This is a genomic window from Methylobacterium sp. M6A4_1b (assembly GCF_053345175.1).
This window is the reverse complement of record NZ_JBKEZQ010000001.1, coordinates 1-109,660: the sequence shown is the minus strand read 5'-3', so window position 1 is coordinate 109,660 and position 109,660 is coordinate 1. Positions and strand designations below refer to the sequence as shown.

General features: G+C 70.3%; 107 protein-coding genes, 1 tRNA gene and 1 riboswitch (1 of these 109 cut by a window edge). Of the genes, 58 read left to right on the top strand and 50 right to left on the bottom strand.

Features of this window, described 5'->3' with window-relative positions:
* From ACLBWX_RS00540 to ACLBWX_RS00520, 5 genes are all read left to right on the top strand, one after another.
* A protein-coding gene (locus tag ACLBWX_RS00540; RefSeq protein WP_447675149.1) for an ABC transporter permease crosses the window boundary here: on the top strand, positions 1-373 show its 3' portion. 572 nt of this gene lie to the left of the window's left edge; the window shows 373 of its 945 coding nt (coding positions 573-945); its start codon lies beyond the left edge, outside the window; the stop codon is at positions 371-373.
* 202 nt (positions 374-575) lie between these two features.
* Positions 576-1,484 carry an ABC transporter permease gene (locus ACLBWX_RS00535; RefSeq protein WP_447675148.1) on the top strand — a complete coding sequence of 303 codons (909 nt, stop codon included), beginning with the start codon at positions 576-578 and terminating at the stop codon, positions 1,482-1,484.
* Between the two features lie 2 nt (positions 1,485-1,486).
* A complete protein-coding gene (locus tag ACLBWX_RS00530) occupies positions 1,487-2,515 on the top strand; it encodes an ABC transporter ATP-binding protein (RefSeq protein WP_447675147.1) in 1,029 nt (342 codons plus the stop codon).
* On the top strand, positions 2,512-3,465 hold the full coding sequence (locus tag ACLBWX_RS00525) for an ABC transporter ATP-binding protein (protein WP_447675146.1): 954 nt from the start codon (positions 2,512-2,514) through the stop codon (positions 3,463-3,465). Before ACLBWX_RS00530 ends, ACLBWX_RS00525 begins: the two co-directional genes overlap by 4 nt.
* On the top strand, positions 3,462-5,039 hold the full coding sequence (locus ACLBWX_RS00520; protein ID WP_447675145.1) for a gamma-glutamyltransferase family protein: 1,578 nt from the start codon (positions 3,462-3,464) through the stop codon (positions 5,037-5,039). The genes ACLBWX_RS00525 and ACLBWX_RS00520 overlap by 4 nt, the downstream gene beginning before the upstream one ends.
* A gap of 16 nt (positions 5,040-5,055) precedes the next feature.
* Here ACLBWX_RS00520 and ACLBWX_RS00515 read toward each other — a convergent pair whose 3' ends face one another.
* The gene (locus ACLBWX_RS00515) at positions 5,056-5,994 is read right to left on the bottom strand and encodes a pirin family protein (RefSeq protein WP_447675144.1); all 939 of its coding nucleotides are present in this window, start codon (positions 5,992-5,994) and stop codon (positions 5,056-5,058) included.
* Between the two features lie 244 nt (positions 5,995-6,238).
* On the opposite strand from ACLBWX_RS00515, the gene ACLBWX_RS00510 reads away from it, so the two are divergent.
* Positions 6,239-7,465 (top strand): adenylate/guanylate cyclase domain-containing protein, encoded by a 1,227-nt coding sequence (locus tag ACLBWX_RS00510; protein WP_447675143.1) that lies wholly within the window; start codon positions 6,239-6,241, stop codon positions 7,463-7,465.
* Positions 7,466-7,543: 78 nt separating this feature from the next.
* Here ACLBWX_RS00510 and ACLBWX_RS00505 read toward each other — a convergent pair whose 3' ends face one another.
* Positions 7,544-7,744 (bottom strand): hypothetical protein, encoded by a 201-nt coding sequence (locus ACLBWX_RS00505; protein WP_447675142.1) that lies wholly within the window; start codon positions 7,742-7,744, stop codon positions 7,544-7,546.
* Between the two features lie 213 nt (positions 7,745-7,957).
* Between ACLBWX_RS00505 and ACLBWX_RS00500 the strand changes: the two genes are divergently transcribed.
* The 9 genes from ACLBWX_RS00500 (at position 7,958) to ACLBWX_RS00460 (ending at position 17,163) form a co-directional block, all read left to right on the top strand.
* Positions 7,958-8,437: a DUF2721 domain-containing protein gene (locus ACLBWX_RS00500; protein WP_447675141.1), complete on the top strand. Its 480-nt coding sequence runs from the start codon at positions 7,958-7,960 to the stop codon at positions 8,435-8,437.
* A 120-nt stretch (positions 8,438-8,557) separates the two neighbouring features.
* Positions 8,558-9,865 (top strand): NAD(P)/FAD-dependent oxidoreductase, encoded by a 1,308-nt coding sequence (locus ACLBWX_RS00495; RefSeq protein WP_447675140.1) that lies wholly within the window; start codon positions 8,558-8,560, stop codon positions 9,863-9,865.
* 66 nt (positions 9,866-9,931) lie between these two features.
* On the top strand, positions 9,932-11,443 hold the full coding sequence (locus ACLBWX_RS00490; RefSeq protein ID WP_447675139.1) for a glucosamine inositolphosphorylceramide transferase family protein: 1,512 nt from the start codon (positions 9,932-9,934) through the stop codon (positions 11,441-11,443).
* Positions 11,444-11,611: 168 nt separating this feature from the next.
* Positions 11,612-12,937: an MFS transporter gene (locus ACLBWX_RS00485; RefSeq protein ID WP_447675138.1), complete on the top strand. Its 1,326-nt coding sequence runs from the start codon at positions 11,612-11,614 to the stop codon at positions 12,935-12,937.
* Between the two features lie 5 nt (positions 12,938-12,942).
* Entirely contained in the window at positions 12,943-14,058 is a 1,116-nt protein-coding gene (locus ACLBWX_RS00480; protein WP_447675137.1) for a metallophosphoesterase family protein, read from the top strand.
* Positions 14,059-14,112: 54 nt separating this feature from the next.
* Entirely contained in the window at positions 14,113-15,381 is a 1,269-nt protein-coding gene (locus ACLBWX_RS00475; RefSeq protein WP_447675136.1) for an arsenic transporter, read from the top strand.
* 43 nt (positions 15,382-15,424) lie between these two features.
* Positions 15,425-16,354 carry a DMT family transporter gene (locus ACLBWX_RS00470; protein WP_447675135.1) on the top strand — a complete coding sequence of 310 codons (930 nt, stop codon included), beginning with the start codon at positions 15,425-15,427 and terminating at the stop codon, positions 16,352-16,354.
* A gap of 303 nt (positions 16,355-16,657) precedes the next feature.
* On the top strand, positions 16,658-16,882 hold the full coding sequence (locus ACLBWX_RS00465; protein ID WP_447675134.1) for a hypothetical protein: 225 nt from the start codon (positions 16,658-16,660) through the stop codon (positions 16,880-16,882).
* Positions 16,883-16,905: 23 nt separating this feature from the next.
* Complete coding sequence (locus tag ACLBWX_RS00460) at positions 16,906-17,163, top strand: BrnA antitoxin family protein (protein WP_447675133.1); 258 nt, start codon at positions 16,906-16,908, stop codon at positions 17,161-17,163.
* A gap of 51 nt (positions 17,164-17,214) precedes the next feature.
* Here the strand turns inward: ACLBWX_RS00460 and ACLBWX_RS00455 are convergent, their stop codons facing one another.
* Both ACLBWX_RS00455 and ACLBWX_RS00450 read right to left on the bottom strand, forming a co-directional pair.
* Entirely contained in the window at positions 17,215-17,697 is a 483-nt protein-coding gene (locus ACLBWX_RS00455) for a YaiI/YqxD family protein (protein WP_447675132.1), read from the bottom strand.
* Positions 17,694-18,761, bottom strand: a complete 1,068-nt coding sequence (locus ACLBWX_RS00450) for an adenylate/guanylate cyclase domain-containing protein (RefSeq protein ID WP_447675131.1) — start codon at positions 18,759-18,761, stop codon at positions 17,694-17,696. The genes ACLBWX_RS00455 and ACLBWX_RS00450 overlap by 4 nt, the downstream gene beginning before the upstream one ends.
* Positions 18,762-19,034: 273 nt before the next feature.
* Between ACLBWX_RS00450 and ACLBWX_RS00445 the strand changes: the two genes are divergently transcribed.
* The 3 genes from ACLBWX_RS00445 to ACLBWX_RS00435 all read left to right on the top strand — a co-directional run bounded on the left by ACLBWX_RS00445 (position 19,035) and on the right by ACLBWX_RS00435 (position 22,870).
* On the top strand, positions 19,035-19,874 hold the full coding sequence (locus ACLBWX_RS00445) for an aldo/keto reductase (protein WP_447675130.1): 840 nt from the start codon (positions 19,035-19,037) through the stop codon (positions 19,872-19,874).
* A gap of 82 nt (positions 19,875-19,956) precedes the next feature.
* Positions 19,957-21,234, top strand: a complete 1,278-nt coding sequence (locus tag ACLBWX_RS00440; RefSeq protein WP_447675129.1) for an OprO/OprP family phosphate-selective porin — start codon at positions 19,957-19,959, stop codon at positions 21,232-21,234.
* Between the two features lie 118 nt (positions 21,235-21,352).
* Complete coding sequence (locus tag ACLBWX_RS00435) at positions 21,353-22,870, top strand: FAD-dependent oxidoreductase (protein ID WP_447675128.1); 1,518 nt, start codon at positions 21,353-21,355, stop codon at positions 22,868-22,870.
* Between the two features lie 30 nt (positions 22,871-22,900).
* Here the strand turns inward: ACLBWX_RS00435 and ACLBWX_RS00430 are convergent, their stop codons facing one another.
* From ACLBWX_RS00430 to ACLBWX_RS00420, 3 genes are all read right to left on the bottom strand, one after another.
* Entirely contained in the window at positions 22,901-25,105 is a 2,205-nt protein-coding gene (locus ACLBWX_RS00430; RefSeq protein ID WP_447675127.1) for a transglycosylase domain-containing protein, read from the bottom strand.
* A gap of 202 nt (positions 25,106-25,307) precedes the next feature.
* Positions 25,308-25,757: an N-acetyltransferase family protein gene (locus ACLBWX_RS00425; RefSeq protein WP_447675126.1), complete on the bottom strand. Its 450-nt coding sequence runs from the start codon at positions 25,755-25,757 to the stop codon at positions 25,308-25,310.
* A gap of 60 nt (positions 25,758-25,817) precedes the next feature.
* Positions 25,818-26,141: a hypothetical protein gene (locus ACLBWX_RS00420; RefSeq protein WP_447675125.1), complete on the bottom strand. Its 324-nt coding sequence runs from the start codon at positions 26,139-26,141 to the stop codon at positions 25,818-25,820.
* Between the two features lie 178 nt (positions 26,142-26,319).
* Between ACLBWX_RS00420 and ACLBWX_RS00415 the strand changes: the two genes are divergently transcribed.
* Complete coding sequence (locus tag ACLBWX_RS00415) at positions 26,320-26,529, top strand: hypothetical protein (RefSeq protein WP_447675124.1); 210 nt, start codon at positions 26,320-26,322, stop codon at positions 26,527-26,529.
* A gap of 24 nt (positions 26,530-26,553) precedes the next feature.
* Here ACLBWX_RS00415 and ACLBWX_RS00410 read toward each other — a convergent pair whose 3' ends face one another.
* Entirely contained in the window at positions 26,554-26,847 is a 294-nt protein-coding gene (locus ACLBWX_RS00410) for a hypothetical protein (RefSeq protein ID WP_447675123.1), read from the bottom strand.
* 144 nt (positions 26,848-26,991) lie between these two features.
* Here ACLBWX_RS00410 and ACLBWX_RS00405 point away from each other — a divergent pair, with 144 nt between their 5' ends.
* On the top strand, positions 26,992-27,849 hold the full coding sequence (locus tag ACLBWX_RS00405) for a glutamine amidotransferase-related protein (RefSeq protein ID WP_447675122.1): 858 nt from the start codon (positions 26,992-26,994) through the stop codon (positions 27,847-27,849).
* Positions 27,850-27,853: 4 nt separating this feature from the next.
* Here the strand turns inward: ACLBWX_RS00405 and ACLBWX_RS00400 are convergent, their stop codons facing one another.
* From ACLBWX_RS00400 to ACLBWX_RS00390, 3 genes are all read right to left on the bottom strand, one after another.
* Positions 27,854-28,966, bottom strand: coding sequence for an acyltransferase family protein (locus tag ACLBWX_RS00400; protein WP_447675121.1), 1,113 nt, complete (start codon positions 28,964-28,966; stop codon positions 27,854-27,856).
* 123 nt (positions 28,967-29,089) lie between these two features.
* Complete coding sequence (locus ACLBWX_RS00395; protein ID WP_447675120.1) at positions 29,090-29,464, bottom strand: restriction endonuclease; 375 nt, start codon at positions 29,462-29,464, stop codon at positions 29,090-29,092.
* Between the two features lie 23 nt (positions 29,465-29,487).
* Positions 29,488-30,333, bottom strand: coding sequence for an alpha/beta hydrolase (locus ACLBWX_RS00390; protein ID WP_447675119.1), 846 nt, complete (start codon positions 30,331-30,333; stop codon positions 29,488-29,490).
* A gap of 243 nt (positions 30,334-30,576) precedes the next feature.
* Between ACLBWX_RS00390 and ACLBWX_RS00385 the strand changes: the two genes are divergently transcribed.
* The 3 genes from ACLBWX_RS00385 (at position 30,577) to ACLBWX_RS00375 (ending at position 32,133) form a co-directional block, all read left to right on the top strand.
* On the top strand, positions 30,577-31,344 hold the full coding sequence (locus ACLBWX_RS00385) for a site-2 protease family protein (RefSeq protein WP_447675118.1): 768 nt from the start codon (positions 30,577-30,579) through the stop codon (positions 31,342-31,344).
* Positions 31,345-31,626: 282 nt separating this feature from the next.
* Complete coding sequence (locus tag ACLBWX_RS00380) at positions 31,627-31,761, top strand: hypothetical protein (protein WP_447675117.1); 135 nt, start codon at positions 31,627-31,629, stop codon at positions 31,759-31,761.
* A gap of 117 nt (positions 31,762-31,878) precedes the next feature.
* Positions 31,879-32,133, top strand: coding sequence for a hypothetical protein (locus ACLBWX_RS00375; RefSeq protein ID WP_447675116.1), 255 nt, complete (start codon positions 31,879-31,881; stop codon positions 32,131-32,133).
* 98 nt (positions 32,134-32,231) lie between these two features.
* Here ACLBWX_RS00375 and ACLBWX_RS00370 read toward each other — a convergent pair whose 3' ends face one another.
* Positions 32,232-32,939 carry a BA14K family protein gene (locus ACLBWX_RS00370; RefSeq protein WP_447675115.1) on the bottom strand — a complete coding sequence of 236 codons (708 nt, stop codon included), beginning with the start codon at positions 32,937-32,939 and terminating at the stop codon, positions 32,232-32,234.
* Positions 32,940-33,088: 149 nt separating this feature from the next.
* Positions 33,089-33,197: riboswitch (TPP riboswitch) on the top strand.
* A 78-nt stretch (positions 33,198-33,275) separates the two neighbouring features.
* On the opposite strand from ACLBWX_RS00370, the gene thiC reads away from it, so the two are divergent.
* Positions 33,276-35,168, top strand: coding sequence for a phosphomethylpyrimidine synthase ThiC (thiC, locus tag ACLBWX_RS00365; protein ID WP_447675114.1), 1,893 nt, complete (start codon positions 33,276-33,278; stop codon positions 35,166-35,168).
* Between the two features lie 23 nt (positions 35,169-35,191).
* Here thiC and ACLBWX_RS00360 read toward each other — a convergent pair whose 3' ends face one another.
* The 3 genes from ACLBWX_RS00360 to ACLBWX_RS00350 all read right to left on the bottom strand — a co-directional run bounded on the left by ACLBWX_RS00360 (position 35,192) and on the right by ACLBWX_RS00350 (position 38,153).
* Positions 35,192-35,704: a TY-Chap domain-containing protein gene (locus ACLBWX_RS00360; protein ID WP_447675113.1), complete on the bottom strand. Its 513-nt coding sequence runs from the start codon at positions 35,702-35,704 to the stop codon at positions 35,192-35,194.
* Between the two features lie 159 nt (positions 35,705-35,863).
* Positions 35,864-37,411, bottom strand: a complete 1,548-nt coding sequence (locus ACLBWX_RS00355; RefSeq protein ID WP_447675112.1) for a Y-family DNA polymerase — start codon at positions 37,409-37,411, stop codon at positions 35,864-35,866.
* The gene (locus ACLBWX_RS00350) at positions 37,329-38,153 is read right to left on the bottom strand and encodes an ImuA family protein (RefSeq protein ID WP_447675111.1); all 825 of its coding nucleotides are present in this window, start codon (positions 38,151-38,153) and stop codon (positions 37,329-37,331) included. Before ACLBWX_RS00350 ends, ACLBWX_RS00355 begins: the two co-directional genes overlap by 83 nt.
* A gap of 231 nt (positions 38,154-38,384) precedes the next feature.
* On the opposite strand from ACLBWX_RS00350, the gene ACLBWX_RS00345 reads away from it, so the two are divergent.
* From ACLBWX_RS00345 to ACLBWX_RS00335, 3 genes are all read left to right on the top strand, one after another.
* Entirely contained in the window at positions 38,385-39,260 is an 876-nt protein-coding gene (locus ACLBWX_RS00345) for a collagen-like protein (protein WP_447675110.1), read from the top strand.
* A 159-nt stretch (positions 39,261-39,419) separates the two neighbouring features.
* Positions 39,420-40,145, top strand: a complete 726-nt coding sequence (locus tag ACLBWX_RS00340; RefSeq protein WP_447675109.1) for a TerB family tellurite resistance protein — start codon at positions 39,420-39,422, stop codon at positions 40,143-40,145.
* A complete protein-coding gene (locus tag ACLBWX_RS00335; protein WP_447675108.1) occupies positions 40,142-40,897 on the top strand; it encodes an N-acetylmuramoyl-L-alanine amidase in 756 nt (251 codons plus the stop codon). Before ACLBWX_RS00340 ends, ACLBWX_RS00335 begins: the two co-directional genes overlap by 4 nt.
* A gap of 65 nt (positions 40,898-40,962) precedes the next feature.
* Here the strand turns inward: ACLBWX_RS00335 and ACLBWX_RS00330 are convergent, their stop codons facing one another.
* Positions 40,963-41,988, bottom strand: a complete 1,026-nt coding sequence (locus ACLBWX_RS00330; RefSeq protein ID WP_447675427.1) for a TerC family protein — start codon at positions 41,986-41,988, stop codon at positions 40,963-40,965.
* 188 nt (positions 41,989-42,176) lie between these two features.
* Between ACLBWX_RS00330 and ACLBWX_RS00325 the strand changes: the two genes are divergently transcribed.
* Positions 42,177-43,433, top strand: coding sequence for a TIGR03862 family flavoprotein (locus ACLBWX_RS00325; RefSeq protein WP_447675107.1), 1,257 nt, complete (start codon positions 42,177-42,179; stop codon positions 43,431-43,433).
* Positions 43,434-43,521: 88 nt separating this feature from the next.
* Here the strand turns inward: ACLBWX_RS00325 and ACLBWX_RS00320 are convergent, their stop codons facing one another.
* Positions 43,522-43,791, bottom strand: coding sequence for a hypothetical protein (locus ACLBWX_RS00320; RefSeq protein WP_056477283.1), 270 nt, complete (start codon positions 43,789-43,791; stop codon positions 43,522-43,524).
* A 204-nt stretch (positions 43,792-43,995) separates the two neighbouring features.
* Between ACLBWX_RS00320 and ACLBWX_RS00315 the strand changes: the two genes are divergently transcribed.
* The 3 genes from ACLBWX_RS00315 (at position 43,996) to ACLBWX_RS00305 (ending at position 49,248) form a co-directional block, all read left to right on the top strand.
* A complete protein-coding gene (locus tag ACLBWX_RS00315; protein ID WP_447675106.1) occupies positions 43,996-44,619 on the top strand; it encodes an urease accessory protein UreE in 624 nt (207 codons plus the stop codon).
* A 51-nt stretch (positions 44,620-44,670) separates the two neighbouring features.
* The gene (gene dusA, locus ACLBWX_RS00310) at positions 44,671-45,681 is read left to right on the top strand and encodes a tRNA dihydrouridine(20/20a) synthase DusA (protein ID WP_447675105.1); all 1,011 of its coding nucleotides are present in this window, start codon (positions 44,671-44,673) and stop codon (positions 45,679-45,681) included.
* A 216-nt stretch (positions 45,682-45,897) separates the two neighbouring features.
* Positions 45,898-49,248 (top strand): autotransporter domain-containing protein, encoded by a 3,351-nt coding sequence (locus tag ACLBWX_RS00305; RefSeq protein WP_447675104.1) that lies wholly within the window; start codon positions 45,898-45,900, stop codon positions 49,246-49,248.
* 72 nt (positions 49,249-49,320) lie between these two features.
* On the opposite strand, the gene ACLBWX_RS00300 is transcribed toward ACLBWX_RS00305, so the two are convergent.
* From ACLBWX_RS00300 to cobS, 3 genes are read right to left on the bottom strand one after another with little or no spacing between them, the layout of a single operon-like run.
* Entirely contained in the window at positions 49,321-50,010 is a 690-nt protein-coding gene (locus ACLBWX_RS00300; RefSeq protein WP_447675103.1) for a retropepsin-like aspartic protease family protein, read from the bottom strand.
* Entirely contained in the window at positions 50,007-50,222 is a 216-nt protein-coding gene (locus tag ACLBWX_RS00295) for a DUF1289 domain-containing protein (RefSeq protein ID WP_447675102.1), read from the bottom strand. Before ACLBWX_RS00295 ends, ACLBWX_RS00300 begins: the two co-directional genes overlap by 4 nt.
* Before the next feature lie 51 nt (positions 50,223-50,273).
* Positions 50,274-51,092 carry an adenosylcobinamide-GDP ribazoletransferase gene (gene cobS / locus ACLBWX_RS00290; protein ID WP_447675101.1) on the bottom strand — a complete coding sequence of 273 codons (819 nt, stop codon included), beginning with the start codon at positions 51,090-51,092 and terminating at the stop codon, positions 50,274-50,276.
* A 101-nt stretch (positions 51,093-51,193) separates the two neighbouring features.
* On the opposite strand from cobS, the gene cobT reads away from it, so the two are divergent.
* A complete protein-coding gene (gene cobT, locus ACLBWX_RS00285) occupies positions 51,194-52,231 on the top strand; it encodes a nicotinate-nucleotide--dimethylbenzimidazole phosphoribosyltransferase (protein WP_447675100.1) in 1,038 nt (345 codons plus the stop codon).
* Positions 52,232-52,236: 5 nt separating this feature from the next.
* Here the strand turns inward: cobT and ACLBWX_RS00280 are convergent, their stop codons facing one another.
* Positions 52,237-53,772: a sensor histidine kinase gene (locus tag ACLBWX_RS00280; RefSeq protein WP_447675099.1), complete on the bottom strand. Its 1,536-nt coding sequence runs from the start codon at positions 53,770-53,772 to the stop codon at positions 52,237-52,239.
* Positions 53,773-54,064: 292 nt separating this feature from the next.
* Between ACLBWX_RS00280 and ACLBWX_RS00275 the strand changes: the two genes are divergently transcribed.
* The 4 genes from ACLBWX_RS00275 to pyrF all read left to right on the top strand — a co-directional run bounded on the left by ACLBWX_RS00275 (position 54,065) and on the right by pyrF (position 58,244).
* Entirely contained in the window at positions 54,065-54,520 is a 456-nt protein-coding gene (locus tag ACLBWX_RS00275) for a (2Fe-2S)-binding protein (RefSeq protein ID WP_447675098.1), read from the top strand.
* A gap of 66 nt (positions 54,521-54,586) precedes the next feature.
* Positions 54,587-56,794 carry a molybdopterin cofactor-binding domain-containing protein gene (locus ACLBWX_RS00270; RefSeq protein WP_447675097.1) on the top strand — a complete coding sequence of 736 codons (2,208 nt, stop codon included), beginning with the start codon at positions 54,587-54,589 and terminating at the stop codon, positions 56,792-56,794.
* A gap of 61 nt (positions 56,795-56,855) precedes the next feature.
* On the top strand, positions 56,856-57,500 hold the full coding sequence (locus tag ACLBWX_RS00265; RefSeq protein ID WP_447675096.1) for a uracil-DNA glycosylase family protein: 645 nt from the start codon (positions 56,856-56,858) through the stop codon (positions 57,498-57,500).
* 48 nt (positions 57,501-57,548) lie between these two features.
* Positions 57,549-58,244, top strand: coding sequence for an orotidine-5'-phosphate decarboxylase (gene pyrF, locus ACLBWX_RS00260; RefSeq protein ID WP_447675095.1), 696 nt, complete (start codon positions 57,549-57,551; stop codon positions 58,242-58,244).
* Between the two features lie 12 nt (positions 58,245-58,256).
* Here the strand turns inward: pyrF and ACLBWX_RS00255 are convergent, their stop codons facing one another.
* The 5 genes from ACLBWX_RS00255 to ACLBWX_RS00235 form a co-directional block, all read right to left on the bottom strand.
* On the bottom strand, positions 58,257-58,880 hold the full coding sequence (locus tag ACLBWX_RS00255) for a TetR family transcriptional regulator (protein ID WP_447675094.1): 624 nt from the start codon (positions 58,878-58,880) through the stop codon (positions 58,257-58,259).
* A gap of 143 nt (positions 58,881-59,023) precedes the next feature.
* The gene (locus ACLBWX_RS00250) at positions 59,024-59,221 is read right to left on the bottom strand and encodes a hypothetical protein (protein WP_447675093.1); all 198 of its coding nucleotides are present in this window, start codon (positions 59,219-59,221) and stop codon (positions 59,024-59,026) included.
* Between the two features lie 226 nt (positions 59,222-59,447).
* Positions 59,448-61,253, bottom strand: coding sequence for an NADPH-dependent assimilatory sulfite reductase hemoprotein subunit (locus ACLBWX_RS00245; RefSeq protein WP_447675092.1), 1,806 nt, complete (start codon positions 61,251-61,253; stop codon positions 59,448-59,450).
* Between the two features lie 180 nt (positions 61,254-61,433).
* Entirely contained in the window at positions 61,434-63,209 is a 1,776-nt protein-coding gene (locus tag ACLBWX_RS00240; protein ID WP_447675091.1) for a diflavin oxidoreductase, read from the bottom strand.
* Between the two features lie 109 nt (positions 63,210-63,318).
* Complete coding sequence (locus ACLBWX_RS00235) at positions 63,319-63,825, bottom strand: Lrp/AsnC family transcriptional regulator (RefSeq protein WP_447675090.1); 507 nt, start codon at positions 63,823-63,825, stop codon at positions 63,319-63,321.
* Positions 63,826-64,051: 226 nt separating this feature from the next.
* Between ACLBWX_RS00235 and ACLBWX_RS00230 the strand changes: the two genes are divergently transcribed.
* The 5 genes from ACLBWX_RS00230 to ACLBWX_RS00210 all read left to right on the top strand — a co-directional run bounded on the left by ACLBWX_RS00230 (position 64,052) and on the right by ACLBWX_RS00210 (position 69,643).
* The gene (locus tag ACLBWX_RS00230) at positions 64,052-64,864 is read left to right on the top strand and encodes a phosphoadenylyl-sulfate reductase (protein WP_447675089.1); all 813 of its coding nucleotides are present in this window, start codon (positions 64,052-64,054) and stop codon (positions 64,862-64,864) included.
* On the top strand, positions 64,861-65,802 hold the full coding sequence (gene cysD, locus ACLBWX_RS00225; RefSeq protein WP_447675088.1) for a sulfate adenylyltransferase subunit CysD: 942 nt from the start codon (positions 64,861-64,863) through the stop codon (positions 65,800-65,802). The genes ACLBWX_RS00230 and cysD overlap by 4 nt, the downstream gene beginning before the upstream one ends.
* Before the next feature lies 1 nt (position 65,803).
* On the top strand, positions 65,804-67,204 hold the full coding sequence (gene cysN, locus ACLBWX_RS00220; RefSeq protein WP_447675087.1) for a sulfate adenylyltransferase subunit CysN: 1,401 nt from the start codon (positions 65,804-65,806) through the stop codon (positions 67,202-67,204).
* 236 nt (positions 67,205-67,440) lie between these two features.
* Positions 67,441-68,643, top strand: coding sequence for a pyridoxal phosphate-dependent aminotransferase (locus ACLBWX_RS00215; RefSeq protein WP_447675086.1), 1,203 nt, complete (start codon positions 67,441-67,443; stop codon positions 68,641-68,643).
* 703 nt (positions 68,644-69,346) lie between these two features.
* A complete protein-coding gene (locus tag ACLBWX_RS00210; RefSeq protein ID WP_447675085.1) occupies positions 69,347-69,643 on the top strand; it encodes a hypothetical protein in 297 nt (98 codons plus the stop codon).
* A gap of 34 nt (positions 69,644-69,677) precedes the next feature.
* Here the strand turns inward: ACLBWX_RS00210 and ACLBWX_RS00205 are convergent, their stop codons facing one another.
* On the bottom strand, positions 69,678-70,253 hold the full coding sequence (locus tag ACLBWX_RS00205) for a DJ-1/PfpI/YhbO family deglycase/protease (RefSeq protein ID WP_447675426.1): 576 nt from the start codon (positions 70,251-70,253) through the stop codon (positions 69,678-69,680).
* Between the two features lie 157 nt (positions 70,254-70,410).
* Between ACLBWX_RS00205 and ACLBWX_RS00200 the strand changes: the two genes are divergently transcribed.
* On the top strand, positions 70,411-70,629 hold the full coding sequence (locus ACLBWX_RS00200; RefSeq protein WP_056477523.1) for a hypothetical protein: 219 nt from the start codon (positions 70,411-70,413) through the stop codon (positions 70,627-70,629).
* A gap of 6 nt (positions 70,630-70,635) precedes the next feature.
* On the opposite strand, the gene ACLBWX_RS00195 is transcribed toward ACLBWX_RS00200, so the two are convergent.
* Positions 70,636-71,025, bottom strand: coding sequence for a hypothetical protein (locus tag ACLBWX_RS00195; RefSeq protein ID WP_447675084.1), 390 nt, complete (start codon positions 71,023-71,025; stop codon positions 70,636-70,638).
* Positions 71,026-71,314: 289 nt separating this feature from the next.
* Between ACLBWX_RS00195 and ACLBWX_RS00190 the strand changes: the two genes are divergently transcribed.
* On the top strand, positions 71,315-71,524 hold the full coding sequence (locus ACLBWX_RS00190; protein WP_026175704.1) for a cold-shock protein: 210 nt from the start codon (positions 71,315-71,317) through the stop codon (positions 71,522-71,524).
* Positions 71,525-71,731: 207 nt separating this feature from the next.
* A complete protein-coding gene (locus ACLBWX_RS00185; RefSeq protein ID WP_447675425.1) occupies positions 71,732-71,962 on the top strand; it encodes an AsnC family transcriptional regulator in 231 nt (76 codons plus the stop codon).
* 129 nt (positions 71,963-72,091) lie between these two features.
* Here the strand turns inward: ACLBWX_RS00185 and ACLBWX_RS00180 are convergent, their stop codons facing one another.
* On the bottom strand, positions 72,092-72,919 hold the full coding sequence (locus ACLBWX_RS00180) for a 3'(2'),5'-bisphosphate nucleotidase CysQ (RefSeq protein WP_447675083.1): 828 nt from the start codon (positions 72,917-72,919) through the stop codon (positions 72,092-72,094).
* A 316-nt stretch (positions 72,920-73,235) separates the two neighbouring features.
* Here ACLBWX_RS00180 and ACLBWX_RS00175 point away from each other — a divergent pair, with 316 nt between their 5' ends.
* Positions 73,236-73,733, top strand: a complete 498-nt coding sequence (locus tag ACLBWX_RS00175; RefSeq protein WP_447675082.1) for a DUF6101 family protein — start codon at positions 73,236-73,238, stop codon at positions 73,731-73,733.
* 16 nt (positions 73,734-73,749) lie between these two features.
* On the opposite strand, the gene ubiA is transcribed toward ACLBWX_RS00175, so the two are convergent.
* Together ubiA and ACLBWX_RS00165 are read right to left on the bottom strand one after the other, a co-directional pair.
* The gene (ubiA, locus tag ACLBWX_RS00170) at positions 73,750-74,703 is read right to left on the bottom strand and encodes a 4-hydroxybenzoate octaprenyltransferase (protein ID WP_447675081.1); all 954 of its coding nucleotides are present in this window, start codon (positions 74,701-74,703) and stop codon (positions 73,750-73,752) included.
* A 51-nt stretch (positions 74,704-74,754) separates the two neighbouring features.
* Positions 74,755-75,222 (bottom strand): hypothetical protein, encoded by a 468-nt coding sequence (locus ACLBWX_RS00165; protein ID WP_447675080.1) that lies wholly within the window; start codon positions 75,220-75,222, stop codon positions 74,755-74,757.
* A 284-nt stretch (positions 75,223-75,506) separates the two neighbouring features.
* On the opposite strand from ACLBWX_RS00165, the gene ACLBWX_RS00160 reads away from it, so the two are divergent.
* The 5 genes from ACLBWX_RS00160 (at position 75,507) to ACLBWX_RS00140 (ending at position 79,388) form a co-directional block, all read left to right on the top strand.
* Positions 75,507-76,259: a 16S rRNA (uracil(1498)-N(3))-methyltransferase gene (locus ACLBWX_RS00160; RefSeq protein ID WP_447675079.1), complete on the top strand. Its 753-nt coding sequence runs from the start codon at positions 75,507-75,509 to the stop codon at positions 76,257-76,259.
* Positions 76,260-76,387: 128 nt separating this feature from the next.
* The gene (locus ACLBWX_RS00155) at positions 76,388-77,755 is read left to right on the top strand and encodes a glutamate--cysteine ligase (protein ID WP_447675078.1); all 1,368 of its coding nucleotides are present in this window, start codon (positions 76,388-76,390) and stop codon (positions 77,753-77,755) included.
* Between the two features lie 156 nt (positions 77,756-77,911).
* Entirely contained in the window at positions 77,912-78,316 is a 405-nt protein-coding gene (locus ACLBWX_RS00150; RefSeq protein WP_447675077.1) for a hypothetical protein, read from the top strand.
* A 141-nt stretch (positions 78,317-78,457) separates the two neighbouring features.
* Complete coding sequence (locus tag ACLBWX_RS00145) at positions 78,458-78,745, top strand: sulfurtransferase TusA family protein (protein WP_447675076.1); 288 nt, start codon at positions 78,458-78,460, stop codon at positions 78,743-78,745.
* A gap of 70 nt (positions 78,746-78,815) precedes the next feature.
* Positions 78,816-79,388 (top strand): NUDIX domain-containing protein, encoded by a 573-nt coding sequence (locus ACLBWX_RS00140; RefSeq protein WP_447675075.1) that lies wholly within the window; start codon positions 78,816-78,818, stop codon positions 79,386-79,388.
* Here ACLBWX_RS00140 and ACLBWX_RS00135 read toward each other — a convergent pair.
* The 13 genes from ACLBWX_RS00135 to ACLBWX_RS00075 form a co-directional block, all read right to left on the bottom strand.
* Positions 79,345-80,202 carry a WecB/TagA/CpsF family glycosyltransferase gene (locus tag ACLBWX_RS00135; RefSeq protein ID WP_447675074.1) on the bottom strand — a complete coding sequence of 286 codons (858 nt, stop codon included), beginning with the start codon at positions 80,200-80,202 and terminating at the stop codon, positions 79,345-79,347. The genes ACLBWX_RS00140 and ACLBWX_RS00135 overlap by 44 nt on opposite strands.
* Positions 80,203-80,358: 156 nt before the next feature.
* Positions 80,359-81,837 (bottom strand): GumC family protein, encoded by a 1,479-nt coding sequence (locus ACLBWX_RS00130; protein WP_447675073.1) that lies wholly within the window; start codon positions 81,835-81,837, stop codon positions 80,359-80,361.
* 306 nt (positions 81,838-82,143) lie between these two features.
* Positions 82,144-83,259: a glycosyltransferase gene (locus ACLBWX_RS00125; protein WP_447675072.1), complete on the bottom strand. Its 1,116-nt coding sequence runs from the start codon at positions 83,257-83,259 to the stop codon at positions 82,144-82,146.
* Complete coding sequence (locus ACLBWX_RS00120; RefSeq protein ID WP_447675071.1) at positions 83,256-85,061, bottom strand: glycosyltransferase; 1,806 nt, start codon at positions 85,059-85,061, stop codon at positions 83,256-83,258. Before ACLBWX_RS00120 ends, ACLBWX_RS00125 begins: the two co-directional genes overlap by 4 nt.
* A gap of 604 nt (positions 85,062-85,665) precedes the next feature.
* Positions 85,666-85,742 (bottom strand) — tRNA-Pro (locus ACLBWX_RS00115).
* 96 nt (positions 85,743-85,838) lie between these two features.
* Entirely contained in the window at positions 85,839-86,510 is a 672-nt protein-coding gene (locus ACLBWX_RS00110; RefSeq protein WP_447675424.1) for a 4'-phosphopantetheinyl transferase family protein, read from the bottom strand.
* A gap of 238 nt (positions 86,511-86,748) precedes the next feature.
* Positions 86,749-87,621 (bottom strand): RNA polymerase factor sigma-32, encoded by an 873-nt coding sequence (locus ACLBWX_RS00105; RefSeq protein ID WP_056477170.1) that lies wholly within the window; start codon positions 87,619-87,621, stop codon positions 86,749-86,751.
* A 249-nt stretch (positions 87,622-87,870) separates the two neighbouring features.
* A complete protein-coding gene (locus tag ACLBWX_RS00100) occupies positions 87,871-88,461 on the bottom strand; it encodes a CarD family transcriptional regulator (protein ID WP_447675070.1) in 591 nt (196 codons plus the stop codon).
* Between the two features lie 429 nt (positions 88,462-88,890).
* On the bottom strand, positions 88,891-89,229 hold the full coding sequence (gene fdxA / locus ACLBWX_RS00095) for a ferredoxin FdxA (protein ID WP_055956805.1): 339 nt from the start codon (positions 89,227-89,229) through the stop codon (positions 88,891-88,893).
* Between the two features lie 232 nt (positions 89,230-89,461).
* Positions 89,462-89,737 carry an RNA-binding S4 domain-containing protein gene (locus ACLBWX_RS00090; protein ID WP_447675069.1) on the bottom strand — a complete coding sequence of 92 codons (276 nt, stop codon included), beginning with the start codon at positions 89,735-89,737 and terminating at the stop codon, positions 89,462-89,464.
* Between the two features lie 6 nt (positions 89,738-89,743).
* On the bottom strand, positions 89,744-93,160 hold the full coding sequence (locus ACLBWX_RS00085; RefSeq protein WP_447675068.1) for a helicase-related protein: 3,417 nt from the start codon (positions 93,158-93,160) through the stop codon (positions 89,744-89,746).
* Between the two features lie 65 nt (positions 93,161-93,225).
* Positions 93,226-93,573 (bottom strand): hypothetical protein, encoded by a 348-nt coding sequence (locus ACLBWX_RS00080; protein WP_447675067.1) that lies wholly within the window; start codon positions 93,571-93,573, stop codon positions 93,226-93,228.
* Positions 93,570-94,478, bottom strand: a complete 909-nt coding sequence (locus ACLBWX_RS00075) for a DUF3108 domain-containing protein (protein ID WP_447675066.1) — start codon at positions 94,476-94,478, stop codon at positions 93,570-93,572. Before ACLBWX_RS00075 ends, ACLBWX_RS00080 begins: the two co-directional genes overlap by 4 nt.
* A 331-nt stretch (positions 94,479-94,809) precedes the next feature.
* Here ACLBWX_RS00075 and rpmB point away from each other — a divergent pair, with 331 nt between their 5' ends.
* The 4 genes from rpmB (at position 94,810) to ACLBWX_RS00055 (ending at position 97,300) form a co-directional block, all read left to right on the top strand.
* Entirely contained in the window at positions 94,810-95,115 is a 306-nt protein-coding gene (rpmB, locus tag ACLBWX_RS00070; RefSeq protein WP_055956796.1) for a 50S ribosomal protein L28, read from the top strand.
* 135 nt (positions 95,116-95,250) lie between these two features.
* Complete coding sequence (locus ACLBWX_RS00065; RefSeq protein WP_447675065.1) at positions 95,251-96,180, top strand: AEC family transporter; 930 nt, start codon at positions 95,251-95,253, stop codon at positions 96,178-96,180.
* A gap of 72 nt (positions 96,181-96,252) precedes the next feature.
* Positions 96,253-96,726 (top strand): nuclear transport factor 2 family protein, encoded by a 474-nt coding sequence (locus ACLBWX_RS00060; protein ID WP_447675064.1) that lies wholly within the window; start codon positions 96,253-96,255, stop codon positions 96,724-96,726.
* A 10-nt stretch (positions 96,727-96,736) separates the two neighbouring features.
* Complete coding sequence (locus ACLBWX_RS00055) at positions 96,737-97,300, top strand: LmrA/YxaF family transcription factor (RefSeq protein WP_447675063.1); 564 nt, start codon at positions 96,737-96,739, stop codon at positions 97,298-97,300.
* 43 nt (positions 97,301-97,343) lie between these two features.
* Here ACLBWX_RS00055 and ACLBWX_RS00050 read toward each other — a convergent pair whose 3' ends face one another.
* Positions 97,344-98,627 carry a PQQ-dependent sugar dehydrogenase gene (locus ACLBWX_RS00050; RefSeq protein WP_447675062.1) on the bottom strand — a complete coding sequence of 428 codons (1,284 nt, stop codon included), beginning with the start codon at positions 98,625-98,627 and terminating at the stop codon, positions 97,344-97,346.
* Between the two features lie 326 nt (positions 98,628-98,953).
* Here ACLBWX_RS00050 and trxA point away from each other — a divergent pair, with 326 nt between their 5' ends.
* Positions 98,954-99,274 carry a thioredoxin gene (trxA, locus tag ACLBWX_RS00045; protein WP_055956782.1) on the top strand — a complete coding sequence of 107 codons (321 nt, stop codon included), beginning with the start codon at positions 98,954-98,956 and terminating at the stop codon, positions 99,272-99,274.
* A gap of 185 nt (positions 99,275-99,459) precedes the next feature.
* Here trxA and ACLBWX_RS00040 read toward each other — a convergent pair whose 3' ends face one another.
* The 4 genes from ACLBWX_RS00040 to trpA form a co-directional block, all read right to left on the bottom strand.
* The gene (locus tag ACLBWX_RS00040) at positions 99,460-100,392 is read right to left on the bottom strand and encodes an outer membrane protein (protein WP_447675061.1); all 933 of its coding nucleotides are present in this window, start codon (positions 100,390-100,392) and stop codon (positions 99,460-99,462) included.
* Between the two features lie 127 nt (positions 100,393-100,519).
* Positions 100,520-101,845 carry a bifunctional folylpolyglutamate synthase/dihydrofolate synthase gene (locus tag ACLBWX_RS00035; RefSeq protein ID WP_447675060.1) on the bottom strand — a complete coding sequence of 442 codons (1,326 nt, stop codon included), beginning with the start codon at positions 101,843-101,845 and terminating at the stop codon, positions 100,520-100,522.
* Positions 101,846-101,893: 48 nt separating this feature from the next.
* The gene (gene accD / locus ACLBWX_RS00030; protein ID WP_447675423.1) at positions 101,894-102,805 is read right to left on the bottom strand and encodes an acetyl-CoA carboxylase, carboxyltransferase subunit beta; all 912 of its coding nucleotides are present in this window, start codon (positions 102,803-102,805) and stop codon (positions 101,894-101,896) included.
* 62 nt (positions 102,806-102,867) lie between these two features.
* Positions 102,868-103,725: a tryptophan synthase subunit alpha gene (gene trpA, locus ACLBWX_RS00025; RefSeq protein WP_447675422.1), complete on the bottom strand. Its 858-nt coding sequence runs from the start codon at positions 103,723-103,725 to the stop codon at positions 102,868-102,870.
* A gap of 220 nt (positions 103,726-103,945) precedes the next feature.
* Between trpA and ACLBWX_RS00020 the strand changes: the two genes are divergently transcribed.
* From ACLBWX_RS00020 to gluQRS, 3 genes are read left to right on the top strand one after another with little or no spacing between them, the layout of a single operon-like run.
* The gene (locus ACLBWX_RS00020; RefSeq protein ID WP_447675059.1) at positions 103,946-106,036 is read left to right on the top strand and encodes an ATP-binding protein; all 2,091 of its coding nucleotides are present in this window, start codon (positions 103,946-103,948) and stop codon (positions 106,034-106,036) included.
* A 38-nt stretch (positions 106,037-106,074) separates the two neighbouring features.
* On the top strand, positions 106,075-106,356 hold the full coding sequence (locus ACLBWX_RS00015; protein WP_447675058.1) for a hypothetical protein: 282 nt from the start codon (positions 106,075-106,077) through the stop codon (positions 106,354-106,356).
* A gap of 26 nt (positions 106,357-106,382) precedes the next feature.
* Complete coding sequence (gluQRS, locus tag ACLBWX_RS00010) at positions 106,383-107,285, top strand: tRNA glutamyl-Q(34) synthetase GluQRS (protein WP_447675057.1); 903 nt, start codon at positions 106,383-106,385, stop codon at positions 107,283-107,285.
* 40 nt (positions 107,286-107,325) lie between these two features.
* On the opposite strand, the gene ACLBWX_RS00005 is transcribed toward gluQRS, so the two are convergent.
* A complete protein-coding gene (locus ACLBWX_RS00005; protein ID WP_447675421.1) occupies positions 107,326-109,401 on the bottom strand; it encodes a M23 family metallopeptidase in 2,076 nt (691 codons plus the stop codon).
* Positions 109,402-109,660: the final 259 nt, after the last annotated feature.

Genomic DNA, 109,660 nt, shown 5'->3' with positions numbered 1-109,660 from the left:
CATCGCGGCGGTGATGATGCGCCACACCCGGGCGGCGATGCTGGGCGTGCTCGGCTCGGACTACGTCCGCACCGCCCGGGCCAAGGGCGTCCCGCCCTTGGCGCTGATCCTGCGCCACGCCCTGCCCAACGCCGCGATCCCGATCATCACCCTGGGCGCCCTCGAATTCGGGCAGCTCCTCTCCGGCGCGGTGCTCACCGAGCAGGTCTTCTCGGTGCCGGGCTTCGGCAAGCTGATGGTCGATGCCGTGTTCAACCGCGACTACGCCACCGTGCAGGGCGTCGTGATCTGTACCGCCACCACCTACGTCCTCCTGAACCTCGCGGCCGACCTGCTCGCGGCCTTCGTCAACCCGAAGCTGAGGCGCGCGTGAGGATGGGCTGGTCATGGTTGATACAAGGCGCGTCGCAGACTGACGCGCCTCTCCTACCCCTTGCGGAGAGGAGCCGGGGGTGGTTCCGCCAGCCTCAACCGGCGGAGGGTCATCCAACCACCCCCACCCTCGATCCCTCCCCGCAAGGGGGAGGGAAGGGGGCCGTTTCCGGCGATGATATGAGCAACGGAAGCGGCGCCCGATGACCAAGGCCGCCATCGCCCCCGCCGGCGTCGCCCTGCCGGCCGCCGAGCCCGTCCCCCGCGCCGAGCCCGGCCCGATCCGCGAATTCTGGGCCCGCCTGACCGCCCGGCGCAGCGCCATGCTGGGCCTCGTCATCGTTGTGGCGCTGATCGTGATGGCGGTCTTCGCCGATTGGATCGCGCCCTACGATCCGATCGCCACCGACTGGGGCGCGATCCGCACCGCGCCGAGCTGGGCGCACCCGTTCGGCACCGACGAGGTCGGGCACGACGTGCTCTCGCGCATCGTCTTCGGGGCGCGGGCCTCCCTGGGGGCCGGCCTGACCTCGGTCGCCCTCGCGGTCGCCCTCGGCCTCCCGTTCGGGCTGCTCGCCGGCTATGCCGGCGGCGTGGTCGATCTGCTGATCATGCGCCTGACCGACGCGCTACTGGCGATCCCGTTCCTGATCCTCGCCATCGCGCTCGCCGCCTTTCTCGGCCCGAGCCTGACCAACGCCATGGTGGCGATCGGCCTCTCGGCGACCTCGACCTTCGTGCGCCTGACCCGGGCGCAGGTGCAGGCGGTGGCGGCGGAGGAGTTCGTCGAGGCCGCGCGCGCGGTCGGCAACCCGCCCTGGCGCATCGCCATCCGCCACATCGTGCCCAACATCGTGCCGGCGATCCTGGTCCAGGCGACCCTGACCATCGCCGCGGCGATCATCGCCGAGGCCAGCCTGTCCTTCCTCGGCCTCGGGCAGCAGCCGCCGGAGCCGTCCTGGGGCTCGATGCTCAACGTCGCCAAGAACTTCCTCGAGCAGGCGCCCTGGATGGCGATCTGGCCCGGCGCCTCGATCTTCCTCGCGGTGCTGGCCTTCAACCTCCTCGGCGACGGCCTGCGCGACGCCCTCGACCCCCGGCAGAGGACCTGACGATGGGACAGGACCGGGAATCCCTGCTCGACGTCCGCGACCTCGCCGTCGCCTTCGATAGCGAGGGCGGCGCGGTACACGCGGTCAACGGCGTGTCCTACACGCTGGCCGAGGGCGAGACCCTCGGCATCGTCGGCGAATCCGGGTCCGGCAAGAGCGTCCACGTGCTGGCGATGCTGGGCCTGATCCCGCGGCCGCCCGGCCGCATCACCGGCGGACAGGTGCTGTTCGAGGGCCGCGACCTCCTGCGCCTGCCGGAGCGCGAGCTGCGCAAGGTGCGCGGCGGGCAGATCGGCTTCGTGTTCCAGGATCCGATGAGCTCGCTCAACCCCGGCATGACGGTGGCCGCGCAGATCGTCGAGCCCCTGCGCATCCATCTCGGCCTCGACGGCCGCGCGGCCCGCGCCCGCGCGAAGGATCTCCTCGACCTCGTGCGCATCCCCGATGCCGGCGCGCGCCTCGACCAGTATCCGCACGAGTTCTCCGGCGGCCAGCGCCAGCGGGTGATGATCGCCATCGGCCTGTCCTGCCGCCCGAAGCTCCTCATCGCCGACGAGGCGACGACGGCCCTCGACGTCACCGTGCAGGCCGAGATCATCGCCCTGGTTCAGGAGCTCAAGCGCGAGATCGGCATGGCGATCGTCTGGATCACCCACGATCTCGGGGTGGTGGCCGGCATCGCCGACACCGTGCAGGTCATGTATGCCGGCCGCATCCTCGAGCGCGGCCCCGTGGACGACATTTTTCGCGATCCACGGAGCGCGTATACGCTCGGCCTGCTGCGCTCGCTGCCCGACCTCAGCCGGGGCCGGGCCGGGCGCCGGCGCCTGCACCAGATCGAGGGGGCGCCGCCCGACATGCGTCATCCGCCGCCGGGCGACCCCTTCGCCGCGCGCAACGCCTACGCGACGCCGCGCTGCCTCACCGAGGCGCCGCCCCTGGTCCAGGCGCCCGGCGCCGCGCCGGGCCATCTCGTGGCGGCCTGGTACGACCTGCCGGCGCGGCTCGCCGCCGAGGAGGGGGCGCGATGAGGCCGGAGCCCGCCGACCGCTACCCGCTGCTCTCGGTGCGGAATCTGAGCAAGCACTACCCGCTGCGCAGCTGGTGGGGCGGCAAGGGCTCGGTGTTCCGGGCGGTCGAGGATGTCAGCTTCGACATCCGGCCCGGCGAGACCCTGGGGCTGGTGGGCGAGTCCGGTTCTGGCAAGTCCACCATCGGCCGCGCCGTGACCATGCTGAATCCGCCGAGCGCCGGCACCGTCGCCTTCGAGGGCACCGACCTCGCCAAGCTCTCCGCCGGGGAGATGCGCCGGATGCGCGCCCGCATCCAGATGGTGTTCCAGGACCCCTACGCCGCCCTCAACCCCCGCATGAGCATCGGCGACTACGTGGCCGAGCCGTTCCGGCTGCACAGGCCGGAGAAGGCGCGAGCGGAGCGCCGCGACGAGGTCGAGGGCCTGCTGGCCCGGGTCGGGCTCGATCCGCGCTTCGCCCGGCGCTACCCGCACCAGTTCTCCGGGGGCCAGCGCCAGCGCATCTGCATCGCCCGCGCCATCGCCCTGAAGCCGAGCTTCATCGTGGCCGACGAACCCATCGCCGCCCTCGACGTCTCGATCCAGGCGCAGGTCGTCAACCTGCTGCAGAACCTGCAGGACGAGCTCGGCATCTCGTACCTGTTCATTTCCCACGACCTGCGCATGGTGCGCTACCTGTGCCAGCGCGTCGCCGTGCTCTGGCACGGCCGCGTGGTCGAGCTCGCCGAGGCGGATGCCCTCTACGAGGACCCGCGCCACCCCTACACCCGGCGCCTCCTCAGCGCCGTGCCGGTGCCGAACCCGGTGGAAGAGCGCGCCCGCCTGCGCGCCGCCTCCCTTCTGCCCCCCGCCGACCCGGATGCCACCGGCGGCCTGGTCGAGGTCGCCTCCGGCCACTGGGTCGCCGACACCCGCTATTCCCGACGCGCCAAGGACCCGACGCCGTGAGAGACTTCTCCAAACCGGGCCGCTCGCCCGTCTATGCCGCCCATGCCGCGGTCGCGACCTCCCATCCTCTCGCCAGCCTGACGGCCATCGAGATCCTGAAGGCCGGCGGCAACGCCGTCGACGCGGCCATCGCCGCGGTGGCCGTGCAGGGCGTGGTCGAGCCGGCGATGACCGGCATCGGCGGGGATTGCTTCGCCCTCTACGCACCGAAGGGCGCCTCCGTGCCGATCACGCTGAACGGCTCCGGCCGCAGCCCGGCCGCCGCGCACGATGCCTGGTACGTGGAGAACAAGGTCGCCATCGAGGCGACCTCGCCGCATGCCGTCACGGTGCCGGGCGCCGTCGCGGCCTGGGCGCGGCTGCTCGCCGATCACGGCACCCGCAGCCTCGGTGAACTGCTCCAGCCCGCGATCCGCTACGCGGAGGAGGGCTATGCGGTGCAGCCGCGGGTCGCCTACGACTGGGCCCGCAACCGGGACAAGCTGCGCGCCGATCCGGGCTCGGCCGCCGCCTATCTCGTCGACGGCGAGGCGCCCGGGGTCGGCACGACCATGCGTCACCCGAAGCTCGCCGCAACCCTGCGGCGCATCGCCGAGCACGGCGCGCCGGGCTTCTATGAGGGGCCGGTGGCCGCGGACATGGTCGCGCGCCTGCGCGAACTCGGCGGCCTCCACACCCGGGAGGATTTCGCCGGCGCCGCGCCCGAATACGTGACGCCGATCTCCACCCGCTATCGCGGCTACGACGTCTACGAATGTCCCCCGAGCGGGCAGGGCCTCGCCGCCCTGATGATGCTCAACGTGCTCTCGCAATACGACGTCGGCGCGTTGACGGAACTCGACCGGGTCCACCTCTTCGCCGAGGCCTGCAAGCAGGCCTACCACCATCGCGACGCGCTCTTCGCCGATCCGGTGGTGCACGCCGTTCCGGTCGAGCACCTGCTCTCCCAGGCCTGGCAGGCCCGGGCGCACGGCGCCATCGACATGACCCGGGCGCAGGCTCCCGTGCTGTGGCCGGAGATCCGCCACACCGACACGGTCTATCTCTGCGTGGTCGACCGCGACGGCAACGCGATCTCGCTGATCAATTCGATCTTCCAGGGCTTCGGCAGCGGCATCACCGCACCCGAGAGCGGCGTGCTGCTGCACAATCGCGGCTTCTCGTTCCGGGTCGAGCCCGGCCACCCGAACACCATCGCGCCCGGCAAGCGCCCGATGCACACGATCATCCCCGGCATGCTGATGCGCGACGGCGCGGTGGTGGCGCCCTTCGGCGTGATGGGCGGGCACTATCAGGCCATGGGCCACGTCGAGTTGCTGACCGGCATCATCGACCGGGGCCTCGACGTGCAGGAGGCCCTCGATGCGCCGCGCAGCTTCGCCTATGGCGGCGGCGTCGAGTTCGAGGACGGCTTCGGCCCGGGTCTCGCCGAGGGCCTGGCCGCGCGCGGCCACGTCACGGTGCCGGCGCCCGTCCCGATCGGCGGCGGCCAGATCATCTGGATCGACCCCACGACGGGCCTGCGCGCCGCCGGGTCCGATCCACGCAAGGACGGTTGTGCCCTCGGCTACTGAGCCGTGGGAGGCCGGCTCAGGGGTAGCGCACCGGGGCCGGCTGCTCGGGCAGGGGGATGAACTCGGACTCGCCCGGCACGGTGTCGAAGCGGGCCTGGCGCCAATCCTCCTTGGCCTGCTCGATCCGCTCGGGCCGCGAGGAGACGAAGTTCCACCAGAGATGGCGCGGGCCGTCCATCGGCTCGCCGCCCAGCACCATGAAGCGGGCGGCCTGCGTCGCCCGCACGCTGATCCGGTCGCCCGGCCGGAACACGAGGAGCTGGCCCGGGCCGAACCCGTCCCCGGCGATCTCGATGGCGCCCGAGACCGTGTAGATCGCGCGCTCGTCGTAGGTCGGGTCGAGGGGCAGGACCGCGCCGGCTTCGAGCATCACGTCGGCATAGACCATCGGGCTGGAGGTCCGCACCGGAGATTTCGCGCCGAAGGCCTCGCCGGCGATCAACCGGACGGTCTTGCCCTCGCCGCTGACGATCGGCAGCGCCCCGGCCTCGTAATGCTCGAAGGCCGGCGCGGTCTCCTCGTCCTTGCCGCTCAGCGCCACCCAGCTCTGGAGGCCGAACAGGGTCGAGCCGGTCCTGCGCAGGTCCGCGCCCGTGCGCTCGGAATGGGTGATGCCGCGCCCGGCCGTCATCCAGTTCAGCTCGCCCGGCCGGATCGGCAGCTCGGTGCCGAGGCTGTCCCGGTGCATGATCTCGCCCTCGAACAGGTAAGTCACCGTCGAGAGGCCGATATGCGGGTGCGGGCGCACGTCCATGCCCTGGCCGAGCAGGAACTCCGACGGCCCCATCTGGTCGAAGAAGATGAACGGGCCGACCATCCGGCACTCGGTCGAGGGCAGGGCGCGCCGGACGGCGAAGGAGCCGAGGTCCCGCGAGCGCGGCACGACCAGGGTCTTGATCGCGTCGCAGGTGAAGTGGTCGCCCGGGACCGGGTCGTCCGCACTGTGCCAGCTCATCCGAAAATCTCCTGCGCGATCCCATCCGGGCGGATCGGCCCGCCCGTCCCCGTCAGCCTTAGCATGCGCACGCGGCCGCGGCGTCCCGGGGCCGGGTGTCTCGGAGCCGGGTGTCTCGGAGCCGGATCCCCCGACGCCGGAGTCCCTGGCGTGCACACGCCTGCCGGCCCATGATCGCGACACGGGCGGCCGGTTTCGCCGGGGCTTTCCCGGTCGGGGCGGCGACAGGCGACGAGGCGCGGGCATGAACAGTCCCCTCCATCAGGACGAGACCCGCCGCTTCGCGCGGGCACAGCTGCGCGGGCAGATGCTGGACTGGCTCCTCGCCGGAACCCGGGGCGAGCGCTTCCTCGACGACATCTTCGTGGCCTTCTGCGCTCGCCTGCGCGCGGCGGGCGTGCCGGTGGCGCGGGGCACGATCCACCTGCGGACGCACCATCCGCTCTGGCTCGGCACTCGCATCCTCTGGCGCACGGGCGCGGAGAAGGCGGAGCTGCAGAACTTCGAATACGGCATCGTCGACACCGACCAGTTCAAGCTGAGCCCGGCCGCCGAGATCCTGAACGGGGCGGAACGGGTCCGCAAGCACCTGGAGGAGGCGGCGCAGCCCGAGACGGACTACGGCATCTACCGGGACCTGCGCGCGGAGGGACTGACCGACTACGTCGCCTGGCCGCTGCACTACACGCTCGGCAAGCGCCACATCGTCAGCTTCTCGGCCGACCGACCCGGCGGGTTCGATCCCGACGACCTCGACCTGCTGGCCTCGCTCCTGCCGGCCCTGTCGGTGGTGACGGAGGTCCGGCACAAGAACCGCCTGACCCGCCTACTCCTCGACACCTATGTCGGCCCGCATGCCAGCGAGATGATCCTGAACGGGGCCACCCGGCGCGGCAGCGGTGTCACCGTGGAGGCGGCGATCATGGTCATCGACCTGCGCGGATTCACCGAGATCTCCGAGATGTGGCCGCGCGACGACGTGATCTCCCTCCTGAACGACTACTTCGACGCGATCTCGCTGCCGATCGAGCGGCATGGCGGTGAGATCCTGAAGTTCATGGGCGACGGCCTGCTGGCGATCTTCCACCTCGACACGCCGGCCGCCTGCACCGCCGCGCAATCGGCCGCCGGGGAGGCGCGCGCCGCCATGCATGCGCTGAACGCGGCGCGGTCCGAGCGCGGGCAGCCGCGACTCGGCTACGGCATCGGCGTCAATGTCGGCGCGGTGATGTACGGCAATATCGGGTCGCGTTCGCGCCTGGACTTCACCATCATCGGCCCCGCGGTGAACGTGGCGGCCCGCCTGGAGGGCCTGACCAAGGTCCTCGACGTCAGCGTGCTGTTCTCGGGCGCCTTCGCGGCCCGGTCCAGCGACGGGCATCGCCTCGTGCCCCTGGGGTCCTTTCCCCTGCGCGGCGTCGGCGATCCACTGGAGGTGCTGGCCCTGCCGGACGACGAGGCCGGAGCGTGACTGCGCCGTGCCCGAAACGACGAAGGCCAGCCTCGCGGCTGGCCTCCCGAATGGTCGAAGCGGGTTCGAGGCCGCGCCTTACTCGGCGGCGGTCATCTCGGGCGAGAAGTGGCCGCACCAGTCGGCGGAGCCGACGACCGGCCACAGCCCGTGAGCGGACGGACCCGGCTGGTTCACCGGCGGGTTGAACCGGCACAGGCCCTCGTCGGCCGACGCGGCGGCGCCGTTGACCTTGTGCTCGTCGAAGAACTTGCAGCTCTCGCACTTCGCGTTCGCCATGTCCGTGATCTCCATCCTGCGCGGCCTTCGCGCCGCCTGTAGTTACGAATTAGAACAGATCCAATGTAGCAGTCAACCGCGTTCTCGGCGCCGGGTTCCCATCCGCCCGGGAAAAGGGATGCGCGTGCCGTCCGGGTGCCCGTCCTGGGCCGACCGAGCGCCGAATGGAGCGACCGTATTCCGGCCGGCCGCACTTTGGCCTATCAGCCGCCCATGTCCGCTCCGCCCGTCGCCCCCGACGACATCGCCCATGTCATCCAAATCGCCCTCGCCCCCGCCTTCCTGCTGACGGCGCTGGCGACCCTGCTCAACGTCTTCTCGACACGCCTCGGCCGCGTCGCCGACAAGGTCGATGCGGCGGCGGCGGGCCTGCGGACCGCCGATGCCCACGAGGCCGTCCGCCTGTCCCGGCAATTGTCCTATCTGCGGCGGCGCTCCTTCGTGCTCGACGCGGCCGTGGTGCTGGCCTGCACCGGTGCGGTGATGACCGGCATCGCCGTGCTGACCCTGTTCGTCGGGGCCTTGCGCGATGCCGCCACCGCCTCGATCCTGTTCGCCTGCTTCGGCGTTGCCCTGGTCTGCACCGTCGTCGCGGTCGCCGCCTTCCTCGTGGAGATCCTGATGGCCGGCCGCGGCATCCGGGACGAGGTCGACCGTCAGCAGGAGCATGCGGAGGATCGCGGCGCCCGCTGACGCGGCGCCCTGGCCGGTCAGGCTGCGGACGGAAGGCCGGCGCGCGCAGAGGTGGCCTCGATCATCCGGCCGCACCCTGCTACGCGCCTCCCCGTCGGTGAGGGATGCGGCGGAGGTCCGATGAGCGTCGAGACGGAAAAAGCGGATGTGGTCGTCATCGGGGGCGGAATGGTCGGGCTCGCCTCGGCGATCGCCCTGCGCGACCGTGGTCTCGACGTCCTGCTCTGCGACCCGGGGGAGGCGCGCGCCCGTACCTCCTTCGGCAATGCCGGCGTGGTCAGCCGGGGCTCGATCTTCCCGATGTCGAGCCCGGCCCTCTGGGCCAAGCTGCCGACCTACCTGCGCAACGCGGATCGCGGCCTTCGCCTGCGCCATGCCCACGTGGCCCGCGTCCTGCCCTGGACGACGCATTTCCTCGCCTCCGCCCGGACCGCCGCCTGGGAGCGGGCCGCCGCGTCCCTGCTGCCGCTGACCAGCGCGGCGCTGCCCGAGCATCTCGCCCTCTCGGCGCGGGCGGGCGCCGGCCACCTGCTGCGCCGCAGCGGCTGGATCAAGCTCTACCGGACCCATGCCGCCTTCGCCGGCGCCGCCCTGGAACGCGCGATCCTCGCCCGACACGGCGTGTCCTTCGAGATCCTCGACCCCGACGACATCCGCGAGGCCGAGCCGGCGCTGGTCCGGCCCTACGCCCAGGGCATGCTCCTGCCGGAGACCGGGGCGGTGAGCGATCCCGGCGGCCTTCTCGAGGCCTATGAACAGCTCTATCTCGGGCTCGGCGGTCGAACGCTGCGGATGGTGACCACCGCCCTGGAGCCCGACGGCGAGGGTTGGCGCGTCCGGCACGCGGCCGGCGCCGTTCAGGCACGCCAGATTGTGCTCGCGGCCGGCGCCGCCTCGGGGGACATCGCGCGGGGCCTCGGCTACCGCTTCGCTTTCGCCGCCGAGCGCGGCTACCATGCCCATTACGCCCTGCACCCGGACAGTCCGCCGCTGACCCGGCCGGTGCTCGACACGGGCGCCGGCTCGATCATCGCGCCGATGGGGGAGGGGCGGGTCCGCGTCCTGTCCGGGGTCGAGCTCAACGCCCGCGAGGCGCCCCCCGACTACGTCCAGATCGAGGCGGCGGCCCGGGAGGCGGCCGGAACCCTTCGCCTCGGCGCGAACCTCGACAACCGGCCCTGGATGGGCGCGCGGCCCTCGACCCCGGATGGCCTGCCGGTGATCGGCCCGGCGCCCCGGCACCGCGGGCTGATCTTCGCCTTCGGCCACGGCCATATCGGGCTGTCCACGGGGCCGATCACCGGGCGCCTGGTCGCCGATCTCGCCACCGGCGCGACGCCTGCCATCCCGGTCGCGCCCTTCGCGCCGCAGCGTCTCCTCGGCTGGCCGCGATGGAACCCGCCGCGGGCTCGCTCCGGCGCGGATTGACGCCTTCCCCCGGAGGCGCCATGCCGGTGGACCGCGTCACCCCCTCGCCCGAGGACAACGGCCCCCATGCGCCTGAGCGTTCGCCTCGACGGGGGCATGTGCCGCCGTTGGCACCTCCGGCTGATCGAACGCATCCTGCGCCGCCCCGGGCTGTCGGTCTCCCTCGACCTGTCGCCCGGACCGGGGACGTTGCCGCCCAACGCCGCGCTGCTGTTCCGGCTCGAGGCGATGCTGCGGCGGCTGCCGCGCACCGGACCGGCCCTGCGGATCGGACGCGCGGGTCTCGAGGCCCGCGCATCCCCGGGGGACGGCCGGCCCGACCTCGTCCTCGACCTCTGCGGCGATGCCGCCGGCCCGCCGGGCGTCCCGGTCTGGCGCCTCGCCTTCGACGGGGCCTGCGGTGAGGCGGCCCTGCTCGCCTCGCTGCTGGCCGGGCGCACGCCCGTGGTCAGCCTGAGCGAGGACGGGCGGATCGTGGCCTCCGGGCGGGTCGGAACCGAGGCGCGGGGGATCATGCTCACTGCCTTCGAGGATGCCCTGGTTCGGACGACCAGCCTGATCCTGGCCGCCCTCGGCGGAGCGGGGCCACGGCTCGCGCCCGACGGACTGGACGTGCCGGACCCGGCACCGACGGGCTTCACGGCGACCGCCCTCGCCGCCCGTGCCCTGCGCACCTGCACCCGGATGGCCGGCCGGCGGCTCTATGCGCTCTGCACCTGGGCGCCTCACTGGCGGGTCGGCTGGCGCCGGCTCGCCGGTCCCGACCTCATCGACCTCCAGGCTCATCCGGAAACCGGCTGGCACACCCTGCCCGACGACGGGCGCCGCTTCTACGCCGATCCCTTCCCGATCGCGGATCCCGCCGGGACGGTGCTCTTCGTGGAGGATTACAGCCACATCCTCCAGAAGGGCGTGATCTCGGCGGTACGCTTCGGGGCGGATGGCCCCCTCGGCGCGCCGGTCCCGGTGCTGGAGGCCGCCCATCACCTCTCCTATCCGTTCGTCTTCACGGAGGACGGCGCCCACTGGATGGTGCCGGAGAGCGGTGCCACCGGGACCCTCGACCTCTATCGCGCCACCGCCTTTCCCGGCGGCTGGGTCAAGGAAGCGACCCTGATCGCGGGCCTCAACCTCAGCGACCCGACCCTGCTCCGGCACGACGGCCGCTGGTGGCTGTTCGCGACGGCACGGGATGACGGCGAGCACGACGGCCCCTTCGCGGCCTGGGGCTCCTATTCCGACAGCCTGCATCTCTGGACCGCACAGGATTTCCGCGGACCCTGGACGCCGCATCCGAGGAACCCCGTGCTGATCGACATCGCCGCCGCCCGGTCCGGTGGCCGCATCGTCGCCCGCGACGGCGCCCTGTTCCGGCCGGTGCAGGATTGCCGGGACGGCTATGGCGGGGCCTTGGGCCTCGCGCGGATCCAGCGCCTCGACGAGACGGGCTACGACCAGAGTGTGGAAATGATCCTGCGATCGGGGCCGCGCTTTCCGGGTACGGGCCTGCACACGCTCAACCGGACAGCGCATTTTGAATTCATAGACGGCGCCGGACGCGTCCGCCGACGGTTCTAAAATCTGACGTATCGCAGCGACTTACGTCATCACGCAGATTTTAATCCCGCCCGAGGAACAATCAGTTTCGCCCACGCTTGTGCCACCGCTGCCGGGGGGGGCGGGGCGTCCGATCCCCGCGAGCCCGATCTCACATCGTCCCGCTCGAACGTCCGGAAGGGCCCACTCATGGCCGAGCCGCTCTCCTCCCGCACCGCCACGACGCGACGTCCCTCGGCCCGCGCCCTGCGCGGCCTGGATGCCCTGAACTTCTTCCTCGCCGACGTCCGCGACGGCCTCGGTCCCTATCTGGCGATCTACCTGATCGCCGTGCGCGGGCCCGATCAGGGCTGGAACGAGGCGACCACCGGCCTGATCATGACCATCGCGGGCATCGCCGGCCTCGTCGCGCAGACGCCGGCGGGGGCGCTGATCGACCGGACCAGCGCCAAGCGCGCCATCGTGATCGCCGCCGCCGTGGCGGTGACCGTGAGCTGCCTCGTCCTGCCCTTCATCTCGAACTTCTACGCGGTGGCCGCCACGCAGTCGGTGGCCGGCATCGCCGGGGCGATCTTCCCGCCGGCGCTGGCGGCCATCACCCTCGGTGTCGTCGGCCCGAAGATGTTCGCCAGGCGCATCGGCCGCAACGAGGGCTTCAATCACGCCGGCAACGCCGCCTCGGCGGCGATCGCGGGTGGCACCGCCTACTTCTTCGGACCGATCGTGGTATTCTGGCTGATGGCGCTGCTGGCCGTCTGCAGCGTCGGCGCCATGCTGATGGTGCCGGCCGATGCCATCGACGACGACGTCGCCCGCGGTCTCGACCAGACCGAGGCGCAGGCCCGTACCGAGGGCCAGGAGGAGCCGTCGGGCCTGACCGCGCTCCTGAAGAACAAGTACCTGCTGCTCTTCGCCGTCCTCGCGGCCCTGTTCCACCTGTCGAACGCCGCCATGCTGACGTCCGTGGGGCAGCTGCTGACGAAGCTCTCCGGCAAGGACAACGCGACCTCGCTGATCGCGATCTGCATCGTGGCCGCGCAGCTGGTGATGGTGCCGGTGGCGGTGTTCGTCGGCGCCAAGGCCGATGCGATCGGGCGCAAGCCGATCTTCCTCGCCGCCTTCGGCGTCCTGGCGGTCCGCGGCGTGCTCTACACCCTGTCCGACAACCCGTTCTGGCTCGTGGGCGTCCAGCTTCTCGACGGCGTCGGGGCGGGCATCTACGGTGCGCTCTTCCCCGTGATCGTCGCCGACCTGACCCGGGGCACCGGCCGGTTCAACGTCTCACAGGGCGCGGTCGCCACGGCACAGAGCCTCGGCGCTGCGCTCAGCGCGACGCTGGCCGGCGTGATCATCGTGTCGGCCGGCTATTCCACAGCCTTCCTGGCGCTGGCGGCGATCGCCGGCCTCGGCTTCGCCCTCTACCTCTTCGCGATGCCGGAGACGCGGGGCTTCGAGCCCGGCCGCTCGGGCGCCGATGGCGGCGGCCTGACGCCCGTCCCCGTGCCGGCGGCCTGACCGGCATGAGCGCCAGGGACGACATCCTCGCCTTCGCCCATCTCGGCGACCTGCATCTGACCACCGCGGACGCCGACAACGCCCGCGACCTCCGCGCCATCGTGGACCAGATCAACGCGATCGACGGGCTCGACTTCGTCTACGTGCCCGGCGACAACGCCGATAACGGCAAGCCCGAGCAATACGCTCTGGTGCGCTCGGCGTTCGATCGCCTGCGGCGGCCGGTCCACGTCATCACCGGCGACCACGACATGGAGGGCGGCAGCCTCGACGCCTTCTACGAAGGCCTCGGCGCGGCGCGGCTGCCCTATTCGGTCACGGTGTCCGGAACCCGCTGCCTGTTCCTCGACATGTGCGGCCCGGGCGCCGGCGGACCCGATTTCCGCCTCGGCGCCGCGCAGGTCGCCTGGCTCCGGCGCGAGGTCGATGCGGCCGAGACGGAGGGGCAGGACTGCGCCTTGTTCATGCACAGCTACCCCGCCGACCTGAAGGGAGAGGGCGAGGCCGCGGCGGTGGCCGAGCTCATTCACGGCTCGCGCATCCGCCTCGTCGAGATGGGCCATACCCATTACAACGAGCTCGCCAATGACGGCCGGACCATCTACGCGGCGACCCGTTCGACCGGGCAGATCGAGGAAGGACCGGTCGGCTACACCATCGCGGCGATCGATCGGGGGGTGGTGAGCTGGCGCTTCAAGGAACTGGCCGAGAGCTGGCCCCTCGTGGTGATCACTGCGCCGGCCGACCGGCGCCTCGCCCATGCCGAGGATCAGATCGTTTCGGGCTCCACCGAGATCCGCGCCCTGGTGCTCGGCGCCGGCCGGATCGCGGTCTGCGAATTCAGCATCGACGGCGGTCCCTGGCGTCCGATGCGGCGCGCCGAGGGCGAGCGCCGCTTCCGCGCCACCGTCGATTGGCCGGCCGGCGCCGGGCGGCTCACGGTTCGGGCACAGGATGCCGAAGGCGGGGTCGGCGAGGATCGGATCGAGCCGGCCGGCGATGCCGGCGCCCTGGTCCGTTCCAAGGGGCTGGGCAGCGACGCCGATGCCGTCGGCGCTTGGCCGGACCGGGGCATCCTCGGCACCCAGCTCGGACCGAACCGCAACGGGCGCCACTGGTGAGGCGCCGAGCCCGCCACGCCTGACCTTCTTTCCCGATCAAGGACTTCGAGCCCCATGGGTGCGCTGACGCTGAGCCCGAACCTCGTCACATGGGCGATCGCCGCCGCGGCCACGCTGGGGGTGATCACCCGACCCTTCTCATGGCCTGAGGCGATCTGGGCCGTGCTGGGTGCGGCCGCCCTCGTGGTGTTCGGCCTGTTGCCGGCCGGGACCGCCTGGGAGGGCGTCCTCAAGGGAACGGACGTCTACCTCTTCCTCGTCGGCATGATGCTGATGTCCGAGGTGGCGCGGAAGGAAGGTCTGTTCGACTGGCTCGCCGGCATCGCGGTACGGGCGGCCAAGGGGTCGGCCACCCGCCTGTTCACCCTGATCTATGCGGTGGGCACGGTGGTGACGGTGTTCCTGTCCAACGATGCCTGTGCGGTGGTGCTCACCCCGGCCGTCTACGCCGCCACCAAGGCCGCGAAGGTCGAGAATCCGCTGCCCTATCTCCTGATCTGCGCCTTCATCGCCAACGCCGCGAGCTTCGTGCTGCCGATCTCCAACCCGGCCAACCTCGTGGTCTTCGCCGAGCACATGCCCCCGCTGACCCAGTGGCTGGCGATGTTCGCGCTGCCCTCCGTACTGGCCATCGTCGCCACTTACGTCGCTTTGCGCCTGACCCAGAACGCCGTGCTGCGGGACCAGCAGGTCGCCACCGACGTCGAGGGGTCTCGCCTGTCGCGGACCGGGCTCGTCGCCGGCCTCGGCATCGTGGCCACCGGCGGCGTGCTCATCGGCGCCTCCGCGCTGGGACTCGACCTCGGCCTGCCGACCTTCGTGGCCGGCGGCCTCACCACGGCCGCCGTCCTGCTGATGAAGCGGGGCGGCCTCGTCGAGGTCGCCAAGGACGTTTCCTGGAGCGTGCTGCCGCTGGTGGCCGGCCTGTTCGTGCTCGTCGAGGCGCTGGAGAAGACCGGCGTCCTGCGCATGATCGCGGACGCCCTCGGGCAGGCGGCGTCCGCCTCCCCCGTCGAGACCGCCTGGGGCGCCGGCACCCTGATCGCGGTGCTCTGCAACCTCGTCAACAACCTGCCGGCCGGCCTCATCGCGGGCGCTGCCGTGCAGGCCGCCCACGTGCCCGACAAGGTGGCCGGCGCCGTGCTCATCGGCGTCGATATCGGCCCGAACCTGTCTGTGACGGGGTCGCTCGCCACCATCCTGTGGCTGACCGCGATCCGCCGCGAGGGCCAGGACGTGGGCTTCTGGCGCTTCCTCAAGCTCGGCCTCCTCGTCATGCCGCCGGCCCTCCTGCTGGCGCTCGCCGGTCTCCTCCTCGTCTGATCCGTCGCGTCTTCAGCCCGAAGTCCCCAGCCCCAGGTCCCCCGTGAACGCCGCACTGCTCTACCCCTTCATCCTCGTCGCGGGCGTCCTGCAGGCGCTGGGCAATTCGATGAACGCGCAGCTGCGCGGCCGGCTCGTGAATCCGTGGCTCGCCGCTTCGGTCTCGTTCCTGCCCATCGTGTTCGTGTTCGCCACCCTGTTCCTCGTCATGCCGACGCCGCTCCCCACCCTGGAGAGCCTGGGCAAGATGCCCTGGTATGCGCCTCTCGGAGGGGTCGCCGGCGCGGTGGCGGTGTTCGGCGGGCTCGCCTTCATCGACAAGGTCGGCGCGGGGCCCTTCAACGGACTGACGCTCACGGCCAACATCCTGGCTTCGCTCGCCATGGATTCCTTCGGCCTGTTCGGCCTGCAGGGTGGAGGCTTCAAGCTGATGCCCTGGCTCGGCGGCCTGCTGATGGCCGTCGGCGTGTACTTCATCGCTCGCACCACCGCCGACGACGAGGGCGGGACGGACGAGGGACACGGCCTCAACCCGAAGCTGCTCTATCCCTTCATCATCGTGGCGGGCATCCTGCAGGCCGTCGGCGTCGTCTGGAATTCCCAGCTACGCGGCGCCCTGGTGAACCCCTGGCTCGCCGCGACCGTCTCCTTCCTGCCCGTCGTGTTCGTGTTCGTGCTGGTGTTCCTCGTGCGCCCGACGCCGCTGCCGACGCGCCAGGACGTGTCCGGCGTGCGCTGGTGGATGCCGCTGGCCGGCATCACCGGCGCGGTGGCGGTGTTCGGCGGCCTGCTCTTCGTCGACAAGGTGGGGGCCGGCGCCTTCAACGGGCTCCTCATCACCGCCAACCTCCTGACCTCGGTGGCCCTCGACCATTTCGGCTGGGTCGGCATGAAGCAGGTCAAGGCCGGACCCGCCCGCCTCGGCGGCGCCGCCCTGATGGTCGCCGGCATCGTCCTCATCTCGGTGTTCTGAGGGCATCTACGTAATCGAAAACGCGAAGCTTGAGGACAAGCGGTTGCAGTCGCCGGGAAACGTTGGCTTTTTCGGCGCCCGGCGTGCTAAACCTCCGCCGATCCCGCCCGGAGCCGATCCGCGTCAAGGGTGTGTGGACAGCCTCTCGTGCCGCCCGATTGCCGTCTCCCGGTATAGTCCGGCGCGCGTCACGACCTGATCGGTCACCGGAATCCGGCGCCCGGGCCGCCCACGCGGCCGCGCCGACGGGCATCTGCGACGCCGCGCCGAGCGCGTGCGGGAGGGTTCGAGGACAGGAATGCAATGAGCGACGAGACCGACGCCCGGACCCGATCCGAAGAGCGCGCCGAGCGGGCCGAGCGGATGGCCAAGGAAGGCGCCGAGGCCATGGCCGAGCATATCGCCTCGGTGAGGGCCGTGGACGAGCGGACGGTGAAGCTGCGGGCCCTGCGCCTCGCCAAGGAGGCCGCCGACGCCGAGGCGAAGGCTGCCGCCCCACCGCCCGCGCCCAAGCGCAAGCGGTCCTGAGACGGCCCGGCGGAGGAGAAGCCATGGCATTCGATCGCTCCCGTCGACCGAGCGACCCGCGACAGGCCGCCGAGGCGGCCTTCAAGGCCGCCACCACCAAGCCCGTCGAGACGGCCAAGCCGGTCTCGGCTGTTCCGGCATCTGCGGCTTCGGCCGTGCCCGGCGCCCGCGAGATGGTGAGCCTGCGCCTCGACCGCGCCGTGCTCGAGCATTTCCAGAAGGACGGTCCCGGCTGGCAGGACCGCATCAATGCGGCGCTGAAGGCCGCCGCCGGCCTCTAGGCAGAGCGGGTCGCCGCGAGGCGGGCTCCGCCCCCGGTCCGGCGAACAGGTCTAGCCGAACCCGCCTCGCTTCAACCGCATGACCGTGCGGTCGAGGGCCCCGAGGAAGGCGGAGCGGTCGCGGGTCGAGAACGGCTTCGGCCCGCCGGTGATCGCGCCGGCCTCGCGCAGGTCCTGCATCAGGTTGCGCGTGGCCAGCGCCATGCCGATGCCGCTCTCGCTGAACGGCTTGCCGGTGGGCGCAAGCACCTCCGCCCCGGCCTTCACGCAGCGGCTGGCGAGGGGCACGTCGGACGTGATGACGATGGCGCCCGGCCGCGCCCGTTCGGCGATCCAGTCGTCGGCGGCATCGAACCCGTCGCTCACCACCACCCGTTCGATCCAGGGCTCGCGCGGCAGGGCCAGGAAGCTGTTGGCGACCACGTAGACGTGGAGCCCATAGCGTCCGGCGACGCGATAGGTCTCGTCCTTCACCGGGCAGGCATCCGCGTCGATGTAGACGGCGATGGCCCGGGATGCCGCGTCCCCGCTCATTGCGCGGCGACCACCTGCGGCGGGACGCCGGGCTCCAGCGCCTCCGCCCCGACCCGCTCCAGGGTCGAGACGCTGAGGTGTTGGCCGCGCCCCCGCAGGGCGTGCGCGCCGAGGGCACGGGCGCGAATGCCCGCGGGCAGGCGCGCGATCCGGGCCAGCAGGTCGTCGGAGACGAGGATCTCGGTGCCGAGGGGGCGGCAGAGGGATTCGATGCGCGCGGTGACGTTCACCGCATCGCCGAAATACGCGATCTTGTGCCGGTCGACACCGACTTCGGCCGTCACGATCGAGCCGCCGTGCAGGGCCGCGCGTAGGCGCGGCACGGTGCCGAACCGCGCCATCCAGGCTTCGGACTCCGCCTCCAGCCGGTCCATCACGTCGAACACGCAGGCGACGCAGCGCGCATCCTTGAGTCCGCGGGCCATCGGCCAGGTGATCATGGCCATGTCGCCGATATAGTCGTCGATCGAGCCGGCATTGCGCCGGACCGGCTCGGCGAGCGCCGCGAAGACGGCGCCGAGATAGGCCTGGGCCTTGAGGTCGCCGTGGGTCTCGGCGAAGGCGGTCGAGCCGACGACGTCGAGGAACAGGAAGATCCGCTCCTCCCGCACGGGCTGGTGGTAGCGCCCGACCAGGAAGTTCACGAACACCTCGCCGCCGATCAGATCGCGCATGCGGATGACGAAGACGAGCATCGCCGAGACCGCGAGGCAGTAGGCCAGAATCCGCGGGGTGATCCGCACGGCTTGGCTGAGGTCGTCGTCTGTCAGGCCGAGGACCCAGACCAGCAACCCGCCGAGCGCGATGCCGGCGGCGATCATCAGAACGTAGGCGAATTCGGCCGCCGGCACGTAGAACTTCGCCGGCATCCGGCGCATCCGCGCCTGGAGACCGCCGAGGATCAGGCCTCGATCGAAGGCCAGCGTCGTCCCGCCCACCGCCAGTCCGTAGGTCAGGCCGGCGAGGGGCGTCGCGCCACCGGCGAACAGCACGTTGTAGAGGAGGCCGGCTCCGCCGCAGGCGATGAGGATGAGGAGCCAGAACCAGCGGTGCTGCGGCAGCATCAGCGGGGTCCCCCGTGCGGTGCCCCGGCGGGGGCCGGCGGGGGCGATCCGGCAGGAATGGGGGAGGGTGCAGCGCTGCGCAACGGATGAGCCCCTTCGGGGATAGGCCCGAAGGCGGCGTAGCCCCTTGGCGCACCGAGCTTCGGACCTCGTCCCCATCACCGCGCCATGATGGCGCGAGTAAGGCCAAGGTGACGCAGGTCGGCGGATCGGGGACCGGTGTGGCTCCCGTGCGTTGGCTCCCCGGATCATCTGGATAGGAGCGCGGGACGGATGCGGAGCAGAACTTTCGGCGCGACGGACCGCGCGGTGCCCGTCATCGGGCAGGGCACCTGGCACCTCGATCAGGCGGACGGCGCCACCGCCGTCGCGACGCTGCGGGCGGGGCTCGACGGCGGCATGACGCATATCGACACCGCCGAGATGTACGGCGAGGCCGAGCCCCTGGTGGGCGAGGCCATCGCGGGCCGGCGCGCGGAGGTGTTCCTGGTGTCCAAGGTGGTGCCGGGCAATGCCGGCCGGACGGGCGTGGTCGCCGCCTGCGAGCGCTCGCTCGCGCGCCTCGGCACCGACCATCTCGACGCCTATCTGCTGCACTGGCCGGGCCGCTACCCGCTGGAGGACACCATCGCGGGCTTCTGCGCCCTGAAGCAGGCGGGCAAGATCCTGTCCTGGGGCGTGAGCAACTTCGACGTCGCCGATCTCGACGAGGCCCTGGCGATCGCCGGCCCGGGCCAGATCGCCTGCAACCAGGTGCTCTACCACCTGCAGGAGCGCGCCATCGAACACGCGGTGCTGCCCTGGTGCCGGCGCAACGGGGTCGCCCTGGTCGGCTATTCGCCCTTCGGCAGCGGCGACTTCCCAAAGGCCGAGAGCGCCGGAGGCCGGGTGCTCGCCCGTCTCGCGGAGGCGCACCGCACGACGGCGCGGGGCATCGCCGTCGCGTTCCTCACCCGCGACGCGGGCACCTTCACCATCCCGAAGACGGCGCGGCCGGAGCGGGCGCGGGAGAATGCGGCGGCGGGCGCGCTCACCCTGACACCGGAGGATTGCGCCGCCCTGGACGCGGCCTTCCCCCGCGGTCCGCGCCCACGGAGTCTGCCGATGCTGTAGCGGCGCGGGCGAGTTTGTGGCCAATGGCCGGGGAGATCCGGCGCGGACGATCCCGCCGGTCCCGGCGCGAGGAGTGCGAGCGATGGCGCGATGGCGGGGGGCGGCGATCCTGAGACCGGCGTTTCTCGCCCTGTGCTGGCTCGCCGGCACGCCCGTGCTGGCTGAGGAGGCCAGGCCCGACAAGCGCAACCCGCAGCAGCCCGATGGCGAGACGCTGACCATCGACGGGAAGGGCATCACCCTGACCTTCCCCGATGTCGCCAAGCTGCGCATCGGCGGCAAGCTGCAGATCGATTACGGGGCCGCCGTCATCCGTCAGGCCGGCTTTCCCGAACCGTTCCCCGAGAACGTCGCGGTGCGGCGCGCCTGGATCGAGAGCTATCTCACCCTCGACAAGACCCTGGAACTCGCCTTCCAGTATGATTTCGCCGATCCGATGCGGCCCATCAACGACGCCGCCGCTGCCTATACGGGTCTGGGGAACACCCTCCTGACGGTGGGCAACATAAAGGAGCCCTTCAGCCTCGACCAATTGACCGGCGACAACAACACCCTGTTCACGGAGCGCTCGCTGGCCGACGCCTTCGCGCCCGCCCGCAACGTCGGTTTCGCCCTCGGCCGCCATGGGGAGGACTGGACCGTGGTCGCCAGCGTCTTCGGCGGCAATGCCAATACCGGCGTCCGCGGTGAAGGCATCGCCGCCACCGGGCGCGCCACCTACGCGCCGATCCGCGAGGACGACCGCGTGCTGCACCTCGGACTCGCCGGGAGCTTCCGCGACCTGCCCCGTGACGGCCAGGGGCTGTCGCTGTCGAGCCGGTCCGAGGCCTTCCTCTACCAGCGCAACTTCGTCGATACAGGCGACATCCGCGACGCCGCGAGCGTCGGCCGCCTCGGCCTGGAGGCGGCCTATCGCGACGGCCCGTTCCTGGTCCAGGCCGAGTACATCCGCACCGGGGTGGAGCGCACCGGCGGCGCTCGGCCCGTCGGCTTTCAGGGCGGCTACATCCAGGCCAGCGTCATCCTCAACGGCAAGGGCCGGGCCTACAAGCTCGCCCCCGATTACGGCGCGACCTATGCGACCTTCTCCGGGGTGCAGGTGGCGGAGGCCGACCGGGTCTCGCGGGGCGGGATCGGCGTGTTCGAACTCGGCACCCGCTTCAGCGCCATCGACCTCGACGATGCCGGCATCCGCGGCGGCATCGAGCGCGACGTCACGGTCGGACTCAACTGGTACCCGGACCGCAACATCCGGGTCGTCGCCGACTATGTCCGCTCCCACACCAGCCCCTCGGCGGTTCAGGGTGGCCGCACCATCGACGCGGACACCTTCATCGGGCGGTTTCAGCTCTACTGGTAGGCACCGGTTCCGGGCGGTTCGAGCCCGCTGGTCGGGGTTGCGGGCGACCCCCGGGCCGGTGCTACGATGCCCCTGAAAGCCGGGCTGCGCCCGGCGCTGCGGGTCGGCGTGACGATCCATGGAACGCACGGACGTCCTGATCGTCGGCGCCGGTCCGACGGGCCTGGTCCTCGCCCTGTGGCTGACCCGGCTCGGAATCCGCGTCCGGATCATCGACCGGACGGAGGGGCCCGGCACCACCTCGCGGGCGCTCGGAATCCAGGCGCGCACCCTCGAGCTCTACCGCCTGCTCGGCCTCGCCGACGCGGTCGTCGAGGCCGGGCACCCCGCGACCGCCGTCAACATCTGGACCGCCGGTACGAAGCGCGCCCGCGTGGCGTTCGCGACCGACCCGCGCGACCCCACTCCCTATCCGTTCCTGCTGATCTTTCCGCAGGACGCGCACGAGCGCCTCCTGATCGATCGCCTCGCGGCGGCCGGGATCCAGATCGAGCGACGCACCGAGCTCGTGGGGTTCACGCAGGACGGGGCTCGCGTCGTCGCCACCCTGCGCACGGTCGACGGCGCCCAGGAGCGGGTCGCGGCCGCCTATCTGGCCGGATGCGACGGCGCCCGCTCCACGGTGCGCGAAACCCTGGGGATCGGGTTCTCCGGCGGCACTTACGACCGATTCTTCTACGTCGCCGACATCGCCGCGGACGGTCCCGCGATCGACGGCGAGATCCATCTCAACCTCGGCGGGGCCGCCGATTTCCTCGCCGTCTTCCCCCTGGCGGAGCGCGGGCGGGCGCGCCTCGTGGGGACCGTGCGCGACGATCACGCCGGCCGCCGCGAGAGCCTGACCTTTGACGACATCGCCGCTACGGCGCTGGAGCGCCTGCAGGTCGCGCCGCGGACGGTGAACGGGTTCTCGACCTACCGGGTGCATCACCGGGTCGCCGACCGCTTCCGGGACGGGCGCGTCTTCCTGCTCGGGGATGCCGGGCATATTCACAGCCCGGCCGGCGGGCAGGGCATGAACACCGGCATCGGCGACGCGATGAACCTCGGATGGAAGCTCGCCGCCTGCCTCCGGGGCCGGGCCGGCGACGCCCTGCTCGACACCTACGAGACCGAACGGATCGGCTTTGCCCGCCGCCTCGTGGCGACGACGGACCGGGTGTTCACCCTGGCGACCTCGGAAAACGCGCCGGCGCAGCTCTGGCGGACATGGCTCGCACCCTGGCTGGCGCCCCTCATCGCCGGTTCTCCGGCCCTCCGGCGTTTTCTGTTCCGCACGATCTCGCAGATCGGCTTGGCCTACCGGCACAGCGCCCTCAGCGCGGGCCGCGCGGGACGGGTCCACGGCGGAGACCGGTTGCCCTGGTTGCCGGGTGCGGACGACGTCGCGCCGGAATGGCGGGCGTGGGTCCACGGGACGCCGCGACCCGATCTGGCGCGCTGGTGCACGCAGCGGGGCCTGCCCCTGCGCGTCCTTGCCTGGAGCCCCGAGGCCGAGCGGGGAGGCCTGGCCCGGGACGCCCTCTACCTCGTGCGCCCCGACGGATACGTGGCCCTCGCCGATGCGAAAGCGTCCCTCCAGACGCTGGCCGCCTTCCAGGCGCAGCACGGCCTGCGCTGGGGGGCGGACGCCTGATCCGACGCCTGATCCGATGAGACGTGGGGGCTACTCGCCGACCCCGAACAGCTTCTCCAGGAAGTTGCGGTCGTCCTGGCTCGGGCCGCGGCTCGCATCCGCGTGGCGGGCGGCCGGGCGCGGCGGGGCGGCGGCCTGCGGCTCGCCGAGAAGGGCACCGATCAGGCCACCGGGGGTGGTGTTGGTGACGGCCGGCTCGGACGGGCCGCGGTTGCGCCAGCGATTGGCGCCGGGGAGCATCGTTGGGCTCTGCCCCTTGAGCGCCACGGTCATGTAGGCCTTCCAGATCTCGCCCGGCAGGTTGCCGCCCGAGACCTTCTTGGTCGGTTCGCCGTCGTCGTTGCCGAGCCAGACACCGGTCACCAGGGTGGCCGAATAGCCGATGAACCAGGCATCACGAAAATCCTGGCTGGTGCCGGTCTTGCCGGCGAGATCCCAGCCCGGAACCTCCGCTTTCTTGGCGGTGCCGGTGACGAAGGTCTCGTGCATCATCGCGTTCATCATCGAGACCGCGTTGACGTCGACGACGCGGCCGAGGCCGCCGTCCTTGCGCTTGTAGAGCACCTTGCCGTCGGCGCTCTTCACGCTGGCGATGATGTAGGGGATCACCCCCGTGCCGCCGTTGGCGAAGGCCGCGTAGGCGCCCACCATCTCGAGGGGCGTCACCTCCGAGGTACCCAGGGCGATCGAGCCGTTGGCCTGGAGCGGCGAGGAGATGCCGAGGCGCTGGGCCGTCTGCACCACGGTCTTCGGCCCGACCTCCTGGCCGAGGCGGACCGCCACGGTGTTGAGGGAGAGCGCGAGGGCGTCCCGCAGGGTCACGGGTCCCCGATAGTCGCGGGAATAATTCTCCGGGTTCCAACCCTTGATGCTGATCGGCGCGTCGTCCCGCACCGTGTCGGGAGTCAGCCCGTGCTCGACCGCCGCGAGGTAGACGAAGGGCTTGAACGACGAGCCGGGCTGGCGCTTGGCCGTGGTGGCGCGGTTGAACTGGCTCTGAGCGTAGTCGCGCCCGCCCACGAGGGCGCGGATCGCCCCGTCCGGCTTCATCGAGACGAGGGCGCCCTGGGCGACGTTGTAGCGGCCGCCCTTCTGGTTCAGCTCGTCCACCAGCGCCTTCTCGCCGGCGGCCTGCAGGCCGGTATCGACGGTGGTGGCGATCACGATGTCGCTCTCGAATTTCGGCAGGAAGTCGTCGAGCACGTCCATCACGAGGTCGGCGACGTAGTTGGCCGAGCCGCCGCCCCGCGCGCTCGCAGGCCGGGCCGGGGTCGCCAGCGCCAGCTTCGCGTCGGCCGGCTTGGCGAAGCCCAGTTCCTCCATGGCGGCGAGCACCTGGGCGGCGCGGGCCTGGGCCGCGGGCAGGTTGCGGTTCGGCGCCAAGCGCGAGGGCGCCTGGACGAGGCCGCCGAGCATCGCGGCCTCCGCCAGGGTCACGGATTTCGCCGGCTTGCCGAAGTAGCGCTGGGCCGCGGCCTCGACGCCGTAGGCGCCGGCGCCGAAGTAGACGCGGTTCAGGTAGAGTTCGAGGATCTCGTCCTTGCTGTACTTGTGCTCCAGCCACAGGGCGAGGATCGCCTCCTGGATCTTGCGCGAGGCCGAGCGCTCCGGGGTCAGGAACAGGTTCTTGGCGAGCTGCTGGGTCAGGGTCGAACCGCCCTGGGAGACGCCGCGCCGGGTCACGTTCTGGGCGACCGCGCGGGCGATGCCCACGGGGTCGACGCCGAAATGGCTGTAAAAGCGCCGGTCCTCGATCGCCACGAAGGCGCGCGGCAGGTAGGGCGGCAGTTCCTTGATGCTGACGACCCGGCCGCCGGTCTCGCCGCGATTGGCGAGCAGCGAGCCGTCGCTCGCCAGGATGGCGATGTTGGGGGGTCTCTTGGGCACCGCGAGCTGGTCGATCGGCGGCAGCTGCGAGGCGTGGTAGGCCACGAGCCCCGCGATGCCGATCACGCCCCAGAGGCCGAGGACGAGCATGCCGTAGACGAGCCGTCCGAGGATCGAGCGGCGCGCGCGGCGCGGCGCCTTGCGCAGCGCCCGCGCTGGCGGTGCGGCGGAGGCGCGGCCCTTCGCGCCGCGGCCGCCCTTCGAACCTGACTCGCCTCGCGCCACGCCGCCTCCCGCGCGATCGGATCGCGAGAGACGCAGGTCGAGGTCGGCCGGGTCCCCGACGCGGCCCTCGGGCACGTCGAAGTTCGGCTCTCCCCTGCCTCCGCCTGCGCGTCCCTTCGCCATGCGTCCCGTCTGCCTCAAGGTTCGTTCGCGATTCGAGCGATCCTGCTTGCGCACGGTAAATGCGGCGGGTTTAAGGGGTGTTAACCGGCTGATTTTTCAAAGCCTTGAAAAATCAGGGGAAATTCGGCGGTCTCTGCGGCTCGCGCACCGAATGTTCAGGCGGCGCCCGGGGAGGCCGATACGCCCAATCGACCCAAGCCTCTTATCCCTTCTTGCGCAGGGGCCTGACCGACAGGACGCCCCGATCGGTGAAGCCCGTGGCGGCGCCGAAGGCCTGCAAGTCCGTCTGCCCGGGACCGGCGAGCAACTCGATCTCGCCGCATCCCGCCGAGCGCGCCGCCTGCGACGCCGCCTTCAGGAGGAGGCGGCCGATGCCGCGCCGTCGTGCTTCGGGATCGACCACCAGCGTGGTGATCTGCGCCGTCGGCAGTCTGACGGCCAGGGACGGATACCAGTGCAGGACGACGAGGGCGCTCGGTGGCCCCCATTCGACGGCGATGAGAGCCACGCCCGGGCTCTGCCGCAGGGCCTCGATCCGCTCGGCCAGGGCCTCGGCGGCGACGGGACGGCCGCAAGACCGCAGGAGTTCGGCGAGGCCCGCCGCGTCGCCGCCATTCGCCGCCCGGATCTCCAGCCCGTAACGGCTCGCCACGCATCGCTCCGATCGGCTTCGCCGGTCGGAGCCGGCGAAGCGAGGGGTCCCTGGACCGTTCTAGTCGCGTCGCATCAGGCCGAACAGGGCGAAGCCCGCCAGGGCCGCGAGGCCGAGGGCGAGGCCGCGATTGTCCTGGAAGCGGCTCGCGGCAGCCTGCCCCGCCGCGCGCAGGTCGTTGCCCAGCGGCGAGCCGTTCAGGATGCGCTCGGCACGGTCGTGGTTCTCCGGCCGGGTCGCGATCGACACCGTGAAGGCGTCGTCGTCCAGCCGGTCGATCTCGACGCTGTTGCGCGCGAAGCCGGCGCGCGACAGGCGATCCCGCGCGACGCGGGCGGCCCTCAGAGACGGAACGGTCACGGTCGCCAACACGCTGTCAGACATCAAGTTTTCTCCCTGTTCGGCAGACCAAACCTCGCCCGGCGGAATAGGGTTCCGCGAGAGGCCGCCCGGGAAGTTTGGCGGCCGGGCGCCTTAAGCATCCGGCAACCAGCGCGGTCCTAAGCCCGGACCTCGCCGCGCGGGGCCGCCTCGCGCGGCCGTCGAGAGGAGCCTACCGGACTTGCGCGATCCGTTCGTTCCTGCCGCCCTCGCCGACCGCCTGCGGGAGAAGCGCCGCAAGCCGCGCGCCCGGGAGGCTCTCGCCTACGAACCGGCCAAGCCTGTCTTCGCCGAACTCCTCGACGCGCGTGGGCACGGCACCGGCCAGTTCGTGCGCCTGTCCCAGGGCATGGTGGAGGCGATCACACGTGGAGCCCGGGAGGAGGCCTGATCGCCCGTCGGGTCCGCATGTGGATCATCGGTCGCAGCCGATACAGATGTCGCGCACCACCCGATGGCGTCCGGGACCCGTACGCTGGTTCGGCAACTGTCCGTTGAAGGCATGCTCGACCGGCCGGGCCATCGGCGGAACCGGCTTCGGCGGCTCGGGCGAGGCCGGCCGGGGAGTTGGAGCGGTCAGGGCCATGTACTGCGCCGCGGCGGGCACCGAAGCGAGGCCGAGCGCCAGGCCGGCGAGAACGAGGCTCGGAGGCGACCAGCGGAGAAAAGCGCATGCGGGCGAAACGATCGCGGGACGTCGCGTGGCCATCGGAGCCTCCGGTCGTGATCTCACGGTGCGAATCGACACGGAGCCGCCATGCGGCGATCCGGCGTCCAGCCTGACGGGAACGGGGGGAAGCAGGGATCGTTCCCAGTCCCTTTGGCCGGCTCCGGGCCGGATGGGACCGAATTTATGCTGCACCTCCTCGTGGCCGATGGGAACGATCGGTCGGGACGGGCCGATCACGTCTCGGCCACCGGCGTCACCTCGGCGGAAGCCTATGCGGAGGTCCTGCGCCAGGTCTCGGCGGGGGTCGCCTGCACCCTGATCAACCCGGCCGACGCCGACGCGACTCTGCCACCCGGCATGGCGCTCGGCGGCTTCGACGCCCTCGTCCTCACGGGCTCGACGCTCCACGTCTGCGACGAGGCCGCGGCGGTCCGGCGCCAGATCGGCCTCGTGCGCGAGGCGCTCGCTGCCGGCCTCCCCGTGTTCGGCTCCTGCTGGGGCGTCCAGGTCGCCGCCGTGGTGGCGGGCGGCGATGCGGCCCGCAATCCGAAGGGGCCGGAATACGGGTTCTCACGCGACCTCGTGCGGACCGAGGCCGGCCGGGCGCACCCGCTCCTCGCGGGACGGGACGAGCGCTTCGACGCGCCGGCCATGCATCTCGACGCCGTCATCACGCCGCCGGCTCACGCCACCGTGCTGGCCGGCAACGGGGTCCTGTCGGTCCAGGCGATCGAGATCCGGCACGGGGCGGGCGTGTTCTGGGGCACGCAGTACCACCCGGAACTCGACCTCGACGCCCTCGCGGCGATGCTGCGCCTCTGCGCCGACGACGTGGTGGAGGCCGGCGCGCTGCCCGACCAGGCCGCGGTGGAGGCCTATGCCGCCGATCTCTGCCGCATCCACGCGGACCCGGAGGGGCAGCGGGACCTGATCGCCCGCCATCGGCTCGGTGCGGAACTGCTGGAGCCCGCGCGCCGGCGCGCGGAGATCGGCAACTTCCTCGATCGTCTCGTGCGTCCGCGGGTCGAAGCCGCGGCCTGAGGGATCAGACCGCGCGCAGGGCGGGATTGCCCGGCCGCGGGCGGGCGCCGACGATGTGGAAGGCGCGTGGCCGCACGAACAGGAACGACAGGCGCGTGTGACGGATCATCCGCTCGAAGACCAGCGGGACCAGGATCGCCACCATGGTCACGACGAGGCTCGCCCAGCCGATATCGGTGATCGCCCCGGACTTCACGATCAGAGTGCGGGTCAGGGCCATCGGCAGGAAGAAGGCCAGATAGATCACGATCGAGCGCTGGCCGCAGGCCCGCAGGGCCGCCGTCACCGGCCCGCCGGCGCGGGACATCAGGGCACCGATCGCGACGATCGCCAGGGCGCCCGCGCCGCTGAGGGCAAGGCTCAGGCCGGGAAGGTTCGCGAGAAACGGAACGGCGCGGAAGCCCGTGGGGATGAACACCATGGCGGCGTTGATCACGGCCCACAGGACGAGGCCGAGAAGGGCCGTGCGGGCATGGCGCTGCACGAGGTCGCCGAAGGTGAAGATCCGTGCCGCGAAGAGATAGCCGACCAGGAACCAGACGTAGCGGTCGCAGAACTCGTTGATCAGCTCCGAGCCGGTATGGACCGGCAGGACCTGCAGCAGAGCCGCCCCGCCGAGGAGCCAGAGCACCGGCACCGATCGCAGGGCCTTGGTCAGGACCGAGAACACCGCCAGCAGGTAGATGAACCACAGGGTCGAGTAGGGCTCGACGACGGCCAGGGCGAGGTGCGCGACGAAGGCGCCGGGTCCGGCACCGTCGGTGATCTGGCCATACTTGAAGGCCGACTGGATCAGCACCCAGAGGACGTAGAAATAGACGAAGTGCACGAGGCGCCGGTCGAGGAACAGGCGCCAGTCGCGGTCGATCACCCGTCCGAGGAACAGTCCCGACAGCAGGAAGAAGTCCGGGATGCGGAAGGGGCGCGCGAAGGCCACCACGGTGTGGAGGAAGCCTTCGCCCTCCATCGCGATGCCGGTGCCCAGGGTCGAGTGCATCATCACCACCAGGATGATGCAGAGGCCCTTGGCGACATCCACCCAGGCGAGCCGGCTCGCATCCTCGGGGGACCCCGCCGCGTCACGCCCCGCCCCCTGCCCAGCCTCGACCGCCGCCATGATCCGTCCCCGCTTACAGGGGCGCAATCCTCGGGCGAGAGGTCTTAAGGATGGGGATACGGGCCGGAGCGCTCGGCGATCATACCGAACGGACGGTAAAGGCGTCCTCGCGAATCGCGGCCCTCAGTGCGGTTTGCGCTTGGCGCCCCGGCGGTCGCGCGTCATGCGTGTCGCCGCATGGAAGTCGTTCGGCTTCGTGCGGATCCAGGCCAGGAACTCCGCCATCTCAGGTGCTGCCCGCAGGGCGTCCACGTCGGCGAGGCGGCGGGCGATCTCGGCCTCGCTGAAGCGGGCGTGGATCGCCGAGTGGCAGATCTGATGCAGGCGCACCGTCCCGGCCCGCGCTCCGCCCTTCAGCTTCGGGGTCAGGTGATGCAGGCTCGATTTGGCCTGGGGCGGGATCGGCCGCTCGCAGAGCGGGCAGGTGACCGCAGGCTTGGCCCGTGGCCCGTGCGTCGCCGGGTCGTCGTCGCGCCAGAGTCGGGCTCGTCGTCCCATGGGCTCTCCGTCGGATGGGTCGGTCAGTGGACCGCCGTCGGGACAAGGGGGCGACAGGGCGGATCGTTCGATCCGAAGACGTCGAGGGCCTGACGATCCTGCGACCCGAGGATGGACACGTGGTCGCCGGCGATCACCGTCATGCGCGCGCGCGGACCGGCGCGCGCGGCCAGCCGCTCGGCATGCGCCCTCGGCACGACCGCGTCCTCCGCGCCATGGACGATGAGGACCGGGCCGGCCCCCGCGGCGATGCGGAGGTCGGACCGGAAGGTATCCTGCAGGAGCAGGCCGGTCGGCAGGTACGGGAAGCGCCCCGCGACGATGGCCGAGAGGGAATCGAACGGGGCTTCGAGGTAGAGGCCGAGATGCGGCCGGGTCTCGGCCAGGGCCACCGCCACCGCGGCGCCGAGGGAATGCCCGTGCAGCAGCACCGGCGCCCCGGGCGCCCGGACCTGGACCAGCGCGTAGGCCGCCTGCCCGTCGGCGATCAGGCCCGCTTCACTGGGGCTTCCGGTCGAGCCGGGATAGCCGCGATAGGCGATGGCGAGGACGCCCCAGCCGGCGGCGCGCCAGGGCGCGCCGGCAAAGCGCGCCGCGCCGGGCTCCGGCCGCGAGCCGTTGCCGTGGAGGGTGAGGATGACGGGGCAGCCCGGCTCCGGCGCGCGCCAGAACCCGAGCAGGTGCTCCCCGTCGGCCGTCTGCAGGCTGACTGCCTCCGTGCCCATCGGTGCCGGGCGGGCCGGAGCGGGCGCCGGGCTGCGAAAGGCGCCGGGGTAGATCAGGTGGCGCTGGAACACGGTCAGGAGCGCGACCCCCAGGAGGGAGAGGCCGAGGAACGCGGCGGCCAGGAGGGAAGCGAGAAGGCGCATGGGCTCGACTGAGGAGAGGCCGCGGTCGGGCGAAGTCCCCGCGGCGTCATGGCGAGGCGCCGAATCGCACCCGACCCGAGGAGGGGAACTTCGGGGCGTGGCCGAGAGGTAGGGACTGGACTTTGTCGTGTCACCAGCGATGTTGCGTCGCGTGAAAGCGCCCGTTCCCGTCTCCCCCCGCCGTCGGCTTCAGCAAGTGCGAGGCCGGGCCATCCGGCTCGCACCGGTCCGGTGCGGCGCGTCATGACGGGATCGTCCGGCGAGGGACGGGTCGCGGACATTCCAGGCCTGAGCCCGAACGTGCTGCTTCTCGGGCTGATCTTCTGCGGGGTCGGCTTCGGCATCGGCGCCGGGGCGCTCGCGGGCTCGGGCGCCGCCTTCGTGTTCCTGATGGCCGGCTGGGTGCTCGGCCAGTGCCTGCATGAGTATGGCCATGCTCGCGCCGCGCGCCATTGCGGCCTGGCTCCGACCGGGGCGCTGACCCTCGATCCGCTTCGGGCGCCCGCCCCTGTGGCGACCATGCTGCTGCCGGCCCTGTTCACCATCCTGGGCGGCATCGGGTTTCCCGGCGGAACCGGTGCACCGCCCGAGGCGAGTCTCAGCCGGGGCCGGCAATCCGCTGTGGCTGCGGCCGGTCCAGTGATGAGCCTTGCCTTCCTTCTCACGCTTTCGCTGCTCTACGGCCTGACGAGCGCGGAGGCCGAGACCCTGCGCGCGGTTCTCGCCGTCTCGGTGCTGTTCCAGGGTACGGCCCTGGTCCTCGGCCTGATGCCGGTCCCGGGTCTGGACGGCTACGGCATCCTCCGGCCATGGCTGCCTGATTCCGGAGCCGCTTTCCTATCCTGGGCGGATCGGATGGCCCGGCATCCGAGCCTCGTCCTGCTGGGCCTGTTCCTGGCTTCCTCGGTTTTCACCCGACCTCTGTTCCGCGCCAGCCTGACGTTGACCGAGACGTTCGGCATCGAACTCGCCGACGTGATCGCCGGTTTCAGGCTCGTTCGCCTGTGGTGATGGAGCGGATGCTGCGCCACGGCGGACGGGATGCGAGATTTGATTTGCCGGCTGAATGCCTGTGATGCAGTGTCGACCTCGAAGAGCCAAGCCGTACGCTTGCCGTGGGTGGGGAAGCACTGTGCGGAGCTCGGAATTCGGGACGTCGCGCCCGATGGCGGCGATGGTCGAGGTCGAGAGTTCAGCATGCGTGACGATACGTCGGGGCGGCAGGCCTCGCCTCACGCCTACCGCGTTCTCCTGCTCGAGGCTTCTGGCCGCGTTCTTCGCACAAAATCCCTCATGGGCTGTACCGAGGCCGAGGCCATCGAGCGGGCTCGAGACTTCATGGACGGCCGGTCGGTCGAGCTCTGGGACGGAAGCCGCCTGATCCAGCGCCTCGACGCGCCCCATGACCCGGAATCGGACGAACCCTAGCAGGACGCGGCGGCCGCGGCATTCGGGCATCGTGGGGGCCGACCGGGCTTTCGTGCTAGGTGCCGCTCGGCCTCCGGACCCGACGCGATCCGGTGCGCCCGGTGGAGAGACCCTGCGATGGCCCTCAAGACGACGTTCCTGGTGCAGACCTTCGTGCTCAAGCGCAAGCGGCTCTCGCCGGGGGACCGCGAGGTGGCGGTGACGGAGAGCGGGGCGCTGAAGAAAGCCGAGGCCATGGCATCGCGCTTCCCCGGTACGGCGGCGATCAAGGTCGTGGCCGACGACGAGACGGGGGAACTCGAGAGCGCGTCCATCCTCGGCAGCTTCGGGGAGGTGCCGGACGATTTCGCCGAGAGCCTGCAGGGATCCTGAGGCAGCCGCCTTCGGCGTCCACAACCTTTGGGTCTCGAATCGCGAAAGGGCTCCGCCTCGCGGCGAAGCCCCTCGATGCTGCGTTGGGGCGTCAGCCGTTACGGGCAGGCGTGGCGCTGGCCGTCATTGCCCAGATAGGTTCCGGTGCGGCGGTCGTAGGAGCGGAAGCGCTGGACGCAGTAGGCGACGTCGCCGCCGCCGGTGGCGACCTCCGGACCGGCCTCGTAGCCCGTCGCGGCATAGCCGCCGCCATAGGGTGCGTAGCCGCCGTAATAGGCCGGGGCATAGCCGCCGGCGTAGTCGTCACCGTAATAGCCGCCATAGGCGCTGCCGAGGCCGTAGCCGATCCCAGCTCCTGCGAGACCCAGACCGAGCCCGAGGCCGAGCCCACCATAGCCGCGGCGGTAGCCGTAGCCGCGTCCGGCATAGGCGCCGCCTCGGTTGAAGCCGCCGCGATCACCCCGGAAGCCGTTGCCGGCAGCAAGGCCCGCTCCGGCGCCGACGGCACCCACGCCGACACTTCCGCGGCGGCTGAAGCCGCCGCGATTGAAGCCACCCTGCGCGAGGCCGCCGCGGAACCCGCCGCCGCCGACATTGCCGCCGCGGAAGCCGCCGCCCTGAGCGAGACCGCCGCGGAAGCCACCTCCACCGAAGTTGCCGCCGCGGAAGCCGCCGCCCATGCCGCCGCCATGGAAGCCGCCGCCACCGCCCCGGAAGCCGCCGCCTCCGGGACGCGCATCGGCGGAGGCGGGAATCATCGAGAGGGCACCGACCAGGGCGGCCGATGCCAGGAATATGCGCTTCATGGGAGAACCTGTCGTTCGCGTGCCGACCCCGAGGATCGAACTTCTGGTAAACGAACGCGGGGCCTGACGATTAAGTTCGTTTCACACCCTCTTCCGCGTCGGTTTGCCGGACCGGTGATTGACAAAACGGCCGCCGACCTCGACTCTGGAAGCATTCCGAGGGGGGCTCCGAGTACGGGAGCTGAGATTGGGCGCGTCGCCCTGACCCTTGAACCTGATCCGGTTCGTACCGGCGGAGGGACGGGAATCTCAACGACGGCGCGAATCTCCAGGCGCCATCCCATCCAATCCCTCCGCCCATGAACCGGATCGTCTCCCACGCCAGGAGCGAAACCGATGAATGCACCCGTTCTCCCGAAGGGTCTGCCGCAGGGCCAGCCGCAGGCGGTCACCACCGGCCCGATCATGGGCTCGCGCAAGGTCTACGCGCCCGTGGCCGGGCACGACGACATCCGGGTGCCGTTCCGCGAGATCACGCTCAGCGATCCGAAGGAGGCCCCGGTGCGGGTCTACGATCCGTCGGGTCCCTACACGGAGACGGACGCCAAGATCGACCTCCATGCCGGCCTGCCGCTGGTGCGCGAACCCTGGATCGCCCGGCGCGGCTACGCCACGGTGACCCCGCGCGCGGTCAAGCCCGAGGACAACGGCTTCGTGCCCGAGGACAAGCTCGTGGCCCCGTGCCCGGCGACCCGCGAGATCCGCAAGGCCGGCCCCGGCCAGATGGTGACGCAGTACGAGTTCGCCCGCGCCGGGATCATCACCGAGGAGATGATCTACGTCGCCAACCGCGAGAACCTCGCCCGCCAGACGATGCTGGAAGGCGCGCAGACCGCCCTGGCCGACGGCAACAGTTTCGGCGCGTCCCTGCCGGCCTTCATCACGCCCGAGTTCGTCCGCGACGAGGTGGCCCGGGGCCGCGCCATCATCCCGGCCAACATCAACCACCCCGAGGTGGAGCCGATGGCGATCGGCCGCAACTTCCTGGTGAAGATCAACGCCAATATCGGCAATTCCGCCGTGACGTCCTCGGCCGCCGAGGAGGTCGAGAAGCTGGTCTGGGCGAGCCGCTGGGGCGCCGACACGGTGATGGACCTCTCGACGGGCCGCAACATCCACAACATCCGCTCGTGGATCGTGCGCAACTCGCCCGTTCCGATCGGCACCGTGCCGATCTACCAGGCCCTGGAGAAGGTCGGCGGCGACCCGCTGAAGCTCGACTGGGAGGTCTTCAAGGACACGCTCATCGAGCAGGCCGAGCAGGGCATCGACTACTTCACGATCCATGCGGGCGTGCGCCTCGCCCACGTGCCGCTCACCGCGCGCCGGGTGACCGGCATCGTCTCCCGCGGCGGCTCGATCATGGCGCGCTGGTGCCTCGCCGGACACCGCGAGTCGTTCCTGTACGAGCGCTTCGACGAGATCTGCGACATCATGCGGGCCTACGACGTCTCGTTCTCCCTGGGCGACGGCCTGCGCCCCGGCTCCATCGCGGATGCCAACGACGCGGCGCAGTTCGCGGAGCTGGAGACCCTGGGCGAGCTCACCAAGATCGCCTGGGACAAGGGCTGCCAGACCATGATCGAGGGCCCCGGCCACGTGCCGATGCACAAGATCAAGGTGAACATGGAAAAGCAGCTCGTGGAGTGCGGCGAAGCGCCGTTCTACACCCTCGGCCCGCTGACCACCGACATCGCCCCCGGCTACGACCACATCACGTCGGGCATTGGCGCCGCGATGATCGGCTGGTTCGGCTGCGCCATGCTCTGCTACGTCACCCCGAAGGAGCATCTCGGTCTGCCCAACCGCGACGACGTCAAGGAAGGCGTGATCACCTACAAGATCGCGGCCCATGCCGCCGACCTCGCCAAGGGCCACCCGGCGGCGCAGCTGCGCGACGACGCCCTGTCGCGGGCCCGGTTCGACTTCCGCTGGGAGGACCAGTTCAACCTCTCCCTCGACCCCGATACGGCGCGCGCCTTCCACGACGAGACCCTGCCGAAGGACGCCCACAAGGTCGCGCATTTCTGCTCGATGTGCGGGCCTAAGTTCTGCTCGATGAAGATCACGCAGGACCTGCGCGCCGAGGTGCTGGCGATGGAGGCGGCCGGGCAGGTGCTCGGTGAGGCCGCCCCCCTGAGCGCGGCCGAGCGCGAGGCCGGCATGGCCGCGAAATCCGCCGAGTTCCAGGCCGAGGGCGGCAAGCTCTACGTCGACGCGGCTGAGTAGGACGGCCGCGTCCCGGGCCGGTCTCAGCTGACCGGCCCGGGACAGGCGCCGCGGGAAAGAACCGCACGCGGCGCGAAGAACGCCAGGGGCGTGCTCGCGCGCGCTTCGTAGGCGTCATGGAGCGCGCCGATCATGAGATCGGCGGCGATGTCGAAATCGGGCGGCGTGCCGAGCGTGATCTCCCGTTTGTAGTTTTCGTTCGAGCCGGCCTGCGCGAAGCCCAGTCGATGCAGGGCCGATTTCGAGGACTCGGACAGGGAGTGGCCGGGCGCTTCGGCCCCCTGCGCATACGCGCCCGAGGACGCTTCGCAGTGCAGCTTCCGATCCTCGTCCACGAAGATGCACTGGACGTAGCGCTGATCCGTCCGGACGACGCTCACGGCGAGGAACCGATCCCGGGACGTGGAGCGCGGGCCGCGCAGGTGGATGCTGCTCAGCCGCGCGACCACGGCGCAGCGATGGAGCTCGATGAAGGCGGCGCGACCGCGATCGTCCGAAGCGGCGTCCGAGATCGGGATGAGGCCGAGCCCGAGCATGGCCGCTGCGATCGGCCGGATTTGACGTCGCCCCTGTCCGGTGGAGACCATTCCGACTGCCTCGAGATCGCGTCGTCGGGCGAGCACGTCCGATCTCGGAAGTCTCTATCACAGGTTGAAACCCGCGGCATCGTCCGTACGCGTCCTGTCCCTGGCGCTTCACGCGAACAGCCCATGCACGAACCAGCGTGCGGGCGTCTCCATCGTGAGAAAGTCCTCCCGGTAGACCCAGAGGCGGCGGCCGGTATCGTCCTCCACCACGTAATAGTCCCGCGTCGGCCCGGGGGCGTGCCACCACGCGTCTGCGATGCGCTCGGGTCCGTCCGCATGGGCGACGCGGTGCAGGCGCCGGCGCCAGCGGAAGCGGTGCGGCGGCCCGTCGGGAGCGAGCGCGATGACGTCCTCGGCCGCCTCGCCCCGGCTGAGCAGCACCAGCGGCCGCGGCGGCAGGCGCGGCCGGGACGCCGGATCGGTCCGGCCCGTCGGCGTGCGCTGGCCCGCCCCCCAGGGTTCCACGATCTCGGCCCGCTCGGGCAGGTGGCTCTCCCGGAAGCCGAGCCGCATCATCCGCCGGCCGAGGCGCTGGCGCAGGGCATCGCCCAGACGTCCGGCCCCTCCCTCACCACCGGCGGCCGCCTCCACCAGAATCCCCTGACGCGGCGCGATCGTACCCGTGGCGGTGACCGCGAGGCCCACGCTCTCGAAGCCGAAGCCGGCATCGAGGGCCGGGCCGAGGCGGTCGAGGCGAAGGGTCAACAGGCGCCCGAGCTGGGCCGGGCAGCGGGTCGGCAGGCTCATCCCGAGGTCGAGGGTTCGCACCACCCCGTCGACGCGGGTCAGGGACAGCCGCAAAGCCCGGGCGCCGAGGCCGGCCGCCTCCAGCCGCGGGGCCAACCCCTCCATCAGGCGCGTGGCCGTGGCGACGATGGTCTCCGGCCGGCCGATCGGCTCGAGGAAGCCGCGCGCGGCTTCGAAGTCGCGCGGGTCCTCCGCCGAGACGAGGGGCTCCGGACGGTGGCCGAGGGCCTGGTCGAGGCGGAGCAGCAGGGTCTCGCCGAAGCGCCGGGCCAGGGGCGCGCGGGGCGCGGCGGCGAGGTCGCCGATCCGGCGCAGGCCGAGGCGGGCCAGGGCCTGCGCCGTGCCGGGATCGAGGCGCAGGGCCGAGACCGGCAGGGCCCGCAGGGCCTCCCCGTTGCATCCGGGTGCCACCAGGCCGCCCCCGCCGTGACGCGCCAGGGCGAAGGCGCAGGCGGGCGTGTCGGCGAGCGCGATCCGCGCCGGGATCGCGCCTTCGGACAAACGCCGGGCGAGATCCTCCAGCAGCGGCGCCTCCCCGCCGAACAGGTGGCTCGCCCCCGCGATGTCGAGGAAGAATCCATCTCCGCCCTCCGCCGGGCCGTAAGGGGCGACGACCGGGGTGTAGCGCTTGGCCCAGAGGCAGAGCCGGTGCAGGGCGGCGTCATCCGCTTCCGGGTCGGCGGGATGGACGGAAACGGGCGTGCCGATCCGCGCGCGGGCTCGGGCCAGGGTTTCGCCGGGTTCGAGGCCGAGGGCGCGGGCAGCGGCGTCCACCGCGACCAGGCGCAGGCCGCTGGCCTCCATCGCGGCCACGACCACGGGGCCGTCATCCCGAGCGCTGGACCCGTTCGACCGCCTCAGCCGCGTGACCGGCCAATGCTCCAGCCAGACCGAAACGATGCGCGGCATGATCCCATTCCAGAAGCCAGTGTCCGGTCCGCCCATTGCGGCTTCGGTCGAGGGTCACCTGCCAGCACGGCCGCTCGATGCAGCCGAAGCGGTCGCGCAGGGCCTTGCCGGCGGCGATCCGCCAGCGGGTCGCTGCCACGTTGGGGCTCTCCGCCTCCGATGGCCGCAGGACGAGGAGGAGGAGGTCGGTCCGCCCGGCCGCGAGGTGAAGCCGGCGGCTCTGGGTCAGGGGCAGGGCGGCGTCGACGAGTCCCGCCACGGCGGCCAGTCCCTGCGCGCGCAGGGATTCCTCTAGGGCCCGATAAGCGTCGCCGTCGCTGGCGACCTCGAACAGCAGGAGCCGTCCGGGGTCGAGGCCGAGGCCGGCCAGGCCGTGCCCGTAGGGGAGGGGGTGGCCCTGGCCCGCCACCAGCAGGGCCTCGCCGCGCACCCGGCCGAGGTGGCGCGCCACCAGGGCGAGGGCGAAGCCGAGGGCCGCCGGCTCGTCCCCCGCCTGGGCCGGGGCGATCTCGTGCAACTGCCCGAGGGCGAGGCCACCCTGTGCGAGGCGCGAATCGATGTCGTGGATGCCCAGCGGAAGGGCGCCCCGTAGGACCGACGCGCCCCCGCGGCCGGCCACCAGGTCGCGCAGGACCGCCAGATCCAAGGGACCGGCGTCGGGAGAAGGCGCCTCCACGCTCGGTCGGTCCAAAGGCAGGGTCTCGACGTCCGCATCGGGAGGGTCTTCAGGGCTCTGTCTCATCGGCTCCGCTCCATCCCGCTATGCTAAGAACAAAACAGGAACATACTCAATCGGTTTCCAGGGCTCTCCAAGATTTCATCTGAAATCAGGGACTTGGCCTGTGGAAGGCTGTGGACGCCTGTGGACGGCAGGCGCCGGGGCGGTGGGGCCGTCACCCTTGACCCTGTGGCGACGGCAGGGCAGCACTCCCCACCTGCCGCGCAGCAGACGCGGATCAGCCGGGAGAACTCCATGCGTCTCGCTCGTGCCCTCGTGGTCCTGTCGGGCCTGATCCCCGTCGCGGGAGGGCTCCCCGCTGCGGCGCAGCCGGCGGCTCAGCCCAGGGGCGAGGCGCCCAGGGCGGCGGCACCAAAGGCACGCGGGCCCCAGGCCGCGTCGCAGCCGATCCAGGTCTACGATGCCCGCTTCGAGAACGGAGACCTGCGCATCTCGGGCAGCGTGCGCAAGGCCGGCACCGTGGTGGTGCTCGACGAGGACATCTCGATCATCGCCGACAGCCGGGGCCGCTTCGTTTTCCGTCTGCCCTACGTGCCCACCAACTGCATCGCCACCCTGAAGGCCGGCGAGGACGAGCGCGAGGCGGCCATCGCCAATTGCGGCCCTGCCGGCCAGCCCGGTCCGAAGGGCGAGACCGGCGACAAGGGCGAGACCGGCCCCGCCGGGCCTCAGGGCGTCGCCGGCCTGCCCGGTCCTCAGGGACCGAAAGGCGACACCGGGGCCAGAGGCGAGGCCGGCCCGAAGGGCGAGACGGGCGCCCGAGGCGAGGCAGGCCCCAAGGGGGAAGTCGGACCCAGGGGTGAGGCCGGCCCAAAGGGTGAGACCGGCCCGAAGGGGACTGCCGGCGAGCGCGGACCGGCGGGTTCCAGGGGAGAGGCCGGCCAGGCCGCCCTCGCGGCGGCCGCGCCCGCATCCCCGTTCCGGGTGGTGCGCCAGGACACCTGCCCGGCCTCGGGCTGCGCGATCACCTGCGAGGGCACCGAGATCCTCGCCTCGGCCCTGTGCCTGAAGGGGGGAAGCGCCATCGTGACGGCGGGCGCCGACGGAACCTTGAGCGCGGCCTGTCCCGCCGAGAGCCAGGGACTGGTCGGCCTCTGCGCCCGGCGCTGAGGGGCCAAGGCGACCCGAGCGATCGCCCCTCGCCGAAACGGAGCCGTCCGGTGTAAGGACGCGCTTCGTTTTCGTGCCGAAGTCGATCCCACCCTTGTCGATACCGCCCATGCCGCTTGTCCCCTCCTGCACCGTTCCCAGCGTCCGCGGGGCCTCGCGATGAGCGTGGGCATCTGGGGCAAGCTCGGAGGCGCCGGCCTCGGCCTCGCCATCGGCGGTCCCCTCGGCGGCCTCGTCGGCGGCGTGGCCGGGCACTTCCTGGTCGACCGCGAGGGCGCGCTGTTCGGCGCCACGCCGCGCGACGTGGTCTTCACCACCGGCCTCGTGGCGCTCGCCGCCAAGATGGCCAAATCCGACGGCGTGGTGACGCCGGCGGAGGTCGAGGCCTTCGCCAAGGTGGTGCAGGTGGACGAGCGAGCCCGGCCCGGCGTGCAGCGCCTGTTCGACCTCGCCAAGGGTACAGCGAACGGCTTCGAGGCCTATGCCCGGCAGCTGGCCAACACCTTCCACGACGAGCCGGCCCTGCTGGAGGACGTCCTCGACGGCCTGTTCCACATCGCCAAGGCCGATGGCGCCATCCACGAGGCGGAGGAGCGCTACCTGCGCGCCGTGGCGGAGACCTTCGGCTACGACGAGGCCGCGTTCCGCCGCATCGCCGCACGGCACGTCCGCCTCTCCGACGATCCCTACCTCGTGCTCGGCCTCGATCACGACGTCGACGATGCCGGACTGAAGGCCGCCCACCGAGCCCTGGTGCGGGAGAACCATCCCGACCGGGCCATCGCGCGCGGCCTGCCGCCGGAGGCGGTGGCCATCGCCACCCGCCGGCTCGCGGCCATCAACGCCGCCTATGACCGGATCAGCACCGAGCGGGGCCTCACGTGAAACCGACGCCCGAGAGTCCCGTCGCCACCAGCGTCCACCCGTCGCCGAACCACGGCGACCGCCGCTCCGGTCCGGTCGACCTCCTCATCCTGCACTACACCGGCATGGAGAGCGCGGCCGCCGCCCTGCAGCGTCTCGCCAACCCCGTGGCGGAGGTCTCGGCCCATTACGTGGTGCTGGAGGACGGCCGCGTGGTCCAGATGGTGCCCGAAGGACGCCGGGCCTGGCATGCGGGCCAGGGCTCCTGGGCCGGGATCAGCGACGTGAACTCGCGCTCCCTGGGGATCGAGATCGTCAATGCAGGTCACTCGGGCGGCCTCCCGGCCTATCCCGCGGTACAGATCGAGGCCGTGATCGCCCTGTGCGGCGATCTCGCCAAGCGCTGGGGCCTCGCCCCGCACCGGATCCTCGCGCATTCCGACATCGCGCCCGAGCGCAAGGAGGATCCGGGCGAGCACTTTCCCTGGGAGCGCCTCGCCTGCGCCGGCATCGGCCACTGGGTGCCGTCGGCCCCGATCCGCGACGGCCGGTTCTTCGCGCAGGGTGATGCCGGGCCGCCGATCGAGGCGTTGCAGGCGATGTTCGCCCTCTACGGCTACGACCTGCCGGTGAGCGCCACCTTCGACGCCCGCATGGACGCGGTGGTGACGGCCTTCCAGCGCCACTTCCGGCCGGCCCGCGTCGACGGCGTCGCCGACGCCTCGACCATCACGACCCTGCGGGACCTGATCGCGGCGCTGCCGGGGCGGTAAGGTCTCGCGTTCCCAGAGCGAAGCGCGTCCCTCCCCCGCAGAGGGGGAGGGCAGAACCGGCTCGATCAGGCCCGGTGCTGAACCGCCTCGTGCCCATGCGGGTGAGCCTCGTCAGCCTCCGCGCCCCGCGTGCGCCACAGGCTGTAGACGATGCCCGCGATCAGGAACACGACGGTGACCGCGAGGGAGACCCACGGCGGTACGTGGACGAGGTCGAAGGTGTCGGCGACAACGATCTTGCCCCCGATGAAGATGAGGATGAAGGCGAGCGCCGTCTTGAGGTAGGCGAAGCGGTCCACCATCGCGGCGAGCGCGAAGTAGAGCGCGCGCAGGCCGAGGATCGCGAAGATGTTCGAGGTATAGACCACGAAGGTGTCGGTGGTGATGGCGAAGATCGCCGGCACGCTGTCGACGGCGAAGATCACGTCGGCGCCGTTCACGAGGATGAGCGCCAGCGCCAGGGGCGTCAGCCAGAGGGCGGTCTTGCCGGTCTTCGGATCGGGCTTGCGCACCATGAAACGCTGCCCGTGCAGTTCGGGCGTGATGCGCAGGACGCGCTGCAGGAACCGGACGGCCCGGTTCTCGCGGATATCGCCCGGCTCCTCGTCCTTCGAGAGCAGCATCTTGAGGCCGGCGAAGATCAGGAAGGCGGCGAAGATCGACAGCACCCAGGCGGCCTGATGCACGAGGGCCGCACCGAGGCCGATCATCAGGCCGCGCAGCAGCACGGCGGCGAGGATGCCCCAGACCAGGACCCGGTGCTGGGCGGCGCGGGGAATGCCCAGCGCCGTGAGGATGACGGCGATGACGAAGACGTTGTCCATCGACAGCGACTTCTCGACGACGAGGCCGGCGACGTATTCCTGGCCCGCCTGCGGTCCGAGGTACCACCAGACCCAGCCGCCGAAGATCATCCCCAGGGTGAAGTAGAACAGCGTCAGGAGCAGGCTCTCCTTCACGCCGATCTCATGGTTCTTGTCGCGGTGCAGAAGTCCGAGATCGAAGGCCAGCAACCCGGCTACCAGGGTGTGGAACCCGAGCCACATCCACACGGGCTTGCCGAGCCAATCGTAATACAGAAAATCAACCATGAGGCAGGACCGTCGATGCTTCTTGAGGAGAGAAAGCATCGGCTCCGACATCACGGAACGCATCATGCAGCATCCCGCCAGAGGGGCCCGCAGCCGATGAGGCGCAGTTGGGACTCTGAACGGGGCGAATCAAGGGCGCCGGGCCGTTGCGCTTGACAGGGCCGGCCCTCGGCGGCTTCCCAGGATGCATGACGGACAGCGAACGCAATGGCCGCGGGACCCACGGTCCCGCCGTGATCGGCGGCGGCCCCGCCGGCCTCGCGGCCGCGGAGGTGCTGGCGCGGGCCGGCCAAGCCGTGTCGCTCTACGACCGGATGCCGAGCGTGGGGCGCAAATTCCTCATCGCCGGGCGCGGCGGTCTCAACCTCACGCATTCCGAACCCCTGCCGGCCTTCCTGGCGCGCTACCAGCCGGAAGGTGGAACGCTCGCCGAGGCCATCGCGGCGTTTCCACCCCCGGCCCTGCGCGCCTGGTGCGACGAGCTCGGCCAGCCGACCTTCGTCGGGTCGAGCGGCCGCGTCTTCCCCGAGGCCTTCAAGGCGTCGCCCCTCCTGCGGGCCTGGCTCCACCGCCTCGACGGCCTGGGCGTCCGCATCCGCACCCGCCACCGCTTCACCGGCTGGTCGGACGAGGGCGGCCCGGTCTTCGAGGCCCCGGAGGGGCGGGTCGAGACCGCCCACCGCCCGGTGCTCCTGGCACTGGGGGGCGCGAGCTGGCCGCGCCTCGGCTCCGACGGGAGCTGGGTGCCCCTGCTGGCGCGGGAGGGCATCGCGGTGGCGCCGCTCAAGCCCGCCAATGTCGGGTTCACCGTGGCGTGGTCACCGGTCTTCGCCGAGCGCTTCGCCGGCGCGCCCCTCAAGCGGATCGCCCTCAGCCTCGACGGCGTCCGCGTGCGCGGCGAAGCGGTGATCAGCGCGGACGGGATCGAGGGCGGAGCGATCTACGCCCTCGCGCATCGGATCCGCGCCGCCACCGAGCGCGGCGCGGCCCGGCTGGAGGTCGATCTGCGGCCCGATGTCGACGGGGCCGCGCTGGTACGGGCTCTTCGTGACCCGAAGCCCGGTCTGTCGCTGGCCAACCGCCTGCGCAAGGCCGCGGCGCTGACGCCCGTGGGGATCGGCCTGCTGCGCGAGGCGGCGCATCCGCTGCCGAGCGCCGCCGAAGCCCTGGCGGCCCTGATCAAGGCGGTGCCGCTCCGTCTCCTGGCCCCGCGGGGTCTCGACCGAGCGATCTCGACCGCGGGCGGGGTCCGCTTCGACGAACTCGACGCCGCGCACATGCTGGTTCGGCGGCCCGGCACCTTCGTGGCGGGGGAGATGCTGGACTGGGAGGCTCCGACGGGGGGCTACCTGCTCCAGGGCGCCTTCGCCTCGGGGCGGGCGGCGGCGGCGGGCATGCTGGCCTGGATGGAGGGGTCGCCGCCCCATCAACCCGCTGCTCGATGAACCCGCTGACCTATGAAAAAGGCTCCCTCTCGGAGAGAGGGAGCCTGATGGTCTCGCGCGGACCTTGCGGGCCGCGCGGCGCCGGGTCTCAGCGGCAGTACACGTCGCCGTAGGCGTCGCGGTAGGTGCCGTAGGGGCAGCGCGGCGCGGTGGAGGCGCCGACGATGGCGCCGCTGGCGCCGCCGATGGCGGCACCCGCGAGGGCTCCGCCGGCGCGGCCGGTGGCGGCTCCGCCGATGGCGGCACCCGCGAGCGCGCCGAGGCCGGCGCCGCCGAGAGCGCGGTCCTGCGGCGTGTTGCAGGCGCCGACCGAGAGGGCGAGGGCACCCGCGAGGGTGGCGGCGATGAGCTTCTTCATGGTTCCGAGACTCCCTTGTGCGTCGTAGCCGGCCTTCGGCCGTGATCTTCGTGCCGCCCGAGCTTAAGCATTCCGCGCGGGAAATGCACGCCGAACGGCCAAGGTTCCGTCCCGCCTTTCCGTTTCCTCGAAAAACCCTCTAGTGATGCGGCCATCAGGACCCATCGGGGCGGCGCCGGCCGCCCGATCCGCCGCGAGGAATCCATGCAGCGCGCCACCGCCATCGTCCGCAAGGTCGCCGTCCGCGCCGATGCGATCGTCGACACGATCGTTCTCGACCATGCCGCCCGTCAGGCCCCGCCGGAGAGCCTGACGGGGGAGGGCGGCGTGAGCCTGTCCCTCGCGCTCGGCAAGGCCGTTGCCCTGGAGGACGGCGACGCCCTGCGCCTGGAAGACGGCCGCCTCGTCGCCATCCGGGCCGCCGGGGAGCCGCTCCTCGAGGTACGGGCCGAAAACCCGGCCCGGCTGCTGCGGCTCGCCTGGCAGCTCGGCGGCAGCCACGTGCCGGCCGAGATCGCCGCCGACGTCCTCTACGTGCCCCGCAGCGCCGCCGAGCTCGTCCGCGGCCAGGGCTGCGCCGCCAGCCCGGTGACCCGGGCCTTCAAGCCGGAGCGCGCGGCCCACGACCACAGCCAGTGCGGCCACGATCACCACGATCACGGGCACGACCATGCGGATCACGACCGCCACGCACACGACCATGCGGGCCACGATCACGGGCATTCCCATGCGGGACATGACCATGGACACGCCCACGGGCACGACCATGCCCACGATCACGGCGCGCACGGCCACGTGCACGGCCCGGACTGCAAGCACGACCACTGAGCGCAGCGGCCCCGCGTTGAAGCCGGTGGCGCGGACGGTTATGTCCGCCCGATGATCGCCCGCGACCTCCGCTTCTCCATCGCGCCCATGATGGACTGGACCGACCGTTACTGTCGGGCCTTCCACCGCACCCTGTCGCGGCGCGCCCGGCTCTATACCGAGATGGTCACCACCGGGGCGGTCATCCACGGCCCCCGCGACCGCCTCCTCGGCTTCTCCGCCATGGAGCACCCGGTGGCGGTGCAGCTCGGCGGCTCGAACCCGGTCGACCTCGCCGAGGCCGCGCGGATCGCCGAGGGCTTCGGCTACGACGAGGTCAATCTCAACGTCGGCTGCCCCTCCGACCGCGTGCAGGACGGACGCTTCGGTGCCTGCCTGATGCGCGAGCCCGCCTTGGTGGCCACCTGCGTGGCCGCCCTGAAGGCGGCGGTGTCGGTCCCCGTCACGGTGAAATGCCGCATCGGCGTCGACGATCAGGACACCGAGCAGGCCCTCGACGCCCTCGCGCAGGACGTGGTCGCGGCCGGCGTCGACGGCCTCGTGGTGCATGCCCGCAAGGCCTGGCTCCAGGGGCTTTCACCCAAGGAGAACCGCGACGTGCCGCCCCTCGACTATCCGCGGGTGGCGCGGCTGAAGCGGGCCTATCCGGCCCTGCCCATCGCCATCAACGGCGGCATCGCCACCATCGCGGACGCCGCGGCCCATCTGGCGGACGTCGACGGCGTGATGATCGGCCGGGCCGCCTACAGCGATCCGGCGATCCTCCTCGCGGTCGATCCCGTCCTGTTCGACGAGCCCGCCCCGGCCGCCGACCCCTTCGCGGCCCTGGAGGCCTTCGAGCCGGTGCTGGCCGGCTTCCTGCAGGAGGACGTGCGCCTGCACGCGGTGACCCGGCACATGCTCGGCCTGTTCAATGGCCGCCCGGGTGCGCGCGCCTATCGCCGGCACCTCTCGACCCATGGCCTCGAGCCGGAGGCCGGAATCGCGACCCTGCGCGAGGCGGCGGATCTGGTGGCCCAGGCCGAGCGCCGGATGAACGCGGCCGAGGCGAGCGCGGCCTGAAGGCGCCGCCGCGTGGTCCGGGCCGCGCCTAACCCGGCGACCGACATTCTATCAGTATCCGGCAAAGCAACTCCGTCGTCGTTGCTTGAATGCAACGGGAAGGCGTCCAAGATAGTGTGACTGGATTATGAATGGGCGGCCGCTTCTGTTTGCCCCCATGCCTGCCACGGCGGCTCCCCGACGATTCGTGCGGGAGGGCCAGGCTCGGGGGCAGAGATGCGGTTTCATCCAGGTGTTTCCCTTTCCGGCGTATCCATCGCGGCCATCGTCGCAGCCACCCTCGGCGCGACCGGCGCACGCGCCCAGTCGGCGCAGAACATCACGGCGACGGGACTGGTCTCCGGCCTGAGCGTTCTCCCCAACTCGGCCGCCGGCATCGCCGATCTCAATGCCAACCTCGCCACCGCCCTGGCGATCAACAACGGTGCGACGCCGGAGCAGCAGCTCCGGGCGACCATGGACAACACGATCACCAGTTCCAACGGCGTCGTCGTGGCCGACGCCCTGGGTTCGCGTCTCGGCGCCCTCTACAGGGCTGCGAGCCCCACCAGCGCGGTCAATCCGGGGCCGACCACCTTCATCCCGACCACCGAGACCTCGTTCTCGCCGAACGTGCTGCAACTGATCCGTCAGGCGAACGCCGTCTCCGGCAGCGACTCGGCCTTCGCCAAGAACTACCTCGCCAACGGAACCGTCACGGGATCGCCGGCGACCTTCATCGGCGCCCAGAACCTTCCGGCGGGCGGCGTCTTCGGAGCCTACGACCGGATCTACGATCCGCCGGCCGGCGCCAACACGGTCGGCAATGCCCGGCCGGCCCAGGCCCGCCCCGACCGGACGGCGTCCTTCACCCAGCCTAACTTCTTCGGAGTGCCGGCGAACAACACGACGGACATCGTGCCGACCCTGCGCGGCAACGCCGCCTATCCGAGCGGCCACACCACCTTCGGGCAGACCACCGCGATCCTGCTCGCCCAGCTCGTCCCCGAACGCTTCCAGGAGGCCGTGGCGCGCGGCTCCGAGTACGGCAACAGCCGCGTCGTGCTCGGCGCCCATTATCCCATGGACGTCATCGCGGGCCGCATCCTGGCGACCTACGATCTCGTCCAGCTCCTCAACAACAATCCGCAATATCTGAACTACGCCGTGCCGGGATCGCTGACCACGACGAGCGACTTCCAGGCGCTCTTCAACGCCGCGCGCACGGACCTGACCGGCCTCCTCACCAGCCAATGCGGCACGACCGTCGCAGCCTGCGCCGCATCGGGCACGCCGGATCGCTTCGCCGACAAGGCCCGGACCAAGGCCGACTACACCTACCGGCTGACCTACGGCTTCGCGCCGGTGGGGCCGACCGATCTCGCTCCCGTCGTGCCCGTGGGCGCCGAGGTGCTGCTCGCGACCCGCTTCCCCTATCTCACAGCCGCGCAGCGCCGCGACGTCCTCGCCACCACCGAGATCGCCTCCGGCCAGCCCCTGGACAACGGCTCGGGCTACGCACGCCTGAACCTCTATGCCGCCGCCGACGGCTACGGCGCCTTCAATGGCCCCGTGACGGTGACGATGGACGCCTCCAAGGGCGGGTTCTCGGCCCTGGACAGCTTCAACAACGACATCGGCGGCACGGGCTCGCTGACCAAGGCCGGCACCGGCACGCTGGTGCTCACGGGCACGAACACCTACGCGGGCGGCACCACCATCGCGGGCGGCACGCTCGTCGCCTCGGCCGCCGGCCTGGGCTCGGGCGCCATCGTCGACAATGCCAGCCTGATCCTCAACCAGACCGGTGACGCCACGCTGGCCAATGCCGTCGCCGGCACCGGGCTCCTGACCAAGGCCGGCGCGGGCAGCCTCAACCTCACCGGCACCAGCAGCTTCAGCGGCGCCACCGGCGTGGCGCAGGGCCGTCTCGCCGTGAACGGCAGCCTCGCCGGCTCGGTGGTGACGGTCGGCACCGGTGCCAGCCTCGGCGGCACCGGCACCGTGGGCGGTCTGGTGGCGCAGTCCGGCGCCGTGGTGGCGCCGGGCAATTCCATCGGCACCCTGAACGTCGCGGGCAATGCCGGCTTTGCTCCGGGCGCGACCTTCCTGGTCGAGACCAACGCCGCCGGGCAGGCCGATCGCCTGGCGGTGACCGGCACCGCAACCCTCTCCGGCGGCACCGTCCAGGTCCAGGCTGCGGCCGGCACCTATGATCCGCGCACCGCCTACGCCATCCTCACCGCGAATGGCGGCGTGCAGGGCCAATTCGCCAGCGTCACCGCCAACTTCGCCTTCCTCACCCCCACCCTGCGCTACGCCCCCGGCGCGGTCGACCTGACGCTCACGCGCAACGACATCGCCTTCTCGAGCATCGCCCAGACCCGCAACCAGTCCGGCGTCGCCGACGCCATCCAGGCCGCCGGGGCCGGCGGCGCCCTCTACGGGCGCACCGTCGGGCTGACCACGCCCGAGGCGCGCGCCGCGTTCGGCGCGCTCACCGGCGACATTCACGCCAGCGCGGCGAGCGCCCAGTTCGAGACCGCCTACTTCGTGCGCGAGGCCATCCTCGACCGCCTGCGCCGGGGCGCCAGCCCGGGCGTGGCCGAGTTCGCGGATTACGGCACCCTGCCGGCGGCCTACACCGCCGACCTGCCGGGCCGGGCCGTCCCCGTGGCGCCGGTACCAGTGCGCGTCCTCGACCCGCGGGTGTTCGGTCTCTGGGGCCAGGGCTTCGGCAGCTTCGGCGAGGCGCGCAGCGACGGCAACGCCGCCGGCCTGTCGCGTCAGACCTCCGGCTTCGTGCTCGGGGCGGATGTCCGGCTGGAGGCGGGCTTCCGACTGGGCGTCGCCGGCGGCTACACCGTCACCAGCCTCGACAGCACCGGGCGGCTCTCCTCCGGCACGATCGAGAGCGGTTTCGGCGGTATCTACGGCGGCTTCGAACAGGGACCCGTGGCCCTGCGCCTCGGCGCGGTCTACGCCGACCAGTCGAGCCGCCTGCGCCGGGCCGTGACCTTCGCCGGCTTCTCCGACAGCGACACGGCCCGCTACGGCGGCTCCACCGTGCAGGGCTTCGGCGAACTCGGCTACCGGTTCGTCCTCGGCGCGGTGCAGCCCGGGCCGATCACCAAGGGCGATCGGCCGACGGCTCCGGTCCAGCCGGCCTATCTCGAGCCCTTCGTGGGCGGCGCCTACGTGTCGATCGGGCGCGACCGCTTCGCCGAGACGGGCGGCGTGGCGGCGCTGACGGGAGCGGCGCAGACCACCGAGGTGGCGACCTCCACGGTCGGCCTGCGCGGGCAGGCCAGCCTCGACCTGGGGGCCGCGGCGCCGGTCTCGCTGCACGGGCTGGTGGGCTACCGCCGGGCCTACGGCGACGTGATGCCCAAGGCCCTCCTGAGCTTCGGCACCGGCTCGACTTTCCTCGTCGCGGGCACTCCGATCAGCCGGGACGCGCTGGTGGCCGAGGCCGGGCTCGACGTGCGGGTGGCGCGCGACACCACTTTGGGTTTCGCCTATACCGGCCAGGTCGGCGAGCGCGCCCAGGACCATGCGGTCAAGGGCAACTTCACCTATCGGTTCTGAACCGGTCCGACGCGCGAAGGTCTCCACGACGCCGTCCTCCGGGGCGGCGTCTCGCGTTTCGGGGCCGGGATCTCAGCGGTCGCGCAGGACGAGCTGGTCGCCGCGGACCTCGAAGGAGGCGAGGCGGTCGAGGAAGCTCATGCCCAGGAGATTCTCGCGGAGGGCTCCCGGCCGGCTCACCAGGGCCGGCACCCGCCGCTCGACGATGCCGCCGACCCGCAGGCTGTCGAGGAAGGCCGGAGCCGCCACGGTGACGCCGTTGGCGGTCGAGACCCGGACGCTGAACTCGGATTCCGCCGGGCGGATGCCCAGGGACGCCGCGCTCTCGGCGGTGAGGACCACGGAGCTGGCGCCGGTGTCGAACTGAAAGCCCTGGGGCCGGCCGTTCACCTCGGCCCGGACGTGAAAATCGCCGTCGGCGCGCCGGGTGATCGTCACCGTTCCGTTCGCATCCGTGACCGCGCTGCCGGGCCGTACCGCCCCGAGCATCCGGTCGCCGATGATCCGGGCCTCGTTGCGGTAGGCGTAGCCGGCGACCAGGGCGGCACCGAGGGCACCCCAGACCACCAGGGCCATCAGGTTCGCGCTCATCCGGCCGCGGAACTGGTGCCAGAACCCGGCGGCCACCACGGCGAGCAGGCCCGCGCTCACGGCGAGCTGCGCGAACTGATCCGGCTCCATCCCGGCGATGCGCTGGGTATCGTCGGACAGGAGCAGCACCGCCAGGGCGCCGCCGAGAATGATCAGCCCGCCGAGAATCATGGGGCCGCCGCGCGCACGACTCGCGCCGGAAAGGCCTTGCGCAGGCGTGTCTCCAGCGTGGCCATCACCGCTCGGCGCTGTGGCTCCGACATCGAGCCCCACAGGGCGATCTCGTCGCGGGTCCGGCCGCAGCCCTCGCACAGGCCCGTCGCGCCGTCGAGCATGCAGAGCTTCGTGCAGGGGCTGGAGGGTTTGGGGCGGGGCTGAATCATCGTCCCTGTCCATGCCAGGGCCATGGCGTCCGGATCAAGTCCGGTCGCCGCTCAGCCGGGGATGGCTGCGAGGAGGCCGACGAGGGCGGCGATCTCGGCTGCCTGTTGCGCGGCCCCGACGACGTCGCCGGTCTGCCCACCGATCATCCGTCGCGCCAGGGCGGTGACCGCGAGGGCCGCACCGAGGCCCAGCCCGAGCATCAGGAGGAGACCGGGGAGCGGGAGACCGAACAGGACGGTCGACGCGGCGCCGGCGAGCGTCAGGGCAGCGGCAATGGCCAGAGTCTGCCTGCTCGGGCGGCCGACGGCGGCGCCGGCCCCGCCCGGACGGGCAGGGGGCAGCAGCGCCAGGGGGGCCAGGGCGGCACTGCGCGAAAGCGCGGCGGCGAGGAGCAGGGCCGGAGCCGCCAGGATCTCGACCCGGTCGAGGAGCGTCGCCAAAGCACCGATCCGCAGGGCCAGGGACAGCATCAGGGCGACGCCGCCATAGGCGCCGATGCGGCTGTCGCGCATGATCTCCAGGCGCCGGGCCGGCGTGGTCCCGCCGCCGAAACCGTCGGCGACGTCGGCGAGGCCGTCCTCGTGCAAGGCTCCCGTCACCAGGACGCCCGCCGTCACCGCGAGGCCGGCGGCCAGGAAGGGCCCGAGGCCGAGGCCCCAGGCGCCGAGCAGCACCGCCGCACCGGGCAGGCCGAGGAGGAAGCCCGCCAGGGGCAGCATCCGCGGGAGGGTGCGGAAGTCCGGAACCGCATGCGGGTCGCCTTCGCCGGGCAGCGGCGGCACGGGCAGGCGGGAATAGAAACGCAGGCAGCCCGCGAGGTCGTAGGCCAGGCGGGCGCCCGGAAAGGCGGCTTCGGCCTCCTCGTTCATCGCGACCCTGCCTTACCTTCACCACCCGTGCCCGGATCGTTATAGCTCCCGCGACGGGCGGCCCGCCATCCTGGCGCCGGGCCGGCCACCGGAATTGCTTCATGACGACCGAGCCGACTGCCACCGAGACGCCGTTCAGCGACATCCGCCGCCTCGTCGAGTCCCTGCCGGGTCCGGACCGGGACGCGGTGGCGATGGTGGCCGAGCGCGACGCCACCCTGACGAAGCCGGCGGGCTCGCTCGGCCGTCTGGAGCACCTCGTCTCCTGGCTCGCCGCCTGGCAGGGCAAGGGCCAGCCGACCCTCGACCGGCCCCTCGTCTGCGTCTTCGCCGGCAGCCACGGCGTCGTCGCCCACGGCGTCTCGGCCTTCCCGGCGGAGGTGAACCGCCAGATGCTCGACAACTTCGCGGCCGGCGGCGGTGCGATCAACCAGATCTGCGCCGCCTACGGCCTCGGCTTCAAGGTGTTCGATCTGGCCATCGACATGCCCACGGGCGACATCACCACCGGGGCCGCCTTCGACGAGAAGGCCTGCGTCGCCACCATGGCGTTCGGCATGGAGGCGGTGGCCGCCGGCACCGACTGCCTGGCGCTGGGCGAGATGGGCATCGGCAACACCACCGTCGCGGCGGCGATCTACGCGGCGCTCTACGGGAGCGAGGCGGCGCACTGGGTCGGGCGCGGCACGGGGGTCGACGCCGCGGGACTCGCCCGCAAGGTTGCGGCCGTCGAGGCGGCCCTGGCGCACCATGCGGGCCATCTCGACGATCCCCTGGAGATCCTGGCGCGCCTCGGCGGCCGCGAGATCGCCGCCATGGCGGGGGCGATCCTGGCGGCCCGGCTGCAGCGCGTGCCGGTCGTCCTCGACGGCTACGTGGCGACGGCGGCCGCCGCCATCCTGCACCGTCTCGACCCGACGCTCCTCGATCACTGCCTCGCCGGGCACGTCTCGGCGGAGGGCGCGCATGCGGACGTGCTGGAGCGTCTTGGCCTCGTTCCGCTGCTGGCCCTCGGAATGCGTCTCGGTGAAGCCTCCGGCGCGGCTCTGGCCCTCGGGCTCCTCAAGGGGGCGCTCGCCTGCCACCGGGACATGGCGACCTTCGCTCAGGCCCGGGTCTCGGAACGCAGCGCCGGCTGAGGCCCTCAGGCGGCGCGGGCGCGCTTCTCGGCGGGCGCGGCCTGGGCCTCGCCCGGCACTTCCAGCGCCGGCAGGGTCTCCATCACGCGGCTTGCGGGGAAGATCACCACGACCTCGGTGCCCTCGCGCGGCTTCGACTTCAGCTGGAAGTTGCCGCCGTGCAGGTCGACCAGGCCCTTCACGATGGGCAGGCCGAGGCCCGAGCCCTGTTCGGCCGTCTTGATCGCCAGCGAGCCGCGCCCGAAGGACGACATCACGGTGCCGATCTCGTCCTCGGGAATGCCGGGGCCGCTGTCCTTGACGCTGACGTACTGGCCGCCCGACGAGGTCCAGCCGACCTTGATGGTGATCTCGCCGCCCGGCGGGGTGAACTTCACGGCGTTCGACAGAAGGTTCAGAACGATCTGGCGCAGGGCCCGCTCGTCGGCCCAGAGCCGGGGCAGGCTTCCGTCGATGAACTCGTGGATCACCTGGTTCTTGCCGCGGGCGCGCAGGCCCATCATGTGGCGGCACTCCTCGACGGCATGGCCGAGCTGGATCGCCTCCTCGTTGAGCTCGTAGCGCCCCGCCTCGATGCGCGAGAGGTCGAGGATCTCGTTGATCAGGTTGAGGAGATGCATCCCGCTGTCGTGGATGTCGGAGGCGTATTCCTTGTACGATGGAGCGACGTGGGCGCCGAACACCTCGTTCTTCATCACCTCGGAGAAGCCCAGGATCGCGTTGAGCGGCGTGCGCAGCTCGTGGCTCATGGTGGCGAGGAAGCGGGACTTGGCTAGGTTGGCTTCCTCGGCGCGCCGACGGGCCTCGTCGGAATTCGCCTTGGCCTGCTCGAGCTCGCCGAAGATCGAGTCCTTCTCCGCATGGGATTGCAGCGCCTCGACCGTGGAGGCGTAGACGCGACGTCCGAGGCCGAGGAAGAACAGCTGCGCGCCGACCACCATGGTGACCAGCATCATCGTGTTCATGTCCTGGGACACGGCGAGGAGCGACAGGGCGGCGATACAGAGGGGCACCAGGGCGGCGCCGGCGGCGGCCGGCAGGGTCGCGGCGAGCATCGTCGCCATGGCCGCCACGATGACGAGGCCGAACAGCACGAAGGTGCGCGCGCCCGAGCCGCCGACCAGCACCATCATCGCCCAGGCGGTGCTCTGGAGAAACTCCGAGGCCATGAAGATGCGGCGCCAGCTGCGCACCGAGACCGCGCCCGGGTCCTGCGCCAGGAACCGGCGCGTGAGGAGTTTGGCGACGGTGACGGTCGCCAGGAGGCAGAGGCCCCAGGCCGCAGCGATGGCCGTCGGCGTCCAGATCGCCGCGATGCCGGCGACCGCCAGGCCGAGAAGGGCCAGGGGAATGACCGCGCCCGAGCGATACTGCGCGTAGACCCGGATGAGCTCGTAGTCGAAGGCGCGTTCCAGCCCGCTCGTCGAGGTGAGCCTCTCCCGGGCCGAACGCATGTCGCGCGCAACTTCCCGCCGGCGGGCCGCCTCCTGGGCGGACGGGCCACGGCCGCGCTGAATCATCTCGGCAGTCAGGTCGGTCATCACCGTCTTGAGGAGTCGGAGGAGGCGTCGCGGTCGAGATCGGGACCGCCGAGAGGCCGGGATACAACCACGTCGAGACTGCGCCGGATTTGTTAAGAAGCGCCTGCCGGAACCGGGCAGATTGTCCGAATCCGAGTCGTGCGGCCCGACCGTGAACAGGAATTCGCGGGGTTCCGAGAAGGCACCGCCTCGCGGTGTGCGGATGGAACCCGGTCCGCCAGGGTGTGATTCCGCACATGGTTACGTATCGGCAACGATTAGCGTCGTTCCAAACTGCGATCGGGAGGCCGGGATGCTGAAACTCACCGTCAACGGGGTCTCCCACGAGGTCGATGCGGACCCGGACATGCCGCTCCTCTGGGCCTTGCGCGACCACCTCGACAAGACCGGCACCAAATATGGCTGCGGCATCGCCCAGTGCGGCGCCTGCACGGTCCATCTCGACGGTCAGCCCGTCCGCGCCTGCCAGACCCGCATCGGGGATATCGGCACGGCCAAGATCACCACCATCGAGGGTGTCTCCGGCAAGGTCGCCGAGGCGGTGCGCACGGCCTGGCGCGGCCTCGACGTCGTCCAGTGCGGCTACTGCCAGTCCGGCCAGATCATGTCTGCGATCGGGCTCCTGTCCGAGAACCCGAAGCCGACCGATGCCGACATCGACGGCGCCATGGACGGCAACGTCTGCCGCTGCGGCACCTACCAGCGCATCCGCGCGGCGATCCACGAGGCGGCGCGAACCCTCGCCTGAGCCCCGGCCCGTCTCGCCAACGAAACCCGTCGTTTTCCGAATCGCGCGTCTGCACTGGAGCCACCCATGCTGAAGGTCCGTCAGGCCACCCCGCCCGTGCCATCCCGCCGCGCCTTCCTGGGCGGCGCCACCGTGGCCGCCGGGGCGCTCGTCGTCGGCTTCACCCTCGATCCGGCGAAGTTCGCCCAGGCCGCCGCCGGCCCCGACCTCTCGGGCCTGCCGCCGATGCCGAACGCCTTCGTGCGGATCGCCGCCGACGACACCGTGACGGTGGTGATCAAGCACCTCGACATGGGCCAGGGCAACACCACCGGCCTCGCCACCATCCTGGCCGACGAACTCGACGCGGACTGGGCCACCATCCGCACGACCTTCGCGCCGGCCGATGCCACGCTCTACAACAACTTTGCTTTCGGCCCCGTCCAGGGCACCGGCGGCTCCACCGCCATCGCCAATTCCTGGGTCCAGCTGCGCAAGGCCGGCGCGGCGGCCCGCGCCATGCTGGTGGCGGCGGCGGCCGAGCGGTGGAAGGTTCCGGCCTCCGAGATCACGGTCGAATCCGGGACGGTGCGCCATGCGGCTTCGAACCGACAGGCCCGCTTCGGCGAACTGGCCGAAGCCGCCGCCGCCCAGCCGGTGCCGAAGGAGCCGCGCCTCAAGGAGGCGAGCGCGTTCACCCTCATCGGCAAGAAGGGGCCGCGCGTCGATTCGGTGTCCAAGACCGACGGTACGGCGATCTACTCCCTCGACATTCGCCGCCCCGGTCAGCTGACGGCGGTGGTGGCCCATTCGCCGCGCTTTGGAGGCACCGTGAGACAGGTCGACGACACGGCTGCCCGCGCGGTGGCCGGTGTGGTCGACGTGGTGACGATCCCCACCGGCGTCGCCGTCCTCGCCAAGGATACGTGGTCGGCCATAAAGGGCCGGGACGCGCTCAAGGTCACCTGGGACGACAGCGCGGCCGAGACGCGCTCGTCCGACGCGATCCTGGCCGATCACCGGAAGCGCCTCGAGACGCCGGGCCTCGTCGCCGCCAAGAAGGGTGATGCCGCCGGCGCGATCGCCGGCTCTGCCAAGGTGCTGGAGGCCGAGTTCACCTTTCCCTATCTCGCCCACGCGGCGATGGAGCCCCTCAACGCCACCATCGAGAAGGCCTCGGACGGCACCTACGACGTCTTCGCCGGCTGCCAGCTGCAGACGATCGAGCAGGCGGTCGTGGCCGCCAATCTCGGGGTGACGACGGACAAGGTCCGGCTGCACACGCAGTGGGCCGGCGGCTCATTCGGACGGCGCGCGACGCCGAGCGCCGACTACTTCGCCGAGACCGCTTCCATCGTCCGCGCGACCGGCGGCAAGGCCCCGGTCCACCTCGTCTGGACCCGCGAGGACGACATGGCCGGCGGCTTCTACCGGCCGATGGTGGTTCATCGCCTGCGCGCCGGCCTCGACGCCAAGGGCGGGATCACCGGCTGGGAACACCGGACCATCGGCAAGTCGATCATGATCGGCACCGCCTTCGAGACCATGATCGTGAAGGACGGCATCGACGCGACCACCGTGGAGGGCGCCTCCGACACGCCCTACGCGCTGCCCGCCTACCGCTTCGAGGTCCACAATGCCCGCGAGGGCGTGCCGGTGCTGTGGTGGCGCTCGGTCGGCCACACCCACACCGCCCAGGCGATGGAGGTGTTCATCGACGAGCTCGCCCACGCGGCCGGCGCCGATCCGGTCGCTTATCGCCTCGGGCTGCTGGGGGGCGCCCCGCGCCTCTCCGCCACCCTGAAGCTCGCCGCCGAGAAAGCCGGCTGGGATCCGAAGAAGGTCGCCGACAAGAATCGTGGCCTCGGCGTCGCGGCGCACGAATCCTTCGGCTCCTACGTCGCCATGGTGGCGGACGTGACGGCCGAGGACGCCAAGGTGAAGGTGAACCGCATCGTGGCGGCCGTGGATGTCGGCGTCGCGGTCAACCCCGACGTGATCCGCGCCCAGGTCGAGGGCGCCGTGGGCTTCGCCCTGTCCTCGGTCCTGCGCAACAAGATCACGCTCAAGGACGGCGTGGTGCAGGAGAAGAACTTCGACGCCTACGAGCCGACCCGCATGAGCGAGATGCCGGTGGTCGAAGTCCACATCGTGCCCTCCACCGCCGCGCCCACCGGCATCGGCGAGCCCGGTGTCCCGGTGATCGCCCCGGCGATCTCGAACGCGATCTTCGCCGCCACCGGCCAGCGCCTGCGCTCGCTGCCCCTCGACCTCAGCGGCCTCAAGGGCGCCTGAGACGGAGCGACGACAGGGCCCCTCGTCCGCGGAGGCGCCGCCGCCTATCTCGGAGGGCATCATGCTCTCCGAGATCAAACCGGCCAAAACCCCCTTCGATGCCACCGTGGCGCGCTTACGCGCCTGCCGGATCTGCCGGGACGCGCCGCTCTACGGCGCGCCCCTTCCGCAGGAGCCGCGCCCCATCGTCCAGGGCCTCGGCTCGGCTCGGCTCTGCGTCGCGAGCCAGGCTCCCGGCAACCGGGCGGACAAGAGCGGCATCCCCTTCATGGACCCCTCGGGCACCCGCCTGCGGGACTGGCTCGGCCTCGACGAGGTGGCGTTCTACGATGCGAGCCGCCTCGCCATCGTGCCGATGGGGGCCTGCTTTCCCGGCTACGACGCAAAGGGGGGCGACAAGCCCCCGCGCCGCGAATGTGCCGAGCGCTGGCGAGCGGAGCTGTTCGCCGGATTGCCCGACCTCGAACTGATCCTGGTGATCGGGCAATACGCGCAGGCCTGGCACCTCGGCCGCTCCAAGGCCGGTCTCACCGACACCGTGCGGCGCTGGCGCGAGATCCTGGCGAGCCCCCGCACGCCGCGGGTGCTGCCGCTGCCCCATCCCTCCTGGCGCAACAGCGGCTGGCTCAAGGCCAATCCCTGGTACGAGGCCGAATTGCTGCCCGTCCTCAAGGCGGAGGTGACTCGGGCGATGGCGCCCCGTTGACAGGCGCGGTCCCGCGCGGGATCGCTCGCCGCGGAGACGGAGACATTCATGACCGAAATGCTGGACCCGCGCGACCGCCTGATCGTCGCCCTCGACGTGGCGACCGTGGACGAGGCCGAGCGCCTCGTCGACCGGATCGGCGATGCCGCGACCTTCTACAAGATCGGCTACCGCCTGGCCTATTCGGGCGGGCTCGCCCTGGTGCCGCGCCTGGCCGCCTCGGGTCGCAAGGTCTTCCTCGACCTCAAGCTTCACGACATCGGCAACACCGTGGAGGAGGGTGTGCGCGCGCTCACCGACCTCGGCGCCACCTTCCTCACCGTCCACGCCTATCCGCAGACCATGCGGGCGGCGATCCGGGGGCGGGGAGCGAACGGCCCGAAGATCCTCGCCGTGACGGTCCTGACCTCCTACGACGACACGGACGCGGCCGAGGCCGGCTATGCCCTGCCGGTGGTCGATCTCGTGGCCCGGCGCGCCGGCCAGGCGGCGGAGGCCGGCATCGACGGGATCGTCTGCAGCGCTGCCGAGGCACAGGCGGTGCGCGCCCGCATCGGGGCGGACCGTGCCATCGTCACCCCGGGCATCCGGCCGGCCGGCACCGAGGCGGGGGATCAGAAGCGGGTGATGACGCCCGGCGCGGCACGGCGGATCGGAATCGATCACGTCGTCGTCGGCCGCCCGATCACTCAGGCGGTGGACCCCCGCGCGGTGGCCCAGGGCATCGTCGCGGAGATGCGCTGAGGATCGTGCGCGTCAGCCCTTGCGGCGCAGGCCTCCGAGCAGGAAGTCGATCATCGCGCTGATGGGCGGAGCGCCCGCATCGGGGTAATGGCTGACCAGGACCGGGTGGCAGTACCGGATGACGCCGGTATGGATGCAGGCCGCCGCGATCGCCGGATCGGCGACCTCGAACTCGCCGGCATCGACGCCCTCCTGAACCAGCCGGCGCAGAACCGAGCCGATCGCGTCGACATGGGCGCGGCAGACGTCCCAGCTCTCGGTGATGGCCGCCTCGACCATCTCGTGAAGGCGGGGATTGGCTTCGCAGCGCTCGACGCAGGCCTGATGGATCACCGTGATAACGCCCGCGATGCGCTGGGCCGCGTTCCGGCCCGGCGCCGCGGCCGCGAGGGCCACCCGCTGCTCGGTGTCGGCCATCAGGCGCTGGATCACCGCCTCGTGGATCGCCTTCTTCGATTCGAAGAAACGATACACGTTGGCGGGACTCATCCGCAGGGTCTTGGCGATGTCGGCGACGGTGGTCTTCTGATAGCCGATCCGCCGAAAGGCCTCCTCCGCCGTCGCGAGGATGCGGCAGCGCGTGGTCGGGGCAGACTCTTCGGAAATTTCGCGGACGATGGCCGCTGCAGGGGTCATGGCGCTAAACTAGGCTGTTGCCACGCCGACGTCAAAGAAAGCGCCGTACCGTGCCGTTCGCTACCGGCGACATGCCGAAACGACACGAGACCCGACGCCTCGCAACGCCGAAAAAGATAGCACCCGATCCGGATCGAAAGAATTCAGGATCCGAATTGCGAGCCCAATTGCTCCAGGTACTCGGCCAGATCGACGCCGCCAATCCGCTTGCCGTAATCGAAGCGCATGCCCTGGCGAATGTCGACGCTGCTGTTCTTGGTCGTCAACGTGAACGGCTTCACGCAGATCCAGGCGCCGTCGCGCCGATGTTCGAAGAAGTTCAGGATCTCATGCTTGGCCATGGCGCGCTCCCGGCGGTCTCTGCAGACAACGGGCCGAGGCGGAAACGGTTGCGCTCCGACTTAACGAAGTTCGAGCTTGACCGTTAGACTTCATTGCCATTGCGCCGCACGCCGTGATGGTGCGGCGCAACTGTTCTTCTCTTGAGGGGATTGCCGCCAGGCACATGAACGTGGCCGCCGAAGGACCCTTGGTCCTCCGGCGGCGCGCATTCCGGTCGATCCGCGTTCAGGCGGCACTCTTCAGAGCGCCCGTGCTCTCGTGGAAATCCGGACCGTTGATCGTCCGGGTGACGTAGCCGTCGCGGATCAGGTAATCGCCGAACCGCTCGCCGGGCTGCTTGTTCCGGGCATAGACCGCGAAGAGCGGGTCGAGGATGGTCTTGATCTCCGGGGCGGTCACGTCCTCGGCGTAGAGCTTGCCGAGGCGCGAGCCGTCGAAGGCCGCACCCAGATAGAGGTGGTAGCGCTCGGGGCCGCGTCCGACGAAACCGATCTCGGCGATGAAGGGCCGGGCGCAGCCGTTGGGGCAGCCAGTCATCCGGATGGTGATCTCGTCGTCCTGCAGGCCGTGGGAGGCGAGGCTCGCCTCCAGCTCGTCCATCAGGCTCGGCAGGTAGCGCTCGCTCTCGGCCAGCGCCAGGCCACAGGTCGGCAGGGCGACGCAGGCCATGGAATTGCGGCGCAGCGCGCTCGCGCCCTTCATCATGCCGTACTGGTCGACCAGCGCCTCGATCTCGACGCGCTTCTCGGCCGGCACGTTGGCGATGATGACGTTCTGGTTTCCGGTCAGGCGGAAGTCGCCGTCGTGAATCTCGGCGATCCGGCGCAGGCCGGTCAGCAGCTGCGGGCCGTGCTCGTAGTCCTTGATCCGGCCCGAGGCGACGTAGAGCGTCAGGTGGTGGCGCCCGTCGTCGCCCTCGGTCCAGCCGTAGCGGTCGCCGTTGCCCGTGAAGGTGAAGGGCTTCGGATCGGCCAGCGGCTTGCCGACGCGCTTCTCGACCTCGGCCCGGAAGGCGGCCAGACCGTAGCGCTCGATGGTGTATTTCAGGCGGGCGTTCTTGCGGACCTTGCGGTTGCCCCAGTCGCGCTGGACCGTCATCACGGCCTCGGCCGCCTTCAGGGCGTCCTCGGGCTTCACGAAGCACATCACGTCCGCGGTGCGCGGGAAGGTGTCGGTCTCGCCGTGGGTCATGCCCATGCCGCCGCCGACCGTGACGTTCCAGCCCGTGACATTGCCCTTCTTGTCCAGGATGGCGATGAAGCCGAGGTCGTGGGCGAAGATGTCGACCTCGTTCGAGGGGGGCACCGCGACCACGGTCTTGAACTTCCGGGGCAGGTAGGTCTTGCCGTAGACCGGCTCGATCTCGGCCGCGTCCTCGCCGCCGACCACGCGCTCGCCGTCGAGCCAGATCTCGCGCCAGGCGCTGGTCTTGGGCAGGAGCGAATCCGAGATGTCCTTGGCGAGCTGATAGGCGGCCTTGTGAGCGCCGGTCTGGGCCGGGTTCGTCGCCGCCATCACGTTGCGGTTGACGTCGCCGCAGGCCGCGATGGTGTCCAGCAGCGTCGCGTCGATGGCCGCCATCGTGCGCTTGAGGTTCGACTTGATGACGCCGTGATACTGGAAGGTCTGGCGCGTGGTCGCCCGCAGGGCGCCGCCCGCATAGGTCGTGGCGATCTCGTCCAGCGCCAGCCACTGCTTAGGGGTGACGACGCCGCCGGCGATGCGCAGGCGGATCATGAAGCTGAAGGCTTTCTCGAGCTTTTTCTTGGTGCGCTCGGCCCGGATGTCGCGGTCGTCCTGCAGGTACATCCCGTGGAACTTCACGAGCTGTCCGTCATCCTCGGAGATGGCTCCGGTCGCGTGCTTCAGGAGGCCGTCCGCGAGGGTGCCGCGCAGGTAGCCGCTGGCGATCTTGATGTGTTCGTTCGCGGCGAGACCCGCCGCGCGCGCCGCTTCCGCGTCCGAGATCGGGCGGTCGGTGGGCGGGGTCTCGTAGGTGCGGGGAGTGGTCTTGTCGGCCATGGCGGGCATCCGGTTCGTTCGCGTGTTCGATGTGCCGTCGGGGCGTTCCCTCTCCCCTCTGCGGGGAGGGTGGCCCGCGTCGGCGGGTCGGGTGAGGGGAGCGCCATCTCCAAAAAGGGTTTCCCCTCTCCCGCCTCGCTCCGCGAGGCACCCTCCCCCGCAGAGGGGGGGGGGGTTCGGCGTTGCGTCCTAGTAGACGTCCTGCTGGTAGCGGTGCGCGCGCTCCAGGGCGGCGACGGCGGCCTCGGCGTCGGCGGGGCTGAGCGCCTTCACGTCCTGGAAGGCCTTCACCACGGCGCCCCGCACGTCCTTGGCCATCCGGGTGGCATCGCCGCAGACGTAGAAGCTGGCGCCGCCGTCGAGCCAGGCGACGACCTCCTTGGCATGCTGGGCGATCCGGTCCTGCACATAGATCTTCTCGGGCTGGTCGCGCGAGAAGGCCACGTCGATCTGCGTGAGCGACCCGTCCTCCAAGGCCTCCTGCCATTCGAGCTGGTACAGGAAGTCGTGCGTGAAGTGCCGGTCGCCGAAGAACAGCCACGAACGGCCGGGGGCCTCGACGGCGCGGCGCTCCTGCACGAAGGCGCGGAACGGCGCGACGCCGGTGCCGGGGCCGACCATGATGATGTCGGTGGCCGGGTCCTGCGGCAGGCGGAAGTGGCGGTTGGGCTTCAGCTTCACCCGCAGCTTGGCGCCGTTCCTGATGCGGTCGGCCACGTGGGTCGAGGCGACGCCGCTGCGCGCCCGGCCATGGGTCTCGTAGCGCACCGCCGCGATCACGAGGTGGACCTCGTCGCCCACTTCCTTGCGCGAGGATGCGATGGAATAGGCCCGCGGCGGCAGGGGCCGGGTGATGGTGGTGAGGTGCTCGGCCGTGAGCGTCGCCGGATAGGCGGTGATGAGGTCGATGAGGTGGCGGCCATCGATCCAGGCGCGCAGCTCGCCGCCGTCGACCAGCGTCTGCGCCTCGGCGTGGCCCGTCGCCTTGACGAAGCGCTCGACCGTGGTGGCCGACAGGGTGGTGATGTCGCGCTCGGCCAGCAGCGCCTGGCGCAGGGCCGCGTCGCCGGACAGCCCGGTGGCGGTCAGGATCTCGTCCACCAGGGCCGGGTCGTTCTCCGGATAGATCTCCAGCGAATCGCCGGGCTCGTAGGCGGGCGCCCCGTCCTCGAATTCGAGGGCGAGGTGGATCGTCTCCTTGTCGGAGCGCGACGAATTCAGGTTGACGTGGTCGATGACCTCGACGACCCGGGGCTCGCGGCTGGGCTCGGCCTCCTCGTCCTCATCACCGGCGGCGCGGGCGGCGAAGTCCACCGCCACCACGTTGTCGGCGCTCGGCGGCGGAGCCAGGGCCTTGAGGGTGTCCTTGATCCAGGCGGCGGCCGGCGTCTCGAAATCGAGGTCGAGGTCGGCGCGTTCGTGGGCACGGGTGCCGCCCAGGGCTTCGAAGCGGGCGTCCAGTGCCTTCCCGATGGCGCAGAACTCCGCGTAGGAGGTGTCGCCCAGCGACAGCACGCCGAAGGTCACGCCATCGAGGCGCGGGGCGCCGTCGGCCATCAGCTCGTTGTAGGCGCGCACGGCCCGGGCCGGCGGCTCGCCCTCGCCCCAGGTCGCCGCGATGGCGACGATGCGCTTCTCCTTGGCGAGGCTGGCGATCTCGAGATCGGCGAAGTCGACGATCTTCGGCTTGAAGCCGTTCTTGCGGGCGAGCTTGGCCATGTCGCCGGCGAGCTTCTCGGAGTTCCCGGATTCGCTCGCGAACAGGATGGTCAGCGGCTCGGCCGCCTTCGGCGGCGCGGCCGGAACGGCGGCGGCCTGCGGGGCGCCGCTGGCGTCGAGGCCGGCGAGGAAGCCGGCGAGCCAGGCGCGCTGAATCGGGGAGGCCGCGCCGAGGACGGCGTCGAGGCTCGCGCGTTCGGTGTCGCCGAAGGGAGCCGTGCGGGGGATGATCGCGTGTCGTGCCATGTGGGAAGCCATGTCGTCCTGAGAGGCCGGCTGTCAACGGGGTTGTCCGTTTTACAGAACGACGTCACGGTAGAAGGAGCTGCCTGCGTGTGCAGTGCAAAAGAGAATTTTATTCCCCTGCGACCACCGACAGCGTCGGCGTGAAGCGTCCGCTGGCGGGTGGGGCCGGAAGGGGCAGGGCCGTGGTGGACTTGACCTTTTCCATCGCGAACCGGGAGGTCACGTTCTTGAGCGGCAAGGTCGCGATGAGGTGCTTATAGAACGTATCGTAGGCGCGCATATCGGCGACGACGACGCGGAGCATGTAATCCACGTCGCCGGCCATGCGATAGAACTCGAGGACCTCCGGCATCGCCGAGACGGTCTCGGCAAAGCGTTCCAGCCACTCGCGCGAGTGATCCGCCGTCTCGATGGAGACGAATACGGTGAGCCCGAGGCCGAGTTTCACCGGGTCGAGAACGGCCACGCGCCGGTCGATGACGCCGTCGGCCTCTAGGCGCTGGATGCGCTTCCAGCACGGCGTCTGCGACAGGCCGACCTTCTCGCCGATGGTGGCGATGGACAGGGTGGCGTCGTGCTGCAGCAGCGCCAGGATCTTCAGGTCGATCGAATCCAAGCTGGCCTCGCGGGTTCGTGAGCCGGGCCGACGTGCGGGGGAGCACGTTGCGGCGGCCGGCCAAATGGAATTTTCTTCGCCGGGCAACGGAAATCAGTCCATGCCCGTTGCGGCAAGACGGTGTTCGCGGATGGGGAATGCCCCGCGCGGATGGCCGCCATGCCTTGACAGCGTTCGTTATAGCGAACATTTCAGGGCGCAGACAAGTCACTTCGCAAAGTCTCCCATGACCTCTCAACTGGATAAGGCGGCGCGGGACCTGGCCTCCGCAATGGCCGGCCTCGACCTCAAGGGTCGCATCGCGCGCATCGAGGCGACCGTACCGGGTCGCCTGGTCTTCACCACCAGCCTCGGCATCGAGGATCAGGCGCTCACCCACGCGGTGGCGATGCACAAGGGCCGCACCGAGATCGTCACCCTCGATACGGGCCGCCTCTACCCCGAGACCTACGACACCTGGACGGAGACCGAATCCGCCTACGGCATCCGAATCCGCGCCTATGCGCCCGAGCGCGAGGCCGAGGAGCGCTTCGTGGTCGAGTCCGGCATTAACGGGTTCCGTCATTCGGTCGCCGCGCGCCAGGCCTGCTGCGGCTTCCGCAAGGTCGAGCCGCTGGGACGCGCCCTCGCGGGGGCCGCCGGCTGGCTCACGGGCCTGCGGGCCGGGCAGTCGGCCAACCGCGCCGACACGCCGCTGGCCGAGGCCGACGAAGCGCGCGGGCTGATCAAGATCAACCCGCTGGCCGACTGGTCCCGCGCCGACGTCGAGCGCTTCGTCCTTGAGAACTACGTTCCCTACAACGTGCTGCACGACCGCGGCTTTCCGTCGATCGGCTGCGCGCCCTGCACCCGGGCGATCCGGGTGGGCGAGGACGAGCGCGCCGGCCGCTGGTGGTGGGAGCAGGCCTCCAAGAAGGAATGCGGCCTGCACGTCCAGACCTCGGACCTGCACGCGCCGGACGGGAACGTCGCGCCCGGCCGGGAAGCTGCCGCCTTCGAAACGACCCAACACGCCAACACCCTGGAGATGGCCCGATGAGCGCCGCCCCCCTCACCACCCACGCGGCGAGCCGGTCCGAGCGGCTCACCCACCTTCAGCGCCTGGAAGCCGAGAGCATCCACATCATGCGGGAGACGGTCGCCGAGACCGAGAACCCGGTGATGCTCTATTCCATCGGCAAGGATTCGTCGGTGCTGCTGCACCTGGCGCTGAAGGCCTTCGCGCCGGGGCGCCTGCCGTTCCCGCTCATGCACATCGACACCACCTGGAAGTTCAAGGAGATGATCGCCTTCCGCGATCGGCGCGCGAAGGAGCTCGGCCTCGACCTCATCGTGCACACCAACCAGGACGGGCTCGCCCGCGGCATCGGTCCGGTGAGCCACGGCTCGGAAGTGCACACCGACGTCATGAAGACCCAGGCGCTGCGCCAGGCCCTCGACAAGCACAAGTTCGACGCGGCCTTCGGCGGCGCCCGGCGCGACGAGGAGGCGAGCCGAGCCAAGGAGCGCATCGTCTCCCTGCGCACGGCGCAGCACCGCTGGGATCCGAAGCGCCAGCGCGCCGAACCCTGGCACCTCTACAACATGAAGAAGAAGCGCGGTGAGTCGCTCCGCGTGTTCCCGCTCTCGAATTGGACCGAACTCGACGTCTGGCTCTACATCGAGCAGGAGCAGATCCCGATCGTGCCGCTCTACTTCGCCAAGCCGCGTCCGGTGGTGGAGCGCGACGGCCAGCTCATCATGGTCGACGACGACCGCTTCCCGCTGAACCCGGGCGAGACGCCGAAGGAGGTGACGGTCAGATTCCGGACGCTTGGCGACTATCCCCTGACCGGGGCCGTCGAGAGCGACGCCGCGACCCTGCCGGAGATCATCGGCGAGACGCTGGCCGCCCGAACCTCGGAGCGACAGGGCCGGGTCATCGACAAGGACGGCGCGGGCGCCATGGAGCGCAAGAAGCAGGAGGGCTACTTCTAAGATGACGATCCATCAGTCACCCGAGACCTTCGGCTACGACGCCTTCCTGTCCGCGCACCAGAACAAGGAGGTCCTGCGTTTCATCACCTGCGGCTCCGTCGACGACGGCAAGTCGACGCTAATCGGCCGCCTGCTGCACGACACCAAGCAGATCTTCGACGATCAGGTGACGGCGCTGCAGCGCGACTCGCGCAAGCACGGGACGCAGGGCGCCGAGATCGATCTGGCGCTCCTCGTCGACGGCCTCCAGGCCGAGCGCGAGCAGGGCATCACCATCGACGTCGCCTATCGCTTCTTCTCCACGGACAAGCGCTCCTTCATCGTCGCCGACACCCCCGGCCACGAGCAGTACACCCGCAACATGGCCACGGGCGCCTCCACGGCTGACGTGGCGGTGATCCTGGTGGATGCCCGCCAGGGCCTGACCCGGCAGACCCGGCGGCACGCGCTCCTCGTCTCGCTGCTGGGCATCAAGCGCGTGGCCCTCGCGGTGAACAAGATGGATCTCGTCGGCTGGTCCGAGACCCGCTTCGAGGAGCTGCTGGCCGCGTTCAAGGACTTCGCCGCGCCCCTCGGCTTCACCGAGGTCCGGGCGATCCCGCTCTCGGCCAAGAACGGCGACAACGTCGTGCTGCCGGGCGCCGCGGCGCCCTGGTACACCGGCACGCCGCTGTTGCAGTATCTCGAAGAGGTCCCGGTCCGCGTCGAGGAGCAGGCCGCCCCGTTCCGCATGGCGGTGCAGTGGGTCAACCGGCCGAACTCGGATTTCCGGGGCTTTTCCGGACTTGTCGCCAGCGGCCGCGTGGCCCCCGGCGACGCCGTGATCGTCGAGCCCTCGGGCCGGACCTCCAAGATCGCCCGGATCTTCACCGCCGACGGCGACCTCGCTCATGCGGTGGAGGGCCAGTCGGTCACCCTGGTGCTGGCCGACGAGATCGACGCCTCACGCGGCTCGGTGATCGTCACCGCCGATGCCCCGATGCGGGTGACGGACAGCCTGGACGCCCGCCTGTTCTGGGCGGCCGAGACCGAATTGCTGCCCGGCGCCACTCTGCTCGCCAAGATCGGGACCGTGACGGTGAACGCCGTCGTGTCCACGATCCGGACCCGGATCGATCCCGAGACCGGCAATCCCGAGCCGGCCGCGCGCCTCACCGCCAACGACATCGCCGACGTCACCCTGACCCTCGACCGGGCGGTTGCGGTGGATGCCTACACGCGGAACCGCGACACCGGCGGCTTCATCCTGATCGATCGCGAGACCACCGACACGGCGGCCCTCGGCCTGATCCAGGCCGATGCCGCGGCGGCCGCGGTCAAGGACGAGCCCGCGGAGGTGCGCGAGAAGCGCTCCGGCGGCGGTTTCCTGTCGAAGCTGCGCTGGGTCTTTGGCGGGATCTGACGATTCCGGACCCGGCCGGACGGGGCCGGGCGAGACCACCATCGACGGCCTGGCCGCCGCGGCTTCCCTGGAGCCGCGGCGGTTTGCGTTCGCCGCAAGCCGTTGCCGGGTCGCAGGGCCAGGTCGCAGGGGGTATCGAAGCAGCAACGGAAGGTCTCCCTTGCCCGTCCGCGGCGGCGCGACTAGGGTCCGCGCCGCTCGATCCGACCTTCGTAAATATACGGGAGTGACCACCCATGGGCTTTCTGGCCGACGCCTTGTCCCGCGTGAAGCCGTCCGCGACCATCGCGATGACGCAGAAGGCGCGCGAGCTGAAAGCGCAGGGCATGGACGTGATCAGCCTCTCCGTCGGGGAGCCGGATTTTGACACGCCCCAGCACATCAAGGATGCGGCCATCGAGGCGATCCGGCGCGGCGAGACCAAGTATCCGCCCGTCTCCGGCATCGTCCCCTTACGCGAGGCCATCGCGAAGAAGTTCAAGCGCGAGAACGGGCTCGACTACAAGCCCTCGCAGACGATCGTCGGCACCGGCGGCAAGCACGTCATCTACAACGCGCTCCTCGCCACGCTGAACCCCGGCGACGAGGTGGTGATCCCGCGTCCCTACTGGGTTTCCTACCCGGAGATGGTGGTGCTGTGCGGCGGCACCCCGGTGTTCGCCGAGACCGACATGGCGCATGACTTCAAGCTCCAGCCCGAGGAGCTCGAGCGGGTGATCACCCCCAAGACCAAGTGGATCATCCTCAACTCGCCGTCGAACCCCTCCGGCGCGGCCTATGCTCGTGCCGAGCTCAAGAAGATCACCGACGTGCTGATGCGCCATCCGCATGTCTGGGTGCTCACCGACGACATGTACGAACACCTGACCTACGGCGACTTCGAATTCGTCACCCCGGCCCAGATCGAGCCCGGCCTCTACGAGCGCACCTTGACGATGAACGGCGTCTCCAAGGCCTACGCGATGACCGGCTGGCGCATCGGATACGCCGCCGGCCCCGAGCACCTGATCAAGGCGATGGACTTCGTCCAGGGCCAGCAGACCTCGGGCGCCTCGACGATCTCGCAATGGGCCGCGGTGGCGGCCCTCGAGGGGACGCAGGCGCATCTCGCCGAGTTCCGCAAGGCCTTCCACACCCGGCGCGACCTCGTCGTGTCGATGCTGAACCAGACCAAGGGCCTGAAGTGCCCGACGCCCGAGGGCGCCTTCTACGTCTATCCGTCCTGCGCCGAGACCATCGGGCGCAGGACTCCGGCCGGCAAGACCATCGAGACCGACGAAGACTTCGTGGTCGAGCTGCTCCAGGCCGAGGGCGTCGCCGCCGTCCACGGTTCGGCCTTCGGCCTCGGCCCCAACCTGCGCATCTCCTATGCCACCTCGAACTCCGCCCTCGAGGAAGCCTGCACACGCATCCAGCGCTTCTGCGGTTCCTTGAGCTGAAGCCCAGCCGGGCCCGGCCCTTGCGTCCGTCGAACGACCGCGCCCTGGCCGAGAGCCGCGGCGCGGTCGTTCGCGTTTCGTGAGGGTCGGAGCCATGACGACGATCGCCATCCTGGCCGCCGGGGCTATGGGGAGCGCCCTCGCGGCCCGTCTCACCGAGAACGGCGCCGAGGTCCTGACCATCCTCGACGGCCGCATCCCGGCGACCCGGGCTCGGGCGCTCGCGGCCGGCATGACCGAAACCGATGCCGCCGGTTTGGCCCGGACGAGGCGGACGAGGTGTCCGCCCTCCGGGCCTTCGCGGCAGCGTGCGGATCGTCGCAGCCGGAATGACGCGGACGATGCCGGTTGCCGGCTCAGCCTGCGCCGCCTACATCGGCGGTCCCTGCTGCCGAGGCGCCCGATGGTTTCGCGAACCCTCTCGGGCTTGGCATGGTGGCGGGGCTTGTCGTGACGGGACCGTGCGGACCAGTTCTCTGCGTGGCTCCTGTGAGGCCTAGTGGGCCGGGTTGCGACAGGCGTGTCACGGACGCGGGGAACAGGAACCGCTGCCTTGGCGCATGGCCCACCTCATCGGCTGCGTCCCATCGCGGGACGGAGGCCGAGCGGCATCCCGATCACGGTCGTTAAGGATCCTCGGCAAGTGTAGGAGCCGGCCGGGGAACCGGTCGCGTGCCACTGCGTAGTTTCGGGCCTGACCACTATGAGACGCCTCCTGACGGGTGGCATCAAGGCGATCCTCGCGGTCGCCGCGCTCTCCACCGCCGCTCACTGGACCTTGCGCCTGCAGCGCGAGCCGACCCCCTCGGTCCGCGCTCAGGCGGACTTCGCCGACCCCGTCACAACCGGATCGATCACGCCGCGTCGGGCCGAGCCCGCCGTGATCGCCGAGCCTGCTCCAGATTTTGCCAGGACCCTGGATCAGCGCCATCTCTCGGAACTCTTCGCCGGCGCGTCCCCGGAGAAGGCCAAGGTCCAGCAGACGGCCGTCAAGCGCTGACCATCCCTGTGAGGGACGATCACCGCCACGTCGATCAGGCAGCGGCGCGGCCTCCGTGGTCGCCGTCCTGAATCTCGTCGATGATCTTGGCGCAGAAGGCGTCGAGATCGCCGGGATTTCGGCTCGTGATGACACCCCGGTCGGTGACGACCGGCTCGTCCGTCCAGTGCGCGCCCGCATTGATGACGTCCGTGCGGATCGACGCGAACGCGGTCATCCGGCGCCCCGTCGCTGCGCCCACCTCGATCAGGAGCCAGGGCGCATGGCAGATGGCGGCCACCACCTTGCCGGACTCCAGGAAGCTGCGGATCACCTCCAGAGCCCTGGGCTCAAGGCGCAGCTTGTCGGGGTTGATCTGTCCGCCGGGAAGGATGAGGGCGTCGTAATCCTGCGGTGAGATCGACTCGAGATCCTTGTCGACGGCGACGTTCTTGCCCCAATCGGTCTTGTCCCATCCGCGGATGGACTCCTTTGCCGCGCGCGACTGTGGCGCTGCTACGTGGACGGTGGCGCCTGCCCGCTTGAGCCTGCTCTGCGGGACGGTGAGTTCGGTCTCCTCGAAGCCGTCGGTGGCGACGATCAGGACTTTGGCCTGCCTGAGGTCAGACATGGGATTCTCCGGAATTCTGAGGGTACGGCACTGAACAGGAGCGGCGGGACGCCGGTTCCCCGCGCGCAGGCTCCGGACGGGGAACCCGGCCACGCTCGGCCGTGTTGGTCCGCACATCCCTCAGACAGACAGGAGGCTTCGCATGGCCAACCACGAGATGGCCAATCCCGGCCTGCCGATCCCAGAGCCGCTGCCGGGTGGTATTCCCGGCGATCTCCCGATGCCGCCCCCGCCGGACGAGCAGCCGGATATCGGGCCGACGGGTCCGCGCACGCCTTACCCGGTCAACGATCCGGGCATCGACGAACCGGCTGGTCCAGGCTCGGAGCCGGACTACCTGCCGGGCGGCCCGACCGATCCCGGAATACGCATGTAGAAAAGCTCAGTGATCGCCGTGCGATGCACGCACGTCGCGCGGCGCGCTCAAGATCTCGGAGAGGCTCGTCGCCACATGACGGGCCTCTTCGTCCGTCAGGCGGAGCTGGAACGGCGGCAGGGCGCCGGCCTGTAACGCCACGACCGCCTGGCCCTTCTCGTCGGTTCCGACTTCGATCGCAGAGGACGTGACGTCCAGCATCGCGATTTCTTCGTCGGTGATGTCGTCCGGAAGGTCGGGATCGTCGGGCTCGTCGATGGCTGTGAGAAGCTGCCCCACCGCGCGCACGAGGGCGCGGGCCGCCCGCGCATCCATCACGACCGCCGTGGCCTGATCGTCCTTTTGAAATGAAAGCTGGATGTTCGCCCCTTCGAGGGAAACCGAGATGCCCGCCATGAATCGCCTAACCGCTTGCTCAGGAACTCTTATATGAGGTCGTCCAGGCAAATGACACTGGGTGTCCCGTCGCGGCCGCGCAGCCGCACCCTTGCTCCCGTCGGGTCGGACGCCTTGTTGCCGCCGCATGATCGGACTACATGGTGGGTAGCGGGTATCGGTGAGCTGGGATCTTGTACCGCAAGCGTCTCGCGTCCTGCTGATTCCGTCAGGCCTACCGAAGAGGATCCGCCGCTTGCGTCGAGCAGACGCAGGCTGTTGATCGACGAACGATACGAGGATCTATTTCGTGAATACCGGTACTGTTAAGTGGTTCAACGAGACCAAGGGCTACGGCTTCATTCAGCCGGATGACGGCGGCAAGGATGTGTTTGTGCATATCTCCGCGGTCGAGCGCGCTGGCATGCGCAACCTCATCGAAGGTCAGAAGGTCTCCTACGAGATCCAGACCGACAAGCGCAGCGGCAAGGACTCGGCTGGTAACCTCCAGGCGGCCTGACGCTCTCGGCGCCAGCCCCCGGGCTGGCGTCACTCCGAACGGCTTCCCACGAAGCCTCCGCCGCCGGCAACCGACGCCCTTCTGGGGAGAATGGGTCGAGGCTCCGGCATCCCCCGCAACACCAACGACGCCTGCGGCTCCATGAGCCCGACGCGTCCGAGACATTGCACGCAAAACTGCACGTTATTGAAAGCACACAAGAAAAATATGTTGTTCGAATACACCCGACGCCGCGGCGTCCGTTCGCCCGTCACCGATGCGGCGACTTTCAAGGTGGGTCATCTGAAGCAGACCATGGCTCATGAAGCCCAGACCGTCGACCTCAGCCACCTCATCGATACCTCCTACAACTACCATTCGCCGCGCGAACTGCGCTGGCATCTGGCCGAGCGGTTCGGCATGGCCCCAGAGGCGATCGCCCTGCGCGAGCATCACTGATCCGACGCCGCCCTGATCCCGTCGGGGCGGATCGTCCGGTTCATCATCCGACACGTCAAAATCGAGCCCGGCGCCCAGGTGTCGGGCTTTTCTGTGCCCGGCGCGCGGGAGCCGCGGTCCGGCCTGCCCTCAGCGGGGCGCCATCGCGGCGACGACGTCGTCGCGCAGGCGCTGTGAGACCGCCACCAACTCGCCGTGCACGGGGTCGGGTCGATTGTAGGTCGTCGGACGTCCCTGCAGGTCGCTGACCGTACCGCCCGCCTCGCGCAGGATCAGGTCGGCTCCGGCCAGGTCCCAGTCCCGCGCATGGGGCGAGACGAGACCGATATCGATGGAGCCCTCGGCCACCCGCACGACGCGCAGGGCCAGGGAGGGGACGCGCTCGACGGTGACGAGGTCGGCCGGCTGCCCGTTCGCGCCGGCACCTCGGGAAAGCCGATCCATCATCGGCTTCGGGCCGGTGACCCGCGCGCCCTCGATGGCCCCCTGGCCGGACACGGTGATGGTCTCGCCGTTGCGGGTCGCTCCCGCGCCGGCCACGGCCTCGTAGAACGTGTCGGTCACGGGCGCATGGACGAAGCCCAGGATCGGCTGCCCCGCGGACAGCAAGGCGACGGCGATCGACCAGTCGGGATGGCCGGACATGAAGGCGCGCGTTCCATCGATGGGATCGACGATCCAGACGAGGCCGGCATCGAGGCGGATCGGGTTGTCACTGGTCTCCTCGGAGAGCCACGCCGCCCGCGGCAGCATGGCACTGAGGCGCACCTTCAGGAACGTGTCCACCGCCACGTCGGCTTCGGTCACCGGAGACCCGCCGGCCTTCGACCAGACCCGTGCCCCCGTCTGTCCGCCCACCTTGTAGAATGGCAGGGCAAGGGCGGCCGCTTCCCGGATCGTCTCGCGCAGGGCGGGAACGAGGGCGTGCGCGGCTTCCGGGGCGATCGGGTCGGACATGCGTCTCCATACGGCTCTGGAGGTCTGGCTGGGCACTTGTTGAAGAGCCTTTCGCCCCGGCACGGATGCCTGGAGGACGGCGCTGCCTTCGTTGTAGGGTGCCGGGCGGGCCGCCACAAGCAGAGCGACGCAGATGTCGATACGGGCAAATTCCGTCAAACGAAGCAAGGAAGCGTTGAGCATTCCGCGCGCTTCACCCTTGTCCATACTCGCTTAACGCTCACTCTTAAGCTGGTCTGAGGAGGTTAGACGCAAATATGCTTGTCATAGACGGGCGGCCCATAGAGGTTGCCGGCGCCAACAGGGTGTACGAGCCATGAACACTTTCGCGAACATGAACGGCATGTCGGCGGATGCCACCTTCGTCGGCGCTGCCCCGGCCCTGAAGGTGTCTCGCCTTCCGGTGATCACCCGCACGGGCGACACCCGCCCTGCCGGCGTGGCCCTGGCCTTCGCGGAGGACGACTCGGACGCCTGCGGCGAGGATCGCTTCGATCTGCTCCTCGTCGATGCCGCCGGTCGCGTCGTCACCCGTCTCGGGCCGTTCTGCGAGGACGAGGTGGTGGCGCATTGGCGCGACGTCTCAGCAAAGTCGGGCCTGCCGCGGATGATCGTCAAGGAGGACGGCGAACTCGCCAGCGTCTCGAACCAGCTCGGCCCGGTGGCCTTGGGCCGGACCCGGACCCGCCGCAGGCACGGCCTGCTCAATGGCCGTCGCCCGCGCTTCCTGGTCCGTCGCAAGACGGGTGCCCTGCCGGTCCGCCCCCTGATCCATCGCGGAGAGAGCGAGATCATTTCCGGCGCCCGCTGCTGAATCCGGGCCGGCGGACTTAGAGAATATGCTTCACGGCGGCATCCGCTGCGAGGCCGAGGAACAGAATCAGGCCGGCTTCCCGGTTGGAGCGGAAGAGCGCGAGGGCGCCGCGCCCGTCGCGCGTATCGAGGCGCAGCACCTGTCGCCCGAGATGGCCGGCGAACAGGGCGACGCCGAGGAGGCCCACGAGGCCGGCGCCCGCCAGGAACGCGGCCAGCGCGACGAAGGCGACGCTGGCGCCGTAGCACAGGCCGATCGCCCCCCGCATCCGGCGCCCGAAGAAGCGGGCCGAGGAGCGGATGCCGGCGATCTCGTCGTCCTCTATGTCCTGCACCGCGTAGATCGTGTCGTAGCCGATCACCCAGGCGATGGTGCCCGCGTAGAGCAGCAGGGCGGGCGCATCGAGGCGCGCGAACACCGCCACCCATCCCATCAGCGCGCCCCACGCGAAGGCGAGGCCGAGGACCGCCTGCGGTACCGGCATGACGCGCTTCATGAAGGGATAGATCGCCACCGGGACCAGGGAGGCGATGCCGACCGCGATGGCCGTACCGTTGAACTGCAGGAGTACCGCGAGGCCGACCAGCGCCTGCGCCACCAGGAAGACGGCGGCGTGGCGCGCCCGGATCTGCCCCGACGGAAGGGGGCGCGAGCGCGTGCGCTCCACTTGAGCATCGAGGTCCCGGTCGGCGATGTCGTTGTAGGTCGAGCCCGCGCCGCGCATGGCAACGGCGCCGACGAAGAACAGCGCGAGGTGGACCGGATCGGGGAAGGCTGCGCCGGATCGGATCGCTGCGAGCGAGGCCGACCACCAGCAGGGCAGCAGCAGGAGCCACCAGCCGATCGGGCGGTCGATGCGGGCGAGGCGCAGGTAGGGGCGCGCCCAGCGCGGCGCGATCCGATCGACCCAGTGGCCCGCGACCGCATCGGCGACGCGGCGATCGGCGCTCGGGGAACTCACGCCGTCCATGAACGCGCAGGCGCGATGGACCGACCCGACCGTGACTGGCTCAGCACAGGATCAGAGGGCGCCCTGCGGCATCTTCAGGCTGCCGGTGAGGCCGGGGCCGCCGAGCAGGCCGCCACCGCCGCCACCGTTCTGAGCCTGGGCACGCGCCTGGGCCTCCATCTTCGAGGCCTGAGCGGCGACGCCGCAAACCTTGGTCTTGATGCCCGACACCTTGACGTGGTCGGCCTTGAAACCTTCCGCGAAGGAATCCGGGATCGAGCACCACTCCTTGTTGGCGGTGATCCACTTCAGGCCGGCGGTGCCGTTGGCCTGGAGCTTGCCGAACAGGGTGCAGGCCTCCGCCGGGGTCATCTTCTTCTTCGAGTTCGAGGCGGCGTTCGCCTTGCCGATCAGATCCTTGCGGGCCTGGAGGGTCTGCTGGATCTCGCCGCATTCGGCACCTTGTGCGAAGGCCTGGCCGCTGAAGAGCGCCGTGGTGGCGATGGCGACGGCGAGCGCCGCATTGGTCTTGAACGACATGCCCTGAGATCCTTTCTCCCTCCATCCTCGATCCGATGGGGTTGAGCCCGGCAACCGGATACGGAATGGTTTGATTCGTGCCCCGATGCACTGGATGTCCGGCGCATGGTGGTCCTGACTTCGTTTCGGCATAGGAATGTGGCGTCTTTCAAGCCGCAAACGCCGGGCCGCATCCGGCGGTGGATTTGTGGCGCAATGTCGCCGCTTGTTGCGGTTTTACATCAGGCGCAACGGTTGAGGCCCGCGCCGTTGACAGTCGGGGCACCCCACGCGACCACCCGGTCATGGCCGCTTACGACTTCACCGCTCCGCGCCTCTTCGTCGAGGCTGACTTAGCCGCCGGTGCGAGTGTGCCCCTTGACCGAGCCCAGGCGAACTACCTGCTCAACGTCCTACGGCGTGGACCCACCGACCCGGTCCTCCTGTTCAACGGACGCGATGGCGAGTGGCGGGCCGAAATCGCGCCGACAGGACGCAAGAGCGCCGACCTCGTCGTGCGCGAGCGCACACGCCTGCAGCCCAAGCGCGCGGATCTCCACTACCTGTTCGCTCCTCTGAAATCGGCGCGCCTGGATTACATGGCGCAGAAAGCCGTGGAGATGGGGGCCGGCACCCTCCGGCCGGTCTTCACCCGCTACACCCAGGGTGAACGGCTGAACCTAGACCGCATGCGCGCCAACGCCATCGAGGCGGCAGAGCAATGCGGCATCCTCGACCTGCCGGAGATCCAGGAGGCCGCGAAGCTTCCGGCGGCGCTGAGCGAGCTCAACCCCTTGCGCCTGCTGGTGTTCTGCGACGAGGACGCGTCGGTCGCCGATCCGTTTCTCGCCTTGCGTCAGGCCGCGGACCCGGCGGCGGCTCCGCCCCTCGCGGTGCTGGTCGGACCCGAGGGCGGGTTCGCACCCGAGGAACGGGCTTTGATCCTGGAGCGCCCGAACACGGTGGCCCTCTCCCTCGGACCGCGCATCCTGCGCGCGGACACGGCCGCGGTGGCGGTGCTGGCCCTGGTGCAGGCGGTGCTCGGCGATGCCCGCTGAGGCGGCCCAAGCCCGCGTTGTTCGCGCGGGCCCCCTGGCCTATGAGGCGCGTTGACCCGACTCAAGGGGCCACGCCGCTGCGGTCCGGTGCGCCTCTCCTTTGCACGACCTTCCTGAAGAGGCAGCGCATGGCGCGCGACACGTCCGATACGACGCCCCTGACCACGCGGGACGAACTCATCGCCTGGTTCGCGGAGGGCGAGAAGCCGCGTGCGCGCTTCGCGATCGGGACCGAGCACGAGAAGGTGCCGTTCTACCGCGACGGCAACCGGCCGGTTCCGTACGAAGGCCCGAATGGAATTCGAGCCCTTCTCGAGGGGCTCGGCCGTGAGACCGGGTGGGAGGCGATCGAGGATGCCGGTCATCTCATCGGTCTCGCCGGTGCCGAGGGCGGCGCGATTTCCCTGGAGCCGGGTGGGCAGTTCGAACTCTCCGGCGCGCCTCTCGCCGACGTGCATGCGACCGCGGCCGAACTGCGCGCGCATCTCGATGCGACGGCCCGTGTGGCGGATGGGCTCGGGATCGGTTTCCTCGATCTCGGCATGAGCCCGAAATGGACACGGGAGGAGACCCCCGTCATGCCGAAGAGCCGCTATAAGATCATGGCGGGCTACATGCCGAAGGTCGGCAGCCTCGGCCTCGACATGATGCTGCGCACCGCCACGGTGCAGGTGAATCTCGATTTCGCCTCCGAGTCCGACATGGTGGCCAAGATGCGCGTCGCCCTGGCGCTGCAGCCGGTGGCGACCGCGCTCTTCGCCAATTCGCCCTTCACCGACGGCCGCCCCAACGGTTTGCTCTCGCGCCGGTCCGAGATCTGGCGCGACACCGACGCGGATCGCACCGGCATGCTGCCGCGCGCCTTCGCGGACGGATTCGGCTATGAATCCTACGTCGACTGGCTGCTCGACATGCCGATGTACTTCGTCAAGCGCGGCGAGACCTACCACGACGTTTCCGGGGCCTCGTTCCGCGACCTGATGGCCGGCCGCCTCGCAGCCCTGCCGGGCGAGCGCGCCACGGTGTCCGATTGGGCCAACCATGCCTCGACCGCCTTCCCGGAGGTTCGTCTGAAGCGGTTCATCGAGATGCGCGGGTCGGACGTGGGCGGTCCGGCGATGATCGCCGCGCAGGCCGCCTTCTGGGTCGGACTGCTCTACGACCAGGCCTCGCAGGCCGCAGCCTGGGACATCGCCAAGGGTTGGAACGCCTGCGACCGCGAGGGCCTGCGCGCCACCGTTCCGCGCCTCGGCCTCGCTGCCCGCATCGCCGGCCGGCCCCTCGGGGCGGTGGCGGCCGAGGCGCTGACGATCGCCCGCGCAGGCCTCGCCGCCAGGGCGCGCCGGGACGGACAGGGCCGCGACGAGACCCACTTTCTCCAACCGCTCGAGGCGATCGTCGCGGCCGGGCGCTCCCTCGCCGAGGAACGCCTCGCCGATTACGAGGGCCGCTGGCAGCGCTCCGTAGAGCCGGCCTTCACCGAATGCGTCTTCTGAACGAGACCCGATCCTCGAAGCGGGCAAACGCCTGCTTCCGGCGTCCGAATGTGCTCGACGGCACGCGCAACCGGAGCTTGACTGTGGCGATTCCGGAACGGATCGCCAACTTTGCCGTTTCCAGGGATGTTTCACCCTGTGACGGAGAACGCTCGGATGTCGCGCATCTTGTCCCTCGCCCTCGCGGGCACCACCGCCATCGGTCTCTCGGCCGGTTCCTTCACGGCCGCGCAGGCCGCTCCGATGCCGGCGCTCGACGCCGCTCAGGTTGGCGGCGGCGCGACCGTCGAGACGGTCCGCTATCGCGGCGGCTACGGACGGGGCTACTACGGCGGCTACCGTCGCGGCCCCGGCGTGGGCGGCGCGCTCGCGGCCGGTGCGGCCCTCGGCATCATCGGCGGCGCGATCGCAGCCAGCCAAGCCCCGCGCTATGGCTACTATGACCGCGGTTATGTCGGCACCGGGTATGGCTATGGCTACGGTGCACCCGCCTACGGTTACTACGCCGCCCCGTCCTATGATTACGGATACGGTTATCCCGCCTATGGCTACGGATACTGAGTTCGCGAAGCCCGTGTGCCAACGGCACCCGGGTCCAGCGTCCGAATTCCCGTCGACGGTCCAACCCGTCGGCGGGAATTTTCGTTTCGGCGTGTTGGGTCATCGCTCCCGGGCGGTGCTACGCAAGGGGATTCGATGCCGATGACGGTCGGCGACGGAGAGACGACGCACCTCGATCTCACCGGACTGAAATGCCCCCTGCCGGTCCTGCGGACTCGCAAGGCCCTCCGCCGAATGGCTCCCGGCGACGTTCTGGTCGTGACCTGCACCGATCCGATGTCGGCGATCGACATTCCGCACCTCGTGCGTCAAGTCGGCGACGCGCTCGTCGAACAGGAGCGCGGGGCCGACCGCCTGATCTTCACGATCCGCAGAAGCCACACAATCCCAGGAACCGTTGCCGAAAACACGCGCTCCACGCCTCATTGATGCGCCAACCCCCTGTTAGGGCCGCACATCCGGTCGCCGCTGTCTCGGCGATCCGACGGGGGAGAGCAGTATGGCGCCGATTATCCGCGGCACCCGGATCGTGCATGACGGCTGGAGCCGGTTTCTCGTCGCGGAAGTGACGATGGCCGATGGCACACGCCTGGCGCGCGAGATCGAGGATCACGGACGGGCCGCGGCGGTACTGCCCTACGATCCAACGCGCCGGGTCGCCCTGCTGGTCGAGCAGTTTCGGACGCCGGCGTTCTATGCCGCCGGGGTCACGTCCGTGCTGGAGGTGCCGGCCGGTCTTCTCGACGAATCGGAGCCCGAAGACGGGGCGCGCCGTGAGGCCTACGAGGAGACCGGGGTCCGTCTCGGTGCGCTCGAAGCCGTCGCCTGCGGCTGGAGCATGCCGGGAATCTCGACCGAGCAGATGGACCTGTTCCTCGCCCCCTACGAGGCACCGGACCGAGTCGGCCCCGGTGGCGGCTTGATCGGGGAGCACGAGGACATCACCGTTCGGGAGATGCCCCTCAGCGAACTCGCGGCCATGACCGATCGGGGCGAGGTCACCGACATCAAGACCCTGGCGCTGATCCTCACCCTCCGGGTGCGCCATCCGTACCTGTTCGCTGCAGCCTGACCGGCGCGAATGCCTCAGGGGGTGTCGGGCGCGCGTCGTGCGTCGGGGGCAAGGCTGGGCGTGGCGGGGTCGGATGCCGTCTGATTCTCCCGGCCAGGGACCGGCGCAGGACGATCCCCAAGAGGCCCCAGGAACGCACGAAGTAGCGGCCGAAGAGCCGGTGCGGGGCGTGCCAGAACCGGAAGAACCATTCGAGGCCGATCCGCTGCATCAGGGCCGGCGCGCGAGGTACCAGACCGGCCGCGACGTTGAGGGCTTCGCCGACGGCCAGGACCACCGGGCTGCCGAGCCTGATCCCTTGGCGGTCGACCCAGATCTCCGAGCGCGGCGCACCGACGCCGAGCACGAGCAGCGTGGTGCCGTGCGCCCGCACGGCGGCGCAGAGTTCCGCGCTGTAGGCGTCGTCGTTCTCGAAACCGAAGGGCGGCACCGTGAAAGCGATTGCCGCCCGCGGCGTGCCTTCGGAAACCAGGCGATCGGTCAGGTGCAAGCCGACGGCTTCGGAGGAGCAGATCAGAAAGATCCGCCGGCCCGCCGGCCAGGGTTCGGCGAAGGCCGCCGCGATGAGGTCGTGGCCCGTCACCCGATGCACCGGCGAGCCGCCGCAGAACCGAGCCAGCCAGACGAGCGGCATGCCGTCCAGCGTATGGGCGACGGCGCCGTCATAGGCTTTTCGGAACGCCGCATTCTCCGACAACGTGACGATGTGGTCGAGGTTGGCGGTGACGATCATGCGTGGTCGCGTCGCCGGCTGCCGCGCCGAGGTCGCGAGGATGTCGGCGGCCGTTCCGGGTGTGAACGTGATGTCGAACAAGCGGAGGCTCATGTCATCACCTGTGTGACTCGTCGTGCGCCAGCCCGGCGAGGCGGAACTCGATCCCCGGAGCCGACCGGTTTCGGCTCGGCAGGAATCTGCCTTGGAGCGGTTTGGGAAGATCGATCGAAGGTTTCGGGACGAACCGGGAAGCTGTCAGACATCGACGGCTCGGAAGCTGCGCGCACCGGTCGACACGCTCGGCCGGAGACGCTGGGCGACGCGGCGGTCGCGATGGGCCCCGAGCCAGAGGGCAGCGCCCGCACCGAGGCCGAGGCCCAGCAGAAGCGCGAGGGGCAGCACCAGCTTGGGGGAGGGCGGCCATGTCCGGGTCCGCGGCGGCGTCGCCGTGGAGATGACGCGCACGTTGGAGCTGTTCAGCCGCTCCTGCTCGTTGGTCTCCCGTGACCGGCGAAGGAAGGCCTCGTAGATCGACCGGCGTGCCTCGAGCTCCCGCTCGAGTTCGCGCAGGCCGACATTGGCGCGATCGTTTCCTGCCGTCTCGGTCTTGGCCCGGTCCAGACTCCGGCGAACGGCGGCCTCGCCGGCGACGGCGCGGTCGTAATCCTTCTGGGACGTGTCGATGATGCGCTCCTTCTCGCGCTGGATCAGGCGCTGGAGGTCGCGTTGCTGGGCATATTGATCGGCCATGGCGGGATGCCGGTCGCCGAGCCGAGCCGCGAGTTCCGCGGTGTTGCGCGACAGCGTCGCGTATTGCTGCCGCAGGTTCTGCATCTCGAGGGATTGCAGCATCTCGGGCAGCGCGGTCCCGGCCTCGCCGGCGCGCATGTGGCGCGCCTGATCCAGACGCGCCTTCGCCTCCGCCGTCTTCAGGGTGGCGGTGACGAGCTGCTGGTTCAGATCGCTGAGCTGCTGGTCGCTGAGGAGGCGCCCGCTCGACGTCACGAGCTTGTTCGTGACCCGGTACTGCAGGACCTTGCGCTCGGCCTCCTCGACCGCCTGACGCAAGGTCGTGAGGCGCCCGGTCAGGGCCTCCGAGGCCCGGCGCGCCGCGTCGGTGCGCGCCGCCGCGTCCTCGGCGAAATAGGCATCGGCGATGGCATTGGCGATCCGAGCCGACTTTTCCGGGTCCTTGGTCTGGACGTAGACGTCGATGACGAAGGTCCGTTCGGCACGCCGCACGCCGAGCTTCAGGCGCAGGTTGTCGAGGGCGAGGTTGACCGGATCGCGGCTCGCCGGCGGCGGGTCCATGCCGAGGAGAGACTTGATGCTCAGCACCAGCGGGTTGGTCGACGGTTCGGGAACGAACTCGTCGTCCTGGGTCAGGTGCAGACGTTCGATCACGCGCCGCAAGACGTTGTCGGACTGCATCACCCGCGTCTGGCTCTCGGCGATCGAGACGCCGCTATCGGCTTGAGGCTGGCGATTGCTGAGGTCGTTGGCGATCACGGGGAGATCGGCCGGATCGACGAGGATCTGGGTGACGGCGGTGTAGGTCGGGGTCACCGCGCCGAGAAGTACGACCGCGAGGACGACCGCTGCGAACCCGCCGAGCAGGATCACGCCGGTGCCGCGCCAGAGACGACGCAGGATCAAGCCGCCGTCGAGACCATCTCGGCCCTTCGTCTCGATGATCACCGGCTCACCGCGGACCGGATTTCCGAAGTCGAACATCCGTCTCGTCTCCCGACCTGGTCACTGCTCCTGCGGTTCTGTCTCGCCGCCGTGAGCCACCCCGTCCCATTTCAGCTTCGATCTGTGTCAGGGCGGGACAGACGCGTCATGGCACACCACCGATCCCTTTCCATGCGCAGCTCATGTGCCACCGGGTCTCCAGTCGGGAGCGTTTCAAAGGCGGACACCCACGTTGGTCCCGTAGAGGTCAGGATCCGAAGAGATATTGGAAAGATCAGGCCTACCGACAGGTTGAGATCTGCGTAGTCGGGCCAACCTCGATCGCTTACCTGTGCACAACTCCGTTCAGGCTCCTGTTTGCCGACCACTATGAGGCGGGACGACCCTGTCTCCCGCAGCCTCGTAAGCGGACTGACCAATATCGAGAAAACGCGCGAAACATTTCGCGTCGCCGGCGGCAAGATCGTTCCAGCGTGCGACGTTGGCACGTGCGGCGCCCCGGACGGCCGCGAAGGCGGGACTTCGAACCCACGCCAAGATCGAGGCTGCGGATCCGTCGGGATCGGATGGTTCGATGTGCAGCCCTGAACCGGCCAGGACCTCGGAGAACACGGGCCCACGCGGTGCGGCGACGGGGAGTCCGCCGTGCTGCGCTTCGAGCAGCGGCAGCCCGAGCCCTTCCGCCTTCGACGTCGAGAGCAGAAGATGGCACCGGGCCGCCAGACTGCGGATCGCCCCATCGTCAAGGTAGCCATGCAGGGTCAGGAAGGGCGGCGGCGCAGCGAGGAAGGCGTGGTGGCCCCATCCGACGCGGCCCACCAAGTGGAGTTCCGCCGCGATACCCATTCTATTCAGGGCAGCCACGATCGCGATGGCCGCGGGATAATCCTTGCGGGGCTCGATGGTCCCGATGCTGAGCAGGCGGAGCGGTTCGCCGGTGTCGTAAATCCGAAGCGGGGGCAGGTCGGCGAGACCAAACACGTCGCGAACGGTGGGCCTGAGCAGGGCGACCAGCGCCTCGCGGGTACAGAGCGCGCGGACCGCTTCACCGGTGGTGACCGAGTTGACGAGGAAGCAGCGTCCGTAGCGCAGGGCGAACGCGAAGCTCGGCGCCATGTAGAGACGGCTCCGCCAGTTGAGGTCCTGCGGCCGCGTCAGCAGAAAGGTATCGTGAACGTAGGTGATGCAGTGCCGGCGTCGCAGGACCGCGAGCGGACTGGGCGGAAATCCGGGAAACAGGAACAGCGCCGAAGGGTCTCGCAGGGCACGCAGCGGCAGGCCGACATGCTGGGCCGCGATCATGCCCGCGACGCCCTTCGCACGGATCGCGGTGACGGCGTGCGGATGCAGGGTCTCGGACGTGAACAGGTCGAGGGCGACGCGCTCGATCCCGGTGACGTGCCGGCGCAGATGCGTATGGTCGAGGTAGATGTGGCGCCGCGTGGTCGCGCGGCCGGTCATCGGGCGTCCCACCCGAGGCGCATCCGAGTCACGGCCACCGCGTAGAGGAGGCCGCGCAGCCACCGCGGCATGTCCCGACCGACGACGGCATGCTTGGCGCGGCGGACGAAGCGAATGATCCGCGAGGCATCGGTCGGGATCAGGCCCTTCCGCCCGGGCGCCCGGTCCAGCGCCATGCCGAAGGAGGCCAGCATCTCCGGTGCGAAGCGGATGCGTCCGGTTCCGGACGCAGGTTGCAGCAGGCCCCGTTCGAGGAGCACGTCGTTCAGGCGCATCGCGGCGGCGGCAGGACTGTTGCGGCTTTCCAGGGCGATCCGCCCGAGGGTGCCGAGCCGCCGGCGCTCGGGTGCATCGGCGAGCAGGTCGAGCAGCGCCGCTTCCAGCGCGCCGGGCTCGGTCGGCACGAGGCGGCCGGAGATCCCGTCGATCACCGCCGTCGCCAATCCGGTCGCCCGGTAAGCGACGGTCGGGGTTCCACACAGACCGGCTTCCACGGGCGTCTGGCCGAACGTCTCCTGGCGGCTCGCCGTGACATAGAGATCGCAGGCGCCGTACCAGGCGGCCAAAGTCTCTTCGTCGACGATGGACCCGGCTGGGATCAGGTTCGGGATCCCGAGGGAGGCCGGATCGTCGAGGCGTCCCACGGCGACGAAGCGAAGCCCCGGCCGAGCGATCCGGCGAAGGATCTTGGTGAGTTCGGCCGTACCCTTGCCGGGCGCATCCGCGATGACTGCGGCAAACAGGACGAGGGTCTCGTCGAGGGGAAGGCCGAGGGCGCGGCGCAGAGTTTCGCGCGATCGAGGCCGGAACACGCTTGTAGGGAACGCGAGATCGATGCGGGCGACCGCCGTCCCGCGCGGCGCCAGGGCGCGCGTCGCCACCTCGGTCCATTCGGATGCGGCAAGCAGGACTGGGCCGTCGGGATCGGCAAGGACCGCTCGCTTTTCGGCGAAGACATCGGCGATCCGGCGGGGCGCCAGTTGCGGATAGGCATCGGGCGTCGGGCAACGGGCGTCGCAACCTTCCAAGACGATCGGACATCCGTCGGGCGACGCGCAGCGCCCCGTGACGGGGAACAGGTCGTGCAGCATGACGGCGACGGGCACGGCACGTCCGAGGCGATGCAGGATCGTGGTGCGGCGGGTCGCTCCGTGGAGATTGCCGGCCAGGACCAGATCGTAGCCGCCCTGTGCCAAGGCCTCCTCCGTCCGCGGAAACGCCTCGACCCACTCCGCCGCCGCCGGCGGCGATTCTGCCGAGAGCCGATGCTCATCGACGCGATGGCCCGCCAGAACCAGGGCATCGGTCAGGCGTCGGTGGGCAATGCCGGCTCCGCCGATGTTGCCCCTGTCGGTCAGGCTGGCGACCGAAAGACCGACCGGCATTGGCGATGTGACCTGGCCGGGCTGGTATTGCAGCAGAATCGGTCGGCCGACGCGGGCGAGCGTCGCGCCCTGGCGAGCGAGCCGGGGCCAGAGCGCGGCGACGGGGTTCTCGGCCGTGGGATCGAGGCCGCCGGCGCGCTCGACGCAGGCGCGCGCGAGCAGGACTTCGCCGCCGGCAAAGGGGGCGAGTGAACCGTCCGGCGGATCAGGATCGATCAACCGTCCGGGCGTCGCCGCTGGCGCATCGAGGCCGAGGGGCACTGTATCGAAGACGACGCGCAGGCCGACGATCACGTCGGCCGCGCTGAGAACCCGCTGCAGGCCGAGGGCCGCGAGGGCATCGGGTGCCAGAAGATCGCCCGGGCGAAGCAGAATTAGGCCGTCGCACTCCTCGTCCGAGACGATGGCGGCGAACATGGCAGTCACGTCGACGCGCGAGATCAGGTCATGACGAAGGTTTGGATAGCCCTGTGCCGCGACGGAGGCACGGGTCGCGCGAAGTGCGTCGGTGTCGCCCTCGACAAGCGTGAGGACGCGCAGGCGTGGCCAGGAACGTCCGGGCAGAGGCTGGGCAGGCAGAACAGAGGGCGCGCTTTGGAACGGCCACGCGGCGATTCCATGAGCGCGCGGTCCGAAGCGGTCCGCAATCCGATCCGGTTCGGGGTTGGCGCCGGAGCTGTCGGGTCGTTCCGTCACGCTTCGCCGCTCATCATTCACGTGCGCGCCGCCGAAACCATCGGGGCTCGTCCGGTCGACGATGCGGTGGAGAGTTGAATCTTCCGTGAGCGGAAAGCTGGATATCGGCCGAGTATCGATCCTGCCCACGTACCAACCGCTCGTCCATGGCTAGGACGGTCGAGGTCAGGAAAGGGGCTTGCCTAGAAGAATGCCGGCTACAGGATCACCGCACGGATCGTTCGCGCCGTCGCAACCGTACGCTTCCGGCCTGCGCATGCGAGCAGGAATGGAAGCAATCGTCGCTGAAGATTTCGGGAAAAGGCGAAGCCTTGGAAAATCAAACTGGTCGGAGTGGCAGGATTTGAACCTGCGACCCCCACGTCCCGAACGTGGTGCGCTACCAGACTGCGCTACACTCCGACAAAGCCGGCTGTCTTGGCCGGCGAGCGGACGTATAGCGAGCCCTCTGCGGTGCCGCAAGCGCTTCCTCGCGGGAATCGTGCAGCGAATGCCCGCTCAAGCCAGCTCGGCCCAGTTCGCCGGAAGGCGAAACAATCGGCAGGGATGGTCGGCCAGCGGGATCGCAACGGCTCCGACGACATCGGTTTCGATGTCGAGGTCGATCAAGGACCAGCCGTCCGATGCCGGGTCCTCGCCTTCCCAGCGAATGGTGACGGGGGACGGGCCGTCGACGCTGAAGCCATCGAGCGGCAGGGCGAGGCCCATTCCAAGCGCTTTCACGACGGCTTCCTTGCGCGTCCAGCATTGGAAGAAGAGGGGCGCCTGCCGATCGTGCGGTGCCCCAGCGAGGGCTGCGATCTCGACGGGATGGAAATGCGCCCGGACGATCGCGAGCGGATCGCCGACCGGGCGGATCGCCTCCACATCGACGCCGATCGGAGCGCAATGGGAGACGCCGATGAGGGCGTGAGCCCCCGAGTGCGAGAGATTGAAGTGAAGGCCCGCCCGCTGCGCGGGGGCCAAAACCGGCTTCCCACCGGCTTCCTGCGCGAAGACCACGTCGCACGGTGGCAAATCGCGGTAGCGACCGAGGATCAGCCGGAGCGCGGCGTGGCTTTCAATGAAGCGCGCGCGATCCATGTGACGATAAAATCGATCCGCCCGCGCTCGCTCCTCCGGAGAAAGCCACCGGACGAGTCCACTCCGATCGGTTGCACCGAGGAACAGGTCGATGCGCCAGACTGAAGTCCCGGCGAGAGCGGCCGGAAGAACAGTCGGCCAAGTCTGCGAAGAAGAACGATTGGGCTGCTGCGGAGCCTCCGCCCGGGTTCGCCCCATCTCGAAACGCCCCAACCTCCTGCAAAGCCCGTGAACGCGTCGACGGGTCTGCCGGAGAGCCTATCATGACGTTTGCAGAGACACGACCAGTCGGCGGTGAGATCACCGCCGCAAAGAATCTCGGTCTTCAAGCGTAGACGTTGCCGCCAGTCTGCGGAAACCGTTCGGCGAGGGCGCGGCGTAGCTTTTCCAATGCGCGGTTCTCGATCTGGCGCACCCGCTCCTTCGAGATGCCGAGCCGGTGTCCCAAAGCTTCGAGGGTGGCCTGATCCTCGGCAAGGCGGCGCTCCTTGAGGATGCGCAACTCGCGCTCGGACAACACCGTCAAGGCTTCGTTGAGCCATATCAGCCGGCGCTCGCCATCGACCGTCGCCGACACCGTCTCGTCCGGCAAGGCAGCGCCGTCGACGAGGAAATCCATGCGCTCGGACGAGGCTTCACTCTCCTCTCCCACGGGCGCGTTGAGCGACATGTCGGGTCCGGAAAGGCGCGCATCCATCAATGCGACGTCTTCTCGCGAGACGCCGATGGCCGTGGCGATGCGACGGTGAATCTCGTCGCCGACATGCTCTTCGGTAGACTGCATCAGCTTGGCGCGAAGGCGTCGCAGATTGAAGAACAGGGCCTTCTGCGCAGAGCTCGTTCCACCGCGGACGATGGACCAATTGCGGAGGATGTAATCCTGGATCGACGCCCGGATCCACCAAGTCGCGTAGGTGGAAAAGCGAACCTCACGCTCGGGTTCGAAGCGCGCTGCGGCTTCCATCAGCCCGACATGGCCTTCCTGAACGAGGTCGGCCATGGGCAGTCCGTAGTGCCGGAAGCGTCCAGCGATGGCGATGACGAGACGCATATGGGCCGAGATCAACCCGTGAAGGGCCCGCTCGTCGCGATCGTCCTTCCAGCGGACGGCGAGGCCGCGTTCCTCGTCCCGCGCAAGGAAAGGCGCCTCCATCGCCGTGCGTATGAACTGCCGCCGTATCCCTGCGATGTCCGCCATCCCCGCCTCCGTCTCGATGGAACGTCTGCTTCTGACCACCGGTCGCCATCGCCGATCGAAATCGACCGGGGACCTGTGCCTGGCAACGCGACAACACGAGGTGGTTGGGATGGTTCCGCGGATCGGGCTGCTTCACACGGTCTCGTGAGGGACGCACGGAAGAGGGAGCGAAGCGAAAAAGCCCGGCGCGATGCGCCGGGCTCCAGAAGCGTATCGCCCGGCCAGTGCCGGGATGCGCAAGGCTGCCGATCAGGCAGCCTCCTCCTGCAGATCGTCGCTCTCGGCTTCGCCTTCCGCCTCGGCTTCGCCCTTGGCGCGGCGCGGTGACTTGGCGAGGCTCTGCTCGATGAGCTTCAGAGCTTCCGTCTCGGTGATGCGGTTCACCGACGAAATCTCGCGCACGACCCGGTCGAGCGCCGACTCGTAGAGCTGACGCTCGCTGTAGGACTGCTCGGGCTGCGCCTCGGAGCGGAAGAGGTCGCGCACCACCTCGGTCACCGACAGAAGGTCGCCCGAGTTGATCTTGGCCTCGTATTCCTGGGCGCGGCGGGACCACATGGTCCGCTTGATCCGGGCGCGGCCGGTCAGGAGGTCCAAGGCCTTCTTCACGAGTTCCGGCTCGGCGAGCTTGCGCATGCCGACGCTGTTGGCCTTCGCGGTGGGGACGCGCAGGACCATCTTGTCTTTCTCGAAAGACACCACGAACAGCTCAAGCTTGTAGCCGGCGATCTCCTGCTCCTCGATGGCGGTGATGCGACCGACACCGTGGGCTGGGTACACGACCGCTTCGCCGGTCTTGAAGCCTTGGCGGCCTGCCGTCGTCTTCTTGGCTGTGGTCATGCGAGAAGCGCCTCCAGAACATTGCGCGGCCTTGAACGCCGCGCCGAACCCTGTAATCCGGGGTGGGTGACCCGGCTCCAGCCCCTTGTCCGAAGGATCTGCATCAACGACGCACAACCTGCCGGTTCCCGGGCAAGCCGATGATCGCGCAACGAGAGAGCGGTCGCCGAAAGCAACAAGGCCTTCAGCGATCGATCGCATGCGACCCCAATCCACAACTGAGTGTGAGACCCATCAGGTGATGGCTGGAGGCAGCACGTCGGGCACGAACGACGGCAGGACGTTGTAATAACACAAACCAGCCGACGAATCAAAGGATTGCCGGCGGATGGTCGTGTGATCGGCAAAGGCTCGCGAGCCCTCCACAGCCTCTTCGCAAGGTCCAGGGTTCGTGAAATGCCGTCGTCCGGACGCTGCGCGTCGCGACGTTCAGTCGCCCGTGCCGGGATTGGCGGAGAAGTGGGCCTCGAACTTGCCGGCGACACCGTCCCAGGTCTTGGCGTCGGCCGGGGCGTCCTTCTTCTGGGTGATGTTCGGCCAGGTGCGCGCGTAGTCGGCGTTCACCTTGAGCCAGGTCTCGAGACTCGGCTCGGTATCGGGCTTGATCGCCTCGGCCGGACATTCCGGCTCGCAGACACCGCAATCGATGCACTCGTCCGGGTGGATGACGAGCATGTTCTCGCCCTCGTAGAAGCAGTCCACCGGACAGACCTCGACGCAGTCCATGTACTTGCACTTGATGCAGTTGTCGGTGACGACGTAGGTCATGGGGCCTTCAGTCCTTGATCCGGCCATCCGGGAGCGTCCCGATGCCGATGCATGGTCGCTCGCGCGGATCGTTGCACGGATGCCTTAATGCGGGGTGGCGTGCGTGCTGGTTCGCACGCGCAAGAGGGAGTCGCGCTGGCTCTAGACCCTGTCCGGGGGGCTGACAAGCACGCCGACGGACCAAGCGCGCGACCGCGCCACCGGTGTCGCGCCGGTGACACGGACGCCCTGGCTACTGGGGCGCATCCCCAACCACCTCGTAGAGGCGGTGGGCATCCGGCGCCGGGCCGCGCCGCTCGCCTAGGTCGAGGACCCGGGCGATCACGGTGGCATGGGCCGCGGCGACGGTCACGACGTCCCCGAGGGCGACGGCGGTCGCGGAGGCATCGACCCGCTTGCCGTTGATCCGGACATAGCCCTCGGTGACCAGCCGTGCCGCGAGCGACCGGGTCCGCGCGAACCGCGCGAACCACAGCCATTTGTCGAGCCGCTGGCGTCCCGGCTTCATCACACTTCAGCGCTTGCGGTCATTCCCCGCCTCGAGCTGCGCCTTCAGGGCGGCGAGCTTGGCGAACGGCGAATCCGGGTCCGGAGCCCGCTCGCGGCGCTGCGGACGGGGCTCGTCGCGGGGTGCGGCCCGCGGCTCGTCCCGCCGCTCGGGCCGGGTCCGGCCCGGCTCGAAGCGTTCGCGGCGCTGCGGCCGGCCACCCTCCGGGCGTCCTTCGCCGGGTCCGCCGCGGCGACCGCCTTCCGAACGTTCCCCCGGCGCAGCGCCCGGACGGTCGCGACCCTCGCCGCCGGGCCCACCCGGCCGGCGATGATCGGGACGTGCTTCGCCAGCCACCCGCGAGGCGGCGCCGTCACGACCCTGGCCGCGCGGACGGTTCTGGCGCGGATTGGCGCTGCGCTGATGGCGCTGGAGACGCCAGACCTCGACGGTCGCAACCTCGGTCGGGGTTTCGGCCGCGGAAGCCTCGCCGTCCGCAGCGTCGGCCGAAGCCGCCGTCTCGACTCCAATCGCCTCGGCCGATGCGTCGGGAGCGGTGGCCTCCGGCTCGGCCGTCTCGACACCTTCCGTCGGATGTTCCGCGGACTCGGCGACAGCCGCCGCGTCGGCGACGGGCTGCGGAGCGGCATCCTCGGTGGCCTCGGCCGACGTGACGGGCGGCTCGGCTGCGCTGTCCTGGGCTTGGCTCTCCTCGGCGACGGCGCTTTCCGCAACGGCCTCCTCGGCAGCGGACACTTCGCCAGCGGTCTCCTCCGGGACGGCGACGGAGTCCTCGGTCGAGTCAGGCGCGATCTCGGTCTCGGCATTCTCGGCCGATGCCGCGCTCTCGCTCTCCGGGGCCGCCTCACCCGCGGCCTCGGAGGGGGCATTCTCGTCTGATTCCGCCGCGCTGCTCGCGGCGGCCACCGGAACGATCGGCTGCGTCGGAGCGGCCGGGAGCAGCGGGACGGTGATGGCCGGCCCCGGACGGGTCTCGGCGGCATAGCCCAGGGATTTCAGGATCGAAGCGAAATCCTCACCCGAGCAGCCGACGAGGGAGGTCATGCCCACGGTCGCCACGAAGGCGTCGCCATCGGCCGCGCCCACGGGAGCCTCGCCGGGCGTCGTGCCAGGGCGGTAGGCGATGGCTGGGCGGATCAGGTCGGCGAGGCGCTCCAGGATGTCGACGCGCACGGCGCGCTCACCGCAGACGCGGAAGCCGGCGGCGCGGTACAGGCCCTTGGCGATCTCCGGATCGACCTTGATCGACGTGCGGCCGGAACTGGCGAGATGCGCGATCTCGTCGAGACCGCGCTGGTCGAGGCCGCCGTTCTTCAGGGCCCAGAGCTGAGCGGCGAGGGTCCGGGGCGCCGGCTTCAGCAGGGCCGGCAGGAAGATGTGATAGGCGCCGAAGCGGACGCCGTGCCGGCGCAGCGCTCCCCGACCTTCCTGGTCGAGGGTGCGCATCTCCTGCATCACCTTGGCGCGCTCCAGCACACCCAAAGCTTCCACCACCTGGAAGCCGATGCCCTTGGCGAGCCCCGTGAGGTCCGCCGCAGTCTCGATCTCCATCAACGGGCCGAGAAGGCGCACCACGTAGGCCTTGAGCCAGGCGACGAGCCGGGCCTCGACCTTGTCGCGGGCCGGGCCGGTCAGCTGCTCGTCGGCGAGCAGGCGGACATGCGGTTCGAAAAGCTTGTCGCCGGGCGTCAGCTTCGCGACCGGGTCGCCGGTCCAGCGGATGACACCGTCATGGCTCAGTACCAGAGAGGCATCGGCGGCCGACGAGAACCGCTCGGCGCGGGCCTCGATCTCGCCGCCGAGCGCCTTTTCGGCCGCCGAGCGCAGGGTCTTGGCCTCATGTCCTTCCGCGCCGGGATCCGGCACGAACTGGAAGCCATGAAGATGGCCGACATGCTGGCCCTCGACGGTGACGTCCCCGCCGGCGGTGATCTCAGCTTCCAACATCGTATTCTCTCTCAGGCGCCGCATCAGGACGCTGGTGCGCCGATCGACGAAACGGCTCGCGAGGCGTTCGTGCAGGGCGTCGGACAACCTGTCCTCTACCCGACGCGTCTCGCCCTGCCAATGCACCGGATCGACGAGCCAATCCGGACGGTTCGCCACGAAGGTCCAGGTCCGCCCCTGCGCGATGCGCTGGGAGAGTGCGTCGATGTCGCCGTCGGTGCGGTCGATCATGGCGACGTGCTTGGCGAACCAGTCGTCGGGAATGCGCCCCGCCATGCCGCGCATGAGGAAGCGGTACAGTTGGGCGACGAGGTCGGCATGGGTCTGCGGATGCACCTTGCGATAGTCGGGCACGCCGCAGACGTCCCAGAGCCGGCGGACATGGGCCGGCCGGTTCGCGAGCTCGCGGATGTCGTCCTCGCGCATCAGGATTTCGAGAGCCGACTGGTCCTCGCCCATGGGCGCGCGGGTCAGGCCCTTTTCGCGGGGGTGCGCGTCGAGGCTTTCCTGCAGGGCCTTCAGGGATGAGAAATCGAGGTCGGGGTTGCGCCACTGCAGCACGCGCAGGGGCTCGAAGTCGTGCGTCTCCAGGGCCTCGATCATCTCGGGCTCGAAGGGGGCGCAGCGTCCCGTCGACCCGAAGGTGCCGTCCGCGAGGTGGCGTCCGGCGCGTCCGGCGATCTGTCCCATCTCGGGCGGGGTCAGCTTGCGAAAACGGGTGCCGTCGTACTTCCAGTTCGCCGCGAAGGCGACGTGGTCCACGTCGAGGTTGAGGCCCATGCCCACCGCATCGGTGGCGATGAGGTAGTCGACGTCGCCGGACTGGTAGAGCTCCACCTGGGCGTTGCGGGTGCGCGGCGAGAGCGCGCCGAGCACCACCGCGGCCCCGCCGCGCTGGCGCCGGATCAGCTCCGCGATGGCGTAGACCTCCTCGGCCGAGAAGGCGACGATGGCCGAGCGCCGGGGTAGGCGGCCGAGCTTCTTCTCCCCCGCGAAGGTGAGCTGCGACAGGCGCGGCCGGGTCGTCGTGTGCACGCCGGGAATCAGCGACTGCACCAGCGGCAGCATGGTCGAGGAGCCGATGAGCAGGGTCTCCTCCCGCCCGCGCTGGTGCAGGAGGCGGTCGGTGAAGACGTGGCCCCGGTCCATGTCGGCGGCGAGCTGGATCTCGTCGATCGCCACGAAGGCGACGTCGAGGTCGCGCGGCATCGCCTCGATCGTCGAGATCCAGTAGCGCGGCCGGTCCGGCTTGATCTTCTCCTCGCCGGTGACGAGGGCGACCTTGTCGATCCCCACCTTCGCGACCACCCGCAGGTAGACCTCCCGTGCCAGGAGCCGGAGGGGGAGGCCGATCATACCCGTCGGATGGGCGAGCATGCGCTCGATGGCCAGATGAGTCTTGCCGGTATTGGTCGGCCCGAGCACCGCCGTGACGCCGCGTGCGCGGGCCTGCGGGGAGAGGGTGGGGCGGATCATGAGGTGGGGGCGGTCCCTTCGGCGAGGCCGGCAGGCTCAGGAACGGGGGGACCGCCGCGGCGCCTTCAGGGGCGGCGCTGCCGAGGCGGCTGCGCCTCATATGGGTCGCCATAGCCCTGCCTGCCATCCCGTGGCGGCATGCCGGATGTGCCGAGGCTCGGGTAGATTCCGATCTCCACGGGCGGCTGCGCGCCCTGTGGTGCGACATCGGCGCAGAGGGTGTCGGGCACGGCCGTGAGGGGGCCGCGACGGGGCGGACGATTCTCGATCACCTGGGCCGACGAATAGGCGTCGCCTCCGCAATCCGGTCCGGTCGAGAGGGTCGATTGCGCTCGAGCCTGCCCGGCCGTCAGGGTGAGCAACACGACGAGCGCGACGCGCTGGCCGATCCGCGTGCCGGCGTAGGATCTCACTGCGCGAGGCTGGCCTGCGTGACGGGGTTGCCCGGGGCCGACACCGTGGTGCTGCCCTGCTGGCCGCCGGTCTGGGTCCACCGGGTCGCCTCGATGATGTTGGTGCCGACGGTGGTCCGCACCGCGATGCGCACCGGCAGGAGCACGCGGGTGCCCTCGACCGGGGCGAGCCAGACCGACATCTCGCGATTGTCCTCCATGAACTTCACGCCCGGCCGGTCCGGACGATGGCCGGCGATGGGCGTGTAACGCGCATTGCAGACGAGCACGGGGCCACTGTAGCCGGGCTTGGCCACGCTGCGGGTCTCGCCGTAGCTCAGCACGACGTCGAACCGGGTCGCCCCGTCAAAGATCGGCAGGGTTCGGTTGCAATTGGCCGGGTCCAGGGGATCGGCGCGTCCCTGCACGGGCATCATCAGGGCGCTCGCCGGATCGATGACTCCGCGCTTGTTGGCGGCCGTGATCGGCACCCGGTCGCCCAGGTCGATGAGGGGCGGGGTGATCTCCGCCTGGGTGACGGTGCCGCGGGCCAGGGCCATGCGCACGGCAATGCCGGAATTGCTGGTCTTGGTGGCGATCGCGAAGGTGTTGGGCTGCGGGGAAGCCGCGATGGCGCCGCTGGCGCGGGCCGAGCCCATGCCACCGGTGACGACGCCGGCGAGGCCCGTCAGCCGGGCCGAGACGTCCATCCGGTAGCCCGAGCCCTCGAAGGCGCCGGCCACCTGGGCGTTCCCGATGGTCAGCCCCGCCAGCGCGATGTCGTAATCGACGGTGACGGTCGCGGCCGACTTCGAGACTTTGGGACGCGCCTGCGCCGCGGGCGCGGCGGCGAGGCCTGCCGCGAGCGTCAGCAGGCTGGCGCCGAGGAGGAAGAGCGGGGCGGGGCGCTTGCGGGTGCCGCACATGGCTGGGGACTCGGGGTTGGCTGTCGGTCTCCGGTCGAACGGACCGGGGACATCTCGCCGGCATCGTCCGCGTTCATGGTTAACACATCGTTGGAAGCGATGCAGTCGCGCTTGAAATCCGAATGATCGAACCGCCTGCGTCGCCACCGGCGAGATGGCGCGAAAGATCGTCCCGCACCTTGACGCCAAGGGGCACAGTCCCCTATAGGCTCGCGCCTCCAATGAGAACGCCGCTCCACCGGGCCTGGCGTGCGAGAAGCCGTTTTCCGCGACGCGGTCTTGGTTTCCCGCCAGCCTGTCGGACATGCGGAACGAGACGGGAAATAGAACAATGTCGCGCCGTTGCGAACTCACGGGCAAAGCCGTGCAGACCGGCCACCTCGTGAGCCACTCGAACCGCAAGACCAAGTGCCGGTTCCTGCCGAACCTGTGTCAGGTCACGCTGCAGTCGGATGCCCTCAAGCGTCGGGTGCGCCTGCGCGTCACGGCCCACGCCCTGCGCTCGGTCGAGCACCGCGGCGGCCTCGACGCCTTCCTCATCAAGGCCCGCGAGATCGAGCTGTCGCAGACGGCCCGTCTCCTGAAGCGTGAGCTGCACAAGAAGCTCGCCGAAGTCGAGACGCCCGCCGCCGCCTGAGGCGTCGAACGTCCCGATTCGATTCGGCGCGAGTCGCCTTCGATTCGGACGAGAGGCTCATCTGGTTCCCGAACGGCCGCCGCACGCTGAGCGCGTACGGTGGCCGTTCGCGTTGGAAATACCGGCTCGACTTCGATGACTGTACTGTCGCTCGTCGCCCCGATCTTCGGGCTCATCTTGATCGGCTGGATCGCGGCTCTCGCCGGCTTCCTGTCCGAGAAGGTCAGCGACGGCCTCTCGGAATACGTCTTCTCCATCGCCGTCCCGGCCCTCATCGTCGCCACCCTGACGCGGCCCGGGCTGACGGGCGAGATCACGCCGTCCTACTGGTTCAGCTACTTCGGCGGCGCCGGCCTCTCCTGGCTGATCGGCTCGGTCCTCAGCCTGCGCCGCGAGGGCGTGGAACGGCGCGGCGCGATCCTGCACGGCTTCGCCGCGAGCCAGTCGAACACGGTCTTCATCGGCGTCCCGATGATTCTCCAGGCCTATGGCGAGGAGGGGGCCTTCCCACTCTTCATGCTGCTGGCGGTGCACTTGCCCCTGATGATGGGGTGCGCCACCTTCCTGATCGAGGCGGACGGGCAGACCTCGATCCTGAAGCGCCTGCGGGGCCTCGCCCTCGTCCTGCTGCGCAATCCGATCTTCCTGGCCCTGATCGCCGGCCTCGCCATGAAGGGGCTCGGGCTCGCACCGACCGGCATGATCAAGGCGCTGATCGATTCCCTCGCGGGCACCGCCTCGACCTGCGCGTTGATCGCCCTCGGGGCCGGTCTCGTGCGCTACCGGGTCCTTCACGATCTGCCGAGCGCCCTGGTCATCACCGGACTGAAATTGGTGATCCATCCCCTCGCGGTCTGGGTCCTGGCCTTCCACGTCTTCACCATGCCGCCGGCCTATGCCGGCGTGGCGACCCTGTTCGCGGCGATGCCGGTGGGGATCAACGCATACCTGCTGGCCTCGCGCTACAAGACCGAAACCGGCGTGGTCGCCGCCGCCGTGATGCTCTCGACCCTGCTGGCGATCGTCACGACCATTGCCTGGCTGACGTTGCTCGGACACGCTTGACGGTTCGACGAAGGGTTTGTACCGACCGGTACACACGTGATCGCATCGATCGCGGGTCCAGGGAATTTCGTCATGTTCGAATCGCGTCCGCCGCTGCCGCCGTTCACCCTGGACACCGCGATCCGGAAGGTGCGGGCCGCCGAGAACGGCTGGAACGGCCGCGACCCAGAGACGGTCGCGCTCGCCTACACGCCGGACAGCCGTTGGCGGAACCGGGCCGACTTCTTCTCCGGCCGGCCCGCCATCGTGGCCTTCCTGCAGCGCAAGTGGGCCCGCGAGTTGGACTATCGCCTGATCAAGGAGATCTGGGCGCACAGCGAGGACCGGATCGCCGTGCGGTTCGCCTACGAGTTCCGGGATGCGTCCGGGCAATGGTTCCGCGCCTACGGCAACGAGAACTGGGCCTTCGACGCGAATGGGCTGATGCGTGAGCGTCATGCCAGCATCAACGATCTCGCCATCACGGAGTCCGAGCGCAAGTTCCACTGGGACCGCTCCGCATCGCGTCCGGAGGATCACCCGGGACTGACGGAGCTCGGCCTGTAGGGGCCTGGGCATGGGAAAGGGGGAGGGCGCCCGGGCGGCGGCGATTCCGGTCCTGGCCGAGGTCTTCCGTGAACACGGCTACGAAGGCGCCAGCCTCGCGCTCCTCGGCGCGCGCACGGGGCTCGGCAAGGGAAGCCTCTACCACGCCTTCCCGGGGGGAAAGGCGGAGATGGCGGAGGCTGTGCTCGCGGCGATCGACACGTGGTTCGAGACCCGGATCTATGCCCCCCTTCGCGAGGATGCCGACCCGCGCGCGGCGATCGCCCGGATGCTGTCCGAGACGGACGCCTATTTCCGCTCGGGCGGACGGGTCTGCCTCGTTGGGGCCATGGCGCTGACGGATGGGCGCGATCGTTTCGCCGCGCGCATTGCCGGGTACTTCACGGCCTGGCGCGAAGCCCTCGCCCAGGCCTTGCTGCGCGTGGGACACGGACCGAAGGCAGCGGAGGATCTCGCCGAAGAGGCCGTCGCGGCGATCCAGGGCGGTCTCGTCCTGGCCCGGGCGCTCGACGAGCCCGCGGCCTTCGGGCGGATGCTGGAGCGTCTCCGGCCGCGCCTGCTACCCGATCCCTGAAACCGACGGCCGGGCCGTCCGGCCGCCGGTCGAGGTCGGGTGCTCAGCTGCCAGGGGTCAGCTTCAGGATCTTGCCGTCCGCTCCCTCGGTCACCGCGTAGACCGCGCCGTCGCTTCCCACCCGGACGTCGCGGATGCGGGCCTGGAGCGGGATCCGCTCCTCGGTCACGACCTTGTCGCCGTCTAGCTTCACCGCGACGATGCCCTCGCTGACGAGGCCCCCGATGAGGAAGGCATCCTTCCAGGCCGGGAAGGCGTCGCCGGTGTAGAGGGCCATCCCCGAGGGACCGATCACCGGATCCCAATAATAGACCGGCTGCGCGGTGCCTCCGGCCTGGGTCTTGCCCTCGCCGATCTTCTCGCCACTGTATTCCAGGCCGTAGGTGACCTCGGGCCAGCCGTAATTCACGCCCGGGCGAGGCCGGTTCAGTGCGTCGCCGCCTCGGGGGCCATGCTCGGCGGTCCAGAGCCGGCCCTGCGGGTCGAGGGCGGCCGCCTGCACGTTCCGGTGTCCGTAGGACCAGATCTCGGGCTTGGCCTTCTCGCCGCCGGAGAACGGGTTGTCCTTGGGCGCATTCCCGTCCGTGTCGATGCGGAAGACCTTGCCGAGACCGCTGGTGAGATCCTGCGCCTGGACGCGGGTGACCTTGTCGGAGCGCTCCCCCACCGTGACGAACAGCTTGCCGTCCGGCGCGAACACCAGCCGCGAACCGAAATGCTTGTCGCCCTCATAGGTCGGCATCTGCCGGAAGATCACCTTGACCTCGTCGAGGCGGGCAACGCCGTTCTCCTCGATCAGCTTGGCGCGGAGCACGCTGGTGCCGTTGCCCTTCTCGCGCGGCTCGGAATAGCTGAGATAGATCCGGCGGTCCGCCGGGAAGCTCGGGCTGAGGGCGACATCCAGGAGGCCGCCCTGGCCGCGGGCGTCCACCTTCGGCACCCCCGCAATCGCCGGACCGGGCGTGCCGTCCTTGGCGACGATCCGAAGCTTGCCGGCCTTCTCGGTCACGAGCATCCGGCCGTCCGGCAGGAACTCCATCGCCCAGGGGCTGTCGAGGCCCTTGGCCACCACCTCGGTCTTCACCTTCGTGGCGCCCTCCGGCTTCGGCGCCCGCGTCTGGTTCGGCAGGAGCGGCTTGTAGGGCGCGTTCGGCGCTTCCGTCTCGGCCGGGCTGTTGCCGGTGGCCGGGCTGGTCGGGGCCGCGAAGGCATCGCCGCCGACCCGGGGCTGCCTCGGTTCGGCGCTCGCCGGCTCCTGCGCGTGGACGGCCGTGCCGAGACTGAGGAGGGCTGCGGTGGCGAGCAGGCTGTACGGATTGCGCTTCACGTCGGGTGTTCCTCCATGCCGGTCCCAGGACCGGCTTCGGGTCGAACTCCATAGGCCGGCCGGGCGGCCCGCCGGAGCAGGGACGACAGGGACATGGGGCGACGGACACGCTTTGACGAGGCCCGATATACGACGCGGACGGATCGGTCGCGCGGCACGCCGACGTGGACAATCCACGTTCCGGGGCGATGACAGCCCTGCTTGCGACGCAGGATGCCTTGACCGTTCCCCCCGCCATCGCCAACTCTCGCCAACAGCGCGGTCTCGCAGCGCGATGACAGCGAAGAGGTGGTTCCGCAGGCGCGGAACCGGAAAGGAAGTTTCCCATGGCGACGGTGAAAGTGACCGACGCGAGCTTCGAGCAGGACGTCCTACAGTCCGCGGAGCCGGTCGTAGTGGATTTCTGGGCCGAATGGTGCGGTCCCTGCCGTCAGATCGGCCCGGCCCTCGAAGAGATTTCCGCGGATCTCCAGGGCAAGGTGAAGATCGCCAAGGTCAATGTCGACGAGAATCCCGGGATCGCTGCCCAGTACGGCATCCGTTCGATCCCGACGCTGCTGATCTTCAAGGACGGCCAGCTCGCGAGCCAGAAGGTCGGTGCGGCGCCGAAGGGCGATCTGTCCCGCTGGATCCAGGCGAGCGCCTGAGAGCCTGCCTCTGGGAGGCTCGGACCGAAAGCCTGACATCGAAAAGCCCGGCGTCGAGCCGGGCTTTTTCATGGGCGGGTTTCCGCCGCGTTTGCGTGCGGGACCGCCACACGGTGTGGATCCTCGAACGGAAGAAGCCCGGCCTTGCGGCCGGGCTTCCCCGTTTCGAGACCCGAAATGTCGGCTTAGTACGAGCCGAACTTGTAGTTCAGGCCGGCGCGGACGACGGCGAACTCGGTCTCGCCGCGGCGGCTGGTGCCGACGGCAGCGGCGTAGCCGGTGCCGGTGCGGAACTGCAGGCCGGTGCTGTTGGAGACAGCGAACACGTCGCTGGCGTTGTTGCGATCGAGGTTCACGTACAGGCCTTCGACCTTCAGCGTGACGGCCGAGGAGCGGAAGAAGTTCAGGAACGAGTCGGTCGGGAGGGCGTATTCGATGCCGCCGCCAGCCGCGTAGCCGGTGCGGAAGTTGTCGTTGCCGCGGAAGCCGCCGAAGGAGCGCTCGGTGCTGCCGGCGCCGTAGGCGAAGCCGCCGGTGCCGTAGAACAGGACGCGATCGAAGGCGTAGCCGAGGCGACCGCGCACGGTGCCGAAGAAGTCGAGGCTCGAGATGCCGTTCGGGTTGACGAAGGTCAGGTCGGGGTTCGGAACGCCGTAGAGCGAACGGGCCTGGTTACGGCTGCGGCCGAAGTCGACGTACTGCGCGTCGGCCTCGATACCGACGACCACACCGGAGCCCGGGGTGAACTGGTAGTTGTAGCCGATCTGACCGCCGCCGGTGAAGCCGTCGTTGGACGAGTTGCCCGGGTAGGCGATGGCGCCGACGGGGCCGACGCCGCTCGGCTGCAGGCCACCGACACCGGCGCCGTAGGGGCTGGTGGCAGCGGCCGTGCCCGGCAGGAACACGCCGGAAGCGCCGGTGGCGACGACGGCAGTGGTGCCGTTGTTGTTGCCGACGTCGAAGCCGTAGCCGGCGTTGAAACCGGCGTAGAAGCCGGTCCAGGTGAACACCGGCACCGGCACGAAGACCGGCGGCGCGGCGCGGCGCGGCAGGTCGGCGGCCGAAGCGGCGGCGGTGAGGGCCGTGAAGGCCGCGAAAGACGTAAGAAGCTTTTTCATTATTTGATCCCCAGCGATATGCCCGATCGACCGAGAACCTACTGCAGTTTCCACAGCCAAGATGTAGCGCCAGGGTCACACAGCAGACTTGACGTGGCCGTGAACGAAGCTGGAAAAGTTAAGAAAATCAAATGGGGGGCGTGCCGTTGGCGGTCAGGACAGCACCCACCAAGTAGAGCGAACCGCAGATCAGGATCCGCGGCGGCTGCTCGAAGGCGATGCTCGCCAGGCTCTCCAGGGCGGCCTCGACACTGGGCGCGGTGTGGGCGTTCAGGCCGACGTCCGCGGCGATGCTCGCGACCTCGTCGGCCGGCCGGGCCGCCATCTGCCCGGCGATCGGAACCGCGACCAGCACGCGCGCCAGACCGATGAAATTGCGCAGGAAGCCTTCCGCGTCCTTGGTGCCGAGAAGGCCGACGATGAGGACGAGCGGAACGTCCGAGCGCTCGCCCAGATCCGCCATGGCGGCGGCGAGGATGCGGCCGCCGTCGATGTTGTGGCCGCCGTCGAGCCAGAGTTCGGCGCCCTTCGGCACGAGTTCGGACAGGCGTCCCCGGTTCAAGCGCTGCAGGCGTCCCGGCCACTCGACGTTGTTGAGCCCGGCCTCGATGGCGGAGGTCCCGATATCGCCGAAGCCGGCCGCCCGCAGGGCCGCGATCGCGGTCCCCGCATTGGTGAACTGGTGGCGACCGTCGAGGCGGGGTTTGGGCAGGTCGAACAGGTCGACGTCGTCCTGGTAGACGAGGCGACCGCGCTCGGCATGGACCGAGAAGTCCTGGTTGCCGACCCGGATCGGCGTGGCACCCACGGATTCGGCGAGGCCGCGCAGCACCGAATCGGCCTCGGCATAGTCCTGCGCGGCGATGATCGCCGGGCAGCCCTTCTTGAAGATGCCGGCCTTCTCGGTGGCGACGGCTTCGACGGTGTCGCCGAGATACTCGGCATGGTCGCGCCCGATCGGCGTGACCACGGCGGCGGCCGGCCGGTCGATCACGTTCGTGGCGTCGACCCGGCCGCCGAGACCGACTTCCAGCAGCAGCACGTCGGCCGGCTCCTCGGAGAAGAGCAGGAGGGCCGCCGCCGTGGTGATCTCGAACACGGTGATCGGCTCGCCTTCGTTGGCCGCTTCGCAGCGCGCGAAGGCATCGGCCAACTGGTCCTCGGGGACGAAGTGGCCGCCGCCGATGGCCCCGATCCGGATGCGCTCGTGGAAGCGCACGAGATGCGGCGAGGTATAGACGTGGGCCGCCAGCCCCGCCGCCTCGAGGATCGCCCGCATGAAGGCGATGGTCGAGCCCTTCCCGTTTGTGCCGGCGACGTGGATCACCGGCGGAAGCTTGCGCTCGGGATGGCCGAGACGGGCGAGGAGGCGCTCGATCCGCCCCAGCGACAGATCGATCGTGCGGGGGTGGAGGGCGAGGAAGCGCGCCATCAGCGCGTCGGAGGAATCCATGGTCGAACGTCGCGTCGCGGAGGAAAGGGGGTCGGCGGGCGTGATGCCTCAGGCGGGTTCCTGAACCGGAGCGGCGGCCGTTCGGACCGGCTGCAGCCCCGGCGCCTGGTTCATGAGAAGGCCGCACAGGTTGGCGATCGTGTCCTTGAGGGCGTGGCGGTGCACGACCTGATCGACCATGCCGTGGTCGCGCAGGTACTCCGCGCGCTGGAAGCCGTCGGGCAGCTTCTCGCGGATGGTCTGCTCGATCACGCGCGGGCCGGCAAAGCAGATCAGCGCGCCGGGCTCCGCGAGATGCACGTCGCCGAGCATCGCGTAGGATGCGGTCACGCCGCCGGTGGTCGGGTTCGAGAGCACCACGATGTAGGGCAGCTTCGCCGCGTTGAGCCGGCGCACCGCCACGGTGGTGCGGGGCATCTGCATGAGCGAGAGGATCCCCTCCTGCATGCGCGCGCCGCCGGAGGCCGAGAACAGGATGTAAGGGGTGCGCTTGTCGAGGGCGGTCTCCGCGCCGCGCACGAAGGCCTCGCCGGCCGCCATGCCCAGGGAGCCGGCCATGAAGGCGAAATCCTGCACCGCCAGGGTCATAGGAAGGCCCGAGACGCGGCCGAAGCCCACCTTGAAAGCGTCGTTCATCCCGGTCTTGGCCCGGGCGTCCTTCAGGCGGTCGACGTAGCGCTTCTCGTCGCGGAACTTCAGGGGATCGGTGGCCACTTCTGGAAGGGGCACGTCGATCCAGGTGCCCTCGTCGAACATCATCTTCAGACGCGCCTGGGCGCTCATCTTGAGATGGTGCTCGGAGCCGGGGATGACCCAGTGGTTGCTCTCCACCTCTTTATGGAAGACCATCTGGCCCGTGTCGGGACACTTGACCCAGAGGTTCTCCGGGGTCTCGCGCTTGAACAGGGTCTTGATCTTGGGGCGCACGACCTCCGAGATCCAGTTCATCGGTTCAACCATCATGCGACGGCGTCCTTGTGCGAGCTCGAAGCGAGCGAGCCGGAAAGTCTCGTGAAATTGCGTCAGGCGCGGGGCGAGGAGCGAACGCCCTCGGCGAGTTCGCGGACCAGGGTGCTGACGGCGTCGACCGTGCCGCCCTTCGACACGCCCTCCGCGTCGAGGGTCGCCCGCATGGCGTCGACCAGGGCCGAGCCCACCACCACCCCGTCCGCACCGCGGGCGATGGCGGCGGCATCGGCGCCGGTGCGCACGCCGAATCCCACGACGATCGGCAGATCGGTGTGCCGGCGGATCCGCCCGACCGCCTCGGCGACGCGGTCGAAGTTCGGCGTCGCCGTTCCGGTGATGCCCGTGATGGAGACGTAATAGACGAAGCCGGCCGTGTTCGCGAGGACGGCGGGGAGCCGCTTCTCGTCGGTGGTCGGCGTGGCGAGGCGAATGAAGGCGAGGCCCTTGGCCAGCGCCGGCAGGCAGAGTTCGTCGTCCTCTTCCGGGGGAAGGTCGACGATGATCAGCCCATCAATGCCGGCCGCGAGGGCATCGTCGAGGAAGCGCTCGACGCCATAGGCATGGATCGGGTTGAAATATCCCATCAGGATCACCGGCGTCCTGTCGTTCCCCTGGCGAAAGCGCCGGACGAGGTCGAGCGTCCGAACCACGCCCTGCCCGTGCTTGAGGGCCCGCAGGCCGGCCGCCTGGATCGCCGGGCCGTCGGCCATCGGGTCGGTGAAGGGCAGGCCGAACTCGACGATGTCCGCGCCCGAGGCGGGAAGGGCCTCCAGCACCTTCAGGGACGTCTCGGCATCCGGATCGCCGGCCATGACGTAGGTCACCAGGGCCGCCCGCTTCTCGGCGCGGCAACGTGCGAAGGCGGCGGCGATGCGCGCCTGACCGGGTTTTGCCGAACTCGTCACCGTCATGACACTCACGTCTCACGTTCCCCGGGGCCGCCCCTACCGCAGCCCGGGATCAAGCCGCCGCGCCTACACCATCGCGACCGGCCCGTGAAGCGGGCCGCGCGTCGCGTCGCATGCGATGCGTCGCGGCTACCAATCCTTAACAGCCTTTCGAAAGCCGGCCTTCAGGCTCGGCCGGCATGGTCGGTCCCGGCAGACCCTCGACCTGCCGGAGGCTGACTTCATGATTCTGCAGGACGTCGTCCTCGTCCTCCTCCCGTCCGGACTCGCCTTCCTCGCGGGCTGGGTCCTGCGCGCCCGCACCCGTCAGGCCGCGGAGATCCATCGGTCCGTCCTGCAGGAGGGCGCCGGGACCGAACTCCTCGAAGACCGGATCTGGCGCCTCTCCGAAAGCGAGGAGCGCTATCGCGCCCTGGTCGAGGCGACGACGGAGATCATCGTCCAGCGCGATTCCAAAGGGCGGATCACCTTCGCCAATGCCGGATTCGGCCGCCTCGTCGGCGCCGAGCCCCTGTCGCTCCTCGGCACGGCCCGCCAGCCCGACGTGCTGGAGACGGGTCCCGTCATCCGTCAGGCGGACGGCGTCCGCTGCGTCGAGATGCGGCTCGCGCCCGTCTCGGGGGCACCGCGTTGGTACGCCTTCACCGAGATGCCGGTGCCGGGCAGCAACGGCGAGACGCAATGGCTTCGCGCCGGCGTCGACATCACCGAGCGGGTCGAATCCGCACGCTCCCTCGACGAGGCCCTGACCAGGGCCGAGGCGGCCAACGTGGCGAAATCGCGCTTCCTCGCCACCGTCAGCCACGAGTTCCGCACCCCGCTCAACGGGATCCTCGGCATGGCCGACCTGGTCCTGGAGACCGGACTCGATCCCGAGCAGCGCACCTATGTCGAGGCCATCGGAACCTCCGGCAAGGCCCTGCTCACCCTGATCGACGGCATCCTCGACTTCTCGCGCATCGAGGCCGGTCGTCTCGACCTGGCCGCGGAGCCCTTCGATCCGGCGGAGATCGCCGAGGCCGTGGTGGAACTGCTCGCGCCGCGTGCCCAGGACAAGGGCATCGAGATCGCCGTCGACATCGCCGACGAGGTGCCGCGCCTGGTGATCGGCGACGCGGACCGGGTCCGCCAGATCCTGATCAACCTGGCCGGAAACGCCATCAAGTTCACCGCATCCGGCGGCGTCGGCGTCGAACTCGGCTACGGCGACGGCCACCTGCGCATCGTCATCGCGGATACCGGCCCGGGCATCCCGGAGGAGCGCATCCCCCGCCTGTTCGAGGAGTTCGAGCAGGGCGACGACAGCGCCAGCCGGCGGCACGAAGGAACCGGGCTCGGCCTCGCCATCACCCGCCGCCTCGTCACGCGGATGGGCGGTCGCATCGACGCGACCTCGCGGCTCGGGGCCGGAAGCGTCTTCAGCGTTGCCCTGCCCCTCTGCATCGCCGAGGCGGAGCGCGAACGGCCTCCGCGCCTCGACGGCCGCCGGGTTCTCATCGTCGCGAGTTCCCCGTTCCAGGCACCCTATCTCGTCCGCCGGCTCACCCGCTCGGGCGCCGCCGCGCAGGTGATGCCCAACCTCGAGGCGGGCCTCGCCGCCCTGGCCGATGCGGCCTTCGACGCGGTCCTGGCCGATCGAACCCTGGGAGACGGCGCGGTGCGGACGCTGTCCGGTGCGGCCAGGCGCCAGGGCGTGCGCTGCTGCCTCGTACTGCTGTCGCCCTTCGATCGGCGCGATTTCGGAGCCCCGGCGGCCTCGGGCTTCGACAGCTACCTCGTGAAGCCGGTTCGCGCCCGGTCGCTGTTCGACCGACTGCTGGCACCGGCCTCGTCGCGGATCGAGGGCGTCGCGGCTGCGAGGACGATCGTTCCCGAGCAGGCCGGGCGCCCGGAGACGGAGCCCCGGGACGCTCCGGTCACCGGCGGTCCGCGCGTCCTCCTCGCCGAGGACAATCCGATCAACGCCCTCTTGGCCACCAAGGCGCTGCAGCGTCTCGGTGCGGTGGTCGTCCTCGCTCGGGACGGGGAGGAGGCGCTCGCCCGCATCCGGGAGGCTTCGGAGGAAGCGCCCTTCGATCTCGCCCTCCTCGACATCCGCATGCCCGGTCTCGACGGCCTCGAAACCGCCCGGCGCATCCGCGCCGGCGAGACCGAGCAACGGTGGGCGGCCCTGCGGCTCGTCGCCCTCACGGCCAATGCCGGTCGCGACGACGAGCGCGAGGCGCGTGCGGCCGGATTCGATCATTTTCTCGCCAAGCCGCTGGATCTGCGCGCCCTGCCGGACCTGCTGGCGCGCCGCGCGGCCGCCGCTTGAACGTTGACACGTCGCGCCTCCCGCGCGAACACCGCGCCATGGCCGATGACCTCACCTCCGACGCGCCGACGCGCAGCCACGACCGCCGCGTCGCCTGGAGCGTCGTTGCCCTCACCGCCGCGACGGTCCTGATCGGAGCCGCCGTGCCGGCGCCCTCGCACCCACGTGCCCATGCCGAGCCGAGCGCGGATACGGCCTGCGCCGAATGGGGCGACGGCTGCCGCGTCTGCCAGCGCGGGGCGGACGGCATCGCCTGCTCGTTGCCGGGCATCGCCTGCGTGCCGAAGGAACAGAGCTGCCTGCGCCGCGTCGGCGGCTGACGGGCGAAGATCGAGGGAATCCGTCCGTGAACGTCCCGGTGTTCCGCTTCGCACCGAGCCCGAACGGGCGGCTGCATCTCGGACACGCCTTCTCCGCCCTCCTCAACGAAGCGCTGGCGAACGGAACCGGCGGGCGCCTGATCCTGCGGATCGAGGACATCGATCCGGTCCGGTCGCGGCCCGAACTGGTCCAGGCCATTCGCGACGACCTGGCCTGGCTCGGGCTGCGGTTCGCGCCGCCCGAGCGTCGCCAGTCGGAACACCTCGAGGGCTATCGCCGACAGGTGCAATCCCTCGCCGGGCGCGGTGTCGCCTATCCGTGCTTCTGCTCCCGCGGCGCGATCGCGGCGGCGGTGGAGGCCGTAGCCGGCGGGACGGCGGTGCCGCGCGATCCCGACGGCGCTCCGCTCTATCCGGGCACCTGCCGTGTCCTGTCGAAAATGGTCTCGGATCGGCGCCGCGCCGCCGGTGAGCCGCATAGCTGGCGCCTCGACATGGCGGCGGCCTCGGCGGCCACACCCGGTCCGCACGCCGTGCGGACCTTCGCCGTCGAGGCGGGGGAGGGGAGGGGGGGCGTCCGTCGCCCCGGGGCGGAACGGGTCGAGGCCGCCGATCCGACGCGCTGGGGCGATCCGGTGATCGCCCGCCGCGACGTGCCGACGAGCTATCACCTCGCGGTGGTGATGGACGATGCCGAGCAGGGGGTCACCCACGTGGTCCGCGGCGCCGATCTCCGGGCTAGCACCGATCTGCACGGGCTGCTGCAGGCGCTGATCGGGGCACCGTCGCCGCGCTACCATCACCACGGCCTGCTGCTGGATCGCTCGGGCGAGAAGCTGGCGAAGTCCCGCGGCTCGCAGACCCTCGCCGACCTGCGCGCCGCCGGCGCCACCGGGCCGGAGATCCGCGACCGGCTCGGCTTTCGCTGAGCCCGAGGCGTCGAGCCTCGACGGACGCGGGGGCCGCCCGTCAGCGCATCACGTCGCGCTGCGCCACGGCGGATGCCGTGCGCGACTTTTGCATCGTGCCCTCGATCTGCTCGCGCTGGCGCGTGAACTCGGCGAGCATCCGCCCGTCGAGCTCGCGCCCGCGGGGCACCCGGATCTTCATCGGGTCCACGAAATGGCCGTTGATGATGACCTCGTAATGGAGGTGGGCGCCGGTGGAGAGGCCGGTCGAGCCGACATAGCCGATCACCTGGCCCTGGCGCACCTTGGCGCCCGCCGTGATGCCGCGGGCGAAGCGGGACATGTGGTTGTAGGTGGTGACGTACCCGTTGATGTGCTGCAGCTCGATACGGCGCCCGTAGCCCGAATCCCACTCCGCCTTCAGCACCGTCGCGTTGCCGGCGGCGACGATGGGGGTTCCGATCGGGTTCGCCCAGTCGACGCCGGTATGGAGCTTGGCGTAGCCGAGCACGGGATGGCGGCGGTAGCCGAACCCGGAGCGCATGATGCCGTCGGCGATGGGCTTGCGGATGAGGAACTTCTTGAGCGAGCGGCCCTGCTCGTCGAGATAATCGATGGTCCCGTCGTCTGGGGACTGGAACCGGTAGACCTTCCGGGCCTCGCCGCCGAGATTGAGAGAGGCGTAGAGCAGCTCGGGGCGGTCGGTCGAGCCCTGCGGCCCCTCGTCGTCGAAGGTGTAGAAGACGTCGAGGCTGTCGCCCTGCGAGATCCGGCGCTGGAAGTCGACGTCGTAGCCGAAGATCTTGACGAGGTCGTCGACGGCGCCCCGCGGCAGGTCGTGCCGGGCCGCGGTTTCGTAGAGGCTCTGGTACAGGCGGGGTCCGGTGCCGCCTTCCTCCTCGCCGTCGTCCGACGCCTCGGCCACCGCCGGAGCCGCGCGGGAGGGCGCATCCTCCGTCGGTGGCGCCACCGACACGAAGCTGCCGCGGTCGTTGATGGCGGCGATGCCCTCGACCCCGTTCTCTCCGTAGAGCACCACGCGGGTGACCTGCCGTGGATCGCCGGGCTTGGGCCCCGGGGCGACCTGCAGCCGGAATTGCTGGCCTTCGGACAGGTCCGCCGTTCGGGTGCGGCCGCCGAGGGCCGCCACGATGCCGCGGATCTGTTCGTCGCTGGCGCGGGCGGTGTTCCGGAGTGCGGCCTCGAGGGTCTCGCCGCGCTTGAGCGCGAGGTCGCGCTCCTCCACGAGGGGCGGCTCGGCCCCGACGCCGCTCTTGGCGAGGCTGGTGACGTTCTCGGGCACCACCAGCACGTCGATGGACTTGAAGGGCGAGCCCTCCTCGCCGAGGCGCGCGGCCGTGTCGAAGGCGGAGGTCGCCATGCCCTGCTGCAGGGTTCGGGACAGCATGATCTGCGGCGCGATCGGGATCGCGGCCCGGCGTCCCGCCTCGGCCGAGAGGCGCCGTTCCTCCTCGATCTGTGCCGCTACGTCGTCGTCGGAGAGGGCGGGCGCGCCCGGCTCGACCGCGATCCCGGCGAGATCGCGCTTGATCACCGTGACTTCCGCCCCCGGCGCATCGCCGAAGCCCGGCTCCGGCGCGCGCTCCAGCGGCTCGTCGGTGCTGAGCTTCATCGGGTCGAAGCGGGGCATCTCGGTGGCGAAGACGCCCGTCGTCATCGAGAGCGCCGTCGAGACGCGCATGAAGGGACGGACCTTGATGATCTCGCGGTCGCCGAGGCGCACGGTCACCGGCGAGCGGAAGCTCTGCTTGGCGGAGGCGATCATCAGGTTGCGCACGAGGCGGTCGCTCTTGCGCGCGATGTTGACCGTGCCGTCGCTGACCGTCGGCCGCACCGTGTTCGACGCGCGCTCCGGGATCGCCGCGAAGGAGACCTCGCTCTGAAGGGAAACGTGGATCGCCGCGCCGATCAGAGCCGCGCCGGTCAGGCCCGTGAGGGCGCTGGCGCAGAGCCAGCGCAGGTTGACGTCGCGCCGGTCGATCCGCGTGGCGTCCGGACCGAGGAGGTCGAGAGGGGGGAGGTTGCCCCTGGGAACGCGCGCGGTCGCACGGGCCTCGCCGGCATTCGCCTGGCCTGGGCCGTCCCGCTCCCCGATCTTCAGACGGCCGCGCTTCAATGGAGTGGTTCCTGCTCTCTGGCTCGCCGGTCCGGCGTCGAGGTCCGGATCGCCGCAGCGCGGCTGGCGAACGATGTCGTGGCCCAGCATGTCGAGATTGAGGCACGTTTCGGAAGCGGCGTCACCGGTGACGGGATGGCGCCGTTCGCGGCGGATGCGAAGATTTTTTGACAAAGGTGTTGACGTATTTGGGCTTGGTCCGTATACCCCGGTTCATCGGCGGGCGGCCAACGGGGTTGGCGGCTTGCTTTTGCATCTC

Excerpts from the sequence above, each read along its gene's own strand:
- ACLBWX_RS00535 (WP_447675148.1), top strand. The coding sequence starts at position 576 with ATGACCAAGGCCGCCATCGCCCCCGCCGGCGTCGCCCTGCCGGCCGCC.
- ACLBWX_RS00530 (WP_447675147.1), top strand. The coding sequence starts at position 1,487 with ATGGGACAGGACCGGGAATCCCTGCTCGACGTCCGCGACCTCGCCGTC.
- ACLBWX_RS00525 (WP_447675146.1), top strand. The coding sequence starts at position 2,512 with ATGAGGCCGGAGCCCGCCGACCGCTACCCGCTGCTCTCGGTGCGGAAT.
- ACLBWX_RS00515 (WP_447675144.1), bottom strand. The coding sequence starts at position 5,994 with ATGAGCTGGCACAGTGCGGACGACCCGGTCCCGGGCGACCACTTCACC.
- ACLBWX_RS00510 (WP_447675143.1), top strand. The coding sequence starts at position 6,239 with ATGAACAGTCCCCTCCATCAGGACGAGACCCGCCGCTTCGCGCGGGCA.
- ACLBWX_RS00505 (WP_447675142.1), bottom strand. The coding sequence starts at position 7,744 with ATGGCGAACGCGAAGTGCGAGAGCTGCAAGTTCTTCGACGAGCACAAG.
- ACLBWX_RS00500 (WP_447675141.1), top strand. The coding sequence starts at position 7,958 with ATGTCCGCTCCGCCCGTCGCCCCCGACGACATCGCCCATGTCATCCAA.
- ACLBWX_RS00495 (WP_447675140.1), top strand. The coding sequence starts at position 8,558 with ATGAGCGTCGAGACGGAAAAAGCGGATGTGGTCGTCATCGGGGGCGGA.
- ACLBWX_RS00490 (WP_447675139.1), top strand. The coding sequence starts at position 9,932 with ATGCGCCTGAGCGTTCGCCTCGACGGGGGCATGTGCCGCCGTTGGCAC.
- ACLBWX_RS00485 (WP_447675138.1), top strand. The coding sequence starts at position 11,612 with ATGGCCGAGCCGCTCTCCTCCCGCACCGCCACGACGCGACGTCCCTCG.
- ACLBWX_RS00480 (WP_447675137.1), top strand. The coding sequence starts at position 12,943 with ATGAGCGCCAGGGACGACATCCTCGCCTTCGCCCATCTCGGCGACCTG.
- ACLBWX_RS00475 (WP_447675136.1), top strand. The coding sequence starts at position 14,113 with ATGGGTGCGCTGACGCTGAGCCCGAACCTCGTCACATGGGCGATCGCC.
- ACLBWX_RS00465 (WP_447675134.1), top strand. The coding sequence starts at position 16,658 with ATGAGCGACGAGACCGACGCCCGGACCCGATCCGAAGAGCGCGCCGAG.
- ACLBWX_RS00460 (WP_447675133.1), top strand. The coding sequence starts at position 16,906 with ATGGCATTCGATCGCTCCCGTCGACCGAGCGACCCGCGACAGGCCGCC.
- ACLBWX_RS00455 (WP_447675132.1), bottom strand. The coding sequence starts at position 17,697 with ATGAGCGGGGACGCGGCATCCCGGGCCATCGCCGTCTACATCGACGCG.
- ACLBWX_RS00450 (WP_447675131.1), bottom strand. The coding sequence starts at position 18,761 with ATGCTGCCGCAGCACCGCTGGTTCTGGCTCCTCATCCTCATCGCCTGC.
- ACLBWX_RS00445 (WP_447675130.1), top strand. The coding sequence starts at position 19,035 with ATGCGGAGCAGAACTTTCGGCGCGACGGACCGCGCGGTGCCCGTCATC.
- ACLBWX_RS00440 (WP_447675129.1), top strand. The coding sequence starts at position 19,957 with ATGGCGCGATGGCGGGGGGCGGCGATCCTGAGACCGGCGTTTCTCGCC.
- ACLBWX_RS00435 (WP_447675128.1), top strand. The coding sequence starts at position 21,353 with ATGGAACGCACGGACGTCCTGATCGTCGGCGCCGGTCCGACGGGCCTG.
- ACLBWX_RS00430 (WP_447675127.1), bottom strand. The coding sequence starts at position 25,105 with ATGGCGAAGGGACGCGCAGGCGGAGGCAGGGGAGAGCCGAACTTCGAC.
- ACLBWX_RS00420 (WP_447675125.1), bottom strand. The coding sequence starts at position 26,141 with ATGTCTGACAGCGTGTTGGCGACCGTGACCGTTCCGTCTCTGAGGGCC.
- ACLBWX_RS00410 (WP_447675123.1), bottom strand. The coding sequence starts at position 26,847 with ATGGCCACGCGACGTCCCGCGATCGTTTCGCCCGCATGCGCTTTTCTC.
- ACLBWX_RS00405 (WP_447675122.1), top strand. The coding sequence starts at position 26,992 with ATGCTGCACCTCCTCGTGGCCGATGGGAACGATCGGTCGGGACGGGCC.
- ACLBWX_RS00400 (WP_447675121.1), bottom strand. The coding sequence starts at position 28,966 with ATGGCGGCGGTCGAGGCTGGGCAGGGGGCGGGGCGTGACGCGGCGGGG.
- ACLBWX_RS00395 (WP_447675120.1), bottom strand. The coding sequence starts at position 29,464 with ATGGGACGACGAGCCCGACTCTGGCGCGACGACGACCCGGCGACGCAC.
- ACLBWX_RS00390 (WP_447675119.1), bottom strand. The coding sequence starts at position 30,333 with ATGCGCCTTCTCGCTTCCCTCCTGGCCGCCGCGTTCCTCGGCCTCTCC.
- ACLBWX_RS00385 (WP_447675118.1), top strand. The coding sequence starts at position 30,577 with ATGACGGGATCGTCCGGCGAGGGACGGGTCGCGGACATTCCAGGCCTG.
- ACLBWX_RS00380 (WP_447675117.1), top strand. The coding sequence starts at position 31,627 with ATGGGCTGTACCGAGGCCGAGGCCATCGAGCGGGCTCGAGACTTCATG.
- ACLBWX_RS00375 (WP_447675116.1), top strand. The coding sequence starts at position 31,879 with ATGGCCCTCAAGACGACGTTCCTGGTGCAGACCTTCGTGCTCAAGCGC.
- ACLBWX_RS00370 (WP_447675115.1), bottom strand. The coding sequence starts at position 32,939 with ATGAAGCGCATATTCCTGGCATCGGCCGCCCTGGTCGGTGCCCTCTCG.
- thiC (WP_447675114.1), top strand. The coding sequence starts at position 33,276 with ATGAATGCACCCGTTCTCCCGAAGGGTCTGCCGCAGGGCCAGCCGCAG.
- ACLBWX_RS00360 (WP_447675113.1), bottom strand. The coding sequence starts at position 35,704 with ATGCTCGGGCTCGGCCTCATCCCGATCTCGGACGCCGCTTCGGACGAT.
- ACLBWX_RS00355 (WP_447675112.1), bottom strand. The coding sequence starts at position 37,411 with ATGCCGCGCATCGTTTCGGTCTGGCTGGAGCATTGGCCGGTCACGCGG.
- ACLBWX_RS00350 (WP_447675111.1), bottom strand. The coding sequence starts at position 38,153 with ATGAGACAGAGCCCTGAAGACCCTCCCGATGCGGACGTCGAGACCCTG.
- ACLBWX_RS00345 (WP_447675110.1), top strand. The coding sequence starts at position 38,385 with ATGCGTCTCGCTCGTGCCCTCGTGGTCCTGTCGGGCCTGATCCCCGTC.
- ACLBWX_RS00340 (WP_447675109.1), top strand. The coding sequence starts at position 39,420 with ATGAGCGTGGGCATCTGGGGCAAGCTCGGAGGCGCCGGCCTCGGCCTC.
- ACLBWX_RS00330 (WP_447675427.1), bottom strand. The coding sequence starts at position 41,988 with ATGGTTGATTTTCTGTATTACGATTGGCTCGGCAAGCCCGTGTGGATG.
- ACLBWX_RS00325 (WP_447675107.1), top strand. The coding sequence starts at position 42,177 with ATGACGGACAGCGAACGCAATGGCCGCGGGACCCACGGTCCCGCCGTG.
- ACLBWX_RS00320 (WP_056477283.1), bottom strand. The coding sequence starts at position 43,791 with ATGAAGAAGCTCATCGCCGCCACCCTCGCGGGTGCCCTCGCCCTCTCG.
- ACLBWX_RS00315 (WP_447675106.1), top strand. The coding sequence starts at position 43,996 with ATGCAGCGCGCCACCGCCATCGTCCGCAAGGTCGCCGTCCGCGCCGAT.
- dusA (WP_447675105.1), top strand. The coding sequence starts at position 44,671 with ATGATCGCCCGCGACCTCCGCTTCTCCATCGCGCCCATGATGGACTGG.
- ACLBWX_RS00305 (WP_447675104.1), top strand. The coding sequence starts at position 45,898 with ATGCGGTTTCATCCAGGTGTTTCCCTTTCCGGCGTATCCATCGCGGCC.
- ACLBWX_RS00300 (WP_447675103.1), bottom strand. The coding sequence starts at position 50,010 with ATGATTCTCGGCGGGCTGATCATTCTCGGCGGCGCCCTGGCGGTGCTG.
- ACLBWX_RS00295 (WP_447675102.1), bottom strand. The coding sequence starts at position 50,222 with ATGATTCAGCCCCGCCCCAAACCCTCCAGCCCCTGCACGAAGCTCTGC.
- cobS (WP_447675101.1), bottom strand. The coding sequence starts at position 51,092 with ATGAACGAGGAGGCCGAAGCCGCCTTTCCGGGCGCCCGCCTGGCCTAC.
- cobT (WP_447675100.1), top strand. The coding sequence starts at position 51,194 with ATGACGACCGAGCCGACTGCCACCGAGACGCCGTTCAGCGACATCCGC.
- ACLBWX_RS00280 (WP_447675099.1), bottom strand. The coding sequence starts at position 53,772 with ATGACCGACCTGACTGCCGAGATGATTCAGCGCGGCCGTGGCCCGTCC.
- ACLBWX_RS00275 (WP_447675098.1), top strand. The coding sequence starts at position 54,065 with ATGCTGAAACTCACCGTCAACGGGGTCTCCCACGAGGTCGATGCGGAC.
- ACLBWX_RS00270 (WP_447675097.1), top strand. The coding sequence starts at position 54,587 with ATGCTGAAGGTCCGTCAGGCCACCCCGCCCGTGCCATCCCGCCGCGCC.
- ACLBWX_RS00265 (WP_447675096.1), top strand. The coding sequence starts at position 56,856 with ATGCTCTCCGAGATCAAACCGGCCAAAACCCCCTTCGATGCCACCGTG.
- pyrF (WP_447675095.1), top strand. The coding sequence starts at position 57,549 with ATGACCGAAATGCTGGACCCGCGCGACCGCCTGATCGTCGCCCTCGAC.
- ACLBWX_RS00255 (WP_447675094.1), bottom strand. The coding sequence starts at position 58,880 with ATGACCCCTGCAGCGGCCATCGTCCGCGAAATTTCCGAAGAGTCTGCC.
- ACLBWX_RS00250 (WP_447675093.1), bottom strand. The coding sequence starts at position 59,221 with ATGGCCAAGCATGAGATCCTGAACTTCTTCGAACATCGGCGCGACGGC.
- ACLBWX_RS00245 (WP_447675092.1), bottom strand. The coding sequence starts at position 61,253 with ATGCCCGCCATGGCCGACAAGACCACTCCCCGCACCTACGAGACCCCG.
- ACLBWX_RS00240 (WP_447675091.1), bottom strand. The coding sequence starts at position 63,209 with ATGGCACGACACGCGATCATCCCCCGCACGGCTCCCTTCGGCGACACC.
- ACLBWX_RS00230 (WP_447675089.1), top strand. The coding sequence starts at position 64,052 with ATGACCTCTCAACTGGATAAGGCGGCGCGGGACCTGGCCTCCGCAATG.
- cysD (WP_447675088.1), top strand. The coding sequence starts at position 64,861 with ATGAGCGCCGCCCCCCTCACCACCCACGCGGCGAGCCGGTCCGAGCGG.
- cysN (WP_447675087.1), top strand. The coding sequence starts at position 65,804 with ATGACGATCCATCAGTCACCCGAGACCTTCGGCTACGACGCCTTCCTG.
- ACLBWX_RS00215 (WP_447675086.1), top strand. The coding sequence starts at position 67,441 with ATGGGCTTTCTGGCCGACGCCTTGTCCCGCGTGAAGCCGTCCGCGACC.
- ACLBWX_RS00210 (WP_447675085.1), top strand. The coding sequence starts at position 69,347 with ATGAGACGCCTCCTGACGGGTGGCATCAAGGCGATCCTCGCGGTCGCC.
- ACLBWX_RS00205 (WP_447675426.1), bottom strand. The coding sequence starts at position 70,253 with ATGTCTGACCTCAGGCAGGCCAAAGTCCTGATCGTCGCCACCGACGGC.
- ACLBWX_RS00200 (WP_056477523.1), top strand. The coding sequence starts at position 70,411 with ATGGCCAATCCCGGCCTGCCGATCCCAGAGCCGCTGCCGGGTGGTATT.
- ACLBWX_RS00195 (WP_447675084.1), bottom strand. The coding sequence starts at position 71,025 with ATGGCGGGCATCTCGGTTTCCCTCGAAGGGGCGAACATCCAGCTTTCA.
- ACLBWX_RS00185 (WP_447675425.1), top strand. The coding sequence starts at position 71,732 with ATGTTGTTCGAATACACCCGACGCCGCGGCGTCCGTTCGCCCGTCACC.
- ACLBWX_RS00180 (WP_447675083.1), bottom strand. The coding sequence starts at position 72,919 with ATGTCCGACCCGATCGCCCCGGAAGCCGCGCACGCCCTCGTTCCCGCC.
- ACLBWX_RS00175 (WP_447675082.1), top strand. The coding sequence starts at position 73,236 with ATGAACACTTTCGCGAACATGAACGGCATGTCGGCGGATGCCACCTTC.
- ubiA (WP_447675081.1), bottom strand. The coding sequence starts at position 74,703 with ATGGACGGCGTGAGTTCCCCGAGCGCCGATCGCCGCGTCGCCGATGCG.
- ACLBWX_RS00165 (WP_447675080.1), bottom strand. The coding sequence starts at position 75,222 with ATGTCGTTCAAGACCAATGCGGCGCTCGCCGTCGCCATCGCCACCACG.
- ACLBWX_RS00160 (WP_447675079.1), top strand. The coding sequence starts at position 75,507 with ATGGCCGCTTACGACTTCACCGCTCCGCGCCTCTTCGTCGAGGCTGAC.
- ACLBWX_RS00155 (WP_447675078.1), top strand. The coding sequence starts at position 76,388 with ATGGCGCGCGACACGTCCGATACGACGCCCCTGACCACGCGGGACGAA.
- ACLBWX_RS00150 (WP_447675077.1), top strand. The coding sequence starts at position 77,912 with ATGTCGCGCATCTTGTCCCTCGCCCTCGCGGGCACCACCGCCATCGGT.
- ACLBWX_RS00145 (WP_447675076.1), top strand. The coding sequence starts at position 78,458 with ATGACGGTCGGCGACGGAGAGACGACGCACCTCGATCTCACCGGACTG.
- ACLBWX_RS00140 (WP_447675075.1), top strand. The coding sequence starts at position 78,816 with ATGGCGCCGATTATCCGCGGCACCCGGATCGTGCATGACGGCTGGAGC.
- ACLBWX_RS00130 (WP_447675073.1), bottom strand. The coding sequence starts at position 81,837 with ATGTTCGACTTCGGAAATCCGGTCCGCGGTGAGCCGGTGATCATCGAG.
- ACLBWX_RS00125 (WP_447675072.1), bottom strand. The coding sequence starts at position 83,259 with ATGACCGGCCGCGCGACCACGCGGCGCCACATCTACCTCGACCATACG.
- ACLBWX_RS00120 (WP_447675071.1), bottom strand. The coding sequence starts at position 85,061 with ATGTTCGCCGCCATCGTCTCGGACGAGGAGTGCGACGGCCTAATTCTG.
- ACLBWX_RS00105 (WP_056477170.1), bottom strand. The coding sequence starts at position 87,621 with ATGGCGGACATCGCAGGGATACGGCGGCAGTTCATACGCACGGCGATG.
- ACLBWX_RS00100 (WP_447675070.1), bottom strand. The coding sequence starts at position 88,461 with ATGACCACAGCCAAGAAGACGACGGCAGGCCGCCAAGGCTTCAAGACC.
- fdxA (WP_055956805.1), bottom strand. The coding sequence starts at position 89,229 with ATGACCTACGTCGTCACCGACAACTGCATCAAGTGCAAGTACATGGAC.
- ACLBWX_RS00090 (WP_447675069.1), bottom strand. The coding sequence starts at position 89,737 with ATGAAGCCGGGACGCCAGCGGCTCGACAAATGGCTGTGGTTCGCGCGG.
- ACLBWX_RS00085 (WP_447675068.1), bottom strand. The coding sequence starts at position 93,160 with ATGATCCGCCCCACCCTCTCCCCGCAGGCCCGCGCACGCGGCGTCACG.
- ACLBWX_RS00075 (WP_447675066.1), bottom strand. The coding sequence starts at position 94,478 with ATGTGCGGCACCCGCAAGCGCCCCGCCCCGCTCTTCCTCCTCGGCGCC.
- rpmB (WP_055956796.1), top strand. The coding sequence starts at position 94,810 with ATGTCGCGCCGTTGCGAACTCACGGGCAAAGCCGTGCAGACCGGCCAC.
- ACLBWX_RS00065 (WP_447675065.1), top strand. The coding sequence starts at position 95,251 with ATGACTGTACTGTCGCTCGTCGCCCCGATCTTCGGGCTCATCTTGATC.
- ACLBWX_RS00060 (WP_447675064.1), top strand. The coding sequence starts at position 96,253 with ATGTTCGAATCGCGTCCGCCGCTGCCGCCGTTCACCCTGGACACCGCG.
- ACLBWX_RS00055 (WP_447675063.1), top strand. The coding sequence starts at position 96,737 with ATGGGAAAGGGGGAGGGCGCCCGGGCGGCGGCGATTCCGGTCCTGGCC.
- trxA (WP_055956782.1), top strand. The coding sequence starts at position 98,954 with ATGGCGACGGTGAAAGTGACCGACGCGAGCTTCGAGCAGGACGTCCTA.
- ACLBWX_RS00040 (WP_447675061.1), bottom strand. The coding sequence starts at position 100,392 with ATGAAAAAGCTTCTTACGTCTTTCGCGGCCTTCACGGCCCTCACCGCC.
- ACLBWX_RS00035 (WP_447675060.1), bottom strand. The coding sequence starts at position 101,845 with ATGGATTCCTCCGACGCGCTGATGGCGCGCTTCCTCGCCCTCCACCCC.
- accD (WP_447675423.1), bottom strand. The coding sequence starts at position 102,805 with ATGGTTGAACCGATGAACTGGATCTCGGAGGTCGTGCGCCCCAAGATC.
- trpA (WP_447675422.1), bottom strand. The coding sequence starts at position 103,725 with ATGACGGTGACGAGTTCGGCAAAACCCGGTCAGGCGCGCATCGCCGCC.
- ACLBWX_RS00020 (WP_447675059.1), top strand. The coding sequence starts at position 103,946 with ATGATTCTGCAGGACGTCGTCCTCGTCCTCCTCCCGTCCGGACTCGCC.
- ACLBWX_RS00015 (WP_447675058.1), top strand. The coding sequence starts at position 106,075 with ATGGCCGATGACCTCACCTCCGACGCGCCGACGCGCAGCCACGACCGC.